104 protein-coding genes, 1 tRNA gene and 3 pseudogenes (1 of these 108 cut by a window edge) are annotated in these 115,343 nt (G+C 56.6%); 45 read left to right on the top strand and 63 right to left on the bottom strand.

The genetic code is table 11. From position 1 onward, the window contains the following. The 3 genes from yagF to L379_RS20080 form a co-directional block, all read right to left on the bottom strand. Window positions 1-31, bottom strand: the beginning of a protein-coding gene (yagF, locus tag L379_RS20070) for a xylonate dehydratase YagF (protein WP_032652343.1). It extends 1,937 nt beyond the left edge of the window; the window shows 31 of its 1,968 coding nt (coding positions 1-31); it begins with the start codon at window positions 29-31; its stop codon lies beyond the left edge, outside the window. 14 nt (window positions 32-45) lie between these two features. After that, window positions 46-954: a 2-keto-3-deoxygluconate aldolase gene (gene yagE, locus L379_RS20075; protein ID WP_032103156.1), complete on the bottom strand. Its 909-nt coding sequence runs from the start codon at window positions 952-954 to the stop codon at window positions 46-48. Window positions 955-1,159: 205 nt separating this feature from the next. Then, entirely contained in the window at window positions 1,160-1,612 is a 453-nt protein-coding gene (locus L379_RS20080; protein WP_015572526.1) for a YhcH/YjgK/YiaL family protein, read from the bottom strand. A 675-nt stretch (window positions 1,613-2,287) separates the two neighbouring features. Here L379_RS20080 and arcA point away from each other — a divergent pair. The 5 genes from arcA (at window position 2,288) to L379_RS20105 (ending at window position 7,564) form a co-directional block, all read left to right on the top strand. Beyond that, window positions 2,288-3,508 (top strand): arginine deiminase, encoded by a 1,221-nt coding sequence (gene arcA / locus L379_RS20085; protein ID WP_017383903.1) that lies wholly within the window; start codon window positions 2,288-2,290, stop codon window positions 3,506-3,508. A 10-nt stretch (window positions 3,509-3,518) separates the two neighbouring features. Further along, complete coding sequence (arcC, locus tag L379_RS20090) at window positions 3,519-4,430, top strand: carbamate kinase (RefSeq protein ID WP_017383904.1); 912 nt, start codon at window positions 3,519-3,521, stop codon at window positions 4,428-4,430. 119 nt (window positions 4,431-4,549) lie between these two features. Beyond that, window positions 4,550-5,554, top strand: a complete 1,005-nt coding sequence (gene argF / locus L379_RS20095) for an ornithine carbamoyltransferase (protein ID WP_003863360.1) — start codon at window positions 4,550-4,552, stop codon at window positions 5,552-5,554. A 46-nt stretch (window positions 5,555-5,600) separates the two neighbouring features. Further along, window positions 5,601-7,004, top strand: coding sequence for a YfcC family protein (locus tag L379_RS20100; RefSeq protein WP_032652340.1), 1,404 nt, complete (start codon window positions 5,601-5,603; stop codon window positions 7,002-7,004). 80 nt (window positions 7,005-7,084) lie between these two features. Further along, window positions 7,085-7,564 carry an arginine repressor gene (locus L379_RS20105; protein ID WP_003863366.1) on the top strand — a complete coding sequence of 160 codons (480 nt, stop codon included), beginning with the start codon at window positions 7,085-7,087 and terminating at the stop codon, window positions 7,562-7,564. Window positions 7,565-7,567: 3 nt separating this feature from the next. Here the strand turns inward: L379_RS20105 and L379_RS25760 are convergent. Next, window positions 7,568-7,685: pseudogene (locus L379_RS25760) on the bottom strand (hypothetical protein). Between L379_RS25760 and L379_RS24780 the strand changes: the two are divergent. The 5 genes from L379_RS24780 (at window position 7,665) to gbpA (ending at window position 11,255) form a co-directional block, all read left to right on the top strand. Then, the gene (locus L379_RS24780; RefSeq protein ID WP_071524139.1) at window positions 7,665-7,769 is read left to right on the top strand and encodes a pyrBI operon leader peptide; all 105 of its coding nucleotides are present in this window, start codon (window positions 7,665-7,667) and stop codon (window positions 7,767-7,769) included. The pseudogene L379_RS25760 and the gene L379_RS24780 overlap by 21 nt on opposite strands. A gap of 34 nt (window positions 7,770-7,803) precedes the next feature. Beyond that, the gene (gene pyrB, locus L379_RS20110; RefSeq protein WP_003863368.1) at window positions 7,804-8,736 is read left to right on the top strand and encodes an aspartate carbamoyltransferase; all 933 of its coding nucleotides are present in this window, start codon (window positions 7,804-7,806) and stop codon (window positions 8,734-8,736) included. A gap of 12 nt (window positions 8,737-8,748) precedes the next feature. Then, window positions 8,749-9,210, top strand: a complete 462-nt coding sequence (gene pyrI, locus L379_RS20115) for an aspartate carbamoyltransferase regulatory subunit (protein ID WP_003863370.1) — start codon at window positions 8,749-8,751, stop codon at window positions 9,208-9,210. A 73-nt stretch (window positions 9,211-9,283) separates the two neighbouring features. After that, the gene (ridA, locus tag L379_RS20120) at window positions 9,284-9,670 is read left to right on the top strand and encodes a 2-iminobutanoate/2-iminopropanoate deaminase (RefSeq protein ID WP_003863373.1); all 387 of its coding nucleotides are present in this window, start codon (window positions 9,284-9,286) and stop codon (window positions 9,668-9,670) included. 136 nt (window positions 9,671-9,806) lie between these two features. Continuing rightward, complete coding sequence (gene gbpA, locus L379_RS20125; protein ID WP_032652333.1) at window positions 9,807-11,255, top strand: N-acetylglucosamine-binding protein GbpA; 1,449 nt, start codon at window positions 9,807-9,809, stop codon at window positions 11,253-11,255. A gap of 85 nt (window positions 11,256-11,340) precedes the next feature. Here the strand turns inward: gbpA and L379_RS20130 are convergent, their stop codons facing one another. Then, window positions 11,341-13,725, bottom strand: a complete 2,385-nt coding sequence (locus L379_RS20130) for a beta-N-acetylhexosaminidase (RefSeq protein WP_032652332.1) — start codon at window positions 13,723-13,725, stop codon at window positions 11,341-11,343. Between the two features lie 202 nt (window positions 13,726-13,927). Continuing rightward, window positions 13,928-16,636, bottom strand: coding sequence for a magnesium-translocating P-type ATPase (gene mgtA / locus L379_RS20135; RefSeq protein WP_032655514.1), 2,709 nt, complete (start codon window positions 16,634-16,636; stop codon window positions 13,928-13,930). 386 nt (window positions 16,637-17,022) lie between these two features. Between mgtA and treR the strand changes: the two genes are divergently transcribed. The 4 genes from treR to L379_RS20155 all read left to right on the top strand — a co-directional run bounded on the left by treR (window position 17,023) and on the right by L379_RS20155 (window position 22,104). Then, the gene (treR, locus tag L379_RS20140; RefSeq protein ID WP_017383908.1) at window positions 17,023-17,970 is read left to right on the top strand and encodes a trehalose operon repressor TreR; all 948 of its coding nucleotides are present in this window, start codon (window positions 17,023-17,025) and stop codon (window positions 17,968-17,970) included. A 127-nt stretch (window positions 17,971-18,097) separates the two neighbouring features. Further along, a complete protein-coding gene (gene treB / locus L379_RS20145) occupies window positions 18,098-19,516 on the top strand; it encodes a PTS trehalose transporter subunit IIBC (RefSeq protein ID WP_032655510.1) in 1,419 nt (472 codons plus the stop codon). A 51-nt stretch (window positions 19,517-19,567) separates the two neighbouring features. Beyond that, window positions 19,568-21,223: an alpha,alpha-phosphotrehalase gene (treC, locus tag L379_RS20150; RefSeq protein ID WP_032652331.1), complete on the top strand. Its 1,656-nt coding sequence runs from the start codon at window positions 19,568-19,570 to the stop codon at window positions 21,221-21,223. Window positions 21,224-21,357: 134 nt separating this feature from the next. Then, entirely contained in the window at window positions 21,358-22,104 is a 747-nt protein-coding gene (locus L379_RS20155) for an oligogalacturonate-specific porin KdgM family protein (RefSeq protein WP_032652330.1), read from the top strand. An 8-nt stretch (window positions 22,105-22,112) separates the two neighbouring features. Here the strand turns inward: L379_RS20155 and L379_RS20160 are convergent, their stop codons facing one another. Next, on the bottom strand, window positions 22,113-22,772 hold the full coding sequence (locus tag L379_RS20160; protein ID WP_015572516.1) for a MurR/RpiR family transcriptional regulator: 660 nt from the start codon (window positions 22,770-22,772) through the stop codon (window positions 22,113-22,115). A gap of 179 nt (window positions 22,773-22,951) precedes the next feature. On the opposite strand from L379_RS20160, the gene L379_RS20165 reads away from it, so the two are divergent. The 5 genes and pseudogenes from L379_RS20165 to nrdG all read left to right on the top strand — a co-directional run bounded on the left by L379_RS20165 (window position 22,952) and on the right by nrdG (window position 30,589). Beyond that, complete coding sequence (locus tag L379_RS20165; protein ID WP_071842881.1) at window positions 22,952-24,349, top strand: PTS fructose transporter subunit IIC; 1,398 nt, start codon at window positions 22,952-22,954, stop codon at window positions 24,347-24,349. 10 nt (window positions 24,350-24,359) lie between these two features. After that, a pseudogene (locus L379_RS0123805) lies at window positions 24,360-26,938 on the top strand (glycoside hydrolase family 38 C-terminal domain-containing protein). Window position 26,939: 1 nt separating this feature from the next. Beyond that, window positions 26,940-27,512, top strand: a complete 573-nt coding sequence (locus L379_RS20170; protein ID WP_032652329.1) for a PTS sugar transporter subunit IIA — start codon at window positions 26,940-26,942, stop codon at window positions 27,510-27,512. 368 nt (window positions 27,513-27,880) lie between these two features. Further along, entirely contained in the window at window positions 27,881-30,019 is a 2,139-nt protein-coding gene (nrdD, locus tag L379_RS20175) for an anaerobic ribonucleoside-triphosphate reductase (protein WP_015572514.1), read from the top strand. Between the two features lie 105 nt (window positions 30,020-30,124). Then, entirely contained in the window at window positions 30,125-30,589 is a 465-nt protein-coding gene (gene nrdG / locus L379_RS20180) for an anaerobic ribonucleoside-triphosphate reductase-activating protein (RefSeq protein ID WP_015572513.1), read from the top strand. Between the two features lie 32 nt (window positions 30,590-30,621). Here the strand turns inward: nrdG and L379_RS20185 are convergent. The 10 genes and pseudogenes from L379_RS20185 to L379_RS20230 form a co-directional block, all read right to left on the bottom strand. Continuing rightward, window positions 30,622-32,531, bottom strand: a pseudogene (locus L379_RS20185) (transcription antiterminator). Window positions 32,532-32,550: 19 nt separating this feature from the next. After that, window positions 32,551-33,687 (bottom strand): lactonase family protein, encoded by a 1,137-nt coding sequence (locus tag L379_RS20190; protein WP_032652328.1) that lies wholly within the window; start codon window positions 33,685-33,687, stop codon window positions 32,551-32,553. Between the two features lie 115 nt (window positions 33,688-33,802). After that, complete coding sequence (locus tag L379_RS20195; protein WP_017694646.1) at window positions 33,803-34,543, bottom strand: 2-dehydro-3-deoxy-phosphogluconate aldolase; 741 nt, start codon at window positions 34,541-34,543, stop codon at window positions 33,803-33,805. Next, window positions 34,540-35,658, bottom strand: a complete 1,119-nt coding sequence (locus L379_RS20200) for a DgaE family pyridoxal phosphate-dependent ammonia lyase (RefSeq protein ID WP_015572510.1) — start codon at window positions 35,656-35,658, stop codon at window positions 34,540-34,542. The genes L379_RS20195 and L379_RS20200 overlap by 4 nt, the downstream gene beginning before the upstream one ends. Next, the gene (locus L379_RS20205; protein WP_032652324.1) at window positions 35,642-36,775 is read right to left on the bottom strand and encodes an amidohydrolase/deacetylase family metallohydrolase; all 1,134 of its coding nucleotides are present in this window, start codon (window positions 36,773-36,775) and stop codon (window positions 35,642-35,644) included. Before L379_RS20205 ends, L379_RS20200 begins: the two co-directional genes overlap by 17 nt. Window positions 36,776-36,817: 42 nt before the next feature. Further along, complete coding sequence (locus L379_RS20210; protein ID WP_015572508.1) at window positions 36,818-37,459, bottom strand: DUF4310 family protein; 642 nt, start codon at window positions 37,457-37,459, stop codon at window positions 36,818-36,820. Window positions 37,460-37,472: 13 nt separating this feature from the next. Then, a complete protein-coding gene (locus L379_RS20215) occupies window positions 37,473-38,249 on the bottom strand; it encodes a DUF4311 domain-containing protein (protein ID WP_006810337.1) in 777 nt (258 codons plus the stop codon). A gap of 22 nt (window positions 38,250-38,271) precedes the next feature. Next, a complete protein-coding gene (locus L379_RS20220) occupies window positions 38,272-38,571 on the bottom strand; it encodes a DUF4312 family protein (protein ID WP_006810338.1) in 300 nt (99 codons plus the stop codon). Window positions 38,572-38,573: 2 nt separating this feature from the next. Then, window positions 38,574-38,936 carry an SFCGS family glycine-rich protein gene (locus L379_RS20225; protein ID WP_006810339.1) on the bottom strand — a complete coding sequence of 121 codons (363 nt, stop codon included), beginning with the start codon at window positions 38,934-38,936 and terminating at the stop codon, window positions 38,574-38,576. A gap of 10 nt (window positions 38,937-38,946) precedes the next feature. Beyond that, entirely contained in the window at window positions 38,947-39,285 is a 339-nt protein-coding gene (locus L379_RS20230) for a PRD domain-containing protein (protein ID WP_026080657.1), read from the bottom strand. 416 nt (window positions 39,286-39,701) lie between these two features. On the opposite strand from L379_RS20230, the gene L379_RS24770 reads away from it, so the two are divergent. Beyond that, window positions 39,702-39,857, top strand: coding sequence for a Hok/Gef family protein (locus L379_RS24770; protein ID WP_017383916.1), 156 nt, complete (start codon window positions 39,702-39,704; stop codon window positions 39,855-39,857). Window positions 39,858-39,927: 70 nt separating this feature from the next. Here the strand turns inward: L379_RS24770 and cybC are convergent, their stop codons facing one another. Beyond that, window positions 39,928-40,314: a cytochrome b562 gene (gene cybC, locus L379_RS20235; protein ID WP_032652320.1), complete on the bottom strand. Its 387-nt coding sequence runs from the start codon at window positions 40,312-40,314 to the stop codon at window positions 39,928-39,930. Window positions 40,315-40,357: 43 nt separating this feature from the next. After that, the gene (gene pmbA, locus L379_RS20240; protein WP_015572506.1) at window positions 40,358-41,710 is read right to left on the bottom strand and encodes a metalloprotease PmbA; all 1,353 of its coding nucleotides are present in this window, start codon (window positions 41,708-41,710) and stop codon (window positions 40,358-40,360) included. Window positions 41,711-41,805: 95 nt separating this feature from the next. Here pmbA and yjgA point away from each other — a divergent pair, with 95 nt between their 5' ends. Continuing rightward, complete coding sequence (yjgA, locus tag L379_RS20245) at window positions 41,806-42,357, top strand: ribosome biogenesis factor YjgA (RefSeq protein ID WP_003856072.1); 552 nt, start codon at window positions 41,806-41,808, stop codon at window positions 42,355-42,357. Window positions 42,358-42,462: 105 nt separating this feature from the next. On the opposite strand, the gene mpl is transcribed toward yjgA, so the two are convergent. Next, window positions 42,463-43,836 carry a UDP-N-acetylmuramate:L-alanyl-gamma-D-glutamyl-meso-diaminopimelate ligase gene (mpl, locus tag L379_RS20250; protein ID WP_017694649.1) on the bottom strand — a complete coding sequence of 458 codons (1,374 nt, stop codon included), beginning with the start codon at window positions 43,834-43,836 and terminating at the stop codon, window positions 42,463-42,465. Window positions 43,837-44,015: 179 nt separating this feature from the next. On the opposite strand from mpl, the gene fbp reads away from it, so the two are divergent. Next, the gene (gene fbp / locus L379_RS20255) at window positions 44,016-45,014 is read left to right on the top strand and encodes a class 1 fructose-bisphosphatase (RefSeq protein ID WP_003856070.1); all 999 of its coding nucleotides are present in this window, start codon (window positions 44,016-44,018) and stop codon (window positions 45,012-45,014) included. 37 nt (window positions 45,015-45,051) lie between these two features. Here the strand turns inward: fbp and L379_RS20260 are convergent, their stop codons facing one another. The 5 genes from L379_RS20260 to ytfQ all read right to left on the bottom strand — a co-directional run bounded on the left by L379_RS20260 (window position 45,052) and on the right by ytfQ (window position 51,300). After that, a complete protein-coding gene (locus L379_RS20260) occupies window positions 45,052-46,620 on the bottom strand; it encodes a methyl-accepting chemotaxis protein (RefSeq protein ID WP_015572503.1) in 1,569 nt (522 codons plus the stop codon). A 93-nt stretch (window positions 46,621-46,713) separates the two neighbouring features. Beyond that, a complete protein-coding gene (gene yjfF, locus L379_RS20265) occupies window positions 46,714-47,715 on the bottom strand; it encodes a galactofuranose ABC transporter, permease protein YjfF (protein ID WP_017383921.1) in 1,002 nt (333 codons plus the stop codon). Then, window positions 47,702-48,727 (bottom strand): galactofuranose ABC transporter, ATP-binding protein YtfT, encoded by a 1,026-nt coding sequence (gene ytfT, locus L379_RS20270; RefSeq protein ID WP_017694652.1) that lies wholly within the window; start codon window positions 48,725-48,727, stop codon window positions 47,702-47,704. The genes yjfF and ytfT overlap by 14 nt, the downstream gene beginning before the upstream one ends. Before the next feature lie 10 nt (window positions 48,728-48,737). Then, complete coding sequence (gene ytfR, locus L379_RS20275) at window positions 48,738-50,240, bottom strand: galactofuranose ABC transporter, ATP-binding protein YtfR (RefSeq protein WP_017383923.1); 1,503 nt, start codon at window positions 50,238-50,240, stop codon at window positions 48,738-48,740. Window positions 50,241-50,343: 103 nt separating this feature from the next. Continuing rightward, window positions 50,344-51,300: a galactofuranose ABC transporter substrate-binding protein YtfQ gene (gene ytfQ, locus L379_RS20280; protein WP_032647019.1), complete on the bottom strand. Its 957-nt coding sequence runs from the start codon at window positions 51,298-51,300 to the stop codon at window positions 50,344-50,346. Between the two features lie 309 nt (window positions 51,301-51,609). Here ytfQ and ppa point away from each other — a divergent pair, with 309 nt between their 5' ends. Further along, window positions 51,610-52,140, top strand: a complete 531-nt coding sequence (gene ppa / locus L379_RS20285) for an inorganic diphosphatase (RefSeq protein ID WP_006810347.1) — start codon at window positions 51,610-51,612, stop codon at window positions 52,138-52,140. Window positions 52,141-52,270: 130 nt separating this feature from the next. On the opposite strand, the gene L379_RS20290 is transcribed toward ppa, so the two are convergent. From L379_RS20290 to tamA, 3 genes are read right to left on the bottom strand one after another with little or no spacing between them, the layout of a single operon-like run. Further along, entirely contained in the window at window positions 52,271-52,615 is a 345-nt protein-coding gene (locus tag L379_RS20290) for a gamma-glutamylcyclotransferase family protein (protein WP_017383925.1), read from the bottom strand. A 2-nt stretch (window positions 52,616-52,617) separates the two neighbouring features. Then, window positions 52,618-56,394 carry an autotransporter assembly complex protein TamB gene (tamB, locus tag L379_RS20295; RefSeq protein ID WP_032652317.1) on the bottom strand — a complete coding sequence of 1,259 codons (3,777 nt, stop codon included), beginning with the start codon at window positions 56,392-56,394 and terminating at the stop codon, window positions 52,618-52,620. Then, window positions 56,391-58,124, bottom strand: a complete 1,734-nt coding sequence (gene tamA / locus L379_RS20300) for an autotransporter assembly complex protein TamA (protein WP_017694656.1) — start codon at window positions 58,122-58,124, stop codon at window positions 56,391-56,393. The genes tamB and tamA overlap by 4 nt, the downstream gene beginning before the upstream one ends. Window positions 58,125-58,348: 224 nt before the next feature. Between tamA and msrA the strand changes: the two genes are divergently transcribed. Further along, window positions 58,349-58,990 carry a peptide-methionine (S)-S-oxide reductase MsrA gene (gene msrA, locus L379_RS20305; protein ID WP_006810351.1) on the top strand — a complete coding sequence of 214 codons (642 nt, stop codon included), beginning with the start codon at window positions 58,349-58,351 and terminating at the stop codon, window positions 58,988-58,990. Here the strand turns inward: msrA and L379_RS20310 are convergent, their stop codons facing one another. Further along, window positions 58,991-60,049, bottom strand: a complete 1,059-nt coding sequence (locus L379_RS20310; RefSeq protein ID WP_015572495.1) for a LacI family DNA-binding transcriptional regulator — start codon at window positions 60,047-60,049, stop codon at window positions 58,991-58,993. Window positions 60,050-60,241: 192 nt separating this feature from the next. Between L379_RS20310 and L379_RS20315 the strand changes: the two genes are divergently transcribed. From L379_RS20315 to L379_RS20340, 6 genes are all read left to right on the top strand, one after another. Then, complete coding sequence (locus tag L379_RS20315; protein WP_032652315.1) at window positions 60,242-61,393, top strand: Gfo/Idh/MocA family protein; 1,152 nt, start codon at window positions 60,242-60,244, stop codon at window positions 61,391-61,393. A 15-nt stretch (window positions 61,394-61,408) separates the two neighbouring features. Next, window positions 61,409-62,587 carry a Gfo/Idh/MocA family protein gene (locus L379_RS20320; RefSeq protein WP_032652313.1) on the top strand — a complete coding sequence of 393 codons (1,179 nt, stop codon included), beginning with the start codon at window positions 61,409-61,411 and terminating at the stop codon, window positions 62,585-62,587. Window positions 62,588-62,589: 2 nt separating this feature from the next. Continuing rightward, window positions 62,590-63,657 carry a Gfo/Idh/MocA family protein gene (locus L379_RS20325; protein WP_017383930.1) on the top strand — a complete coding sequence of 356 codons (1,068 nt, stop codon included), beginning with the start codon at window positions 62,590-62,592 and terminating at the stop codon, window positions 63,655-63,657. A 9-nt stretch (window positions 63,658-63,666) separates the two neighbouring features. Then, window positions 63,667-64,689, top strand: a complete 1,023-nt coding sequence (locus tag L379_RS20330; RefSeq protein ID WP_032652311.1) for a Gfo/Idh/MocA family protein — start codon at window positions 63,667-63,669, stop codon at window positions 64,687-64,689. Between the two features lie 69 nt (window positions 64,690-64,758). Next, window positions 64,759-66,303 (top strand): MFS transporter, encoded by a 1,545-nt coding sequence (locus L379_RS20335; protein ID WP_032652309.1) that lies wholly within the window; start codon window positions 64,759-64,761, stop codon window positions 66,301-66,303. A gap of 193 nt (window positions 66,304-66,496) precedes the next feature. Then, entirely contained in the window at window positions 66,497-67,834 is a 1,338-nt protein-coding gene (locus L379_RS20340) for a polyamine export protein PaeA (RefSeq protein WP_006810357.1), read from the top strand. A gap of 76 nt (window positions 67,835-67,910) precedes the next feature. On the opposite strand, the gene L379_RS20345 is transcribed toward L379_RS20340, so the two are convergent. After that, window positions 67,911-68,117: a DUF1107 domain-containing protein gene (locus tag L379_RS20345; protein WP_003856054.1), complete on the bottom strand. Its 207-nt coding sequence runs from the start codon at window positions 68,115-68,117 to the stop codon at window positions 67,911-67,913. Between the two features lie 324 nt (window positions 68,118-68,441). Here L379_RS20345 and L379_RS20350 point away from each other — a divergent pair, with 324 nt between their 5' ends. Next, window positions 68,442-68,999, top strand: coding sequence for a YtfJ family protein (locus tag L379_RS20350; protein WP_015572489.1), 558 nt, complete (start codon window positions 68,442-68,444; stop codon window positions 68,997-68,999). On the opposite strand, the gene cysQ is transcribed toward L379_RS20350, so the two are convergent. Then, the gene (gene cysQ / locus L379_RS20355) at window positions 68,993-69,733 is read right to left on the bottom strand and encodes a 3'(2'),5'-bisphosphate nucleotidase CysQ (RefSeq protein WP_015572488.1); all 741 of its coding nucleotides are present in this window, start codon (window positions 69,731-69,733) and stop codon (window positions 68,993-68,995) included. The genes L379_RS20350 and cysQ overlap by 7 nt on opposite strands. Window positions 69,734-69,923: 190 nt before the next feature. On the opposite strand from cysQ, the gene L379_RS20360 reads away from it, so the two are divergent. After that, window positions 69,924-71,867 carry a bifunctional 2',3'-cyclic-nucleotide 2'-phosphodiesterase/3'-nucleotidase gene (locus tag L379_RS20360; RefSeq protein ID WP_032652307.1) on the top strand — a complete coding sequence of 648 codons (1,944 nt, stop codon included), beginning with the start codon at window positions 69,924-69,926 and terminating at the stop codon, window positions 71,865-71,867. Window positions 71,868-71,960: 93 nt separating this feature from the next. Here the strand turns inward: L379_RS20360 and L379_RS20365 are convergent, their stop codons facing one another. Beyond that, on the bottom strand, window positions 71,961-72,347 hold the full coding sequence (locus tag L379_RS20365; RefSeq protein WP_032652305.1) for a winged helix-turn-helix transcriptional regulator: 387 nt from the start codon (window positions 72,345-72,347) through the stop codon (window positions 71,961-71,963). An 84-nt stretch (window positions 72,348-72,431) separates the two neighbouring features. Here L379_RS20365 and L379_RS20370 point away from each other — a divergent pair, with 84 nt between their 5' ends. From L379_RS20370 to L379_RS20380, 3 genes are all read left to right on the top strand, one after another. After that, window positions 72,432-73,280: an SDR family oxidoreductase gene (locus L379_RS20370; protein ID WP_032652304.1), complete on the top strand. Its 849-nt coding sequence runs from the start codon at window positions 72,432-72,434 to the stop codon at window positions 73,278-73,280. Window positions 73,281-73,361: 81 nt separating this feature from the next. Next, window positions 73,362-74,186 (top strand): AraC family transcriptional regulator, encoded by an 825-nt coding sequence (locus L379_RS20375; RefSeq protein WP_017694662.1) that lies wholly within the window; start codon window positions 73,362-73,364, stop codon window positions 74,184-74,186. Between the two features lie 75 nt (window positions 74,187-74,261). Continuing rightward, window positions 74,262-75,227 carry a DMT family transporter gene (locus L379_RS20380; RefSeq protein ID WP_017383939.1) on the top strand — a complete coding sequence of 322 codons (966 nt, stop codon included), beginning with the start codon at window positions 74,262-74,264 and terminating at the stop codon, window positions 75,225-75,227. 79 nt (window positions 75,228-75,306) lie between these two features. On the opposite strand, the gene L379_RS20385 is transcribed toward L379_RS20380, so the two are convergent. Further along, entirely contained in the window at window positions 75,307-76,956 is a 1,650-nt protein-coding gene (locus L379_RS20385) for a methyl-accepting chemotaxis protein (protein WP_015572485.1), read from the bottom strand. A gap of 245 nt (window positions 76,957-77,201) precedes the next feature. Between L379_RS20385 and ytfE the strand changes: the two genes are divergently transcribed. Then, window positions 77,202-77,864, top strand: coding sequence for an iron-sulfur cluster repair protein YtfE (ytfE, locus tag L379_RS20390; protein ID WP_015572484.1), 663 nt, complete (start codon window positions 77,202-77,204; stop codon window positions 77,862-77,864). Between the two features lie 86 nt (window positions 77,865-77,950). Here the strand turns inward: ytfE and cycA are convergent, their stop codons facing one another. After that, complete coding sequence (gene cycA / locus L379_RS20395) at window positions 77,951-79,360, bottom strand: D-serine/D-alanine/glycine transporter (protein WP_032652302.1); 1,410 nt, start codon at window positions 79,358-79,360, stop codon at window positions 77,951-77,953. Window positions 79,361-79,674: 314 nt separating this feature from the next. Beyond that, the gene (gene fklB, locus L379_RS20400) at window positions 79,675-80,295 is read right to left on the bottom strand and encodes an FKBP-type peptidyl-prolyl cis-trans isomerase (protein WP_008502892.1); all 621 of its coding nucleotides are present in this window, start codon (window positions 80,293-80,295) and stop codon (window positions 79,675-79,677) included. Window positions 80,296-80,526: 231 nt separating this feature from the next. On the opposite strand from fklB, the gene L379_RS20405 reads away from it, so the two are divergent. Continuing rightward, entirely contained in the window at window positions 80,527-81,165 is a 639-nt protein-coding gene (locus L379_RS20405) for an OapA family protein (RefSeq protein WP_015572481.1), read from the top strand. Window positions 81,166-81,211: 46 nt separating this feature from the next. Here the strand turns inward: L379_RS20405 and L379_RS20410 are convergent, their stop codons facing one another. From L379_RS20410 to rpsF, 5 genes are all read right to left on the bottom strand, one after another. Beyond that, entirely contained in the window at window positions 81,212-82,141 is a 930-nt protein-coding gene (locus L379_RS20410) for a DMT family transporter (protein WP_032652299.1), read from the bottom strand. A 152-nt stretch (window positions 82,142-82,293) separates the two neighbouring features. Next, a complete protein-coding gene (rplI, locus tag L379_RS0123795; protein ID WP_006810372.1) occupies window positions 82,294-82,743 on the bottom strand; it encodes a 50S ribosomal protein L9 in 450 nt (149 codons plus the stop codon). A gap of 41 nt (window positions 82,744-82,784) precedes the next feature. Beyond that, a complete protein-coding gene (gene rpsR / locus L379_RS20415; RefSeq protein WP_000135199.1) occupies window positions 82,785-83,012 on the bottom strand; it encodes a 30S ribosomal protein S18 in 228 nt (75 codons plus the stop codon). Between the two features lie 4 nt (window positions 83,013-83,016). Next, the gene (gene priB / locus L379_RS20420) at window positions 83,017-83,331 is read right to left on the bottom strand and encodes a primosomal replication protein N (RefSeq protein ID WP_003856035.1); all 315 of its coding nucleotides are present in this window, start codon (window positions 83,329-83,331) and stop codon (window positions 83,017-83,019) included. A 6-nt stretch (window positions 83,332-83,337) separates the two neighbouring features. Further along, complete coding sequence (rpsF, locus tag L379_RS20425; protein WP_003856034.1) at window positions 83,338-83,733, bottom strand: 30S ribosomal protein S6; 396 nt, start codon at window positions 83,731-83,733, stop codon at window positions 83,338-83,340. A gap of 340 nt (window positions 83,734-84,073) precedes the next feature. Here rpsF and yjfY point away from each other — a divergent pair, with 340 nt between their 5' ends. Then, on the top strand, window positions 84,074-84,349 hold the full coding sequence (yjfY, locus tag L379_RS20430; RefSeq protein WP_017383944.1) for a DUF1471 family protein YjfY: 276 nt from the start codon (window positions 84,074-84,076) through the stop codon (window positions 84,347-84,349). Between the two features lie 135 nt (window positions 84,350-84,484). On the opposite strand, the gene L379_RS20435 is transcribed toward yjfY, so the two are convergent. Genes L379_RS20435 through ulaA form a run of 6 tightly spaced genes read right to left on the bottom strand, consistent with a single transcriptional unit; the run spans window position 84,485 to window position 88,892 of the window. Beyond that, window positions 84,485-85,171, bottom strand: a complete 687-nt coding sequence (locus L379_RS20435; RefSeq protein ID WP_017383945.1) for an L-ribulose-5-phosphate 4-epimerase — start codon at window positions 85,169-85,171, stop codon at window positions 84,485-84,487. Further along, window positions 85,164-86,024, bottom strand: coding sequence for an L-ribulose-5-phosphate 3-epimerase (locus tag L379_RS20440; RefSeq protein ID WP_032652297.1), 861 nt, complete (start codon window positions 86,022-86,024; stop codon window positions 85,164-85,166). Before L379_RS20440 ends, L379_RS20435 begins: the two co-directional genes overlap by 8 nt. Before the next feature lie 9 nt (window positions 86,025-86,033). Beyond that, complete coding sequence (ulaD, locus tag L379_RS20445) at window positions 86,034-86,684, bottom strand: 3-keto-L-gulonate-6-phosphate decarboxylase UlaD (protein ID WP_017694667.1); 651 nt, start codon at window positions 86,682-86,684, stop codon at window positions 86,034-86,036. 12 nt (window positions 86,685-86,696) lie between these two features. Further along, window positions 86,697-87,164, bottom strand: a complete 468-nt coding sequence (ulaC, locus tag L379_RS20450; protein ID WP_017694668.1) for a PTS ascorbate transporter subunit IIA — start codon at window positions 87,162-87,164, stop codon at window positions 86,697-86,699. A gap of 9 nt (window positions 87,165-87,173) precedes the next feature. Further along, a complete protein-coding gene (gene ulaB, locus L379_RS20455; RefSeq protein ID WP_003856022.1) occupies window positions 87,174-87,479 on the bottom strand; it encodes a PTS ascorbate transporter subunit IIB in 306 nt (101 codons plus the stop codon). A gap of 12 nt (window positions 87,480-87,491) precedes the next feature. Next, a complete protein-coding gene (ulaA, locus tag L379_RS20460) occupies window positions 87,492-88,892 on the bottom strand; it encodes a PTS ascorbate transporter subunit IIC (protein ID WP_017694669.1) in 1,401 nt (466 codons plus the stop codon). A 359-nt stretch (window positions 88,893-89,251) separates the two neighbouring features. Here ulaA and ulaG point away from each other — a divergent pair, with 359 nt between their 5' ends. After that, window positions 89,252-90,316 (top strand): L-ascorbate 6-phosphate lactonase, encoded by a 1,065-nt coding sequence (gene ulaG / locus L379_RS20465; RefSeq protein WP_032652293.1) that lies wholly within the window; start codon window positions 89,252-89,254, stop codon window positions 90,314-90,316. 110 nt (window positions 90,317-90,426) lie between these two features. Beyond that, window positions 90,427-91,182 carry an HTH-type transcriptional regulator UlaR gene (ulaR, locus tag L379_RS20470; protein ID WP_003856014.1) on the top strand — a complete coding sequence of 252 codons (756 nt, stop codon included), beginning with the start codon at window positions 90,427-90,429 and terminating at the stop codon, window positions 91,180-91,182. Here the strand turns inward: ulaR and yjfP are convergent. After that, a complete protein-coding gene (gene yjfP / locus L379_RS20475; protein ID WP_023302960.1) occupies window positions 91,179-91,901 on the bottom strand; it encodes an esterase in 723 nt (240 codons plus the stop codon). The genes ulaR and yjfP overlap by 4 nt on opposite strands. 137 nt (window positions 91,902-92,038) lie before the next feature. On the opposite strand from yjfP, the gene bsmA reads away from it, so the two are divergent. The 3 genes from bsmA to L379_RS20490 all read left to right on the top strand — a co-directional run bounded on the left by bsmA (window position 92,039) and on the right by L379_RS20490 (window position 94,894). Beyond that, window positions 92,039-92,368: a biofilm peroxide resistance protein BsmA gene (gene bsmA, locus L379_RS20480; RefSeq protein WP_017383949.1), complete on the top strand. Its 330-nt coding sequence runs from the start codon at window positions 92,039-92,041 to the stop codon at window positions 92,366-92,368. Window positions 92,369-92,516: 148 nt separating this feature from the next. After that, window positions 92,517-92,792, top strand: coding sequence for a DUF1471 family protease activator YjfN (gene yjfN, locus L379_RS20485; RefSeq protein ID WP_017694671.1), 276 nt, complete (start codon window positions 92,517-92,519; stop codon window positions 92,790-92,792). A gap of 170 nt (window positions 92,793-92,962) precedes the next feature. Then, a complete protein-coding gene (locus L379_RS20490; protein ID WP_032652291.1) occupies window positions 92,963-94,894 on the top strand; it encodes a methyl-accepting chemotaxis protein in 1,932 nt (643 codons plus the stop codon). Here the strand turns inward: L379_RS20490 and L379_RS20495 are convergent. Continuing rightward, window positions 94,891-96,513 carry an isovaleryl-CoA dehydrogenase gene (locus L379_RS20495; RefSeq protein WP_032652288.1) on the bottom strand — a complete coding sequence of 541 codons (1,623 nt, stop codon included), beginning with the start codon at window positions 96,511-96,513 and terminating at the stop codon, window positions 94,891-94,893. The two genes, L379_RS20490 and L379_RS20495, sit on opposite strands and share 4 nt — an antisense overlap. 195 nt (window positions 96,514-96,708) lie before the next feature. On the opposite strand from L379_RS20495, the gene L379_RS20500 reads away from it, so the two are divergent. Next, on the top strand, window positions 96,709-97,983 hold the full coding sequence (locus L379_RS20500; RefSeq protein WP_015572471.1) for an MFS transporter: 1,275 nt from the start codon (window positions 96,709-96,711) through the stop codon (window positions 97,981-97,983). Between the two features lie 91 nt (window positions 97,984-98,074). Here L379_RS20500 and rlmB read toward each other — a convergent pair whose 3' ends face one another. The 14 genes from rlmB to nnr form a co-directional block, all read right to left on the bottom strand. Continuing rightward, a complete protein-coding gene (gene rlmB, locus L379_RS20505; RefSeq protein WP_015572470.1) occupies window positions 98,075-98,806 on the bottom strand; it encodes a 23S rRNA (guanosine(2251)-2'-O)-methyltransferase RlmB in 732 nt (243 codons plus the stop codon). 63 nt (window positions 98,807-98,869) lie between these two features. After that, window positions 98,870-101,311 (bottom strand): ribonuclease R, encoded by a 2,442-nt coding sequence (rnr, locus tag L379_RS20510; RefSeq protein WP_032104769.1) that lies wholly within the window; start codon window positions 101,309-101,311, stop codon window positions 98,870-98,872. Between the two features lie 38 nt (window positions 101,312-101,349). After that, entirely contained in the window at window positions 101,350-101,775 is a 426-nt protein-coding gene (gene nsrR, locus L379_RS20515) for a nitric oxide-sensing transcriptional repressor NsrR (protein WP_003855998.1), read from the bottom strand. Window positions 101,776-101,967: 192 nt separating this feature from the next. After that, complete coding sequence (locus L379_RS20520) at window positions 101,968-103,266, bottom strand: adenylosuccinate synthase (protein ID WP_032652286.1); 1,299 nt, start codon at window positions 103,264-103,266, stop codon at window positions 101,968-101,970. Between the two features lie 103 nt (window positions 103,267-103,369). Next, entirely contained in the window at window positions 103,370-103,567 is a 198-nt protein-coding gene (locus L379_RS20525; RefSeq protein ID WP_003855996.1) for a DUF2065 domain-containing protein, read from the bottom strand. Between the two features lie 71 nt (window positions 103,568-103,638). Then, window positions 103,639-104,643 (bottom strand): protease modulator HflC, encoded by a 1,005-nt coding sequence (gene hflC, locus L379_RS20530; RefSeq protein ID WP_003855994.1) that lies wholly within the window; start codon window positions 104,641-104,643, stop codon window positions 103,639-103,641. Between the two features lie 2 nt (window positions 104,644-104,645). After that, complete coding sequence (gene hflK, locus L379_RS20535; RefSeq protein ID WP_003855992.1) at window positions 104,646-105,905, bottom strand: FtsH protease activity modulator HflK; 1,260 nt, start codon at window positions 105,903-105,905, stop codon at window positions 104,646-104,648. A 56-nt stretch (window positions 105,906-105,961) separates the two neighbouring features. Continuing rightward, window positions 105,962-107,242 (bottom strand): ribosome rescue GTPase HflX, encoded by a 1,281-nt coding sequence (gene hflX, locus L379_RS20540; RefSeq protein WP_003855991.1) that lies wholly within the window; start codon window positions 107,240-107,242, stop codon window positions 105,962-105,964. A gap of 74 nt (window positions 107,243-107,316) precedes the next feature. Then, window positions 107,317-107,628 carry an RNA chaperone Hfq gene (hfq, locus tag L379_RS20545; protein ID WP_003855990.1) on the bottom strand — a complete coding sequence of 104 codons (312 nt, stop codon included), beginning with the start codon at window positions 107,626-107,628 and terminating at the stop codon, window positions 107,317-107,319. An 85-nt stretch (window positions 107,629-107,713) separates the two neighbouring features. Beyond that, entirely contained in the window at window positions 107,714-108,664 is a 951-nt protein-coding gene (gene miaA / locus L379_RS20550) for a tRNA (adenosine(37)-N6)-dimethylallyltransferase MiaA (RefSeq protein WP_023302956.1), read from the bottom strand. Continuing rightward, complete coding sequence (mutL, locus tag L379_RS20555) at window positions 108,657-110,501, bottom strand: DNA mismatch repair endonuclease MutL (RefSeq protein WP_032652284.1); 1,845 nt, start codon at window positions 110,499-110,501, stop codon at window positions 108,657-108,659. The genes miaA and mutL overlap by 8 nt, the downstream gene beginning before the upstream one ends. A 9-nt stretch (window positions 110,502-110,510) precedes the next feature. Next, entirely contained in the window at window positions 110,511-111,848 is a 1,338-nt protein-coding gene (amiB, locus tag L379_RS20560; protein ID WP_015572465.1) for an N-acetylmuramoyl-L-alanine amidase AmiB, read from the bottom strand. Window positions 111,849-111,864: 16 nt separating this feature from the next. Next, window positions 111,865-112,326, bottom strand: a complete 462-nt coding sequence (tsaE, locus tag L379_RS20565; protein ID WP_003855970.1) for a tRNA (adenosine(37)-N6)-threonylcarbamoyltransferase complex ATPase subunit type 1 TsaE — start codon at window positions 112,324-112,326, stop codon at window positions 111,865-111,867. Further along, window positions 112,319-113,842 carry a bifunctional ADP-dependent NAD(P)H-hydrate dehydratase/NAD(P)H-hydrate epimerase gene (nnr, locus tag L379_RS20570; protein ID WP_032652281.1) on the bottom strand — a complete coding sequence of 508 codons (1,524 nt, stop codon included), beginning with the start codon at window positions 113,840-113,842 and terminating at the stop codon, window positions 112,319-112,321. The genes tsaE and nnr overlap by 8 nt, the downstream gene beginning before the upstream one ends. On the opposite strand from nnr, the gene queG reads away from it, so the two are divergent. Continuing rightward, window positions 113,841-114,980: a tRNA epoxyqueuosine(34) reductase QueG gene (queG, locus tag L379_RS20575; protein WP_015572463.1), complete on the top strand. Its 1,140-nt coding sequence runs from the start codon at window positions 113,841-113,843 to the stop codon at window positions 114,978-114,980. The genes nnr and queG overlap by 2 nt on opposite strands. A gap of 270 nt (window positions 114,981-115,250) precedes the next feature. Here the strand turns inward: queG and L379_RS20580 are convergent. After that, a tRNA-Gly gene (locus L379_RS20580) sits at window positions 115,251-115,326 on the bottom strand. Between the last annotated feature and the right edge of the window lie 17 nt (window positions 115,327-115,343).

Here is a 115,343-nt window from a genome sequence, read left to right as displayed (position 1 = left end):
CCTGTGGGGTGAAAATTTTCTCAATGGTCATCGTTATCGTCCGGCTCAGCAGAGCTTGAGCTGTTGTAACAGGGTTTTCAGCTGCGCCTTACGCGGCTCGTCCAGCGGCGAGGCTGGCGGCAGGACGTGCGTAGAAATCGGGCGGCCGCAGAGCACGATCGCCTCTTTAATGACGTTCACAAACGGCGTATCCAGCTGATACATCTGCGGGATTTGCAGCAGGGTCTGATGATACTCAGCCGCTTTCGCCACGTCTTTATCCCGCCAGGCTTTCAGAAGATTTACCGACACCTGTGGGGCAAAGTTGCCGCTGGCCGAGATCGCCCCGTCACCGCCGAGCAGCAAGGTATTAAACAGATGATCGTCGTAGCCGCACAGCACCGTGAAATGAGGATGGGCGCCTTTAACGGTGTGGATCATGCTGCGCAGGTGGGCGACGGAATCGATGGTGTCTTTGATGCCGACGATGTTACTGCGCGAGTCGGCCAGGGTTTTCACCAGCGCCGGGGTCAGATCCTGCCCGGTCAGCGCCGGGAAGTTATAGAGCATCACCGGCAGCGTGACGCTGTCGGCCACCTGCTCGAAATAGCGGATCAGGTTCGCTTCCGACACTTTCCAGTAGTAAGGGTTGATCACCACGATGCCGTCCGCGCCCGCCTGCTGCGCGTGCTGGCTCAGCTCAATGGTTTCCCGGGCGTTGGTGCCGCCGGTGCCGATCAGAACCGGCACGCGACGATCGACATGATCGATCGCAAACCGAGCAATGGTTTTACGCTCTTCGGCGCTGAGCTGGGAGAACTCGCCGCCGCTGCCCAGGAAGAACAGGCCGTCGACGCCCGCAGCAATCAGATCGTCGATCAGCGCGGCGGTACCCGGTTTATCGAGCTGGCCATCGGCGGTAAAAATGGTGGAGACAGGGGGAATGATACCCGTGAACAACGCGGACTGCGGCATGAGATCTCCTTGCTGAATCATTTTGTTCTACATTATAGAACAGCGTTCATTAATTTAACGATCATACTATGACGCAGAAAAAGCGCAGGTAAATGGGAGATGAGGAGGGAGTGCGGGAAGTTTAAGCTGGATCACATTATGCGTGGGTGCGGTCTGGTGCCCTCACCCTAACCCTCTCCCAAGGGGAGAGGGCCGGGGTGAGGGGTTACTCTACCAGCATCTTCACCACAACCTTACGCACCTGCGCCGGCGCTCCCGCCGCGCACAGCGGCTTATGCACTTCGCCCGGCCAGAACACTACAAAATCCCCTTCGCTCAGCACCACGGTTTTCTCCTGCTCGCCTTCCGGCAGGAACGCGATGTCTTTGTCCGCCAGCCAGTCGGTGTCCGGCGTACCGTGCGGCAGGGTACTGAAGGTCATCCCTTCCTGACCTTTTAGCACAATCTGAATATCCAGATAGCGTGCATGGTATTCAGCGCGACGCTCGGCGAACGGCTGGGTCATGTCCTCCGAAACCAGATAAAACAGGCTGTTGCCATTGATGTCGTGCTTACCGGTCGGCGTTGCGTCGGTGACGTGGGCCTTAACGTGCTCAATGGCCTGGCGCAGCTCTTCTGGCAACCAGGACTGGAGATGATGAATATTGCCAATAATCATGATACAACCCTCAGATTAAAACATTGTTTCATTTTTATGTTTTATACGAGAATTGCCTCTTCCATACCAGCCCTTTTTTGACAAGATTTGCGTCAGCGCATGTTTATCGGGAAATGTGTTAATCCACTGTTAATTGCACACAGGCATTTATGCAGTGGTTATGCATAACCTCATTTCATGCACTTTGCACATAGGATCTAACTCACTGAATTTAAAACATAACTCATAAAACCTGTTGGTGTATCACACTTTATCACTTTGGTTATTTCCTTTAAAAATCCATAATTATTTATTGATTTCTCTTAAGTGAAAAATAGTTAACTGTCATTATTGCATAGCTATTCCCGTGACAACATTTTATCCATTAAAATCAAGAATATAACTAAATATTTCAAAGCGTGTGATTCTACAAAATAATAACAACTTCAAATATTGCCACCCGTTCCTGCTTAGCTATTCATCCCTTAATAATATGAAATTAATCATTATCTGATACGAATCATGCAATTGAAAATAAACTGCTCAATATCGGTTTTCGCGTGAGCAATGTCACAATAACCATTATTTAAGCGCCTACTATAAATCACGAAATCAATTGAGCTTAGCCGCCATGAAATTAAACACATCACATGGCGCATGCCCTTTTTATTCTGAAAAAAAGTTAAAGGAATAATTATGGAAAAGCATTACGTCGGTTCTGAAATTGGTCAATTGCGTAGCGTTATGCTGCACCGTCCTAATTTAAGTCTGAAACGGTTAACCCCCTCAAACTGTCAGGAGCTGCTATTTGATGACGTGCTCTCGGTTGAACGGGCGGGTGAAGAGCATGACATCTTCGCAAACACGCTGCGCGAGCAGGGTGTGGAAGTCCTGCTGTTGACCGACCTTCTTACGCAAACGCTTGATATTGCTGAAGCAAAAGCCTGGCTTCTTGAAACACAAATCTCCGACTATCGCCTGGGGCCAACCTTTGCCGCCGACGTGCGCGGCTGGCTGGCGGATATGCCGCACCGCGAACTGGCGCGCAGATTAAGCGGCGGATTAACCTACGGTGAAATTCCGGCGGCCATTAAAAATATGGTGGTCGATACCCACACGGCGAATGATTTTATTATGAAGCCGCTGCCTAACCACTTATTTACCCGCGATACCTCCTGCTGGATTTATAACGGCGTCTCCATTAATCCGATGGCGAAACCCGCCCGCCAGCGTGAAACCAATAACCTGCGGGCAATATATCGCTGGCACCCCGCATTTGCCGACGGCGAGTTTATTAAGTATTTCGGCGACGAGAATATCAATTACGACCACGCCACCTTAGAAGGCGGCGACGTATTAGTGATTGGTCGCGGGGCGGTACTGATCGGCATGTCCGAGCGCACGACGCCGCAGGGCGTGGAGTTCCTCGCCAACAGCCTGTTTAAACATCGCCAGGCCGAGCGCGTGATTGCTGTTGAACTGCCGAAACACCGCTCCTGCATGCACCTCGACACCGTGATGACCCACATCGACGTGGACACCTTCTCCGTTTACCCGGAAGTGGTGCGCAAGGACGCCCAGTGCTGGACGCTCACCCCGGACGGACGCGGCGGCCTGCTGCGCACCCAGGAAACCGACCTGCTGCACGCCATCGAGAAAGCCCTCGGCATTAACCACGTCCGCCTGATCACCACCGGCGGCGACGCCTTTGAAGCCGAACGCGAGCAGTGGAACGACGCTAACAACGTCCTGACCCTCCGCCCGGGCGTGGTGATCGGCTACGAGCGCAACGTCTGGACCAACGAGAAGTACGACAAAGCAGGCATCACCGTGCTGCCGATCCCGGGCGACGAGCTGGGACGCGGTCGCGGCGGCGCGCGCTGCATGAGCTGCCCACTGGAACGCGACGGAATTTAAAGGAGCCATCATGGAACGAAAACCCACTCTGGTTGTGGCCCTTGGCGGCAACGCGCTGCTCAAGCGCGGCGAGCCGCTGGAAGCGGAGATCCAGCGCCAGAACATCGAGCAGGCCGCCCGCACCATCGCCGGCTTAACGGAGCAGTGGCGCGTGGTGCTGGTGCACGGCAACGGCCCGCAGGTCGGACTGCTGGCGCTGCAAAACAGCGCCTACGACAAAGTCACTCCCTACCCGCTGGACGTTCTTGGCGCCGAAAGCCAGGGAATGATCGGCTACATGCTCCAGCAGGCGCTGAAAAACAATCTGCCCCAGCGCGAGGTCAGCGTCCTGCTCACGCAGGTGGAAGTGGACGCCGCCGACCCGGCGTTCAGCAACCCGACCAAGTACATCGGCCCGGTCTACAGCGAAGCCCAGGCCAAAGCGCTGGCCGCGGAAAAAGGCTGGGTGTTTAAGGCCGACGGCAGCTACTTCCGCCGCGTGGTGCCGTCGCCGCAGCCGAAGCGCATCGTCGAGAGTGACGCCATCACGGCGCTGATTCAGCGCGACCACCTGGTGATCTGCAACGGCGGCGGTGGCGTGCCGGTAGTGGAAAACGCCAACGGCTATCGCGGCATTGAGGCGGTGATCGACAAAGACCTCTCCGCCGCCCTGCTGGCGCGCCAGATCGAGGCCGATGCCCTGCTGATCCTCACCGATGCCGACGCGGTGTACCTCGACTGGGGCAAGCCAACCCAGCGTCCGCTGGCGCAGGTGACGCCGGAGCTGCTCAGAGGCATGCAGTTCGACGCCGGATCGATGGGGCCGAAAGTGGCCGCCTGCCGCGAGTTTGTTGAGGCCTGCAACGGCATTGCCGGGATCGGCGCGCTGAATGACGGCGCGGAGATCCTGGCGGGCGAGAAAGGCACATTGATTCGTAACTGAGTCGTTTTCCCCTCACCCTAACCCTCTCCCAAAGGGAGAGGGAATGTACGCCCCCTCTCCCTGCGGGAGAGGGCCGGGGTGAGGGCATCAGACAGCTAAATTTTAAAAAGGATTTCCCCATGACCATTAACCTGAAAAACCGCAACTTCCTGAAACTGCTGGACTACACCCCGGCGGAGATCCAGTACCTGATCGATCTCGCCATCGAGCTGAAGGCCGCCAAAAAAGCCGGACGCGAAAAACAAACCCTGGTCGGGAAAAACATCGCCCTGATCTTTGAAAAAACCTCCACCCGCACCCGCTGCGCCTTCGAAGTGGGTGCGTTCGACCAGGGCGCGCAGGTCACCTACCTCGGCCCAAGCGGATCGCAGATCGGCCACAAAGAGTCGATGAAGGACACCGCGCGCGTGCTGGGCCGCATGTATGACGGCATCGAGTATCGCGGCTACGGCCAGGCCATCGTTGAAGAGCTGGGCGAGTACGCGGGCGTGCCGGTGTGGAACGGCCTGACCGACGAGTTCCACCCCACCCAAATTCTCGCCGATCTGATGACCATGCTGGAGCACTCTCCGGGCAAAACCCTGCCGGAGCTGAGCTTTGCTTATCTCGGCGACGCGCGGAACAACATGGGTAATTCGCTAATGGTCGGCGCGGCCAAAATGGGGATGGATATCCGCCTTGTGGCGCCGAAATCCTTCTGGCCGGAGGCGGGCCTGGTTGAGCAGTGCCGCGCCATCGCCAAAGAGACCGGCGCGCGCATCACCCTCACCGACGACGTGGAGGAAGGCGTGCAGGGCACCGATTTCCTCTACACCGACGTGTGGGTTTCCATGGGTGAGCCGAAGGAGGCCTGGGCCGAGCGCGTCAGCCTGATGAAGCCATATCAGATTAACGCGGACGTGATGAAGGCCACCGGTAACCCGAACGTCAAGTTCATGCACTGCCTGCCAGCGTTCCACAACGAGCACACCAAAGTGGGCCGCGAAATCGAAATGGCGTACGGCCTGAAGGGACTGGAAGTGACGGAAGAGGTCTTCGAATCACCGAACTCCATCGTCTTCGACGAAGCAGAGAACCGCATGCACACCATTAAAGCGGTCATGGTGGCGACACTCGGCGACTAATCACCGCCCGGCGCGCCGCGGGGTGCGCCGGGTTCAGGAGAACATCATGGGCAAGTTCAAGTTTCCCTCCGCTTACACCATTCTCTTTTTTCTGATTGCCGTGGTTGCCGTGCTGACGTGGATTGTTCCGGCCGGGCAGTACCATATGGCAATGAACGAGGCGCTCGGTAAAGAAGTGCCGGTTGCTGGCACCTACGCGCACGTGGCAGCGCACCCGCAGGGGCTGGTTTCGGTGCTGATGGCGCCGATTGCCGGGCTGTACGATCCGGAGTCCGGCCAGGCCGGGGCCATCGACGTGGCGCTGTTTATTCTGATCATCGGGGGATTCCTCGGGATCGTCACTAAAACCGGGGCGATAGACGCCGGGATCGAGCGCGTCACCACCCGACTACGCGGCCGCGAAGAGTGGATGATCCCGATCCTGATGGCGCTGTTTGCCGCAGGCGGCACGATTTACGGCATGGCAGAAGAGTCGCTGCCCTTCTATACCTTACTGGTGCCGGTGATGCTGGCGGCGCGGTTCGATCCGGTGGTTGCTGCGTCCACCGTGCTGCTCGGCGCGGGGATCGGCACCCTCGGCTCCACCATCAACCCGTTCGCCACGGTGATCGCCGCCAACGCCGCCGGGATCCCCTTCACCAACGGCATCATGTTGCGCATCGCGCTGCTGGTGATCGGCTGGATCATCTGCGTGGCGTGGGTAATGCGCTATGCCCGCAAGGTGCGCAAGGATCCGTCGCTGTCGATCGTGGCGGATAAGCAGGAAGAGAATCTCGCCCACTTCCTCGGCAACAAGGGCGAGCAGTCGCTGGAGTTTACCCCGGTGCGCAAACTCATCCTGGTGATCTTCGCCTTCGCCTTCGCGGTGATGATCTACGGCGTGGCGGTGCTGGGCTGGTGGATGGCGGAGATCTCGGCGGTGTTCCTCGCCAGCGCGATTATCGTCGGGCTGATCGCCCGCATGAGCGAAGAGGAGCTGACCTCAACCTTTATCAACGGCGCGCGAGATTTGCTGGGCGTCGCGCTGATTATCGGCATCGCGCGCGGTATCGTAGTGATCATGGATAAGGGCATGATTACCCACACCATTTTGCACAGCGCCGAGGGAATGGTCACCGGATTGTCGACGGTGGCGTTCATCAACGTGATGTACTGGCTGGAAGTGGTGCTGTCGTTTCTTGTGCCTTCTTCGTCCGGCCTGGCCGTTCTGACGATGCCGATCATGGCGCCCCTTGCCGATTTCGCTAACGTCAACCGCGACCTGGTGGTTACGGCTTACCAGTCGGCGTCCGGCATCGTTAACCTGATCACTCCCACCTCTGCCGTCGTGATGGGCGGGCTGGCTATCGCCCGCGTGCCCTACATGCGCTATCTGAAATGGGTCGCGCCGCTGCTGGGGATTTTAACGGTGGTGATTATGGTGGCGTTAAGCCTGGGCGCCCTGTTGTAATTTGCCGGATGGCGCTGCGCTTATCCGGCCTACGGATCGGTGCGGTGCCACCGGTTATTTCGGGAACTGATATGGGAACTATGATGGATTACGAAGAGTACTCTCCCAAAGAGCAACTACAGCTAACGGTCTGCCAGCGTCTGATCGCGGAAAAGAGCTATCTCTCCCAGGAGGAGATCCGCCGCGACTTACAGGAGCGGGGTTTTGAGACCATCAGCCAGTCCACCGTTTCACGTCTGCTCAAGTTGCTCGGTGTCATAAAAATTCGCAATGCCAAAGGGCTAAAGATTTATTCGCTGAATCCCCAGCTGCGCCCGGCCCCCGACGCGGCGCGTACCGTCTCTGAAATGGTGGTGAGCGTGGAGCACAACAGCGAATTTATCCTTATCCATACCGTCGCCGGATATGGCCGCGCGGTGGCGCGTATTCTGGATTATCACCAGTTACCGGAAATTTTAGGCGTGGTGGCCGGAAGCAGTATTGTCTGGGTCGCGCCCCGCGTGGTGAAGCGCACTGCACTGGTGCATAAGCAAATTAATTATTTACTCAGAACGCATTAATATTCATAAAGAACCGTTTGCATTGAGTAAAGCGTGCATTAAATCGCTTGATCCCAAAAGCGAGCTGCGTATAATGCCCGACAATTTGCCGGGAGGAAGCATGGTCAAGCGTGTACGACATATCGTCTTACCGCGTCTGAAATCAGACGCTGGCCTGCCGTTTTTCTTCCCGTTGCTAAACCTATTCCCAGAGCCCCTCATTTGAGGGGCTTTTTTTTGCCCGGCGTCAGGAGATAAACATGAATCCGCTTTATCAAAAACACATCATTTCCATAAACGACCTCAGCCGCGAAGAGCTGGAACTGGTTCTGGAAACCGCGGCAAAACTGAAGGCCAATCCGCAACCGGAGCTGCTGAAGCACAAGGTGATTGCGAGCTGCTTCTTCGAGGCCTCCACCCGCACCCGCCTCTCCTTCGAAACCTCCATGCACCGCCTGGGCGCGAGCGTGGTGGGCTTCTCGGACAGCAGCAACACGTCGCTGGGCAAAAAAGGCGAGACCCTGGCGGATACCATTTCAGTCATCAGCACCTACGTGGACGCGATTGTGATGCGCCACCCGCAGGAGGGCGCGGCGCGTCTGGCGACCGAGTTTTCCGGCGGCATTCCGGTGCTGAACGCCGGTGACGGTGCCAACCAGCACCCGACGCAGACCCTGCTGGATCTGTTCACCATTCAGGAGACGCAGGGCACGCTTGAGAACCTGAACATCGCCATGGTCGGCGACCTGAAATATGGCCGCACCGTCCACTCCCTGACCCAGGCGCTGGCAAAATTTAACGGCAACCGCTTCTTCTTCATCGCGCCGGACGCGCTGGCGATGCCGCAGTACATTCTCGATATGCTGGACGAAAAAGGCATCGCGTGGAGCCTGCACGCCAGCATCGAAGAGGTGATGGGCAACGTGGATATTCTCTACATGACCCGCGTGCAGAAAGAGCGTCTTGACCCATCCGAGTACGCCAACGTGAAGGCGCAGTTCGTCCTGCGCGCCAGCGACCTCGAGGGCGCGCGCGACAACATGAAGGTGCTGCATCCGCTGCCGCGCATCGATGAGATCACCACAGACGTGGATAAAACGCCGCACGCCTGGTACTTCCAGCAGGCCGGAAACGGCATCTTCGCCCGCCAGGCGTTACTGGCACTGGTTCTGAATCGCGAATTAGCTCTGTAAGGGGAGACGACCATGACACACGATAACAAACTCCAGGTTGAAGCCATCAAGCGTGGCACCGTGATTGACCACATCCCTGCGCAGGTGGGCTTTAAGCTGCTGACGCTGTTCAAACTGACTGAAACCGACCAGCGCATCACCATCGGCCTGAACCTGCCGTCGGGCGAAATGGGCCGTAAAGACCTGATCAAGATCGAGAACACTTTCCTGACCGACGAGCAGGTCAACCAGCTGTCTCTGTACGCGCCGGACGCCACGGTTAACCGCATCGACGATTACGACGTGGTGGGCAAATCCCGCCCAAGCCTGCCGGATCGCATCGAAAGCGTGCTGGTCTGCCCGAACAGCAACTGCATCAGTCATGCTGAGCCGGTTTCCTCCAGTTTCGCAGTGAAAAAACGCGCCAATGACATTGCACTCAAATGCAAATACTGCGAAAAAGAGTTTTCTCATTATGTGGTGCTGGCCAACTAATTGAGGTTGGTAATGAAATCCCGGCTGTTATAATGGCCGGGAACATTCTTAACGCTGTAATTCTGGAGAAAAAATGAGCAAAGTACTCGCGACGGAAAATGCACCAGCGGCTATCGGCCCATACGTTCAGGGCGTTGATCTGGGCAGCATGATCATCACTTCTGGTCAGATCCCGGTGAACCCAAAAACCGGTGAAGTGCCAGCCGACGTAGCGGCGCAGGCGCGTCAGTCGCTGGAAAACGTGCAGGCGATCGTCGAATCTGCCGGCCTGAAAGTGGGCGATATCGTCAAAACCACCGTGTTCGTGAAAGATCTGAACGATTTCGCCACCGTTAACGCCACTTATGAAGCGTTCTTCACCGAGCACAACGCCACCTTCCCGGCGCGCTCCTGTGTGGAAGTGGCGCGTCTGCCAAAAGACGTAAAAATTGAAATCGAAGCGATTGCCGTACGTCGCTAATTTATTTCAATAAAGAGAAGGCAGCTCAGGCTGCCTTTTTTATTGCGACCATTTTTACTCTCTCCAGGCAATGACGCATCCCCACTCCATTAATAGACTGACGCTGCCTTGTTATATTCTAATTAATGGATGAAGAATGAAACTCTCTAAGATCGCGCTGGCCGTTGCCACATTAGCGGTTGCGTCTTCCGCACTTGCACACGGATATATAGAATCCCCCGCCAGCCGCGCTTATATGTGTAAGCTCGGCCAGAATATTGACTGTGGCTCTGTACAATATGAACCGCAGAGTGTAGAAAAGACCTCCGGCTTCCCGACGGGCGCAATGCCGCCTGACGGCCAGCTTGCCAGCGCCGGTATTGCCAGCTACTCCCAGCTTGATAAGCAGAGCCTGAACGCCTGGACCAAAAGCCCCATGACGGCAGGCCCGCATGAATTTGTCTGGCACCATACCGCGCCGCATAAAACCGCCAACTGGCGTTATTACATCACCAAACAAAACTGGGACCCCAATAAACCGCTGACCCGTGACCAGTTCGAATTAACGCCGTTCTGTACTATTAACGGGAATGGTCAGGCACCGTCCATGACAAAATCCATGACCTGTAATGTCCCGGAACGTACGGGCTACCAGGTTATTTATGGCGTGTGGGAAATTGCGGATACCGCAAACAGTTTCTATCAGGCCATTGACGTTGATTTCGGTAACGGCGGCAACGTCACGCCGGACGATACCCCAGCGGTAATATCCCAGTGGAGTAAAACCCTGAGCGGACAGATTGCCGGGAATAACCTGAACGTGGGCGATAAAGTGATTGCACGCTTCTTCGACGCCAACGGGGAAGTTGCCGCCCTGCGTACTGAAATGACCATCGGCTCTTCAGAACAAGGCGACGCTAACCAGTGGTCCTACGATCTGGCGCAGAAGATCAACACCGCTCATAGCGATGTCCGCGTCGGTGTGAAAGATGAAGCCGGTGAAATTAGTCCGGTTCACGGCGCCAACAGCGTATTCGTGAAAGACGGCAGCACGCTGAAATCCGTTGCCATCTCTTATGAAGAGCAAAAAGCGCAGGTGAGCGAGACCATCGCCGTTTCCGATCTGCAATACAGCAAAATCGAACATGGCAATGTGATTGTGACCTTCCATGTGAACACGCAGGGTGACGTTAATTTTGAAGCGCACGTGATGAACCACCACGGTGCCGAAAAAGGTTACCTGAAGCAGGATATGAATAACGTCAATCAAAACGTGACCATGACGCTGATTGACGTCACGGCGGGCCACCATATGCTGAAATACTACGCCACCAACAAAGACGGCACCCTGTTCGCGCAGGACGTGCTAAACCTGATGCTGGAAAGCGACGCGGCGGACAGCAGCGGCCCGCATGACTTTATCTTCCCGGACAGCATTGCCTCCTACAAAGCGGGCACCGTGGTGTTACAGCCTAAAAACGGTAAGACCTACGAGTGTAAACCGTTCCCGTATAGCGGCTACTGCGTGCAGTGGAGCAAATACGCGACCCAGTTTGAGCCAGGCGTGGGCGCGCACTGGAGAGAGGCGTGGGTGCTGAAGAACTGAGTTGCCTTCACGCCCGGCGGCACTTCGTTTGCCGGGCCTACACGTCACGTAGGCCCGGTAAGCGTAGCGCCACCGGGCGCATTTGTTACTGATTCCGCGTCGCCCTAAGCAGCGTCTCCAGCGGATATACCGCCGCAATCACCACCTCGTCCTGGATCGTCGCCGCGTTATCCAGTTCGCTCTGGATCGACGCGATCTCGTTGTCGTCCAGCGTGCCCTGACGCGCCACCAGATCCGTCAGCCTCAGGCCAATCGAGGCCAGTTTATCCACCTCCTGGATCACCGGCTTAATGGCCTTCAGCTGATAGCTGTTTTCACTCAAGGCCAGCGCATCGCTGGTGTTGTTCTGCCAGCGGTTAAAGACGTGGCGCAGCGCGTCGGCGCTTTCCGTGTCTTCCGCGTCGCTCACCAGACGGTCCGCCCATTTATTCATCTGACGCACGGTCGCACTTTCCGCGTTTAGCGCGTCAGCGAGCCGGTTGAGCGGCTCAAACTGATGATAGTTTCCGGCCTGGAACTTAAGATGCTGGCGGGTGTAATACTGCGCCGGTTCAAGCGCCTGGGCGAGAATTTGCAGCGGAAGGGTATCCGCATTGTTGGCGAGGCGCGTGAACTGCACCTGCTGCTGGATATGCTGCTGTAGTCCAGCCGACACCGTGGACCAACTGTCCATCGCCTGGAGCCGGGTATACATGTTGTCGATGTCGTTGACGTCCTTTGCCGACCATAGCCGCTCCGCCACCGCAAAGGCGCGCGGCCACAGACGGATATCCAGCACCGGCGCGACCACGTTTTCCGCCCACAGCGCGGCTTCACCGCCGAGCAGATTAGCCTCGTTCGCCGGGTCCGGCACCACCGGCGGTATGCCTTTTGGCACCGCGTCCAGACGCGTGCCGTCGATCGGGTAGCGGGCGTTACCCACCAGGAAATAGCCGCTGAGCTTATCGTTCTCAACAGAAACGACCGGACGCGTTTCACCCATCCAGGTATCAACGGTAAACGTTACCTGGTTGTCGTCCCGCCACTGAATGTTATCCACCGCCCGACGCGATTTCCCGGCAAAATCAATAAATCCACGCCACCCGGCATCGCCTTTCACCAGCGTAAAGCTGCCTTCCACCGGCTTGCCTTTCAGACGCGGCATGGAGAAAGCCCAGCTCTGGACGCTGTCGGTGTCCGCTATCACATCCACGCCGTTCAGCCCCTGCGGCACAATTTCATTGCGGTAGTGGTAGGCGGTGGATTGCGGCTGATCGAGGTAGAAACCGGTTGAGAGAATGCCCTTATAACCGTTCTGCGCCACCTGCCCCAGCGCGTCCTGTCCCTGCCAGGACTGGATCAGAATGCTTTTCGGCAGATCGGGATGGTAGATCTCATCCCAGCCAACCATCTGCCGGTGGTGCTTCTCAAGGATCGTCTCCAGCTTGCGGTTGAAATACGCCTGCAACGCGTGGCTGTCCGCCAGTTTGTTGTCGCGCATAAACGTCTGGATCGCAGCGTTCGCTTTCCACTGGCTGTCGTCAACCTCATCGCCGCCAATATGCAGATACGGATCCGGGAAGATCGCCGCCAGTTCGCTGACCATCGCGTCGGCAAAGGTATAAGTTGCCTCTTTGGTTGGATCCAGCACCGGCTTCAGCACGCCCCAGTGGCGCTCCATGGCGTAAGGCCCCGGCGCGCTCATCAGCTCCGGGTAGGCGACGGCAATCGCCGAGGCGTGGCCCGGCATATCAATTTCCGGCACCACGCGTATGCCGCGCTCGGCAGCGTAACGCACAATCTCGCGCATCTGCTCCGGGGTGTAGAACAGCCCATCGCTGGCAAGCTGGGTTAATTTTGGATAACGCTTCGAGGTAAAGCGCCAGCCCTGATCGTCCGTCAAATGCCAGTGCAGGACGTTGAGCTTTGCCGCGGCCATGCCGTCGATCTGGCGTTTAATATCCGGAATCGGGAGGAAGTGGCGCGCCGAATCGAGCAGCAGCCCGCGCCACGGGAAGCGCGGCGAATCTTCAATGGTCACCCACGGGATCGAGGTGTTTTCGGCGCCGTTCTGCATCAGCTGAAGCAAGGTTTCCATGGCGCGCAGCGCGCCAAAGCGGGTGTTGGCAGAGATATTTACGCCGTTGGCGTCCACCGTGAGTTTATAGCTCTCATCGCTGTCCGGCAGCGGCTGCGGCTTCACCTTTTTGGCGATGGCGATGCGGATGGTCGGCTTGTCAGGTTTTTCGGCCTGCGGCTGTAGCGTCCAGCCGGTTTGCAGCGCAATGCGCTGGCGCAGGCGGTTGACCGCATCCCCCAGATCGTCGCCGCTGACGCTCACAGAGAGTTGATTGTTAAGCACCAGCGCGCCCTGAGTGGTCGGGCGTTCAACCTTCGCAGGCCAGGGCATTAAGGGAAGGTCACCTGCCGGGGCGGCAAAGGCGGAGGCGCCGAGCATGAGCCCGGCGGTTAAGAGGCTGTACCGTAACATGAATGTTCCTTATCTGACGGGCCAAATACAGGCAAAACATTCTGTTAACATGCGCTCAAATTGTCGTCAAGCGAATGCGCCGACGGAGATCACAGGTTGTTGAATTTGGGAGGAAAGCTATTGCCCGGTGGCGCTGCGCTTACCGGGCCTACGTTTCGGGAGTAGGCCGGGTAAGGCGAAGCCGCCACCCGGCAAACATAATTTACTGCCACCCATACCGACGACTATAGAACCCTTTCACCATCTGCGTCAGCACCATGTAGCCCGCGAGGATCGCCACCAGCCATGGGAAGTAGCTCAGCGGCAGCGCCTGAAGTTGCAGGTAGCTTGCCAGCGGCGAGAACGGCAGCGCGATCCCGAGCGCCATCACAATCCCCGTCATCACAATCAGCGGCCACGCGGCACGGCTCTGGATGAACGGAATGCGGCGGGTGCGGATCATGTGCACAATCAGCGTCTGAGACAACAGTCCCACCACGAACCAGCCGGACTGGAACAGCGTCTGGTGTTCTGGCGTATTCGCATGGAACACAAACCACATCAGGCAGAAGGTCAGAATGTCGAAGATTGAGCTGATCGGCCCAAAGAACAGCATAAAGCGCCCCAGATCGGCGGGGTTCCAGCGCTGCGGCTTCTGGATCTGCTCGTCGTCCACGTTATCAAACGGGATCGCCACCTGAGAGACATCGTACATCAGGTTCTGGATCAGCAGGTGCAGCGGCAGCATCGGCAGAAACGGCAGAAACGCGCTCGCCACCAGCACGCTGAAGACGTTGCCGAAGTTGGAGCTGGCGGTCATTTTGATGTATTTGAGCATATTGGCGAAGGTGCGACGCCCTTCGATGACGCCCTCTTCCAGCACCATCAGGCTCTTTTCCAGCAGAATGATATCCGCCGCTTCGCGGGCAATATCCACCGCGCCGTCCACGGAGATACCGATATCCGCCGCACGCAGGGCTGGCGCATCGTTGATGCCGTCGCCCATAAAGCCCACTACGTGCCCTTCGCGACGCAGCAGAGTGACGATGCGCTCTTTATGCATCGGCGTCAGGCGGGCAAACAGCGTGGTGCGTTGGGCAAGCTCGGCCAGCTCATCGTCGGACAGGTGCTCAATGTCGCTCCCCACGACGACGTCGCCCGCGTCCAGGCCGACTTCGTGGCACACTTTGGCCGCCACCAGCTCGCTGTCGCCGGTGAGGATTTTGACGGTGATACCGCTCGCTTTCAGCGCTTTTAGCGCCGGCGCGGTGGTCTCTTTCGGCGGATCGAGGAATGCGATGTAACCTTCGAGGATCAAATCGGATTCATCGATACGCTGGTAGTCACCTTCCCGCGCAGGCAGGAACTTGCTGGCTACTGCCACCACGCGCAGCCCCTGACGGTTCAGGTTATCGGTGACGCGTTTGATACGGCGCAGCATGGTCTCATCCAACGGCACGATCTCGCCGTTATGGCGCACCTGCGTGGAAACATTCAGGATCTCCTGCAATGCCCCTTTGCAGATCAGCTGATGTACGTCCGCCTGCTCGCTGACCACCACCGACATGCGGCGGCGCTCGAAGTCGAACGGGATTTCATCCACCTTCTGCCAGCGACCGGAGAGCGTGCGGGCAGACTCCTCGTCCACCCCTTCCAGCACCGCCACGTCGAGCAGGTTTTTCAGCCCGGTCTGATAGTGGCTGTTCAGCCAGGCGCTGTGGAGCACGCGCTCGCTGGTTTTTCCGGCGATGTCGGTGTGGTTCTCCAGCACGATTTTGTCCTGCGTCAGGGTGCCGGTTTTATCGGTGCAAAGGATGTCCATCGCGCCAAAGTTCTGGATGGCGTCGAGGTGTTTAACGATCACCTTTTGTTTAGAGAGTTTGACCGCCCCGCGCGCCAGCGTGGACGTGACAATCATCGGCAGCATTTCCGGCGTTAAGCCAACGGCCACGGAGAGCGCGAACAGCGCCGCTTCCCACCAGTCGCCTTTGGTGTAGCCGTTGATCAGCAGGACAATCGGCGTCATGACCATCATAAAGCGGATCAGCAGCATGCTGACGCGGCCAATGCCTTTCTGGAACGCATTCGGCTCGCTCTCCTGCTCGCTGACGCGTCCGGCAAGCTGTCCAAACCAGGTATTGCCGCCGGTGGCGGTGACAATCGCCTGCGCGGTGCCGCTGACCACCGTGGTGCCCATAAAGCACAGGGTGTCGCACTCCAGCGGGTTCATCTGCTGCGGATCGCGGGTCCGCGCTACCTTCTCTACGGGCAGGGACTCACCGGTGAGTGACGCCTGCGCGACGAACAGATCCCGCGCCTGGATGACGCGTAAATCCGCCGGGATCATGTCCCCCGCCGCCAGCTTCACCAGATCGCCCGGCACCAGCTGGTCAATGGGAAGCTCAATCCAGGCGTTCTCGCCGAGGTCGTTAATCACGCGCGACACGGTGGCGGTGTTGCTGACCATCGCTTTCAGGGCGTCCGCCGCTTTGGTGGAGCGCGCTTCCTGAATAAAGTTCAGCAGCGTGGAGATCCCCACCATCAGGGCAATCACGCCTGCGGCAAACAGATCTTCAGTGGCGTAAGAGATAATCCCGAGCACCGTCAACAGCAGGTTGAACGGATTGCGGTAGCAGAGCCACAGGTGGACCCACCAGGGAGAGGGTTTCTGCGCCGGGATCTGGTTATCGCCATGTTCCGCGCGGATTTTTGACACTTCTTGCGCGTTCAGCCCTTCCGGGTGGCCGCCAAAGGCGCGCCAGACTTCGTTTTCATCCATCGCCGCCACGTTCAGGCAGCGCTCGGTCAGGGAAGCGGGGATTGCCGCTCCCGCCATGGTGTTGGCATTTGGCAGCGGATCGCGCGCAATCAGGCGATGTGGCAGGTGACGGCTCAGCAGCGCTTGCAGCTGCCGGGTGATATTCTTCAGCATAGTCATTCCCCCGCATCCGCAAAGGCGGACGCAGTTTTCCCGCAGGCGTGGCAAAGCCGTACCTGTCAGGCACTTAATTTATCAAGCAGGAACGTATGAACGTTGCTGCCTCACGCCGGTGAGACAGCAAAAGGCTGGCTTACCGGAAAGAAGGTTTTCTCCTGGTCAGGAGAGGTGTGGGATCGGGATCCATGTGGCCTCCGGTAAGTAAAAAGTTGGGTATCGGCACGCAGTATAGTGATTTATCCATACCGTTTGTGACTAATCGGGCGGTATTATAACGCCCTGCAAATAAACCAAACGTAAACCAGACTTTGCCCATAGCGAATTCGCAGGATAGCATTAGGCTCAATTGATTATTTTATCGATGTTACAGGGAATACAGCATGCAGAACCGCCTTACGATTAAAGATATCGCGCGTTTAAGCGGCGTGGGGAAATCGACTGTCTCACGCGTGCTGAACAACGAAAGCGGTGTCAGCGAGCGCACACGCGAGCGCGTCGAGGCGGTGATGAATCAGCACGGTTTTTCCCCTTCCCGCTCCGCGCGCGCCATGCGCGGGCAGAGCGATAAAGTGGTCGCCATTATTGTCTCGCGTCTGGATTCCCTCTCCGAAAACCTCGCCGTACAGACGATGCTGCCCGCGTTCTACGAGCAGGGCTACGATCCGATCATGATGGAGAGCAAGTTCTCCGCGCAAATGGTGGAGGAGCATCTCGGCATGCTTCAGCGCCGTAATATTGATGGGGTGGTGCTGTTCGGATTTACCGGCCTAAAAGAGGACGTGCTTAAACCCTGGCAGCCGTCACTGGTGCTGCTGGCGCGCGACGCCAGCGGGTTTGCCTCTGTCTGTTACGATGACGAAGGGGCGATCGTGATCCTGATGCAGCGCCTGTATGAACAGGGCCATCGGCATATTAGCTATCTCGGCGTGCCGCATGCTGACATCACCACCGGCAAGCGTCGCCACGAAGCGTACCTGGCGTTTTGTAAAAAACACAATCTCCCCGCCGTGGCCGCGCTGCCTGGTCTGGGTATGAAACAGGGATATGAACAGGTCGCCAGCGTGCTGACGTCACAAACCACCGCCCTGGTATGCGCCACGGATACCCTTGCATTGGGTGCGAGCAAATATTTGCAGGAGCAGCGCATCGGGGAACTGCAATTAGCGAGCGTGGGAAGCACGCCGCTGATGAAGTTCTTACACCCGGAGATTATCAGCGTTGATCCGGGTTACGCCGAGTCTGGCCGGCAGGCTGCCGCGCAGCTGATCGAGCAGATTACCGGGCGAACCGAGCCCCGTCAGATCGTTATCCCAGCCCATCTCTCATAATTCTTTTGAATAGATTATTGTGATCTTCGCCCGATTTCGGGAACGTTCCCATTTTCGCCGTCACGTTGAAGGAGTAGGCTTGCGCACAGGTCATAACCCCTATCACCATCTGTCATGAGGTTTCATGATGAGTAAAGTCAAACAAACAGATATCGATCAGCTGATCGTCCTGGTCGGCGGACGCGATAACATCGCCACCGTCAGCCATTGCATTACCCGCCTGCGCTTCGTGCTTAACGATCCGGCCAAAGCCAACCCGAAGGCCATTGAAGAGCTTTCTATGGTTAAAGGCTGCTTCACCAACGCCGGGCAGTTTCAGGTGGTGATTGGTACCGAAGTGGGCGATTACTATCAGGCTCTGCTGGCGACTACCGGGCACTCTTCCGCCGATAAAGAGCAGGCGAAGAAGGCCGCGCGCCAGAATATGAAATGGCATGAGCAGCTGATTTCCCATTTTGCGGAGATCTTCTTCCCGCTGCTGCCAGCGCTGATCAGCGGGGGCTTAATTCTGGGCTTCCGTAACGTCATCGGCGATGTGCCAATGAGCGACGGCAAAACCCTGGCGCAGATGTACCCGGCGCTGCAAAGCATCTATGACTTCCTGTGGCTGATTGGCGAAGCGATCTTCTTCTATCTGCCGGTCGGGATCTGCTGGTCCGCGGTGCGCAAAATGGGCGGAACGCCAATTCTCGGTATCGTGCTCGGCGTGACGCTGGTCTCTCCGCAGTTAATGAACGCTTACTTACTTGGTCAGCAAACGCCAGAGGTGTGGAACTTTGGCCTGTTTACCATCGCCAAAGTGGGCTATCAGGCGCAGGTGATCCCGGCATTGCTGGCGGGCCTGGCGCTGGGCTTTATTGAGACGCGCCTGAGGCGCATCGTGCCGGATTACCTCTATCTGGTGGTGGTCCCGGTCTGCTCGCTGATCCTGGCAGTGTTCCTGGCGCACGCCTTTATCGGTCCGTTTGGCCGCATGATCGGCGACGGCGTGGCCTTCGCGGTCCGTCACCTGATGACCGGCAGCTTCGCGCCAATCGGTGCCGCGCTGTTTGGCTTCCTCTACGCTCCGCTGGTGATCACCGGCGTGCACCAGACCACGCTGGCGATTGATATGCAGATGATCCAGAGCCTCGGCGGTACGCCTGTCTGGCCGATCATCGCCCTGTCTAACATTGCGCAGGCCTCGGCGGTAACCGGCATCATCATCGTCAGCCGTAAGCACAACGAGCGAGAGATCTCCGTTCCGGCTGCCATCTCCGCTTACCTCGGCGTCACTGAACCGGCGATGTACGGTATCAATCTGAAATACCGCTTCCCGATGCTCTGCGCGATGATCGGCTCCGGTCTGGCGGGCTTGCTGTGCGGCCTGAACAGCGTGATGGCGAACGGGATTGGCGTCGGCGGCCTGCCGGGTATCCTCTCCATTCAGCCCGCGTTCTGGCAGGTATTTGCGCTGGCGATGGCGGTGGCGATTATCATCCCAATGGCGCTGACTACTGTGGTTTACCAGCGTAAGTTCCGTCAGGGCACGTTGCAGATTGTTTAATTCTCTCTTTCGGGGCGCAGTTGCGCCCCTTCGCATTTGCAGGAACGTACTATGAATACCCTTCCTCACTGGTGGCAGAACGGCGTCATCTATCAGATTTACCCAAAGAGTTTCCAGGACACCACCGGCAGCGGCACGGGCGATCTGCGCGGCGTGACGCAGCGCCTGGACTACCTGAAAACCCTCGGCATTGACGCCATCTGGCTGACGCCGTTTTATATCTCCCCGCAGGTGGATAACGGTTACGACGTGGCGAACTACACTGCCATCGATCCGACCTACGGCACGCTGGACGACTTTGACGAGCTGGTTGCCCGGGCGCATGAACGCGGCATCCGCATCGTGCTGGATATGGTCTTTAACCACACGTCCACGCAGCACGCCTGGTTCCGTGAGTCGCTGGATAAAGCGAGTCCGTACCGCCAGTTCTATATCTGGCGCGACGGTACGCCGGATACGCTTCCCAACAACTGGCGCTCCAAATTTGGCGGCAACGCTTGGCGCTGGCACGCCGAAAGCGAGCAGTATTATCTGCACCTGTTCGCACCGGAGCAGGCGGATCTCAACTGGGAAAACCCGGCGGTGCGCGCCGAGCTGAAAAAAGTGTGCGAGTTCTGGGCCGATCGCGGCGTGGACGGCTTGCGTCTGGACGTGATTAACCTGATTTCAAAAGATCAGGATTTCCCGGACGATACCCTCGGCGACGGTCGCCGCTTCTACACTGACGGGCCGCGCATCCACGAATATCTCCAGGAGATGAGCCGCGACGTCTTTACGCCGCGTAATCTGATGACGGTGGGCGAGATGTCCTCCACCTCGCTGGAGAACTGCCAACAGTACGCGTCTCTTGACGGCCGCGAGCTGTCGATGACCTTTAACTTCCACCACCTCAAGGTAGACTACCCCGGCGGCGAAAAATGGACGAAGGCGAAGCCGGACTTCGTGGCGCTAAAAACCCTTTTCCGCCACTGGCAGCAGGGGATGCACAACAAAGCCTGGAACGCGCTGTTCTGGTGTAACCATGACCAGCCGCGCATCGTGTCGCGCTTTGGTGACGAAGGGGAACACCGCGTGGCGGCGGCGAAAATGCTCGGCATGGTGCTGCACGGGATGCAGGGCACGCCGTATATCTACCAGGGTGAAGAACTGGGTATGACCAACCCGCATTTCAGCCGTATCACCGACTACCGCGACGTGGAAAGCCTGAACATGTTCGCCGAACAGCGGGCTAACGGTCGCGATACGGATGAACTACTGGCGATTCTGGCGAGTAAGTCACGCGATAATGGCCGCACGCCGATGCAGTGGGACGCCTCGCATAATGCGGGCTTTACCGAGGCCGAGCCGTGGATTGGCGTCTGCGACAACTACGAAACCGTGAACGCCCGCGCGGCGCTGGACGACCCCGATTCGGTGTTTTACACCTATCAGTCGCTGATTCGCCTGCGCAAAACCTTGTCGGTACTGACGTGGGGAGACTATGAAGATTTGCTTCCGGATCACCCTTCCCTGTGGTGCTACCGCCGCCAGTGGCAGGGACAAACGCTGATGGCGGTGGCGAACCTGAGCCACGCGCGCCAGCAGTGGCAGCCCGTCCCCGTAGAGGGAGCATGGCGGGTGGCACTCAGCAACTATGACGAGGTTCCCTTCCGACCCGATACGTTGCTATTGCGCCCGTTTGAAGCTATCTGGTGGGTGCAGGAATAAACCTCAGGAGATACAGCATGCTGTATCTCTTTTTTTATGTTTAGCGATACGCTAAATGTACGACGATAACTTTTACAATATGGCGCACTCAAAATAAAAATAGCCTGCCAATTAAATAACCTCGGCAGGATACTATGAAAAAGATAATTATTAAAGCAACGTGTATTAGCGCATTATTATTGAGCACACAGGGATGGTGCGGGAATACGTCCGTCGACCTTCGCTTTGGTCATAATACGCGCGCAGACGTAAATGATTCACGCATTAAGGTCATGCATCAGGCGAATAACGGTTTTTACTTCTCCGTTGAAGCCGCACAAAACCATAATGATACGTTTTTTGGTGATACCGACAGATATAATCCCGACGACAAGGGGTTAACGGAAGCGGCACAGGAAATCGAAACGCGCTGGCGTTTCGATCTGGGAAATGGTTTCGCCGTTGCGCCTGGCATGGTGACGGTTTTCACCGCCAGCAATACGCATTACCGCCCCTTCATTCAGGGCTGGAAAGCCTTCGATAACGGTCTGAATCTCTCCGCCCGTTACCGCTATAACACCGTCAATGACGCGCACAGCGATAAAGAACTCGACGGCAGCGGTTATACTCGCCGCCAGTCACACCAGTTCGACATTTGGTTCGCGTATAACATCGGCAAATTCGGTATGTCCTATAACCCGCGCTTTCGCTGGCAGGATAACGTCGATCAGGGAACCGGGGATGACACCTACTGGGAGCATACCGTCGCGTTCAACTACAAGTTCGACGATGGCTGGACGCCATACGTCGAACTGGTTTCACTGGATAAAACGTACATCAATAATGACGGCAACCATGAAAATGATTATGCCGTACGTCTGGGAATAGTGAAGCAGCTCTGACGGCCTGACTACACCGTATCGTGCTGTAGCAGCCTACAGCCGATACGGTCCACGGCGCTTAACAGTTCAAGCTGCCCTTCCCGCTGATACAGCGAAACCGCGTTAATGTCGATTGGTAACGGCCAGCATAGCGTTGAGATCGACGCCAGTGTCGACCCCTGACGGGTAATCGCAATAATCTTCAACCCTTTGCGCAGCGCGTTACGCGCCATTTCAATCAGCGACTGCGTCTCCCCGGATTTACTGATCAACACCAGCGTCCCCTTCGATACGCGTGTCAACTGGTGCATGTCATTCAAAATAAGGTGCGGCAGGCTCGCCAGCGACAAAAAGCGCGACAGGTAGTTGAGGCTGGTGAGCGAGGCTCCCCGTGCGTAAAGATAGATATGGCTGGAATGCGTAAGCAACCTGGACACGTCTGTCACAATATCATCCGGCTGCGGCCCCACGTCGGGTGTAGCAGGTGCAGGTGTAAAATGGTCGCGTAAAAAACGGTACCGAAGCTCGGTATAGCTTTTATAGCCCATTTTTTTACATACACGATTAACGGATGTTGTCGTGGTAAAGGTATCACGGGCAATCTCTTTTGCCGATATATTAGAAATATTACACGCATGATGCTGAATGTATTCAAATATCAAACGTTCACTTCCCTGGAATGAATTCATCTATTACGCCCCGTTTAATCCCGAGATGATATTAACACAACAGAGAAATAGTCTCTGGAAGGCGCTTCACACATTGCATTTACGCGTATCACGATACGTAATTAGTATTAGCAAACATTAAAAACTGTTTTAGGTTCTCTTTATACTTCCCCTGTTTTCACATCCAGGGAATTATGACAATGACGAAACAAAAAGTTGTCGCGGTAACGGCCTGTCCGACAGGTATCGCACACACCTTTATGGCGGCGAATAAAATTATTGCATGGGCTAACGAGCACAATATCGAGGTAAAGGTCGAAACGCAGGGCAGCGACGGCGTTAAAAACCGTTTAACAAAACAGGATATCGCCTCCGCCACGGCCATTATTCTGGCAACCGACGTTCCCATTCAGGATGCCGAGCGTTTTGAAAACATCCCTCACCTTCAAACCCGCACACAAGAGCTGATCAAACATACCGATCGCTATCTGCGTCAGGCGCTGGCAAAGGAAAAAAACGTCACCACTGTCGCACAAGAAGACGATCTTCAGCGTTCGGCTTACCAGATTTTTATTGGCCATATTATGGCGGCCATCAGCTATATGCTGCCGGTGGTGGTGATGGGCGGGCTGATGATGGCGACGGCCAAAATAACCGGGCAGTTTATTAACATCGAACATTCGCCGTTCAGCGTGCTGGATAAAGTGGGCTTTATGACCATTAAGTTCATGTATCCCGTTTTTGCGATGTATCTGGCGTTTTCCATTGCCGGTAAACCGGCACTCATCCCCGGTCTCATTGGCGGCATCATGTCAGACGAAGTCTATAAGCGCTTCTTTGATATCGAAGGCTTTATGCCATCCGGCTTTTTCGGCGCCATTGGTATCGGCTTTTTTGTGGGCTATCTGGTGCGCTGGCTCAATGATTCGATTCACGTCCGCCAGCAGCTCACCACCATTAAAACCATGCTGCTCGTCCCGCTGATCACCGGCATTACGCTGGTGATGGTCATGGAATATTTGATTAACCCGATTTTTGGCTCGCTTAACCAGCTGATGGTGGTCTTTTTTACCTCGGCAGGTGACACCGGGCGCGGGTTCTATTCCGCGATGATTGCCGCGGGCACCGCGTTCGACCTGGGCGGTCCGGTCAACAAGGCGGCAGGCTCGGTCGCGCTCGGCCTGAATGGCATGAGCGAGACGTTTGATTTAACCGCCCGCGAACTCTCCATCGTGATCCCCTCCATTGGCGTCGGCTTTGCTGCGTTCCTCAACGGCCGCTTTGGATTACCGGATGTCTTTAGCCAGGAAGAGAAAACCGTCGGTAGCACCTCGTTGTTGCTGGGCGTGATTGGGATCTCCGAAGGCGCGATCCCGTTCATCCTGAAAAACCCACGTCTGATCCCGGTGTTCATGACCGGTGCCGTCGCCGGCGCGCTGGTCGCCATTACCCTTGGCGTGAAGCAGACGCTGCCTCTGCCAGCCGTCTGGGGCTGGCCGCTGGCAACCAACGTGGCGGGCTACCTGGCGAGCGTCTTTATTGGCGCACTGATTTGCGCCCTGGGCGTACTCTATGTCAGCCCAAAGAACGCCAGATAAGGGGAACGTCATGAATCAGATCCACGTCATTGCCCATACGCACTGGGATCAGGAGTGGTATTTCACCCGTCAGGACAGCATGGTGCTGGCGTCATATAATTTTGCGGACGTCATCAACACGCTGGAGCAGGACTCCGCTTACACCTGCTATCACCTTGACGGACAGATGGCGGTAGTGGAGGACTTTCTCGCCATCAATCCTGATTATCGCGCCAGGCTGGAAAAGCTGGTCAGAGAAAAAAGGATCTTCGTAGGGCCATGGTATACCCAGACGGACACCTACAACGTGCATGGCGAATCGATTATCCGCAACCTGAAGTACGGCATTTTTTCTGCCCGGACGCTGGGGCATGCGATGCAGGTTGGGTATCTTCCGGATACCTTTGGCCACAATGCGCAAATGCCCACGATCTTGCAGGGCTGCAATATCGACAATATCGTCTTCTGGCGCGGTATCGATCACGACAGGCACGCCAAAAGCAGCCAGTTCCTCTGGCGCGCACCCTCAGGTGCGACCGTCATCGCCTGTGCGATGGCGCTCGGTTATGGCGCGGCTAAAAACATGCGTTCGGAAGCCTCCCATCTCCGGGGAAAAATCTACCCGATGACCACACTTTTGCGTTCACGGGCCGGTCTAAACGACCTGCTCCTGCCCTGCGGCGGCGATCAGGTCAGCATCGACCCGGCGCTGCCGAAAATCCTGGAGGTCGCCAGCGCACAGTCCCCGGATCAGGACCGTTACTTCATCAGTTCTCTGGAGCGTTATGTAGAAACCCTTCGCGCGCAGCGTGAACAGTTTGAGCTCCTGGAAGGGGAGCTGAAATCGCCGCGCTACACCCGCATCCATAAAACGATCGGCTCCGTGCGCTACGACATCAAAAAGAAAAACGATGAGGTTGAACAGTTCATCCTGCGACAGCTGGAGCCGACAATCGCAATGGCGCGTCACCAGGGGATTCCGGTCAACCTCGCGGTAGTCGACACCCTCTGGAAAAAGCTGTTGCGAAACCATGCCCACGATTCCATTGGCGGCTGTAATAGCGATGCCACCAACCGCGACATTCTGCATCGACTGGAACAAACCGAACAGCTGTGCCATAGCCTGTGGAATCTGGTGGTGAAAACCCTGGCCGCCGCCTGCGTTCAGGATGGCGACCTGCTGATTTTTAACTCGCTGGCTACCCCAACGCAGCGCGTGGTGATAACCACCCTATCGCCCTGACGCATCAGGGGCAGCCCATCCCTTTCGACGTCCTGGAAAGAGACATTCTGCCCGGCGGAACGGCGATCTCCCTTACCGCCGAGGGCGAGTGCGAGACGCCCCTTCTCCCTTATTACCGCTGGCACGTTGCGGTAAAGACACCGGTTCTGCCGCCGATCGGCTATCTCACCGTTAACGTTGAAGAAGACCCTGCGCCTTTCCTGGCGTCTGAAAAGATAAAGGGCAGCGAGATTGAGAATGCGCATTATCGACTGTCGCTGGATGCCGGAACGCTTACCCTGCATGACAAACGCAGCGGCAGACGTATCCCCTCTTTCTTTACCTTTGAAGACTGCGTGGACGCGGGCGACAGCTACGATTTCTCACCGCTTGCGGGCGACGCGCCGACGCGCTGTTCGCATTTTACGCTCGTCGACGGCGTAAAAACGCCGCTTGTCGAAAAGCTGACCGTCGAGGCCACAATGCGTCTTCCGCAGGATCTCGCCAGCCGTCAGGATACGGCCCGAACGCCGTTATCCATTCGTCTGGTCTGCGAATTACGCCACGACGATCCGAATCTGTATGTCGAGGCTTCGCTGGAAAACAGCCACTGCGATCACCGGCTACGTTTACTGATCGGCAGCGATGTTCACACCCGTCACGCTATCGCCTCACAGCCCTTCGCAATCATCCAGCGCGAAACGGGATATGACGGTGAACACTGGCAAGAACGCTATCGCGAGAAGCCCGTGGATATCGAAACCAGCGAGGGCATTATCGCTGTCACGGAACCGGGTAAAGCGCTGGTTGTGACTAGCCGTGGCATGAAAGAATTTCAGATTATCGGCAGCGAACCCGCTGCTATTGCCCTGACGATGTTTAAATCGACGGGCGTGCTCGGACGCAGCGATCTCGAATGGCGACCGGGTCGGGCCTCCGGCATCAATAATACGGTGGTTGAGACTCCTGATGCCCAGTTGCTGAAACCGTTGCGCTTTTCATTCACCGTCGCGCTGGCCGACAACGCCGACCACCTCACGCTGCGCCAGCTGGAAAATCAGGCGGCTGGACAGCCCTTCACCTACCAACGGCAAACGCTACACACGCTCGATCACCGTCTTGAGCGTTTTTCGTTGCGTCTGCCCGAGCGCAGGCTTCCGGCAGAGTTCTCGCTACTGACCGTGCCGGAGCCGCTCATCCTTTCCGCTCTGCCCCATGCGCAGCTGCTGCATGGCACCGTCTTACGCGTATTTAACGCCGGGACACAACCGGCTCCCGTCCCGGAAAGTCTGGCAGTGTTACGGCAGATCAACTATCTGGAAGAGCCGATGCAACCGGTAACGGCGATCCTCCCCTCCGCAACCTGCGATTTTTTGATTGAGGCTTAATATGAACTTGCTGGCATTGACGCATCCCGATCTGGTGTTTATCAACCCGCCCCAACGCACGCCGGAAGCAGTGATCCGTTGGCTCACCGAGCCGCTCGCCAGGCGGAAGGTCATCAACGATCGAGAGGCATTTATCGAAAGCGTTTTACAACGTGAAAGTGAAGGCCCTACCGCGCTGGGTGAAGCGCTCGCTGTCCCGCACGGTAAAACCGAGGCGGTGCAACAGGCGGCATTTTGTCTGGCGCTCTTTGACGATCCGATATGCTGGCCGGGACTGGAAGGTGATGAAGAGGTGAGGATGGTTTTCCTGCTCGCCATTCCGCCAGCGGAAGCAGGCAGTACGCATATGCACCTGCTGACGACGCTGACCAGCAGACTCACGGATGAGCGGGTGCGTGAGCAATTGCTGGCGGCGCGTACGCGGGAAGAGGCGATGTCTGCGCTGAGTAATGAAGGTTCTCAAAAACAGGACGATGCCCCCGAAAGCTCTCCTCTCATCCCGTTGGTACTGGGCTGCATCGTTACCGTAGCCTTTTTGCAGGCAGGGTTGAGCTGGGCCTGCGGGGTGAGTTAATCGAGCAGCGCTCAGCACAGGCTCTGCTGAGCGCTTGTTTTTGTTGAATAATTAATCAGATTTTTCCTTCGAGTCTTTACAATTGCCCCAGCGCCCGCCGTTTGTACTCTCGTCTTTTTACTTTGTTCTGCATCAAAAAAATCGCAAACTTGTTTGATGCAAATCACTATATGTAGCACTTAAAATGCACGCCGACCCAACATCTTGTATTTATCGTCTACTATTCCAACAACAAGACGGCGCGAACGCTGGCCGGAATTGTGGATAACACGGGCTGGGCACGCGGGAAGTCTTTGCCGCGGCGAGGAATACGCCCGGTGAATACTTCTCCACCTTTGTGGATAACCTGTTTTTAAAATGGAGTGATCATGACACCGCATGTGATGAAACGTGATGGCTGTAAAGTGCCGTTTAAATCAGAGCGCATCAAAGAAGCCATTCTGCGTGCAGCTAAAGCAGCGGGAGTCGATGACGCAGATTACTGCGCCACCGTCGCAGAAGTCGTTAGCAGCCAGATGCATGAACGCAGCCAGGTGGATATCAACGAGATCCAGACCGCGGTTGAAAACCAGCTGATGTCTGGTCCGTACAAGCAGCTGGCGCGCGCCTACATTGAGTATCGTCACGACCGTGACGTCCAGCGTGAGAAACGCGGTCGCCTGAACCAGGAGATCCGCGGCCTGGTGGAGCAAACCAACTCGTCGCTGCTCAATGAAAATGCCAACAAAGACAGCAAAGTGATCCCAACCCAGCGCGACCTGCTGGCCGGTATCGTCGCCAAGCACTATGCCCGCCAGCACCTGCTGCCGCGCGACGTGGTGTCTGCGCACGAGCGCGGTGAGATCCACTATCACGATCTCGACTACTCGCCGTTCTTCCCGATGTTTAACTGCATGCTGATCGACCTGAAAGGCATGCTGACCCACGGTTTTAAAATGGGTAACGCCGAGATTGAGCCGCCGAAATCCATCTCCACCGCGACGGCGGTCACGGCGCAGATCATCGCCCAGGTGGCGAGCCACATCTATGGCGGCACCACCATTAACCGCATCGATGAAGTGCTGGCCCCGTTCGTGGCCGAGAGCTTCAACAAACACCGTAAAACGGCGGAAGAGTGGCAGATCCCGGATGCCGACGGTTACGCCCGTTCCCGCACCGAGAAAGAGTGCTACGACGCGTTCCAGTCGCTGGAATATGAGGTAAACACGCTGCACACCGCCAACGGCCAGACGCCGTTTGTGACCTTCGGGTTTGGCCTCGGCACCAGCTGGGAATCACGCCTGATCCAGCAGTCTATTCTGCGCAACCGCATCTCCGGCCTCGGTAAAAACCGTAAAACGGCGGTGTTCCCGAAACTGGTGTTCGCCATTCGTGACGGCCTGAACCACAAGTTTGGCGATCCGAACTATGACATCAAGCAGCTGGCGCTGGAGTGCGCGAGCAAGCGTATGTACCCGGACATCCTCAACTACGACCAAGTGGTGAAAGTCACCGGTTCGTTTAAAACGCCAATGGGCTGCCGCAGCTTCCTCGGCGTGTACGAAGATGAGAACGGCGAGCAGATCCACGACGGGCGCAACAACCTGGGCGTCATCAGCCTGAACCTGCCGCGCATCGCGCTGGAAGCTAAAGGGAATGAAGCGGCCTTCTGGACGCTGCTGGATGAACGTTTACAGCTGGCACGTAAGGCGCTGATGACCCGCATCGCCCGTCTTGAAGGGGTGAAAGCCCGCGTCGCGCCAATTCTCTATATGGAAGGAGCCTGCGGCGTGCGCCTGAAGGCGGACGATGATGTGTCGGAGATCTTCAAAAACGGTCGCGCGTCGATCTCTCTTGGCTATATCGGCATTCACGAAACGATTAACGCGCTGTTTGGCGACAAGCACATCTATGACAACGACGCCCTGCGTGAGAAAGGTATCGCGATTGTGCAGCGCCTGCGCGATGCGGTAGACCAGTGGAAAGAGGAAACTGGCTACGGTTTCAGCCTGTACAGCACGCCGAGCGAAAACCTCTGCGATCGCTTCTGCCGTCTGGACACCGCCGAGTTCGGCATCGTGGAAGGCGTGACCGACAAAGGTTACTACACCAACAGCTTCCACCTCGATGTGGAGAAGAAGGTGAACCCGTACGACAAGATCGACTTTGAAGCGGCCTATCCGCCCATCGCGAACGGCGGTTTTATCTGCTACGGCGAGTACCCGAACATTCAGCACAACCTGAAGGCGCTGGAAGACGTGTGGGATTACAGCTATCAGCACGTGCCGTACTACGGAACCAACACGCCAATTGACGAGTGCTACGAGTGCGGCTTTACCGGTGAGTTCGAATGCACCAGCAAAGGCTTCACCTGCCCGAAATGCGGTAACCACGACGCAGCCCGCGTCTCCGTGACCCGCCGCGTGTGCGGCTACCTCGGCAGCCCGGATGCCCGTCCGTTTAACGCCGGTAAGCAGGAAGAGGTGAAGCGCAGGGTGAAACATCTGGGGAATGGGCAGATCGGGTAATCCGCTGCCACGTTAATGCCCGGTGGCGCTGCGCTTACCGGGCCTACGGACCGCTCTCTTTTGTAGGCCGGGTAAGCGCAGCGCCACCCGGCGTGGTTATTCGCGATGAACTATCACCAGTACTACCCCGTCGACATCGTCAACGGCCCCGGCACCCGCTGTACCCTGTTTGTATCAGGCTGCGTTCACGAGTGCCCCGGCTGCTACAACAAAAGCACCTGGCGCCTGAACTCGGGTATGCCGTTTACCGCTGAGATGGAAGACCGCATCATCAACGACCTGAACGACACGCGCATCAAACGCCAGGGGATCTCGCTCTCCGGCGGCGACCCGCTCCATCCGCAAAACGTGCCGGCGATCCTGAAGCTGGTAAAACGCATCCGCCGCGAGTGCGCGGGAAAAGACGTCTGGGTCTGGACGGGCTATAAGCTGGATGAACTGAATGCGCAGCAGATGGAAGTGGTGGATCTGATTAACGTCCTGGTCGACGGCAAGTTCGTGCAGGATCTAAAAGATCCTATGCTTATCTGGCGCGGCAGCAGCAACCAGGTTGTGCATCATCTGCGTTGAATGAAGGCGGATATCCTCTGTCCGCCTGAACGTCAAAACCGACTCAAACTCTCCATCGCCTCAGCCTTAAACGCCGCAAAATTCTCGCACTGGCACAGGCGCGCCATCGCGCGTTCACGCAGGAAGGTGACAAAGATGTCGTAAATCGCCATTGCCTCTTCGTACTCGCTTTTGCTGATGGCGAGCAGGAAGATGACATGGGCAGTTTCATCTCCCCACTGAATGCCCTGCGGCGCCAGCACGGTGTAGACCACCGTTTTTTGCGCCAGCAGCCCGAGGGAGTGCGGCAGCGCGATGCCGTCGCCGAGCATGGTGCTGACAATGGCTTCACGCTCGATAACCGATTCCAGAAACTCCGCGCCGACAAAACCTTCCCCTTCAAGCTGCCCGCACAGTTCGCGGAACAGCGTTTGCTGGTCGACAGGCTTGTCGAGAATGCGGAAATGGGCCGCGTCGAAGTATTTTTCCAGCATCCACGGGCGGGTGCGATCCACCAGCACCAGCTTGCCGATCTGCTCTAACTGATAATCGGTCGGGAACGGGGCGATCATCACCACCGGTTTGGATTTTTCGCTCACGCGGGCGGTGGAGATCACGAAGTCTTCGCCAATGGCATCGGCAAGCTCGTACTCACGAAGGGTGAGCGTGCGCGTCACCTCAATCTGCGGATATTTACGCTGAAGTACCGCCTCGATCATGCGAACCATCGCGTTACCGGCGTCGCACACCAGCAGCACCCGCGGCTGGCGCTGGTAGCCGATATTGTAATGGCGCTCCAGCCCGACGCCGATATGCAGCACCAGAAAACCAATTTCGTTTTCGCTGATCACATACGGGGTGTATTTGCCCCAGCTCGACACCGCCGCGAGGGTCATATCCCACGCCATCGGGTAGTGCTGCTTGATGTTATCCAGCAGCGGATTGGGGATCATGATTTGATACCGCACGCGGGTAATCATGGTTTTGATGTGCGTGAGCAGATCTGCATGCAGTTGCTCATCGCTCAGCAGGTTGTAGTTATAGTGGGTGTTGATGTAGCGCAGAATGTAGTTAACCAGCGCTTCATCGTCGTCGGCGTTAATGGCACTGGGGGCGATCTCCTGGATCTGCCGCGCCGCAATGTGCACGCACAGCCAGCTCTCTTCTGACGGCGAAAGCGCTTTGCCCGCCAGCTCCTGGATAGCCACCGCGATATCTTTCGCCGCCTCACGCACGTTCTCTTCCACGTCCTCCGCGTGGAATTCCGGCAGCGGATACCCCTCGCTGATGCGCCGCACCGACACCGCGCAGTACAGGCGCAGGAACAGCTCGCCTTCATCGGTCAGGCGAATGTGATGGCGCGTCAGCGCATCGTGCAGCACCGGCACCATCTTTTCCGCCACCCCCGCGTTCAGCGCCACGTCGGTCACCAGCGGGTTCAGGCTGTCCTGCTGCGCCAGCTCCCACAGGAGGTCGGTCAGGCAGGCGCGGATCGCCATCTCGCTGCCAAACAGCTTCATCCCGTGGCGCGGGCGGGTTTCCAGCGTCAGGTTGTAACGGTGAAACCACTCACGCACTTCCACCATGTCGCTCTGCAACGTGGCCCGGCTGACGAACCACTCATCGGCCAGATCCTCCAGCTTGAGGGAAAAGGCTGACGTCAGAAAACGCACCACCAGATAGTGCACGCGCTCGGTCCGGTTCGCGGAATACGCAGCGCGCGCGGGTGGGACGCCTGCAATTGTTGATAGCGCACCACATCATTAATTTTGAGCTGATAGCCGTTGCCCCGGCTCAAAATGAACTGCGCGCCGTGGCTGGCCAGCAGCGCGTTCAGGGCGGTGATATCCGCCCGGACGGTTCGCGTGGAGACCGACAGCCGCTGCGCCAGCTCGTCCTGTGGCAGCGTCTCGTTTTGCAACAGATCGAAAAGTTGCGCTAAACGTTGGTTCGGAAATCGCACGTCGTTGTCCTCTTACTGCTCAGGGTGAAATGACCATCTGGGATGGGCTGCCGACCGGGGTATAGTCTGGCTCGGCGCTCAGCTTGCCGTCCGGCGCCACGCGGAAACGGGTAATGTTGTCGCTGCGCTGGTTCATGACGTACAGCCAGCGACCCTGCTTATCGAGCGTCAGGGTGCGCGGATAGTCGCCGCGCGTCCAGACATCATCCTGATGCGTCAGCGTACCCTCCGCCGTTACGGTAAAGTGCCCGATGCTGTTATGCAAACGGTTAGCGACATACAGCTGTTTCCCGTCGGCGCTTAGCGCCAGCCCGGCAGCAAAACTGGTGCCTTTATAACCGTCCGGCAGGGCTGAAACCGTTTTACCCTCTTTCAGCCTGCCATTACTGTCCAGCGCATAATGGGTGAGCGTAGACGCCTCTTCGTTAATCAGCCACAGGGCATCGCCTTTCGGCGTAAAAACGAAGTGGCGCGGCCCGGCCCCTTTTGAGGAGGCGCTGATAAATGGCGGATCGTTCGGAGTCAGCTTCCCGGTTTGATCGTCAAAACGGTACTGATAGATGCGATCCAGCCCCAGATCGGTGGAAAAAACGTATTTCCCGCCCGGATCGGCGGCGATCATGTGCGCATGTGGGCCGTTATGATCGCTGATGGCGAAACTGCCCTCGACGGCAGCTTCCGGCTTCGCCGCGCCCGGTTCGCCTTTGTCCTGATGGGTGTCCGTAGCATCGCCCAGGCTGCCGTCTGCGTTAACGGGCAGCACCGCGACAGTTCCGCTGACGTAGTTTGCCACCAGCAGATGTTTGCCGTTCGGCGTCAGGGAAAGATACACCGGCCCCGCGCCGCCGGAGGACACCTGATTCAGCTCGTTCAGCGCGCCGTTATCACCGATGCGCAGCGCCTGCACCACGCCCTGCTCCACTTCGCTTGCCAGATACAGCGTTTTGCCGTCGTGTGAGACGGTTAACTGCGCGGCGTTCGGCAGTTTGCTCACCAGTGTTTTATCGTTCAGCGCACCGGTTTGCGGATCGACGGTAAAGCGGTACAGCCCTTCACCGTTCGGATTATAGGTGCCCACCCAGGCGTACTGGGTTTGAGCGATTGCAGAGGTAGCAAGTAAAGAGAGTGAAGCGACAAGCAGGGTACGGGTGTGCATGGTGGCTCCTTCGGGTGTGTGCGGTTTGTTTCCCCTCACCCCAGCCCTCTCCCAAAGGGAGAGGGGGTAAAGGTTCCCTCTCCCGGTGGGAGAGGGTTAGGGTGAGGGGCAGGTTCTACTTAACCAGCTTCTTCGTCATCGCCAGCAGCGTGCGCACATCTTCCGGACGCGTATCACCGCTGGCTTTATCGATAATCGAGCTGTAGATATGCGGGATGATTTTGCTCACGCCCGCATCCAGGGCGATCTGCAAGATCGCCTCGAAGTTCTCCAGATCGATTCCCCCGGTCGGCTCCAGCCAGAAGTCGTGACGGGCGCAAGCTTCCGCCACCGCCTGGTATTCGTCACGGCATTTCAGGCCGCCCATCGGGAAGTACTTGATGGAGCTGCCGCCGAAATCTTTCAGCAGGGCGATAGCGGTTTCAACCGGCACTATGCCGTCCGGCGCTTTGCTGCTCAGCGGGCCGGTGGAGATTTTCACCATCCCGACGGTGCCGGTCGGGGAGACCAGACCGTTGACCACGGACTCATTCTGCCCCAGCAGCGCGCGGCTGGTGGCCACGCCGGTAAAGACCTGGTTAACGTGCTGCGGCTGCACCTGGCGGGAGATTTCACTCACCATCGCCGACTGGTTCGGGTCGCCCGCGCCCAGCCCCACGGAGAGCGCATTATCAATCAGGGCTGCGTATTCGCGCATGTCCGCAACCGCGCTCGCCACGTCCGGGTAATTTTTGGAGAGCACGCCCACCAGCACATGACCTTCCGCCGCCTCGTAAATGGCGCTGGCGTTGGCCTTTGAGCCTGCCAGCACGTTCAGGCAGACGCGGTCACGGTAAAAGTTGGGGGTCAGTTTCATGCGTTTTTCTCCTGTCCTAATACTTCGCTAATGCGGCGGTACACGATGTTCAGCTGGTCAGCATTCACGCTGCGCACGTCCGCCTCGATAATCCCTTCGTTGGCCTTATAGCCACGGAAGTAAATGGCGTATTCGCCCTGTTTCAGCTTCGCCACCAGATCGCCCGTGCCGACGCCCGTAGCGGCTTCGTCGAACTTAATCTCGGTACGGGCGATATCGCGACCGGCGCTGTCCCAGACCACGCGCGCGGTCACGCCGTTCAGGGTGTTCAACGCGTCGATAAACGGCGTCATCTTCGCCACCATCTCGGCCCCGCTCTCTTTGGTCGCCGTCAGGTAGTGTTCGATGGCGCAGGTCAGGCCCAGGATACCCTCTTTGCCCACTTTCATCGCGCGACCAATGCCCGCCGTCTGGCGCTTCACCCACTCAACGTACTGGGTTTTGCCGATCACCAGCCCGCTGGTTGGCCCTTCGATCGCCTTCGCGCCGCTGTAGATCACCAGATCGGCGCCGGAGCGGTAGTAGGCGTGCAGATCTTCTTCCGCCGCCGCATCGACGATCAGCGGGAGATCGTGCTTGCGCGCCACGACCGCCGCCTGCTCGACGCTGAGCATGCTTTTCTGCACGCAGTGGTGCGATTTGATGTAGAGGATCGCCGCCGTGCGCGGAGTGATCGCCGCCGCCAGCTGATCGGCAGAGCATTCGTTGGCGTAGCCCGCCTCCACAAGCTTGCCGCCGCCCAGCGCCACCATGGTGCCCACCGGCGCGCCAAAGTTCACGTTGTGGCCTTTCGGCAGGACGATTTCGTTGTTTTCAATCGGTGTGACGTGCAGGTTTTCCAGCAGCCAGTCGCTGTCTTTCACCAGCACCGCCGCCACGGACTGGGCAATGCCCGCCGACGCGCAGGAGACCACCGTCGCCCCTTCCACCTCCAGCAGCTTCGCGATGTATTCCCCGGTTTTATTGACCAGATCCTTCATCTCGAAATAGTGATTCATGCCGTCCATCGCCGCCTGCACCACTTCCGGGCGCGGCGTGGAGACACCCAGCGCCGTCATTCGGCCAGAGGTGTTGATAACCTGCTTTAAGTTGTACTTCTCATAAATCGAAGGCATGTTCCGTGCTCCCTTGTTCGGTCATGTAGCCCTTGCCCGCGCGGATCGCGGCAAGCGGCATCAGAATGTGTTCAGCCTGTAGGCTGTCGTTTTCGGCATCCGTCAGCACCGTCGGCTGGCGCTTGAGCGTAAACAGCGTCAGATCAGCGTCGAGGCCAGGCTGAATGCGGCCTTTGCGCGTCAGGCGCAGGCCGTCGGCGGCGTTGGCCGTGACACAGTCAATCACCTGCGGCAATGACATGCCGATGGCGAGGAATTTCGACATCACGCTCGCCAGCGAGCCGACCGGGCCGTTGATGCGGTTGCGGCAGTAAATATCCGAGCTGATGGTATGCGGCAGAATGCCCATCGCAATGGCGCGCTTCGCCACTTCAAAGCTGAAGCTCGCCGTGCCGTGACCGACGTCCAGGCGCACGCCGCGCTTCAGCGCAGACGTAATGGAGGCGCGTAGCTCGCCGGAGGGCGTCAGAATGCGGTTAGGCTTGCCGTTGTAGCAGTGGGTGATGATGTCGCCGGAGCTCAGCAGTTCGGCAATCTCATCGAGGTTCGGCGGGTTGTTGCCGATGTGCACCATCAGCGGCAGGTCGCTGTTCTCTTTCTGAATCGCTTTCGCGCGCTCCAGCGGGGTGATGCCGTTTTCACCGACCACGCTGCTGCTCATGCGCGCCTTCAGGCCAACGATAAAATCCGGGTGGCGCGTCACCGCCTGCTTCACCGCATCGGCGTCAATGTTCGCCATGTTGGCCAGCTCGTTCTGGGCGATCAGCCCCACGCGGGAGATGTTCAGCAGGGCAAACACCTCGGTGGAGGCTTTGCGAGTGATGGCGTAAAAATCGTCCACGTCGTCGGATCCGGTACTGCCCGCGTCCACCACGGTGGTGACGCCGGTGGCAATGCCCACGCTGTCCGGCTCGTCGTGGTAAATCGGGGAGTTCGGGTAGCAGTGGACGTGGGAGTCAATCCAGCCCGCGCTGACGAACACGTCGCCGTTCAGCTCAACCGTTTTGCGGGCGGGAGCGTCAATGTCGCCTGTCGCGGCAATCTTCCCGTCCTGGATGGCGATATCGGTCAGGGTATCGTCGGCGAGGCGCGCACGGCGCAGGAGTAAATCAAACATGAGGATCTCCTGATAAAGCGGGCACCGAAGCGCCCGCGGGTATTAAAGGGCGACCGGGAACAGCCAGCCCAAAATCATTGCGCCGAGGATGGCGCCACCGGTAATCGGCTTCTGCCAGATGTAGAACAGCAGCGCGCCTACCAGGGAACCGACGCCGATTGGAATGGAGGCGGTCATGGCGCTGAGGATAATCAACGGCCCGAGGAAGCGGCCGGAGGCGTTACCCGCGCCCATCATCACGTCTGCGCCGTAGGTGGAGTTGCTCTGATTGATGGTGAACTTACGCGCCAGGATGATGACGTAGCCAATCGCCAGGCCAATCACCAGGCCGGTAATCAGCGCGGCAATGAAGTTGGTCACCGGGAACATGATCCCCGCGCCCAGCAGCAGCGCCGGAACGCCGAGGCCCACGCCGGTCTGGATCGCACCGCCGATATCGAGAATACCCACCAGCGAGCCTTCGATAATACGGGCGAACAGGAAGCTAGCACCGAACGCCGCCACCGCGCCGTAGACGCCGGTATCGATTCCCGCTTTCAGCATCGCCACGAAGGCCACTTCGTTAAACGCGCCGATGCCGTAGAGGTAGTACATGTGCGTCCCGGCGAAGACGCCGGAGGAGAGCAGGCCAACGAAGATCGGGAACGACCAGTCGGCATACCAAAAACCTTTATTCTGTTCCATTTAGAGGCTCCTGTTATTTACCGCTGAGCGAGTTGTGGATCATGTCGAGCCAGTTCGGCACGGTCAGATGGAAGGATTCGATCATCTTCATGTCGAAACCGCGGAAGAAGCCGCTCAGCACGAAGAGCAGGACGATCGCCGCCATCATCACTTTGGTGACGTGGTTCCAGCCACTCTCTTCAACACCTTTACCAATCAGAATACCCAGTACCAGACCCGGTACGGCGTTACCCATGATCAGCTGTGCCGCGCCGCCAAAGATGGTGGCCCAGAAGCCCGATTTTTTACCCGCGTCGATGGCCGCCAGCCAGAAGATCACCGGCATCACGGTGTTGACCAGCAGGTTCGCCGCCGGTACCAGCACCTTCACGGCGGTCACCTGAAGCGCTGCCGGAACGGAGGAGGCGGTCAGGTTAAGGAAGGTCACGACAATCATGCCGATGATGCCGCAGGCAATCGCCATTTTGCGCGGGTCATGCAGCGTTTCACCGACGTTACGGTTTTTAATCATCAGTGCAGCAGCACCCCAGTTCGGGATGATGCGGTGGTCAACGTCCTGTGTGAAGGCACCTGCGGCCACGGAAGAGGCCCAGGCGTTAAAGAAGAAACCTAACCCAAAGGAGAAGTGGGACGCCGGATCCCCTTCGCAGGAGTTCAGTTCCCCCAACGTACGAAACGCGCCCATACCCTGAGTGGTAGGCGCATGAAACATGCGTGCAGCCCCGGCGCCAACACCGACGCCAACCAGGCCGCCAATGATGAGCGATTTTATTAATATAATTAAGAACATCAGTCTGCCCTTTTATGAATAATCAGCGTTGCGTGACGAAATCCACCTGGTCGAGATTGATGGCGGTCACGTTGACGGTCACATCCAGCTCCACGCTGTAGGTGCGTCTTTCCCGGCGCAAAAAGAAGAACAGAAACGCTTCTTTTCGCACCGCTTCTTGCGCCTGAACAACCTGCACATCCTGTGGCTCAATACGCAGTAAGATATGCGGTGAGGCTTTCATCACCGCAGCCTGAACGTGGTTGAGGGCGTCGGCAAAGGCGCGCGCTTTGGCGTCGCCCTTCCCCTTCACTCTCACCGTAGTTGTGAACTGTTCTTTCATGCTTACGCGCCGTATTTCTTCTGCCACGCCTGTACCAGACGCTCGCCCAGCTCTTCTTTATCCATAAAGCCAAAGCCCAGCACGTTGCAGCCTTCGTTTATGGCGGTCACCCCCTCATCCACGGAGCGCATGCCGTATTTGGCCTTGTAGCCATATTTGGTCTGAGCGGTGATGGCGCCCGCGCCGCCGCTGCCGCAGAAGGAGATCCCGAAGGTGGCGTTTTCTGCTTTCATCACGTCACCGAGCTTCATATCCGCTGCCATGCCCGGTACGACAACCGCGCGTCCGCCGGCTTTTTCCACACCCGCAGCCACTTTCTGACCTTTACCCAGGCGATCGCCAATCACGACTGTAATCTGTTCCATGTGTTGCTCCTTAAAGGTTGTCTTTCGCGACTTCGAAGTGAACGGAGAGCAGCCAGGCCTCTTCATCAGGAAGGTTGCCGAACTGCGCTACCACTTCACGGGCGAGTTGCATTGAATCTGGTGAAATTTCGTCAAACAGCTCTGCTTCAACCTCTGGCAGCGGCTCGCCGGTCACGGACCGGTGCGCCATTGCGCGAACGTGGGAGGTCAGCATCTGCTCCTGTACCGCGTTGGGAATGATGTTGTGCCGGGCCAGCAGGGCGTAGACCTGCTGAAGCATGGTGTTCGCGAGCTGTTCTGTTTGCACCGCCTGTTCCCCAACGTCGTTCATTACCGCTCCGTTAATCACTCGTCTTACCCCGTTAATGGCTCTGGAATAAAACTAACGTCGAGGGGGAATTGTTTGTAGCGAGTTGTTTTCCACTTCGAAGTGGAAAGGCGAGCAGCGGCAGTGATCTGTGCCACATAAATGCGGTGAATCTGTATAAATCGCTGGATTTACGTGATGAATATCACGCTATTACGCGGCATTAGACTGGTAAGCGGAGTGGAAAAGATTACGAGCAGGCTCGTAGAAATGTGACGTGGATAAGGTTTTCTTATGGGGATCCGCTAGAGTGGCGGCGGGTGCTTGAGACTGACCGTCTCAGGCATGGGACGGAAAGTGGAAAGCCCCGCCTGATAAAAAATCAGGGCGGGGGCTCGAAACGACACGTCGGACCGTGGAGTTCGCTACCTCGCCCGCTTTAAAGCAAGGAGGCATCCATGAAACGCAGAAACCCAAGTATCGGGGTTTTGATGATTATTTCTTTGACAATAATCATCTTAACGCTGGTGACGCGGAAAACACTGTGCGAGATCCGTTTTCGTAACGGCTCGCTTGAAGTGACAGCGCGGATGGATTGTCGCTCCGGCAAGTAGGGAGCAACGATGCGGGGGCGCATCATGCGCCTCCGCATACGGGGAGAGGACGTACAGCTCAGGCACCCAATTAACGATACTTTTTGTGGTACGTGTTGCGGGTCGCGACAAACTGATCGGCTGCCGCCTGGGCTTCTTTCACTTTGCCTTCGTTCGCCAGCTTCAACGCGCCGTCAATCTGGCCGAGCAGCACGTCAAAACCGTGGCGGTAGTCTTTCATCTCGGCGCTGTCTGCCGCTTTGCTTTCCAGCTTCGGCGGCGTCGCTTTTTGCGCATCCAGCGCGGCTTCACGCATTTTAGTCAATGCGTCTTTCATGTCCGCCGCATTGTCCGTTTTCTGCACCACCTTCAGGTTTTCACTGAGGATGTCCATGTTGTCTTCGAGATCGGCAGCAAACGCAGACGAGCCAAGAACCAGCGTTGAAGCCGCGACGATCGCTAACAGGTGTTTACGCATTGCTCACTTCCTTTTTTTATTATTAATCACGCTCTTACGGGGATTATTGCCCGGCGATTTTCATCTCCGGCAGTAATACAGAACCACACTGAATATTGCTGCGTGTTTCAATATCGTTACCGACCGTAACAATATTGCGCCACATGTCCTTCAGGTTGCCGGCGATGGTGATTTCGCTCACCGGATACTGAATTTCACCGTTTTCGACCCAGAAGCCCGCTGCACCGCGAGAGTAGTCGCCGGTGATACCGCTCACGCCCTGCCCCATCAGCTCGGTGACCACCAGGCCGGTGCCCATCTCTTTCAGCATCTGTTCAAAATTCAGGCCCTGTCCGGCAATGCGCCAGTTATGAATGCCGCCCGCGTGCCCGGTGCTTTTCAGCCCCAGCTTACGCGCGGAGTAGTTGGTCAGCAGCCACTGGGTCAGAATGCCGTCTTTCACGATATCACGACGTTCCGTGCGCACGCCTTCGCTGTCGAACGGCGTAGAGGCCAGCCCTTTCAGCAGGTGTGGGTGCTCTTCGATGGTCAGCCATTCCGGCAGGATCTGCTTGCCCAGCGAGTCGAGCAGGAAGGTCGATTTACGGTACACCGAACCGCCCGCAATCGCTCCCACCAGATGACCAAACAGGCCGGTTGCCACTTCGTTGGCAAAAATGACCGGCGCTTTCATGGTGGAGAGTTTACGCGGCGAAAGGCGTGACAGCGTGCGTTCGGCGCACGCTTTTCCCACCCACTCCGGAGACTGCAAATCTCCCAGCGCGCGGCCAATGGTATACGCGTAATCACGCTCCATATCGCCGTTTTCTTCGGCGATGACGCAGCTGGAAAGCGAGTGGCGGGTTGAGCAGTACCCCTGCAACATGCCATGGGAGTTACCAAACACTTTAATGCCGTAGTGGCTGTTAAAGCTGCCGCCTTCGGTATTGGTGATGCGTTTGTCAGCCTGCAAAGAGGCCTGCTCGGCTCGCGCGGCCAGCTCAATGGCTTCATCCGGCGTCACTTCCGCGGGATGGAACAGATCGAGATCCGGCGCGTCAAACGCCAGCAGCTCTTTATCGGCCACGCCAGCGTAAGGGTCCGGGGAGGTGTAACGTGCGATATCCAGCGCCGCCTGCACCGTACGGGCGATGGCATCCGGGCTCAGATCGGTAGACGACGCGCTGCCTTTACGATTCTGGTGATACACCGTGATCCCCAGCGCGCCATCGCTGTTAAATTCTACATTCTCCACTTCGCCATAGCGGGTGCTCACGCTAATGCCGGTGGTTTTGCTGACCGCCACTTCGGCGCCATCTGATTTACCTGAAGCGAGCGTCAGCGCGGTGGAGACGGCTTCTTCCAGGATCTTACGCTGCGCTTCAACTTGTGAGGTTACTTTCATCGCAAATGCCATACTGTAAGAGAGAGTTAAGTGAAGTCTAACAGAGAACCGTTTTTCAGTGCGCGTCTTAACTGGTAACATTAGCCTCTTTTTTTAAGGAGCCTGACATGACTAAGCAGCCCGAAGACTGGCTCGACGACGTTCCCGGTGATGACATCGAAGACGAAGATGATGAGATCATCTGGGTCAGTAAAAGTGAAATTAAACGTGACGCCGAAGAGTTAAAACAGCTTGGCGCAGAAATGGTAGAACTGGGTAAAAACGCGCTGGATAAGATCCCGCTCGACCAGGATCTGCGTGATGCCATTGAACTGGCACAGAAAATCAAGAAAGAAGGGCGTCGCCGCCAGCTTCAGCTTATCGGTAAACTGCTGCGTCAGCGCGACGTGGAGCCGATCCGTCAGGCGCTGGACAAACTGAAAAACCGCCACAATCAGCAGGTTGCGCTGTTCCATAAGCTGGAGCAGATCCGCGATCGTTTGATCGAGCAGGGTGATGACGCAGTACCTGAAGTGCTGAATCTGTGGCCGAATGCCGACCGCCAGCAGCTGCGATCGCTGATCCGCAACGCGAAGAAAGAGAAAGAAGGGAATAAGCCGCCGAAGTCTGCGCGCCTGATTTTCCAGTATCTGCGCGAGCTGTCTGAGAACGAAGAGTAATCTGTGCGGGTTTGCGCCGGATGGCGGCGTAAACGCCTTATCCGGCCTACAAGGTCGTGCGAAAAAATGTAGGCCCGGTAAGCGCTAGCGCCACCGGGCTTTTTTTTACTCTGCGGCCGCGGCTTTCTTCGCCAGACCGTCCAGCAGCTTCTGATGGATACCACCAAACCCACCGTTGCTCATCACCAGAATGTGATCGCCAGGCTGTGCGGCTTTCACCACCATATCCGCTAAGACATCCACGTCCGCACTCCAGTGCGCCGGCTGAATGCAGGCGTCTGCCACTTCCGCCACCTGCCACGGAATATGCTGCGGTTGCAGCAGGAAGACTTCGTCGGCACGTCCTAAGGACGGCGCAAGATCGTCTTTGCAGATGCCCATTTTCATGGTGTTCGAACGCGGTTCCAGCACGGCCAGAATGCGCGCGGTGCCGCCAACTTTGCCACGCAATGCGGCAAGCGTCGCCAGAATGGCCGTTGGGTGGTGCGCGAAATCGTCATACACGGTAACGCCGTGGGCTTCACCGCGCAGCTCCAGACGGCGACGGGCGTTGATAAACGAGCCCAGCGCATTGGCGGCATCCGCAGGCAGTACGCCCACGTGACGCGCCGCGGCGATCGCCATCAGGCCGTTGTGCATGTTGTGCTCGCCCACCAGGCCCCACTTCACCTCGCCCACTTTCTCACCGTCGAGCAGCACTTCCCATTCGGAGGCATCCGCGTTGAGCTTTTTCGCCTGCCAGTGCCCCTGCTCGCCAACCAGCTCCTGCTCGCTCCAGCACCCCATCGCCATAGTCTGCTTCAGGTTGATGTCGTTCTCCGGCAGGATAATGCGGCCCTGACCCGGAACAATGCGCACCAGATGGTGGAACTGTTTCTGAATCGCTTTCAGGTCGTCAAAGATATCCGCGTGATCGAACTCAAGGTTGTTGAGGATCAGCGTGCGTGGGCAGTAATGCACGAACTTGGAGCGCTTGTCGAAGAACGCGCAGTCGTATTCATCCGCTTCAATCACAAAGAACGGGCTGTCGCCCAGACGCGCGGAGACGTCGAAATTCCCCGGTACGCCGCCGATCACGAAGCCCGGCTTGTAGCCGCAGGCTTCGAGGATCCAGGTCGCCATACCGGCGGTGGTGGTTTTGCCGTGCGTCCCGGCAACGGCGACAACCCAGCGGTCGCGCAGGACAAAATCATGCAGCCACTGCGGGCCAGACATGTACGGGATATTGCGTTCCAGCACCGCTTCAACGCATGGATTCCCACGGGTCATGGCGTTACCCACGATCACCAGATCCGGCTGCGGCTCCAGCTGGCTGGCGTCATATCCCTGAATCAGAGAAATTCCCTGCTTCTCGAGCAGCGTGCTCATCGGCGGATACACATTGGCGTCCGAACCTGTCACTTCATGGCCCAGCGAGCGCGCCAGCATTGCCAGTCCGCCCATGAAAGTGCCACAAATCCCCAATATATGAATGCGCATACGTCACTATCCTTCTTCAATGTGGCGCACATTTTACTCACATGTCAGCGGCTGTGAAACGCATTTCAGGTAAATCCGTATTTTGCTGGCGCGATTCACCTCTGCGCTAATATTTGAATGTTTGTTAAGATTGTTGGACATCAACCGCTTTACTCAACATAAGATGCAGGGAAAGTGTTATGAAAACGTTAGGTGAATTTATTGTCGAGAAGCAGCACGAGTTCTCTCATGCTACGGGTGAGCTCACTGCTTTGCTGTCGGCAATAAAGCTGGGCGCTAAGATCATCCACCGCGATATCAACAAGGCCGGTCTGGTCGATATCCTGGGTGCCAGCGGTGCCGAGAACGTTCAGGGTGAGGTTCAGCAGAAACTCGACCTGTTCGCCAATGAAAAACTGAAAGCTGCACTGCGCGCGCGCGACATCGTTGCGGGTATCGCCTCTGAAGAAGAAGATGAGATCGTCGTATTCGAAGGGTGTGAACACGCGAAATACGTTGTTCTGATGGATCCGCTGGACGGCTCCTCCAACATCGACGTTAACGTTTCTGTCGGTACCATTTTCTCCATCTACCGTCGCGTCACGCCGGTTGGCACACCGGTGACGGAAGAAGACTTCCTGCAACCGGGCAGTAAACAGGTTGCTGCCGGTTATGTGGTGTATGGCTCGTCCACCATGCTGGTGTACACCACCGGCTGCGGCGTACACGCCTTTACCTACGATCCGTCCCTGGGCGTGTTCTGCCTGTGCCAGGAGCGTATGCGCTTCCCGGAGAAGGGCAACACCTACTCCATCAACGAAGGCAACTACATCAAATTCCCGAACGGCGTGAAGAAGTACATCAAATTCTGCCAGGAAGAGGATAAAGCCACCCAGCGCCCATACACCTCGCGCTACATCGGCTCGCTGGTGGCGGATTTCCACCGTAACCTGCTGAAGGGCGGTATTTACCTCTACCCAAGCACCGCCAGCCACCCGGACGGAAAACTGCGTCTGCTGTACGAGTGCAACCCGATGGCATTCCTGGCCGAACAGGCAGGCGGCAAGGCGAGCGACGGTAAAGAGCGTATTCTGGATATCGTGCCGGAAAGCCTGCACCAGCGCCGTTCATTCTTCGTCGGCAACCGCCATATGGTGGATGACGTTGAACGCATGATCCGCGAATTCCCGGACGCGTAACGCACGAAAAGGGGAGCCAGGCAGGCTCCCCTTTTTTTCAGGCCGTTTGCATCGTCAGCTTGAAGGAGGCCATCGCTTCCATCAGCTCGCGCGACTGTTCCTCCAGGGAACGAGTTGCCGCAGATGATTGCTGGACCAGCGCCGCATTTTGCTGCGCCGTTTCATCCATCTGATTGACGGCGATATTCACCTGCTCAATACCGCGGCTCTGCTCCTGGGACGCCGTCGCAATTTCACGCATCAGTTTGGTCATACGCAGTACTTCGGTGGCGATCTCGTCCATCGTCTCACCGGCCTGCTGCGCCAGCTCGCTGCCCTCGTTCACGTGGGTTTGCGAATCGCTGATAAGCGAGCGGATCTCTTTCGCCGCATCAGCACTGCGGCTGGCGAGATTACGCACCTCACCCGCCACGACCGCAAAACCTCGCCCCTGCTCACCCGCACGCGCCGCTTCAACGGAGGCGTTCAGCGCCAGAATATTGGTCTGGAAGGCAATGCCGTCGATGACGCTCAGGATATCGGCGATGCGCGCCGAACTGCCGGAGATGTCGCGCATCTTCTCAATGACATAGCAGACCATTTCACTGCCGTGATCGGCGGTATCGGAGACCGACTTCGCCAGCTGGTGCGCCTGCTCGGCGTTATCGGCGTTAAGTTTCACCGTGGCGGTGATCTCTTCCATGCTGGCGGCCGTCTGCTCCAGCGAGGTGGCGGTGGATTCCGTGCGCTGGGCCAGGTTCATATTCCCGGCCGTCAGCTCGCGGCTGCCGGTATCAATCTGCGAGCTGGCGTCACGCACCCGCAGAACCGAGTCCATCAGCGACTGGCGCATCCCTTCGATCGCCGCGTTAAGGCGATTAAATTCCTGGCTCGCCGGCGCGTTCAGGGTATGGGTTAAATCCCCGGCCGCCACATGTTCCAGCTGGGCAATCGAGGCTGAAAGCGGCTTGAGCAGCATATGGCGCAGCACCAGCCAGGCCAGCACGATAATGCCAGCCGTCAGCAGCGCCGCGACGATAATCAGGATCAGCACGCGGGTTTTACTCGCCTGCACGGCGCTCACCTCCGCTTTACCGCGCGCCTCGCTCCATGCCTGGAACGCCTGCATATCGTTATCAAACTGCTTCGCCACCGGGACCAGCTTGTTTTCCAGCAGATCGTAATAGCTGTCCGCGCTTTGCTCGTTCAGGGCTTTCAGCATCGGGCTGATACCCTGCTGGTTGTACACCGCCAGACTCGCGGCAACGTTATCCAGCAGCTTTTGCCCCTGCTCATCCGCCACGCCGCTGCCGATCACGTCCTTCAGCGTTTTCTGTGCCAGCGCCACTTCCTGGTTAATGGTTTTGACCGCCCTGGCCGCATCGTCCAGCAGGCCGACCTCCATCATGCGGACGGCCTGCCCCGCTTCGTTACGCGCGCGCAGGATCAGCGTATAGCCGGCATTCAGCTGCACCATCTGTTCACCCTGAAGATGATTGATGCGCTGGAGAGAAGCGGAACTTTGTGTAAGGGCATAAATGCCGATGCCGCTGACAATCAGCAGCAGAAGGGTCATAACGGCCAGTAAAGAGAGCAAGCCGGTACGAATCGATAGCGTTTTAAGCATGATGTTATTTCCGGTAGCGAGATATTTCTGGGCATAAAAAAAGAATATCGGCCGCTACCGGAAAATGTTTAGAGTTTAAGCAATTTCAGCATGTTATCGCTCTGTTAAAGATGTATTCACCCGGGTAACAGGCGAGCTCTGGCGGTTCTCCCACAGCACCGTCAGGCCGCGCTGGAGCGCGATAAAAATAAACAGCAGAATGCCGATGGCGATTTTGGTCCACCAGGAGCTGAGCGTGCCGTCGAAGTTGATATAGGTCTGAATCAGCCCCTGGATCGCCACGCCAAACAGCGTGCCGAGCACCGTCCCCACCCCGCCACTGAGCAGCGTACCGCCAATCACCACCGAGGCTATGGCGTCCAGCTCAACGCCCACCCCCGCCAGGGCATAGCCTGCCTGGGTATAAACCGAGAATACAATCCCCGCGAGGGTGGCCAGCCCGGTCGAAAGCATGTAGATGCGAATAGTCGTGCTGCGCGTGGAAATTCCCATCAGGTTCGCGGACGTGGCGCTGCCGCCAATGGCATAAACCTGGTTACCAAATCGGGTACGGTGGGCGAGGAAGATCCCGATCACCACCACGCCCAGCATCAGCAGCCCCATTGCGCTCAGGCGCCCCCCGCCGGGAATTTTCCACGCCAGACTGGAGAGCGTGTCGTAGATCGGATGGTTAATTGGAATTGACTCCTCCGACACCAGATAGCTCACGCCGCGCAGGAAGAACATCCCGGCGAGGGTGATGATAAAGGCCGGGATTTTCAGCGCATCGATCAAAAGCCCCATAAAGGCGCCGAACGCGCAGCCCATGACCAGCACCAGCGGAAAAGCCAGCAGCGGCGAAATCCCCCAAAAGCCAATCGCCTTGGCAAGGAACACGCCGGTAAAGGCGATCACCGACCCAACGGAGAGGTCGATCCCGCCGGAGAGGATCACAAACGTCATGCCGACGGCGATAATGCCTAAAAAGGCATTGTCGGTCAGGATGTTGCAAATCACCCGCGTGGAGGCGAAGCCCGGGAACTGGGTCAGGCAATAGAGGTACCCCAGCACGAACACGCCCAGCGTGATCATTAACGGCAAATTACGTTTTATCATGACCGCGGTTCCCCTTAATGAGAGTGATAAAGCGCGGCGACTGCACGATAAGTACGATAAGCACCACGACCGCTTTGACGACCTGATTCAGCTCCGGCTGGAACCCGGAGAGCAAAATACCGGTATTCATACCCTGAATAATCAACGCCCCCACCACCGAGAGCAGCAAATTAAAACGTCCGCCCATCAGCGATCCACCGCCGATAACCACCGCGAGGATCGCATCCAGCTCGAGCCAGAGTCCGGCGTTATTGGCATCCGCTCCGCGAATATCGGCGGCCACGATCACCCCGGCAATCGCAGCACAGACGCCGCTCAGCACGTAAGTCAGCATCACCATCAGCCGCGTATTTACCCCGGCGTTTTTCGCGGCCCGAATGTTAATCCCCACCGCTTCGATGAACATCCCGAGCGCCGTTTTGCGGGTGAAAAGCCAGAACATCACCAGCGTCACCAGCGCGACGATCACCGGCGTCGGGAAGAACAGAAAATTACCGCTGCCGATCCACGCCAGGCTCGGGGAGTTAAAGGTGACGATTTGACCGGAGGTGATAAGCTGCGCCACACCGCGCCCGGCCACCATCAAAATCAACGTCGCGACAAACGGCTGGATCTTGAGCACTGCGACCAGAATGCCGTTCCATAGCCCGGCTAATACACCGGAGCCCAGCGCGGCCAGCAGAACCACCGGCAGGCTGTGCCCGGCGACGGTCATCGAGGCGGCGGTGGCGCCCGCAATCGCCATTACCGCACCGACGGAGAGGTCGATCCCGCCGGTGGCAATGACCAGCGTCATACCAATCGCCAGCAGCGCCACTGGCGCGGCACGGTTTAAGATGTCGATCGGGCTACCAAACAGGCGGCCATCCTGCACGACGATCTGGAAAAAATGCGGAGCCACCAGGCTATCCACCAGCAGCACCAGCAGCAGCGCCACGATTTGCGGCGTGCCGGTCGGCCAGGTGAAGCGGCGCTTCGCTTCGCCAGTTTGCGAAAGAGAACGGGACATCACATTTGACTCCTTACGCCGCGATGGCATTCATGATCGCCGGTACCGACAGTTTATCCAGCGGGATCTCTGCCACCTGCCTGCGATCGCGCATGATGATGACGCGATCGGCATAGCCGACCAGCTCCTCCAGCTCGGACGAGATCACCAGCAGCGCCAGACCGTCGGCGCAAAGCGTTTCGATAAGCCGGATGATTTCGGCATGCGCGCCCACGTCGATACCGCGCGTGGGCTCGTCGAGGATCAGGAACTGCGGCTTGGTGAGCAGCCAGCGAGAGAGCAACACCTTCTGCTGATTACCGCCCGAGAGGAACTCGATGGGCTGTTCCGCGCTCGGGGTACGTATACCGAGCTGGCGGATGAAGCGCTCGGCAATCGCGTTCTGCTCGCGCTTAGGGATCGGACGCAGCCAGCCGCGCTGGGCCTGTAGCGCCAGAATGATGTTTTCCCGCACCGAGGCGGCGGCAATAATCCCGTCCGTTTTCCTGTCCTCCGGACAGAAGCCCACGCCGAGGCACGACGCCTGATGCGGTGAACGTAGCGTTTGTGGTTTGCCTTTGATCAGCGCCGTTCCGCTGTCGGCAGGTTTGATGCCGAAGATGACTTCGGCGGTTTCGGTGCGCCCGGAGCCTAACAGCCCCGCCAGACCCACAATTTCACCGGGGCGTACCTCGAGGTTAAACGGCGCGATGGTCCCTTTTCTGCCGTAATCGTGAAACGCGGCGATCGGTTTTTCGCTCAGCAGCGTACGGCCCGCGCGCTGAAGCGCGTTGGTCTCGAGCTCGCGGCCCAGCATCATTTTGACCAGCTCTATCTGCGGCAGCTCGCGGGTTTCCCGGCAGCCGACAAAGCTGCCGTTGCGCAGCACCGTTATACGGTCGCTCACCTCGTAAACCTGATCGAGGAAATGCGTCACGAAAATCAGGCTGACGCCCTGATTACGCAGCTGGCGCATCAGGGTAAAAAGCATCTCCACTTCCTGGGTATCGAGGCTGGCGGTGGGTTCATCGAGGATCAGCACTTTCGCCGAGAGATCGATAGCGCGACAGATCGCGACGATTTGCTGCATCGCTACGGAAAAACGGTTCAGTGGTTCGCGCACGTCGAGAGAGAAGCCATACGATTCCATCAGCTTCGCGGCGCGCGCTTCCATCTCTTTGCGGCGCAGCAGGCCAAAACGTCTGGGTTCGCGGCCAATAAACAGGTTATCCGCTACCGACATGTTTGGCAGCAGGTTCACTTCCTGGTAGACCGTGCCGATCCCCAGTTGCTGGGCATGCGCGGTGTTTTTGGGCGAAATGGCGTTACCTTCCAGCCAGATAGCGCCGCGATCGGCGTGATAGACCCCGGTCAGGGTTTTAATCAGCGTCGACTTCCCCGCCCCGTTTTCGCCGAGCAACGCCATGATCTCCCCACGCCGCAGGCTGAAATCAACGTTATCCAGCGCCTTAACGCCAGGGAAAAATTTACTCAGGCCCTCTGTGCGGAGGATTTCCTGGTGTTGTTCGGTGGTCATGGTTTCCCCCTGCATCAGGCCGGATGACGCTACGCTTATCCGGCCTACAAAAGAGCGTATCGTAGGCCGGGTAAGCGCAGCGCCACCCGGCAATTTCACTGGATCAGTAGCCCATATTTTTCTTCTTCTCTAACTCTTCTTTCGCCGTGTCCGGCAGGTAGAGCGTGGATTTGGTGATGGTCAACTTCTCAGGCTGGGTGCCGTCTTTCTTGAATTTCTCCAGCGCATCGAATGCCGGGCCCGCCATATTTGGCGTCAGCTCCACGCTGGCGTTCGCTTCGCCGTCAAGCATCGCTTTGTAGATGTCCGGTACGCCGTCGATCGAGCCGGTGAGGATATCTTTGCCCGGCTTCAGGCCCGCTTCTTTGATGGCCTGGATGGCGCCGATCACCATGTCGTCGTTGTGGGCGTAAACCATGCAGATATTTTTGCCGTTATTTTCTGCCTTGATGAAGCTTTCCATGACCTCTTTACCCTTACTACGGGTGAAGTCGCCGGACTGAGAACGGATGATCTTAATGTTTGGTGCTTTGGCGATGGCCTCCGCGAAACCTTTCTTACGGTCGATAGCCACGCTCGCCCCGACGGTGCCCTGCAACTCAACCACGTTACACGGCTTGCCATCCACCTGCTTCACCAGCCAGTCACCAATCAGTTTGCCTTCCAGCACGTTATCGGCGGTGACGGTGGTCATATAGAGAGATTTGTCTTTTACGTCGATGGAACGGTCGAGCAGGAAGACCGGAATTTCAGCATCTTTGGCTTCCTTCAGCACCGGCTCCCAGCCCGTGGCGACAACCGGGGCAATAAAGATGGCATCCACGCCCTGAGCGATAAACGAGCGCACCGCTTTAATCTGGTTCTCTTGCTTTTGCTGACCATCGGCGATTTTCAGCGTAATACCGCGCTTTTCGGCCTCACTTTTCGCCACATTCGTTTCAGCGGCGCGCCAGCCAGATTCAGATCCGACCTGCGAAAATCCAACGGTTAAGGGTGCGGCCATCGCCATAGACGACATGGCTGCCGAAACTGCTGTAACAAGAAGTAAGCGCTTCCACATATGAACGTCCTCGTAGGGTAGGTTATTGTTGGTTAAAAGATGTTCCGCGGATGAACTATAGCCAATGGAATATGTTACGGATTGCGTTACATCACACTTCAGAAAAGTGAATAAAACGTTAATCACAAGTTTGTAATCGCTTTCATTTCAACATTTAAAATGCGGCTGAGTTTATGGATTATCCTGTCATGGAAACGGTCCGAAAAGTGAAGGCGCGAGGGAGAGAAGACGAAAACAGGCGGAGACTTTCAGCGCCAGTTGGCTATAATACCTGCCACTTGTTTACCATCCATTTTAAAGGACACCGACATGAGCTTACTCAACGTCCCTGCGGGTAAAGAACTGCCAGAAGACATCTACGTTGTGATCGAAATCCCGGCCAACGCAGATCCAATCAAATACGAAATCGACAAAGACACCGGTGCGCTGTTCGTTGACCGTTTCATGTCTACCGCCATGTTCTATCCGTGCAACTACGGCTACATCAACCACACTCTGTCTCTGGACGGTGACCCGGTTGACGTACTGGTCCCAACGCCATATCCATTGCAGCCAGGCTCCGTCATTCGCTGCCGTCCTGTTGGCGTGCTGAAAATGACTGACGAAGCGGGTGAAGATGCGAAACTGGTTGCCGTACCGCACACCAAGCTGAGCAAAGAGTACGATCACATTAAAGATGTGAACGACCTGCCAGAGCTGCTGAAAGCGCAGATCGCCCACTTCTTCGAGCACTACAAAGATCTCGAAAAAGGCAAATGGGTTAAAGTTGAAGGCTGGGATAACGCAGAAGCGGCGAAAGCAGAAATCATCGCCTCTTTCGAGCGTGCGGCTAAGAAGTAATTCTTACTGCTGAGACTAAGCCCCGCGCGTCGGGGCTTTTTTGTGCCTGTCGATGCGCCCGGCGGCGCTTCGCTTGCTCGGGCCTACGGCGCAAAACGACAACGCCACCGTAAGGTGGCGTTGTCGTTTTTCAGAACTGGTCTCTGTCTAACCAGTTACCGCTTTCAATCAACGTTAACCCGTCGACCGAACGTTGGTACACGTACATCCATGCACTGCCGTAAGGCGTCTGGATCAACTGGCGAGCGTATTCACCGCCCCTGGTGCGCAAGGCATCAAGTTCGGCCAGCGTGGCATTATCAATACGATAAACCTCACCCTGTACCGTTCCGTTCCCCGGAACCGCGCCTGGATAGTGGCCCAGACTGTACAACTGGTAGTTTTCGATTGTGTAATTTCCCAGCAACTGGGCGTTGGTCATCCAGTGGCTGTTGCCTTGCCTGGTTCGTAAACTGCCGTAAACAAATATTCGCATTGCTAAAACTCAAACTGATAGAGCAGATCAAGTGCCTGGTCTACGCCGGACACTGCTTCCAGATATAGCTTAGGCATCAGGCGATAACGTAACGTGAGTGTAGCCAGTGAGTCAAAGATCCCCACGCCATATTTTACCTGTAGACCCGGCAGTACATAGCCGCTGACCACTACCTGCGAAGAGTCACCCACGCCCTGAGTGTCCAGCGCCAGATTGCTTACGCCAAACGTCTCGCCGATTTTACCCACAACCTGACCACTTTGTGCAACCCCCAGACCGACTAACATTGATGTCATTGCCGCACCATCGCCCTGTTGGCTATCCAGACCCTGGCCGCGAAGGAGGTAAGAGAGCGCTTCCTGTTGCGACATGGCCGGGTCAGAGAAGATCTCTGCCTTAGGTTCATCGGCGGAGCCCGTCACGCGCACGCCTGCAATCACATCATCTTCGGTGGCTTCCGGGTTACGGATCGCTTCGATATTGAGTACTGGCTGATCCGGTGGACCGGAGAACAGCAGCTCGCCTTTACGCACAATCAAATCCTGACCGTAGGCATGGAAGCGCCCTTCAGGAATATTGATTTGTCCATTGAGGCCAAGTCCCTGTTGATCCTGCGCCACTTTCAGGTCACCCGTGAGTCTCGCCTTCAGCCCAAACGCGTCCAAACGCACGTTATTCCCCACGTGCACGATAAGATTACTATTGATCGGTATGCCAGCGCTCTTCTGTTCAACAGGTTTCAGATTTTCATTGAGCATAACTTCGTCACTGGAGACGCCAACCGCGCTTTCCGGCACCTCGTGAACCACGATGCGCGCCCACGGTACGTCAACACGGCCGTCCAGGGTGAAGAGACTCGGCGTTGCCTCAAAGACCACGTCTGGCGACACGTCCAGGCGCACCATCGGCGGTACCGTGATACGCACCCTGCTGCCCTTGGCCGCAATACGGGCGCGCCAGTTGTCGAGCTGGCTCCAGTCTGCGTCACCGCTCAGGTTGATTTGTCCCTGCTGCGTCAGTACTGAGCCACTGAGGGTTGAGCTTTGGCCGTTAAAGTTCATCGCCAGCTGGCTTGGCTGCATATCGAACGGCATAAAGTTACCGTCAATGTCCACGCCGTTTAACCGCATCTGGCCAAACAGCTGTGGGCTTTGCGCATCCCCCGCCAGACGCAGGTTGGCGCTGAGCATCCCCGCCGCCTTTTCTCCCCGCGAGAAGATCGGATTCACCATCGCCAGGTTGAAGTTGCGAATATTGACGTTGCCGCCGAGATTGCGCCGCCCTTGCGGATCGGTAATTTGCACCTGTCCGTCAAACTGACCGTTGTTGGTCAGGCGGATCAGCCATCCCAGTTCCGCACGATTGTTACGCAGGTCAGCGTTCACATTCAGGGTGTCGAACGCCACCGGCAGCGGCGCGTCATTGACCTCCTGCGTCACCTTCACGTTACGTCCGGAGAGGGTAACGCTGCCCTGCGGCAGTCCCTCTTTGGTGGTGTCCCACGCGACGTCCGCTTTGCCGCTGAAGACCCCGCTGGCCTGGGTGGTTTCCGGCATAAACGGTTTCAGCATCGCCAGGTCGAAACGGTTGAGGTTGATCTGCGCGCGTCCTTCCGCGCCCGCATCAATGGTCTGCGGCACGCACAGCTCAGCATTCGGGTTGGTCCAGCAGTGTGGCCCAATGCTGATCTTTTGCTCCGCGTTGCGGTAATCCAGCGCGACAGACCGCGACAGCACCAGCGGGCCGACCGGCGTGCTGAAGCGGGTGTTATCCAGCACGCCTTTCCAGCGCGTCGCCTGGCGGTCAAAACTGCCCGTCAGGTGCAGCTGCCCGGAGACCGGCTCGCCCTGCACGCGTAGCTGGAGATCGTGCTGCTTTTCGTTACCTTTTGCCGCCAGCGTGACCAGACTGATGTTCACGTCCGGCTGAGAGATACGCTCCACGCGCAGATCCAGGTTTCCGCCGATCTGATCGGTGGATTTCACGTCTCCCTCGACACGCACGCGGGCAATAGAAAGTTCCTGCCAGCGCAGGTTATTGGCGGTGATGTCCGCCAGCAGCTGCGGCGCCTCCACCGTACCGCGAACCTTCACTAACCCCTTCGCCGTGCCGCCAAGACCCGGCAGGGCGTTATCGAGATTTGGCGCGTCGATGGTGGCATCCAGATTGAGGTCTTTCACGCCCAGCTCGCCTTTGATATCCGCCGTGTTGCGACCCAGCGCCACGTGCAGGCCCGGGATCACCCACTGGAGATAGCTGTTGCCCTTAAGCGAGCCCTCTACGTTGACTTTGTTCTGCTTCACGTTGCCGGTGAGCTTGAGTTCCGGCACGTCCATCTGCCAGGTGCCACCGTACAGGCTACCGCGGGTTTTGATCAGGCCATCCAGTTTTGACGGCCAGTCCGGGACCTCTTTAGCGGTGTTGATCCCGGTCAGCTTCAGCTCGCCGCGCCAGCTGATCGCCTGCTGCCAGTCGAGCAGCGCGGTCAGCTCGGTTTTTCCTTCCAGCGCCGCCACGGTCAGCTTGTCGAGGTTAACCTGCAACTCGTTACCCTTCGCATCCAGGGTGATATCGGCGGGCGGTACCCCCTGCCCCTTCACTGCCGTGCGGAACGACAGCGTGTAGTCGGTCATTTTGCCACTCAGCTTCAGCTTCAGATCGTCAGCCTGGAACTGTTTTTCGCCGGTGAACGGCCAGTAAAGCTGCTTGCTGACAACCTCAAGGTTGAGCGGTAAACCGGCCTCTGCCAGCTGGGTTTGCCCGCGCAGCACCATATCCACCGGTCCGGAGAGGTTCACGCCGAACTCCAGCTTCTCGCGCAGCGCGCCGCCGACTTTCACCTTCACCTTTTCGCCTTTCAGCGGATCGATGTTCAGGGCGCTGTTCAGCGTAATATCTACCGGCCAGTTGTCACGCAGTAGCGCATTGCCTGAGGCGTTGACCGACCCCTGGTTAGTATCAATATCCAGCGCGTCGAGCTTCATGTTGCCGTCGATACTGCTGACTTTAAGCAGCATGTTGAAGACCGTCAGATCGGTATCGCCTGTCAGACGCAACTGCTCGCCCTTAAACTCTTCGATATTGAGGTTCAGCGGCAGATGCACGTCGGTCATCTCCGGCAGAACCGGTTTCGAGAAGAGATCTTTCAGCGTTTCGCCCAGCGGTTTTTCTTCCGGCTGCGGGTTCTGGATCTTCGGCTCGACGATCACTTCCTGCGCCACGTCGGCCACCTTCGGTAGCGCAATCAGCAGCCCTTGCAGGGAGGTTGGGGTCAGAGTGAGGTTTTTCTCCTGCCAGCGCAGACCAGAGGTGAAATCCATCACGGATACCGTCGTGTCGTCGATTTTGATATTCACGTTATCCAGTGCGACCCGGTAAAGCGCAATCGGGTACGGCGTGGAGAGGTTCAGCGGGCCGCTGTCCTCTTCTTCGACAGGCTCGGACTTCGGCATTTTTTTGGAATCTATCGCCACGTTAACGTCTTTTAGCGACAGATCGTTTACGCACAGCTGGCTGTCCCGCAGGCAGCCGAGCTTGACCGCCAGATGAAACTCGCCCGCATTCACCGCCACACCGGGCTGTTCATAACGGATATTTTTCAGGCGCAGATCGCGCCAGCCGCCCGTTACCTGGCCGATTTCCAGCCCCGGCACCCAGCGGTTCGCGGCGTTAAACAGCAAATGCAGGCCCGTGGTGGTGCCCACCAGAAACGCCACCGTACCGAGCAGTAATACGATAAAAATCAGCACCCCGAGGCTTATCTTCTTCCATAAACTCATAATTCAGGCCCCAGACCGATGTAAAACTGTAAACCGTGTTCGTCTTTGTCGCCCACCGGAACGGCGAAATCGAGCTTGATGGGCCCGACCGGTGACTGCCAGCGCACGCCTACGCCCGCGCCGGTTTTGAAATCGCTGCGGCGGATATCGTTCACCGCTTCACCGCCGTCAACGAACATCGCTCCCCACCACTTGCCGCTGACGTTGTACTGGTACTCCAGCGAGCCAGTCGCCAGTTTTGACGCCCCGGTCAACTGGCCTTTGTCGTTTTCAGGTGAGATCGATTTATACTTATACCCGCGAATGCTGCGGTCGCCCCCGGCGAAGAAGCGCAGATCCGGCGGGACGCGTTCGAAGTCACCGGTTTCGATCCAGCCGAGATTACCGCGCATCACAAAGCGGTGTTTGTCGTACAGCGTGCGGATCCAGACGTTTTGCGCCTGAAAGACGGAGAAGTCTACGTCGGAGCCCCAGGCGGTGTTGGAGTAATCGATGGAGTAGCGCTGAGAATCGCCCCAGGTCGGCATCAGGCCACCGCGCGAGCGGGTACGGCTGATCATCACGCCCGGATAAAGCAGCATGGTGGTGTTGGTGACGTTTGCCTGGGTAAAGTGGTCGAGGCTCCAGCGCAGGTTAATGGCGCGCTGCCAGCCGCTGGAGAGATCCCAGAAGCGTGATACCGCAAGCGTCGTCGAGTCCTGCTCGGTATCGTTCAAATCGGTACGCTTAAAGCCGCCCTGCACGAGGTAGTATTGCTCAAGCGGATTTTTCAGCAGCGGCATTTTATAGCTGAAGTCCAGCTGCTGTTCAGGCGCAGACAGGCTGACGCTGGTGGTCAGGCTGTGGCCGTAGGAGTTCATCCACGGTTTTTTCCATGAGGCTTTCACGCGCGGGCCGACGTCCGTGGAGTAGCCGACACCGGTCTCAATGGTGTTCTCGGTGCGCGGAGAGACCACGCCATGCAGCGGTAACACTTTCGTTTTACGGGATTTATCAAATTCCGGCGCTACCACCACGGAGTTAAACCAGCCCGTCGCGGACAAACGACGGTTCAGCTCGCCCAGGTCGCTGGACTGGTAGTAGTCGCCCTTTTTAAACGGCACCAGATTTTGCAGATACTCGTCACGGATTTGCGATCCTTCGAAGGTCACATCGCCAAACCGGTAGCGCTCGCCGCTGTCGTAATCGATATCCCAGAATGCCTGACGTCGCTCAAGCGCAACGCCCAGCTGGCTTTTGTTGAACCGGCTGTCGAAGTAGCCTTTGCGCAGCGAAACGCTGGTTAAGGATTTTTTAAAACGATCGTAATCCCCGTGATTGAGCACGGTGCCCACTTTCGGACGGGTGCTGAGCAGATCCAGGTAGTCCCGATCGGTGCGCGCACCGCCGCGCAGCACCACGTTCGTGCCGCCAATCAGGACGGGTTCGCCCGGCGAGACGCGGGCAATCAACACCTGGCGTCCTTTCGCCGGCGGCGGGCGTAAATCGAAATCGATGGTGGGTTCGTAGTACCCCAACGCCTTTAAGCCTTCGCGGATGGCGTCATCCACGCGCGCGCGAAAACGCCGATCCGGCGTGACCTCATCGCTCTGGATGGTAGAAAGCTGCGCACGCACGTTTTTTTCCAGCGCCCCGGATAACCCCTCAACCTGCAAACGGACATTCGCCGCGCTGGCAATCCCGCTGGTCAGCATTAAACTGACTAAACATAACTGGCGGATCTTTGTCACGTTTTCTCCTGAATATCCCTGTTTCCACCCTGGAAGCAAATGCAGTGCCGCTCCGCGGCAAAATACGGCCTGAAAGCCAAAAACCCAAATTACGGGTTGAAAAAGGGTGTAACACCCAAATATTTCTTATGATTAAATCTAGACTCATTCATCGCATTTATTGTGTTCAATTAAACGCTTCGTGACAACCTTAACCGAAACAACGCTACCCGGGAGGCCCCACCGTGAGTTTATTCGATAAAAAGCATCTGGTATCACAAGCCGATGCGTTACCGGGACGCAACACCCCTATGCCAGTGGCAACATTACACGCCGTAAACAACCATTCAATGACAAACGTTCCTGATGGAATGGAGATCGCCCTGTTTGCCATGGGCTGCTTCTGGGGCGTAGAACGCCTGTTCTGGCAACTGCCGGGCGTGTACAGCACCGCTGCGGGCTACACCGGAGGATATACGCCTAACCCAACCTATCGCGAAGTCTGTTCCGGTGAGACCGGTCATGCTGAAGCGGTGCGTGTGGTGTATGACCCGAGCGTCATTAGCTATGAACAGCTGCTCCAGGTGTTCTGGGAAAACCATGACCCGGCGCAGGGCATGCGTCAGGGTAACGATCACGGCACCCAATACCGTTCGGCCATCTACCCGCTCACCCCAGAGCAGGAGGCCGCCGCCCACGCCAGCCTGACGCGTTTCCAGGAAGCGATGCAGGCGGCCGGTGATAAACGTCAGGTCACGACGGAAATCGCTACCGCGAAACCGTTCTACTATGCCGAAGACGACCACCAGCAGTACCTGCATAAAAATCCGTACGGCTACTGCGGTATCGGCGGCATTGGCGTTTGCCTGCCTCCCCAGCAGGCCTGATTACTGCATCAGCGCCACGCGAGCCGCGTGGCGCGTGGCATTACTCACCGAGCCGTAATCAATGACTTTCCCCTGCAACAGCAGGTTAAACACTGGCGCCTGTGGTCGGTTGAGCCGCGTTTGCAGCAAATGCACCGCTTCTATACCCAAATCCCGACAGGGCACCGTGATCCCCGTAATGGGCTTTTCAAGCCGGTTTGCTAAATTCCACGCAAAATCGGTGGTGATGATGGAGATGTCTTCCGGCACGCGCAGCCCATGCCGCTGTAACGCCTTCAGCACACCCTCGGTCATGCTGGTGCTGTTGGGAAAAATGACCTCAGGCCACTGCGCTCTGTCGTGACGTAACAGCCACGCATCCAGCTCGCGCTCAGCCTCTTCAGCGGTAAACCACTCCGTGACCAGTAAATCCCGCTGCGGCTCAAACGCCACATGAAAATGCCGGTACGCTTCTTTAATTCCATCCAGCCGGGCATAGAGCGTGTCCCGGCGTAAACAGGTGATGGTCAGCACCCGGCGATGCCCCTGCTCGAAAAGATATTGCATCGTGGTAAAGCCGATTGCGCGATGATCGGGCGAAACCGAATCCAGCACCCGGTCCCGGTCGACGGAATTAATTAATACACAGGGTTTATTCAGCGTGCTGGCCAGCTTAAATATGGTGGAATCATCCGTACCAATGATAATTATTGCGTTAATATTTTTATGGCTTGCCTTTTCCATAAATAATTTCACGTCCGCATTCTGTTCCTCTAATCCGCAATAACTGATCCAGACATTATGTGGCGCGCTGGCTTCCGCAATGCCTTTGGTCACTTCCAGATAAAAAATATCCCCACGACCCTGAAACGTTCTTTCAGGCGCAAATACAGCGATTCCGTTAATTAAAAGCCGTCCGCTCGCCATCGACTCCAGCACGCCAAGCTCCCGCGCGGTGCGGACAATGGCTTCCCGGGCCTTATCGCTGGTATAAGACTTGCCGCTCAACACCCTGGAAACCGTGCTCACGGAATATCCCGTCAGGGATGCGATCTCCTCCATTTTTAACTTGCCCGGCATAGTGTGACCTCGCTCTCAATCAGTTTTTGCAAATATTTGCAGAAACAGCGCTTTGATTTTAAAACCAAATTTCAAAATGGTTGGAGTTTACTTATTCACCTTGCGAGTATTCTCACAAAAACACATTGTCGCTACGTCTCGCCTTTCCTATTTTTCGGTCATCACGCTTTTTGACTGAAATTAAGGTGAGAAATGGAGAAGGTACGTTTTGGCATTATTGGTATAGGTAATATCGGTACGGTCCACGCACGCTATTTACTGGCCGGAACCGTCAGCGACGCCTGCCTTACGGCGGTGTGCGATAACGCGCCGGAAAAGCATCCGGCCATTCGGCAGCTGGTTGGTGGCATTCCGCTGTTCAGTGATGCGCAGGAGATGCTCCAGAGCGGGCTTATCGATGCGGTCATTGTCGCCACGCCGCATTACGATCACCCGCACCTGTCGATGCTGGCGATGCGCCACGGCATTCATACCCTGTGTGAGAAGCCAGCAGGCGTCTACACCGCGCAGGTCCAGGAGATGAACGCCTGCGCCCGGGAGTGCGACGTGGTGTTCGGCATCATGTATAACCAGCGGCCCAACCCGCTGTATCAGAAAGTGAAAGATCTGATCGACAGCGGCGAGCTGGGCGAGATCCGCCGCTCCAACTGGATCATCACCAACTGGTATCGCTCGCAGAGTTACTACAACTCCGGCGGCTGGCGCGCCACCTGGAAAGGGGAAGGCGGCGGCGTGCTGCTCAACCAGGACCCGCACCAGCTCGATCTCTGGCAGTGGCTGGTGGGCATGCCGGTTCGTCTGCGCGCGTTTTGCCAGTTCGGTAAGCATCGCGATATCGAAGTGGAAGACGAGGTGACAGCCTACGCCGAATATGCCAGTGGCGCGACCGGCGTGTTCATTACCACCGTCGCGGAAACACCGGGTACCAACCGCCTGGAGATTGTCGGCGATCGCGGCAAAGTGGTCGTCGACGAGGGCAAACTGCGCTACTGGCGGCTGCGCGAATCGGAAACCGAGTTTAACGCTCGCTGGCAGAATGGCTTCGGTGAGCCGGAATGCTGGGAGGTTTCTGTCCCTGTTGCCCCGGAATACAGCGAGCACCACGTCATCACCGCCAACTTCTGCGCCGCCGTGCTGTGCGGCGAGCCGTTGATTGCACCGGGTCTGGACGGCATTCGCGGTTTAACCCTCTCTAACGCCATGCACCTCTCCACCTGGACGGACGACTGGGTTGAGCTACCGCTGAACGAAAAGCAATACCTGCGCCTGCTTCAGCAGCGCATCAGCACCTCTGTAGATAAAGGGGCCACCAGCATCACGCTGGATGCCGCGGGTACCTGGTAACACCGGAGAAAATCGATGTTAAATGTCGCCATTGTGGGAACAGGAAATATCTCCCATAACCATATTCAGGGTTATTTGCAGTTTGGACAGCGCTGCCGGATCGTTGCGCTGGTTGATATCTATCCCGAGAAAGCGGAAGAGAAAAAAGCGCGTTACGGCCTGACGGACGCCCGCGTGTACGCCAGCCACCGGCAGTTGCTGGAGGATGCGCTTCCCATCGATATCGTTGACGTCTGCACCCCGCCCTATGTCCATGCGGAGATCAGCATCGATGCGCTTCATGCCGGCTGCCATGTGCTGTGTGAAAAACCGATGGCCGCCTCGCTGGAGGAGTGTGATGCGATGATCGCCGCCCAGCAGGCCAGCGGAAAAACGCTCTCCATTATTGCCCAGAACCGCTTTACCGATGCCTTCTGGCGCTTAAAAGCGGCGCTGGATTCCGGCCTCGCCGGAAAAATATGCCATGCGCAGGTGGATTCCTTCTGGTGGCGCGGACATTGCTACTACGACCTGTGGTGGCGCGGCACGTGGGAAAAGGAAGGGGGCGGCTGCACGCTGAACCACGCGGTGCACCATATTGACGCCATTCAGTGGATGCTCGGCTTCCCGTCTGAGGTGGTGGCGATGATGACCAACGTGGCCCATGACAACGCCGAAGTGGAAGACCTTAGCGCCGCGATATTCAAATACCCCAGCGGCGCACTCACCCAGCTTACCGCCTCGGTAGTACACCACGGGGAAGATCAGAAGATCATTATCCAGGGTGATAAAGCGCGCATCTCCGCCCCATGGCAGGCTTATGCCAGCGTGAGTGCTGACAACGGCTTCCCGCAGGAGACCAACGATATTGAGCGAGAAGCCCAGCTTGACGCCGTTTTCCAGGCGACGCCCAGGCTCGAATGGACTCTGCACACCGGGCAGATTAACGACCTGCTTCAGAGCATTGAGCGCGGTACGGCCCCGCTGGTGGACGGCGTGCAGGGTAAGCGCTCGCTGGAGCTGATTACTGCGATGTATAAATCAGCCATTACCCGCAGTGTCGTTTCCCTGCCTGTTGGCCGCGATGATCCGTTTTACCGTACCGGCGGGACGAACGCCCTCGCCCCCCGTTTTTATGAAAAATCCGCAAGCGTCGCCAACTTCAGCGAAGTGGGCGCTATCCCTCTGGGTAAAGATCTGGATCGAGGACTGTAACCATGAACAAGAATGACGGAATGAACTACGCGCCGGTGGGCAAACCGCAGCCGGTGGTGCAGGCGGGTGAATTTGTATTTGCCGCCGCCGCGCTCGACCACGGCCATATCTACGGAATGTGTAATGGCCTGATTGAAGCAGGTGCCACGCTGAAGTGGGTTTACGATCCCGATCCGGCGAAAGTGGACACGTTTGTTCAGCAGTACCCGCAGGTGAAGGTGGCTGATTCCCTGGACGTTATTCTCGCCGATGGCGACGTGCGCCTGGTGGCCGGGGCGGCCATCCCCTCCGAACGCTGTGCGCTGGGGCTGAAGGCGATGACGGCTGGCAAAGACTACTTCACGGACAAAGCGCCGCTCACCACCCTTGAACAGCTGGCAGACGCCAAAGCGATGGTGGAGAAAACCGGGAAAAAATACGCGGTCTACTACAGCGAGCGTCTGCACGTGGAAAGCGCGGTCTTTGCCGGGCAGCTGGTACAGCAAGGCGCCATTGGTCGCGTGGTGCAAACCCTGGGCATGGGGCCGCACCGGGAAGGGACTGGCCGCCCGGACTGGTTCTACGATCGCCGCTATTTCGGCGGCATCCTGTGCGACATCGGCAGCCACCAGATCGAGCAGTTCCTGTTTTATACCGGCAACCGCGACGCCACCGTGGTCGCCAGCCAGGTGCGCAACGTTAACCACCCGCAGTATCCCGCATTCGAAGATTTTGGCGACGCCATGCTCAAAGGAGAAAACGGCGCCAGCGGCTATTTCCGTTGTGACTGGTTCACTCCTGACGGGCTCTCCACCTGGGGCGATGGTCGCCTGACGCTGCTCGGTACCGACGGGTATATCGAGATCCGTAAATATGTCGATCTCACCCGGGGTGAGCAGGATGTCGTCTACCTCGTCAATAACGAGGGCGAGTTCCGCTATCCTGTGGCCGGGCAGGTTGGGTTCCCGTACTTTGGCGAACTGATCCTCGACTGCCTGCACCGCACCGAAAATGCCATGACTCAGGCGCATGCTTTCAAAGCTGCCGAACTGTGCGTGAAAGCACAAATGCTCGCAAACGCAGCTGACTAAGGGGACGACATGAACATCCTGAACACGGCGATTATCGGTGCCGGGGCTATTCACAGTTGCCATGTGAATGCCCTGAGGCAAATCCCCAATGTCGCGCTGCGCGCGCTGGTCGATATCGACAGCGTCAAAGGACTGAAGCTGGCGATGAACTATCAGTGCCGCTTTTATCAGGATTACCGGGAAATGCTGCTGGATGACAGCATCAACGTGGTGCATATCTGCACGCCCCACTTCGAGCACAAAAACATGATTCTGGCGGCGCTGGCCGCCGGGAAACATGTCTTTTGCGAAAAACCGGTGGGCATGAACAGCAGCGAGCTTGCCGACATTGCCTCTGCCGCCGCGCAGGCACCCGGCAGGCTCGGCGTCTGCTACCAGAACCGGCTCAATCCGACCAGCCTGCGCATTCGCAAGGAGCTGGCGGAAGGCGTACTGGGAAAGATGTTAAGTATCAAAGCTGTGCTGACCTGGTCCCGCTCGGGGGCGTATTACACGGAAAGCCCGTGGCGCGGGCAGCTGGCAACGGAAGGTGGAAGCCTGCTAATCAACCAGGCGATCCATACCCTCGATCTGATGCAGTGGTTTACGGGTGGCGCCACGCGGCTGAAGGGGGTAGTCGACAGCGGCGAACTGGCTGACGTCACGCAAGGGGAAGACAGCGCGATGGCCACGCTTCACTTCACCAACGGTGCCCGCGGTCTGTTTTATGCCAGCAACTGCCACACCACGGATTCCCCCCTCTGTCTGGAGATCCACTGCGAGCGCGGCTCACTGCTGCTCAACGACAACACGCTCTGGCGCATAACGCCCGGCGAACGGTTTCGCCTGGAAAGCGATGCCTCTCCCGATGGCACCGCAAAAAGTTACTGGGGATTAGGACACCAGCAGGCGATCCGCCGTTTTTATCACGCTATTCATCACCCGGAGAGTACGGATTTTACCGATATTTGTACCGCCGGAAAATCACTCAAGATTGTGGAGGCTTTTTATCGGTCATCTCAGTTAAGACAATGGATAGATATTAATAATTAGAACGTCACGTGTAGTCCAGCAGTGCAATAAAAATACAACCTCTACATCTACCCTACACTGGATATTATTATGGTTAAACCAACTGAACGCAGAGTGGGTTATGGCGTGGCGCTTGGCTACGGCATAACCGACCTCTTTGGCGGAGGCGCTTTCGCCATTATCGGCACCTGGCTGTTATTTTTTTACACCACCTATTGCGGATTATCCGTCGTGGAAGCCGGCTCTATATTTGCTATTGCCCGCGTCATTGACGCGGTATTAAGCCCAATAATGGGTTACATCACCGACAATTTCGGCGATACCTGGCTTGGGCGTAAATTTGGCCGTCGTCGTTTCTTCTTATTACTCAGCTCTCCTTTAATGTTCCTCTATGCTCTGCTGTGGCTGACGGACATGGGTTACTGGTATTACCTGGGCACCTATCTTTCCATCGAACTGCTTTCAGCGATGGTGCTGGTGCCGTGGGAAACCCTCGCCGCGGAGATGACCAACCGCTATGAAGAGCGCAGCCGCCTGTCAGGCGTACGGATGATCTGCTCGCAATTGGGCGGTTTTCTTGCGGTGTCGGTTCCGGGCGTGATTATGCAATTTACCGGCAAAGATAATTCCTTTACCTACACGCTAACCGGACTGATATTTTCCTGCGTCTTTTGCATCGCGGTATTTATTACCTGGTACAGCACCTGGGAAGCAAAAGATGTGCATCAGGAATATGACTTCAAAGTTGATACCCAGCGCAGCAGCGGAGTAATTAATCACCTCAAATATCTGGTGCTGGATCTCTTCTCTTCTTTTCGTATTCGCGCTTTCCGCCTGCATATTCTTATTTATATTTTCTCCTTCACCGCGATGGACGTATTTGGTTCAGTCTTTACCTATTACGTGGTGTATTGCCTGAGTCAGGATGCGGCAGCAGTGTCCGGCTGGCTAAGTATTGCGGCTTTTGCCTCCGTGCCCGGCACGTACGGATTTATGCTGTTACTCAACAGGCTGAACATGACCCCTTCCGCCGCACTGCGCCTTTCGTATAGCTGCATTTTCCTGGTGCTGGCATTCCTGTTTACGGTTTATCTCACCAAAACAGAGGTGCCAACGCTGCTGTTCTCCGCCGTCTTCATCCTGCTGGGTGCAGCCCGTTCCGGCCTCTATTACATTCCGTGGAATATTTATAGCTTTATTCCGGATATCGACGAGATCGTCACGCAGCAACGCCGGGAAGGCATTTTCGCTGGCGTAATGGTGTTGACCCGCAAAAGCACCGTCGCCATTGCGATTATGATTATCGGCCTGGTGTTGCAGGAGTCCGGTTTTGTGAAAGGCAGTGGCGCACAGCCTGAAAGCGCGCTGGGAGCAATAATTGGCCTGATGATTTTTGCCACCGCCGCGCTGCTGGCAGTGAGCTTCTTCGCGACCTACAAATTTAAGCTGACCCGCGAGACGCATAAGGTGCTGCTCAAGGAGATCGCGCGTCGGAAGCTCGGTGGCGACTATCGCGACTGCGACGCCAGCACCCGCGTGGTCATCAAACAGCTGACAGGCTATGAGTACGATCAGGTCTGGGGCGGCGATGCCACACGCCTGGCTGTGGGCGAAAACTTATCCATCGTGAAATAGCCCTTCTCGCCGGATCGGCCCCGTGCCGGTCCGGCTTTTTTTGCCGAAAACGTGACCTCTGGCAGGTTTACACGTCTTTACGCTATACTACCGTTGAAATAATCGGCTCAACGCTACGAGCTGAGTTCAATGTGTCTTCACACGAATGGTATCAACTCCCCTTCTGAGGATCTGGCGAGAAGCCGGATAAACTATGTTAAACAGTATTTTAGTAATACTTTGTCTTATTGCCGTCAGTGCATTTTTCTCAATATCGGAGATCTCGCTGGCTGCCTCCCGTAAAATCAAACTGAAGCTGCTTGCCGACGAGGGCAACATCAACGCATCACGCATTCTGAAAATGCAGGAAAACCCCGGCATGTTCTTTACCGTGGTGCAAATTGGCCTGAATGCGGTCGCCATCCTTGGCGGTATCGTGGGCGATGCAGCGTTTTCTCCGGCGTTTTATAGCCTCTTTGTTAAGTACATGTCCGTAGAGCTGGCCGAGCAGTTGAGCTTCATCCTCTCCTTCTCCCTGGTCACCGGCTTGTTCATTTTATTCGCGGACCTGACCCCGAAACGCATCGGTATGATTGCGCCAGAAGCTGTGGCTTTGCGTATCATCAACCCGATGCGCTTCTGCCTGTATGTCTTCCGTCCGCTGGTGTGGTTCTTTAACGGCCTGGCGAACGTCATTTTCCGCATCTTCAAGCTGCCGATGGTGCGTAAAGACGACATCACCTCCGACGATATTTATGCGGTGGTGGAAGCCGGGGCGCTGGCAGGCGTGCTGCGTAAGCAGGAGCACGAGCTGATTGAGAACGTTTTCGAACTGGAATCCCGTACCGTGCCGTCCTCCATGACCGGCCGTGAAAACATCATCTGGTTCGATCTGCATGAAGACGAGCAGAGCTTGAAGACCAAAGTGGCGCAGCATCCGCACTCCAAGTTCCTGGTCTGTAACGAAGATATCGACCATATCATCGGCTATGTGGACTCCAAAGACCTGCTGAACCGCGTGCTGGCAAACCAGAGCCTGGCGCTGAACAGCGGCGTGCAGATCCGCAATACCCTGATAGTGCCGGACACCCTGACGCTCTCCGAAGCGCTGGAAAGTTTCAAAACCGCCGGAGAAGACTTCGCGGTGATCATGAACGAATACGCGCTGGTGGTGGGCATTATCACCCTCAACGACGTTATGACGACCCTGATGGGCGACCTGGTCGGCCAGGGGCTGGAAGAGCAGATTGTTCAGCGTGACGAAAATTCATGGCTCATCGATGGCGGTACGCCGATTGAAGACGTCATGCGCGTACTCGACATTGACGAGTTCCCGCAGTCCGGCAACTACGAGACCATCGGCGGCTTTATGATGTTTATGCTGCGTAAAATCCCGAAACGTACCGACTCGGTGAAGTTCTCCGGCTTCAAGTTTGAAGTGGTGGATATTGATAACTACCGCATCGACCAGCTGCTGGTAACGCGTATTGATAGCAAACCGACCGTGCTGGTGCCGAAACTGCCGGATGCCGAAGAGAAGGTGTCGGCGTAATCCTTTGTGTGCCCCACAAACATCAACGGCTCCCATCGGGAGCCGTCTTTTTAACTACTACTGCATAGCACGTTGGTTAAGCCATCTCAGTTTGCAGACGCATAACCTGACGGTTGACTTCGGACATCACAGACAAGTGCTGTTTGTCCTTCACTTTTGGGATAAGGATTTTGCCCTTATCGAACTCAAAAGCGCCAACATCCTTGATGTACAACCGTCCACGGAACAGGATCTTCACGTACTTCGCCACCTGAAGCGGGTTGTAGCGTTGGAAAATTTTCATTCTTGTATCTCCTGCGAATCATACGCTCTTGCGGTGCCACAATCGGCCCGACTGTCCTGAGCGCAAATTTTGATGCCCAATGACTATAGACCAGAACCTCGTACTTACCCAGTGTGCATAAGTTTATTTACCGTTTGATTACAATTATTCAGAATAATCTTTGCAAAGCGTGATACAGCGCAGTATATGCCGTCGTTTTTGCATGGATATGTGCGTTCGCCCGCAAACTGGCATCGGGATTGCGGGAAAAGCCTATTGATCGCACTTATGATTAAAAGCGCATGACCAAGTGGTCGGATCACCTGCTAACAATAAGGAAACACCATGACCCTACGTAACCTCCTGGCAGCAGCTTGCCTGTTGCTGCCGCTGATGGCTTCCGCACACAACATTGAAAAAGGACAACGTGTCCCGCCGGTCGGGATTGCTGACCGGGGAGAATTGATTCTCGACAATGATAAGTTTAGCTATAAAGCCTGGAATAGCGCGCAGCTTGCGGGCAAAGTGAGAGTTGTACAACATATTGCCGGGCGTACATCCGCTAAAGAGAAAAACGCTACCCTCGTGGAAGCGATCAAGGCCGCAAAACTCCCGCACGATCGCTACCAGACCACCACCATCGTGAACACCGACGACGCGATTCCCGGCTCCGGGATGTTTGTGCGCTCAAGCCTTGAGAGCAATAAGAAGCTCTATCCCTGGTCGCAGTTTATTGTCGACAGCAATGGCATGACGCGTAAGGCGTGGCAGCTGGAAGAGGAGAGTTCAGCGATTGTCGTGCTGGATAAAAACGGTCGCGTACAGTGGGTTAAGGACGGCGCGCTGACGCAGGATGAGGTGCAGCAGGTGGTTGCCCTGCTGCATAAGCTGCTGACTCAGTAAAGTGACACCCGGAAGCCCGGATTCAGGAATGACTCGCGCGGGGTGTAGTCCAGTGGCTTACCCTGCCAGTCATGCACATGCGCGCCAGCCGCCGCCGCCACCGCATGCCCTGCCGCCGTATCCCAGACGTTCGTCGGCCCGAAACGGGGGTACAGCTGCGCCTGCCCTTCCGCCACCAGACAGAACTTCAGCGACGAGCCAATCGACGTCGTCTGGTGTTCCCCCAGCTGTTGCAGGTACTCCTCCAGCTCGCTGTCACTGTGCGAGCGGCTGATCACCACCAGCGGAGGACGGGCATCACGCACCTGGATCTGCTTACGCACGCCGCACTCTTCCTTCCAGGCTTTACCTTCCGCCGCGCTGTACATCACCTTCATCACCGGGGCGTAAACCACGCCAAGCACCGCTTTTCCTTTTTCAATCAGGGCGATGTTGACGGTGAATTCACCGTTACGCTTGATAAACTCTTTCGTGCCGTCCAGCGGGTCGACAAGCCAGTAACGCTGCCAGTGCTGACGTTCATCCCAGCTCTGGGGCGCTTCTTCAGAAAGGACCGGAATATCCGGCGTCAGGGCCTGCAAACCTTTCAGGATCACCGCATGCGCCGCGATATCCGCCGCCGTCACCGGGGAGTCATCCGCTTTGCTGACAACATCCATCGGTTTCGCACCGTCGTACACCTGCATAATGGCATCACCCGCATCCCGTGCGAGCTGACAAATTTTATCTAACATTCTCCACCTCTTCGTTAACGCAGTGGGCATAACTTATTGTTTTAGTTATATCGTAATGTGAACAATTCCGCTATCTGTGAAGCAATTCTGGTTTCAGCACCCTTTTTTCTGGCAGCATTCACACTTCTGTAAGCAACAAATACTACATACATATTCTTTTGTGGCTTGGATCGAAAAAAGGACTCCTCAGATGATTAAGTTTAGCGCAACGCTCCTGGCAACGCTGATTGCGGCAAGCGTTCAGGCAGCGACGGTGGATCTCCGTATTCTGGAAACCACCGATCTGCACAGCAATATGATGGACTTCGATTACTACAAAGATACCCCTACGGAAAAATTCGGACTGGTACGCACGGCAAGTTTGATCAACGCCGCCCGCGGTGAAGTGAAAAACAGCGTGCTGGTCGATAACGGGGACTTAATTCAGGGCAGTCCGCTCGGCGACTACATGGCGGCGAAGGGGCTGAAAAAAGGCGAGGTCCACCCTGTCTATAAAGCGATGAACACCCTGGATTATGCGGTTGGCAATCTGGGCAACCACGAATTTAACTACGGCCTGAAATACCTGCACGACGCGCTGGCAGGGGCAAAATTCCCGTACGTTAACGCCAATATCATCGACGTTAAGACGAAGAAGCCGCTCTTTACCCCTTATCTGATTAAAGAGACCGAGGTTGTCGACCAGGACGGTAAAAAACAGACGCTGAAAATCGGCTATATCGGTTTTGTGCCGCCGCAGATCATGACGTGGGATAAAGCCAACCTCGACGGGAAAGTGACCGTCAACGACATTACCGAAACCGCGCGCAAATACGTGCCGGAGATGCGGGCGAAAGGGGCGGATGTGGTCGTCGTCGTGGCGCACTCTGGCCTCTCGGCCGACCCGTATCAGGTGATGGCTGAGAACTCCGTGTACTATCTCAGCCAGGTGCCGGGCGTGGATGCGATCCTGTTTGGTCACGCCCACGCCGTCTTCCCGGGCAAAGATTTCGTTGCTATCAAAGGCGCGGACATCGAAAAAGGGACGCTTAACGGTGTGCCATCGGTAATGCCGGGCATGTGGGGCGACCACCTTGGCGTGGTGGATCTGGTGCTGAATAACGACAGCGGAAGCTGGAAAGTCACGCAGTCGAAAGCGGAAGCGCGTCCGATCTACGACGCAGCGGCCAAAAAATCTCTGGCAGGGGAAGATAAAAAGCTGGTCGACGTCCTGAAGCATGACCACGACGCGACGCGTGAATTTGTCAGCAAGCCGATCGGTAAATCGGCTGATAACATGTATAGCTTCCTCGCGCTGGTACAGGATGACCCGACCGTGCAGGTAGTCAACATGGCGCAGAAAGCCTATGCGGAGCACTATATTCAGGGCGATCCGGATCTGGCAAATCTGCCGGTACTGTCTGCCGCGGCGCCATTCAAAGTGGGCGGCCGGAAGAACGATCCGGCCAGCTACGTTGAGGTGGAAAAAGGCCAACTGACCTTCCGTAATGCCGCCGATCTCTACCTCTATCCCAACACCCTCGTGGTGGTGAAAGCTACCGGGAAAGAGGTGAAGGAGTGGCTGGAGTGCTCTGCCGGGCAGTTCAACCAGATCGATCCGCACAGCAGCAAACCGCAGTCGCTGATTAACTGGGACGGTTTCCGCACCTACAACTTCGACGTGATCGACGGCGTGGAATATCAGATTGACGTTACCCAGCCCGCGAAATATGACGGCGAATGTCAGGCCATTAATCCGCAGGCAGAACGCATCAAAAACCTGACCTTCAACGGCAAAGCGATTGATCCGAATGCCACTTTCCTGGTGGTGACTAACAACTACCGCGCCTATGGCGGTAAGTTTGCCGGTACGGGTGACAGCCACATCGCCTTTGCCTCGCCGGATGAGAACCGTTCGGTGCTGGCGGCGTGCATCAGCGCGGAGTCGAAAAAGACGGGTGAAATTCATCCGGCGGTGGATAACAACTGGCGACTTGCGCCGATCCACAGCGACACTAAGCTGGATATTCGCTTTGAGACATCTCCGTCCGATAAAGCAGCCGCGTTTATCAAGGATAAGGCGCAGTATCCGATGCAAAAGGTCGCGACGGATGATATTGGGTTCGCGATTTATCAGGTGGATTTGAGCAGGTAGCGATGATTGTGCCGGGTGGCGGCTTCGCCTTACCCGGCCTACCCGCAATCCTCGATCCCGTAGGCCGGGTAAGCACAAGCGCCACCCGGCATTTCATGCCGCACGCTCTTCCCGGTTTGCCATCACCTGCGGCGTATTGACCTCAATCCAGTCGGCCAGCGCGGCCACCTTCTCGCTTACCTCCCGCCCCAGCGGCGTCAGGCTATACTCCACATGCGGCGGCACGACCGGATACGACACGCGATCGATAAACCCGTCATGTTCCAGCGCCTGTAAAGACTGAGCCAGCATCTTCTCGCTGACGCCGCCCATCTTGCGGCGCAGATCGCTGAAGCGATGCGTCCCCTGACGTAACGCCACCAGGATCAGCACGCCCCAGCGGCTGGTTACGTGTTTGAGCACCTCCCGTGACGGGCACTGTTCCGCAAAGAGGTTGCCATCGCGCATTTGCTCGCTGAGCGTTGGTATTGTTGTTTTCATACTTACCTTTTTGTACGTACTTACTAAAAGTTAGTTATGGTGATAGTGTGCCACAACACCAGACAAACACGAAGGAGATTCATCATGATCGCGATTACCGGCGCAATCGGCCAGCTTGGCCAACACGTTATTGAAGAACTGCTGAAAACCGTTCCGGCCAGCCAGATCGTGGCTATTGTGCGTAACCCGGCGAAAGCCGAAGCGTTGCGTCAGCAAGGGGTCGTTGTGCGTCAGGCGGATTACACCGATGAAGCCGCATTTACCACCGCGCTGAACGGCGTGGATAAACTGCTGCTCATCTCCTCCAGCGAAGTGGGCCAGCGTGCCGTACAGCACCAGAACGTGATAAACGCCGCCAAAGCCGCCGGGGTGAAATTCATCGCCTATACCAGCCTGCTGCATGCTGACAAATCTCCGCTGGGTCTGCACGTTGAGCACGTCGAAACCGAAAATGCCCTGGCGGCCTCCGGCGTGCCTTACGCTCTGCTGCGCAACGGCTGGTACACCGAAAACTACCTGGCAAGCGCGCCGCCAGCGCTGGAACACGGCGTATTTATGGGTGCCGCAGGCGAAGGCAAAATTGCCTCTGCGACCCGTGCGGATTACGCGGCGGCGGCAGCGAAAGTGATTTCTGAAGAGGGTCATGCCGGCAAGGTGTATGAACTGGCGGGTGATAATGCCTGGACGCTGAGCGAACTGGCTGCGGAACTGAGCAAGCAGAGCGGTAAGCCGGTAACGTATCAGAACCTCAGCGAAGCCGATTTCGCCGCTGCGCTGAAAGGCGTTGGTCTGCCTGCCGGGCTGGCGGAGATGCTGGCGGACTCCGACACCGGCGCGTCCAAAGGCGGCCTGTTCGACGACAGCCGTACCCTGAGCAAACTGATCGGCCGCCCAACCACATCACTGGCGGAAAGTGTCAAAGCCATCCTGTAGTTGTTAAAAATTGGTTATTTTTTGTGGCATCCCCTCGGGTCATCTCTGATAATGAAGCGATGACCCACAAGGAGGCTCACCGTGCAAGGCGTACCGGAACAGTTCACTGATGAGAGAGACAGCGCGCGCTTTCGCCATCTGGCGCAGCTGCCGGGCCTGGAGCTTTATCACGCCCATATCTCTGACTACGCCTTTGAGCCTCACACTCATGAAGCCTTCGGTATCGGCACCATCGAAACCGGTGCCGAACGCTTCCGCTATCGCGGTACCCAGCATCTTGCCGCGGAAAAATCCGTCGTGACCATGAACCCGGACGAGATCCACACAGGGGAATCCGCCACCGAAGGCGGCTGGCGCTACCGGATGGTCTACATCGAACCCGACCTGCTGGAAGAGGTCACCGGCCTGCGTCACTGGTGGTTTAATGACGTCACGCGCCACGACCCTTTGCGCTCGCAGCAGATTGGCCGGTTAATTTACGGCCTGTGGCACACCAACGATCCGCTGGCGCAGAAGGGGCTGCTACTGGATTTGATTCAGACTTTTCAGCCACTGGCCCATCATGCGCCGGTGGTGCAGGAGGCCGCGCACCGCTTCGAACGCGTTCGCGATTATCTGCACGACAACTATATGCGCTCGCTGACCCTGGACGAGCTGGCTAACGTTGTCTCGCTCAGCCCGTACCATTTTCAGCGCCAGTTCAAAGCCCATTTCCACGTTACGCCCCACCAGATGCTGATGGCCATCCGGCTTTGGCGCGCAAAAGCATTCCTCACCCACGGCATGCCTGCCGCCGAGGTGGCCGCCGCGACCGGGCTGACCGATCAGTCGCATTTAACCCGCGCCTTCACCCGTCGCTACGGCATCACGCCCGTGCGCTACCAGAAACAGGTTATGCCGCGCTAATGCGCAACCTCATACAATACGCGCGCGTTTTGCCCTCCTACACTGATCGCAAAGTGAATCAAGATGGATGGAAAAATGATTAGCGGCGTGTTGTATGCCCTGCTTGCGGGTTTGATGTGGGGGCTGATTTTTGTCGGCCCGCTGATTGTGCCGGAGTACCCGGCAATTTTGCAGTCGACCGGACGTTACCTGGCGCTGGGGCTGATTGCCGTGCCGCTGGCATGGCTGGGGCGCGCGCGTCTGCGTCAGCTGGGCCGCCAGGACTGGCTCACCGCGCTGGCGCTGACCATGATGGGTAATCTGATCTACTACGTCTGTCTGGCGAGCGCCATTCAGCGCACCGGTGCGCCGGTGTCCACCATGATTATCGGCACGCTGCCGGTGGTCATCCCGGTGTTCGCGAACCTGCTTTACAGCCAGCGTGACGGCAAACTGGCGTGGTCAAAAATGGCGCCCGCTCTGGTCTGCATTGCCGTGGGCCTGGTGTGCGTGAATATTGCCGAGCTTCGCCACGGCCTTGAAAACTTCAGCTTGTGGCGTTACGGTTCAGGGATCTTTCTGGCGTTTATCTCGGTTGTCTGTTGGGCATGGTATGCCCTGCGCAATGCACGCTGGCTGCGGGAAAACCCGGATAAACATCCGATGATGTGGGCGACGGCGCAGGCGCTGGTCACCCTCCCTGTCTCGTTGCTGGGCTATGTGGGCGCGTGTGTCTGGCTGGGTAGCCAGCAACCGGCATTTACCCTGCCCTTCGGACCGCGCCCGTGGGTATTCGTCGGGTTAATGGTCGCCATTGCCGTGCTCTGTTCGTGGGTGGGCGCGCTGTGCTGGAACATTGCCAGCCAGAAGCTGCCGACGGTGATACTGGGGCCGCTGATTGTCTTTGAGACACTGGCAGGGCTGCTCTATACCTTCCTGATGCGTCAGAGCGTGCCGCCGCTGCTAACGGCCTGCGGGATCGCGCTGCTGGTCGTTGGGGTGGTGATTGCGGTGAGAGCGAAGCCGGAAAAACCGATGGTCGTTCCGGCGTCGGAGGGGTGAGCTTTTCGCCCAGCGGCGCTTCGCTTGCAGGGCCTACAAAACCGTAGGCCGGGTAAGCGAAGCGCCACCCGGCACAGTATCAGAACGTTTCCCAGTTCGCTTCAGACGCCGCCGCGACGGGCTGCGCTTTAGGTGCATAGGTCTTAACCGGCGCGGCTTTCACCGCCTGGTTGCGGGTGATCTTAAACACCGCCACCGCGTCGTTCAGGCGTGCAGCCTGATCTTCCAGCGCCGCCGCTGCCGCCGCAGACTCTTCCACCAGCGAGGCGTTCTGCTGGGTGACGCGATCCATCTCCGCCACCGCCTGACCCACCTGGTCGATACCGCGGCTCTGTTCGTCGGAGGCCGACGCAATCTCACCCATGATGTCCGTCACGCGCGTAACCGCATTGACGATCTCCGCCATCGTCGCGCCCGCTTCATTTACCAGCTGAGAACCCGCGTTGACGCGTTCGCCGGAATCATCGATCAGCGCTTTGATCTCTTTCGCCGCCTGCGCGCTGCGCTGGGCAAGGGTACGCACCTCGCCCGCGACAACCGCGAAGCCACGTCCCTGCTCGCCCGCGCGCGCCGCTTCTACCGCCGCGTTCAGCGCCAGAATATTGGTCTGGAAAGCAATGCCGTCGATCACGTTAGTAATTTGCGCGATTTTGCTGGAACTGGTGGCGATTTCGTCCATGGTGCGCACAACGCCCTCGACCACGTTACCGCCCTTCTTCGCGGTGGAGGAGGCGTCCAGCGCCAGACGCGACGCCTGACGCGCGTTATCGGCGTTTTGCTTCACGGTGGCGGTTAACTGTTCCATGCTGGCTGCCGTCTCTTCCAGAGAAGCGGCCTGTTGCTCGGTACGAGAGGAGAGATCGTTGCTGCCCGCCGAGATTTCACCCGCGCCGGTGTAGATGGTATCTGCGCCTTCACGCACCACGCCCACCGTGTTGGCCAGCGCAGTCTGCATCTCCTGAACGTTGCGCGCCAGGATCGCCATTTCATTTTTACCCTCAGCCTGAATCGGCTGGGTTAAATCCCCTGCGGCAATGGCGCGGATATGGTTGATCACCTCTTCCAGCGGCAGCAGCAGCACGCGGCGCATCGCAATCCAGCTGGAAATAATCACCGCGATCACCAGCAGCATCACCGCAGAAAGGATCCACAGAATGCGTTTGTAGTCGCTTTCATTGTCCCGGATCCCTTTGGCGGTCAGCGCGGCCTGCGCCTCACGCCACTCGCGATAAACCTTTTGCATCGCGGTCTGCTTCTGTTCGGCATTTTGTTTGAACATATCTTCCAGATTGCCCTGCCCCAGCAGAACGTTCATTTGCGTCAGCGTGGCGGAGTAGACGCGGTATTGCTCTTCCAGACGATCGGCCAGGTGCTCGTCCATACCCGGCGTTTCCGGCAGCGCGTAGTATTTATCGTAATGGATCTGGGCATCGGCCAGCAGGTTTTTCGCGGTATTGACCAGCTCGTTCAGCTGCCCGCCGTTAATCTGCGACGCCATGCTGCTTTGCAGGCGCAGCATGCCGCGGTTGAGAGTGACGCGCGCCTGGTTCAGGCTGATCCAGGCGTCGGTAAACTCCGCGACGTTCTGGCTGGAAAGCTGAGAAACGGTGAAGTTCTCTTTATCGTTATTGAGTGCGTTAATGAAAATGCCAGCGGAGATCAGCTGCATGATGCCGAGCACAAGCAGCACCGAAATCAAAAGAGTAATGACTTTTATACGTTTAAACATGCGTTGCCTTTTTTATATACAGGTATTGTCTGACCTGTATCTATCGGCACGTTCGGCAGGTTGTTTACTGTTTCTCCACCTTTAAAAACTTTCGAAAGCCCTTTTCTGCATTCAATCAGCAAGTTAAAAGCACGCTTTTTTTGTGATCCCCTTCTCATTTTCACCCTTGCCTCTAAAGGGTTATAGTATCCACCTAAAGATGTATTTAAAATGCACCTTATATTCCTGATGATGAGGTAACTGTTATGGCCTTCCGCGACCAACCCTTAGGCGAGCTGGCGCTCTCCATCCCTCGCGCTTCTGCGCTGTTCCGTAAATACGATATGGATTACTGCTGCGGTGGTAAGCAAACGCTGGCGCGCGCAGCGTCGCGTAAAGAGCTGGATGTGGAGGCTATCGAAGCGGAGCTGGCTCAGCTGGCTGAACAGCCTGTCGACAAAGACTGGCGCACCGCGCCGCTGGCTGAAATCATCGACCATATCATTGTGCGTTACCACGATCGTCACCGCGAGCAGCTGCCGGAGCTGATTTTACAGGCGACCAAAGTTGAACGCGTTCATGCCGATAAACCTTCCGTACCGCGCGGCCTGGCGAAATACCTGACCATGCTGCACGAAGAACTTTCCAGCCACATGATGAAAGAGGAGCAGATCCTCTTCCCGATGATCAAACAGGGCATGGGCAGCCAGGCCATGGGGCCCATCAGCGTGATGGAAAGCGAACATGATGACGCCGGCGAACTGCTGGAAGTGATCAAACACACCACCAACAACGTCACACCGCCGCCAGAAGCGTGCACCACCTGGAAAGCCATGTACAACGGCATTAACGAGATGATCGACGATCTGATGGAACACATCAGTCTTGAGAATAACGTTCTGTTCCCGCGTGCATTATCGGGTAAATAAAAAAGCCCGGTGGCGCTAGCGCTTACCGGGCCTACAACATCCGCGAACGTAGGCCGGGTAAGCGTCAGCGCCACCCGGCAACATGCTTAGCGCATGCCCGCCATACGTTTCTTACCGATAAACAGCCAGCCAAGCCCCAGCGCGATAAACCACAGCGGCGTGACCATCAGCGCCTGTCGGGTATCTTCTTCCAGCGTCAGCAGCACCAGCACGAAGACGAAGAACGCCATGCACACCCAGCACATCATCTTGCCCAGCGGCATCTTGTAGATCGACTTCTCGTGCAGGTGTGGACGCTGCTTGCGGTACACCAGGTACGAGCAGAGGATGATGGTCCAGACGAACATAAACAGGATCGCCGACACCGTGGTGATCATGGTGAACGCGCCGATTACGCTCGGGTTGACGTAGAGCATCACCACACCGCCCAGCAGACAGATGCAGGAGAAGGTCAGCCCTTTCGCTGGTACCGCGCGTTTAGACAGTTTGGCAAACGCGCTCGGAGCAACGCCCTCCTGCGCCAGGCCGAACAGCATACGGCTGGTGGAGAAGACGCCGCTGTTCGCGGAAGAGGCCGCAGAGGTCAGCACCACGAAGTTAATCAGGCTCGCGGCAGCAGGCAGCCCCACCAGCACGAACAGCTCGACGAACGGGCTCTTGGTTGGCACCACCGAGCTCCATGGCGTCACGGACATAATGACGATCAGCGCGAACACGTAGAACATGATGATACGCAGCGGAATGGAGTTAATCGCGCGCGGCAGGGATTTCTCCGGATCTTTGGTTTCCGCCGCCGTGGTACCGACCAGCTCAATCCCGACAAACGCAAACACCGCAATCTGGAAGCCGGCAAAGAAGCCGCTGATACCTTTCGGGAACCAGCCGCCGTCATTCCACAGATGGGCAAACGAGGCCTGTACGCCGGTTGGCGACTGGAAGTGCGTCAGCACCATCACCAGCCCGACGACAATCAGCGCGATGATGGCGACGATTTTGATCATCGCGAACCAGAACTCCATCTCACCGAACATTTTAACGGTGGCGAGGTTCAGGCTCAGCAGCAGAACAATCACCGCCAGCGAAGCCACCCAGTCCGACAGGCCGGGGAACCAGAATTGGGCGTAGGCCGTAATAGCGACAACATCCGCCATGCCGGTAACCACCCAGCAGAACCAGTAGGTCCAGCCGGTAAAATAGCCCGCCCACGGGCCGAGCAGGTCTGACGCGAAGTCGCTGAAAGATTTGTATTCGAGATTCGACAGCAGCAATTCACCCATTGCACGCATCACGAAAAAGAGCATAAAACCGATGATCATATAAACGAAGATGATCGACGGGCCGGCAAGACTGATGGTTTTGCCCGAGCCCATAAACAGCCCGGTGCCGATGGCTCCACCAATGGCAATAAGCTGAATGTGACGGTTCGTGAGATTTCGCCGTAGCGACTGTTCAGACGTCGCCTCTTCTGCGGCGGCGACTTTGACCTGATCTACCATGTGATATTTTCCTGTTTATGCCTGTCTGTGTTGTTAAGGCTCTTCTGGCCTTTATATACGCCAAATAAATGACGGACCCTGTGTAAGGACTAATCGATAGTAGGTAAGAATCGGCGGGATGAATACTATGATTTGAATATTATGTTAATAATATGTTGAAAGTGAGTGTCATATCACTCATACAGCGCGAAACAGCTCACAAAAATACACGTAACAGTTTCGTTTGCAATACAAAATGTTGATTTCGTCGTAACTCCGGGTTTTATCGCTATTTTCCTCTCCCCGATCGGAGAGAGGAAAATAAGAAAAACCGATTACAGGATTTCCAGCAGCTCGACTTCAAACACCAGGGTGCTGAATGGCGGAATGGACGCGCCAGCGCCACGCTCGCCGTAAGCCAGGTTGTGCGGGATAGTGAGTTCCCATTTGGAACCTACTGGCATCAGGGTCAGGGCTTCGATCCAGCCTGCGATAACGCCGTTGACCGGGAATTCAGCCGGTTCGCCACGCGCGACGGAGCTGTCGAACACGGTACCGTCGATCAGCTTACCGGTGTAGTGTACGCGAACGTGGTCGGTACGCGCCGGGATTGCGCCATCACCCTGATTGATTACGCGGAACTGCAAGCCGGACTCGGTGCTGTTCACGCCTTCACGCTCACGGTTCTCTTCCAGATATTTCACGCCTTCTGCCGCCATCTCTTCGAAACGCGCGCGACGTACGGCGTCAGCACGTTCGTGGATTTCACGCAGCGCACGGTGCACAACGTCAACCGGCACAGCGGGCTGCTTGCCTTCCAGCGCGTCAGCGATACCCGCCACCAGCGCTTCCGGTAACAGACCTTCCAGGCCGGATTCGCTCAGCTGCTGTCCTACCTGCAAGCCGATGCCGTAGCTTGCCTGCGCTTCGATAGTGTCAAAAGTCGGGGTGGTCATGGGTTTTCCTTCCATCACATTTAAAGTAGCGGGCAGCATATCAGCCATGCCCTTATGGGTAAAACTTTGTCTTAAGTAAAGGTGACAAACTGCGACGAAACGGAAACAATAGTAGCCGTCAGGATTTTCCCTAATATATGTCACGAAAGCTGGCTTTGTTACGCCCATCAGGCAGTTAGCAAACTACACTTCTCAGGACAGGATAAAAAGACGCGGAGCAGGAGGAGAGCCATGCCCGGGCGATTTGAACTGAAACCTACCCTGGCGAAAATCTGGCATGCGCCGGATAACTTTCGCATCATGGACCCGCTGCCGCCTTTGCACCGCAGAGGCATTATTATCGGCGCGTTGCTGATCGTCATCGGCTTCCTGCTTCCTTCCGGCAGTGACAACGTTGATACCGCGCCGGTCAGCCGGAATGCTGAGCTGGATATCCAGTCGCAAAGCCAGCCGCAGCCTGATTCACAGCCGATGCAGACGCAGCTGGTCACACCGTCTAACGATCCGGGCCAGGTTGCGCCGGTTGAACCTGAACCGGTTCAGGAAGATCAGGAGCAGGCCGCCGCCCCTTCAGAGCCACAGGCGCAACAGCCCACCGGCATTGAGCAGCAGTGGCGTTCGTATCGCGTAGAGCCTGGGAAAACTCTTGCCCAGCTGTTCCGCGACCACAATCTGCCAGCAACGGATGTGTATGCCATGGCGCAAGTCGAGGGGGCAGGCAAACCGCTCAGCAACCTGCAAAATGGTCAGATGGTGCAGATCCGCCAGAATGCCAGCGGGGTGGTGACCGGGTTAACGATCGATACCGGAAACGGGCAGCAGGTACTGTTTACCCGCCAGCCGGACGGCAGTTTCATCAGAGCACGTTAATGGCCCAGGCCGGGTAAGGCGATGCCGCCACCCGGCACTTTTGTTCTCAGGCACGCCGTTTATTCACCCACCAGATCCCCGAGCAGACCAGCACCAGCGCAATCGCGTATTTGATGTCCAGAATGTTTTCGCCGAGGAAGATGGCGGAGAGCACCGTCCCTGCTACAGGTATGACAAAGTTGAACGGGGCAATCATACTCACGCGGTTTACTTTCAGCAGCGCGCTCCACAGGGCGAACGCCACGGATGAGAGCAGCGTCAGATACCCCAGCACGGCGACGGCTTTCATGCTGTGCACCTCCAGCGTCCCGCCCGTGGCATAGCCTCCCGCAACCAGTGCCGCCCCGCCTATCCCCAGCTGCCAGCCAGTCATCACCGTCGGGTCAACGGTCTGGGAAATGCGTTTCCCGTAAAGCGTGGCCGCAGAGAGAATAAAGGCGGCCAGCACCACAAATCCGTCACCTTTCCAGACAAACTGGAACTCACTTAACCCGCTGTGGAAGTTCACCAGCATCACCCCGGCAAAGCCCAGAACACATCCCAGCGTTTTGTTATAGCTGAGTTTGTCGTTGTGGTAGATAAAGTGCGCCAGCAGCACGCTGAAGAAGGTCCCGGTGGCATTCATGATGGAGCCGTTCACCCCGGTCGTGTAGGCCAGGCCGATATAAAAGAAGGTGTACTGGAGGGAGGTCTGGGTCAGTCCGAGGATCGTGAGCTGGCCAAACTGCGTGGGCGTGAGCCTGCCAATCGGCTTTCGCTGGGCCATGGCAAAAAGCAGCAGCAACGCGCCGGCAAACAGAAAACGGTATCCGGCAAAGACGACTTTGGAGGGGATATCAACGGTCGCGATCTGAAAGAGTTCGTAGCCACTTTTAATGGCCGGGTACGAGCTTCCCCAAAGCAGACAGCAGAGCGTGGCGCAGGCATAGGCCACATTGCGACGGGCAAAGACGGGCGTGGGCAGAGCAGTATCCATGACAAATCTCATAAATAAAATTGCGTTTCAATTTATTATCAGAGAATGCGTCAGGAATAGCGACCTTACAAGAGCAAAAGATGACGCAGGGTCACGCTAAAAAGCAAAACGCCGGCACAAGGCCGGCGCTTCGACGCGAGCAGAGTAAAAAATTACTCAGCTACTACGTTAACAACCAGTTTAGCGAACACTTCGCTGTGAACCTGGAAGTCAACTTCGTGCTCACCAGTGGTACGCAGAACGCCGTTCGGCATACGAACTTCGCTCTTAGCCACTTTAACGCCTGCCGCAGTAACTGCATCAGCGATATCGCGGGTACCGATGGAACCGAACAGTTTACCTTCGTCGCCAGCTTTAGACGCGATAGTAACGGTGCCCAGTGCGTTGATTGCTTCAGCGCGAGCGTTAGCAGCCGCCAGAACGTCAGCCAGTTTGGCTTCCAGTTCAGCACGACGTGCTTCGAAAAACTCTACGTTTTTCTTAGTAGCTGGAACAGCTTTACCCTGTGGAACCAGGAAGTTACGAGCGTAACCCGCTTTAACGTTTACCTGATCACCCAGGCTGCCCAGGTTTGCTACTTTATCAAGCAGAATAACTTGCATTACCTTATCCTCTTAAAGTCGTATTAATGGACCGTGCCCGATTACTGATGACGATCAGTGTACGGCAGCAGAGACAGGTAGCGAGCGCGTTTGATAGCGCGAGCCAGCTGACGCTGATATTTTGCACGAGTACCGGTGATACGGCTTGGGACAATCTTACCGCTTTCGGTGATGTAGTTTTTCAGCGTTGCGATATCTTTATAGTCGATCTCTTGAACGCCTTCCGCGGTGAAACGGCAGAACTTGCGACGACGGAAATAACGTGCCATATGGCTAGTCTCCAGAATCTATCAAATCAATCTGCTCGGCATGCAGAACCATTTTGCTCAGGCCGTTCTTTGCCTTGTGGCAAGAAATGAACCCCTGAACGATTACTGCACTACCGACCGTTAAACTGTGAGTAATGGCCTGGTTTTCGTGTCCGCTAATAATCACGGGCATTTGGCACCACGCCTGCCGGTGAAACCCGGCTTCCTCTTGCACAGAACGATGCTCAAGCACGAACTGGCAATGCGGAATTCCTGATGGGCTGACCTTTCGAAGGGGGGTCCTGCACACGGTGCCGGACAACACCAGACGGTTGGTCATCAGAAATTACTCTTCAGAATCCCCAGCATCAGAATCATCTGCGGTTTCGTTTGCGAAATCATCGCGACGCTCACGGCGCTCGTCTTTCGCTTTAACCATCGGAGATGCTTCGGTCACTGCGTGTTTGGTACGCATAACCATGCTGCGGATAACGGCATCGTTGAAGCGGAAGGTAGTTTCCAGCTCATCGATCACTTCCTGCGGAGCTTCAACGTTCATCAGAACGTAGTGTGCTTTGTGCAGTTTGTTGATCGGGTAAGCCAGCTGACGGCGGCCCCAGTCTTCCAGACGGTGGATCGTGCCTTCTGCACCAGTGATGGCAGCAGAGTAACGCTCGATCATGCCCGGAACCTGTTCGCTCTGGTCAGGGTGGACCATAAAAACGATTTCGTAATGACGCATCGAATTGCTCCTTACGGATTATTCAGCCTCCTGTCTGGGTCAGCCGAGGCCCGGGGAGGCAAGGAACGTGTTAAAGGTCGGCTGAAAAATTGACGCGTCATAATACTTGCGCCCCCCAGGAAACTCAAGCTGATTGCACAAATAATTCGCACAAAGGGTAAAGCTGTTCTAAGTGGGTGATTTAAAATCGCACTCATCAGAAGCGCTGTTTTTTTGAACAACACCATCAGAAATGGTCACCCATCGCAACCCGGGTAGCGATTACACTTTAATCAGAGACACTGAACAGAGAAGGAGAACATTACCCCGTATCACAGCACGCAGTCGTGGAGCGCATATCATGAAAAGAATCGCAATCGCCATTTTGGCTGCGCTTTTGCTCAGTGCAAACGCGATGGCAGCCATCAGAATAGACAGCCAACAGGCCAGAAACATGGATGATGTGCAGAGCTTAGGCGTTATTTACATCAATCATAACTTCGCCACTGAAAGTGAAGCAGATCAGGCGCTTAATGAAGAAACCGATGCGCAGGGCGCAAAATACTATCACGTCATGCTGACACGTGAGCCCGGCAGCAACGGTAATATGCACGCCAGTGCAGATATTTATCAGTAACGCTTTATCGCTAACACCAGGAAAGCCAACGAAAATCAAAGCCATATATAATTTGCCCCCTGCCCGGGGGCTTTTTTTATGAATGGCTCCGGAATACCACCGGTTACAACTGTTTCGGTATTCCAGAGCACTTATTCACTTCTGCCCGTAATAAGCATTCGGGCCGTGCTTACGCATGAAATGCTTGTTCATCAGGTAATCATCAATGCCCTGAAGCTGTGGATTAATGCCGCGCGCAATCCACGCCATTCTGGCCACCTCTTCCATCACCACCGCGTTATGCACGGCGTCATGCGCATCTTTACCCCAGGAGAACGGACCATGCTGGTACACCACAATACCCGGCGTATGCAGTGGTTCCGTCTCACCCAGCGTTTCGATAATGACCCTGCCGGTGTTAAGTTCGTACTCGCCTTCGACCTCAGCCTGCGTTAACGCTCGCGTGCAGGGAATATCGCCGAAGAAGTAATCTGCGTGCGTCGTACCCAAAGCAGGGATCGCCAGCCCGGCCTGTGCCCAGGCGGTGGCGTGCGTGGAATGGGTATGCACAACGCCCCCCAGAGACGGGTAACGCTGATACAGCGCCAGGTGGGTTGCCGTATCAGAAGAAGGGCGCCATTTGCCTTCAACGACGTGTCCTTCCAGGTCAACCACCACCATATCGTCCGCTTTCATGGCGTCATAGGCCACGCCGCTCGGCTTAATCACCACTAGCCCCTGCTCGCGATCGATGGCGCTTACGTTGCCCCAGGTAAACGTCACCAGTCCATAGCGCGGGAGATCCATATTGGCTTCAAAGACCTGCTGTTTCAGCTTAAGCATGTTCCGCCTCCATCAGCCCTGCCCGCGCCATGCGCTCGCGCACCCAGTCCCGGGCTTTCGCCACTTCTGCCGCCGGGTCGTCCGCGGTTTCGCTCCACATCTCAATCAGGTAAGGCCCGCAATAACCTGTCTGTTTGAGCGTCTGGAAGCACCGTTCGAAATCCACCACCCCGGTGCCGAACGGTACGTTTTTAAACACGCCAGGACGGGTATCTTTAACGTGCACCGCCACGATATGCCCGATGCCCGCCTGAAGCTCCATCTGTACGTCGTTATCCCATGCCGACAGGTTTCCGATATCCGGATAAAGCTGGAACCATGGGTTGTTCAGATAGTGCGCATAGCCCAGCGCCTTGCTGATGGAGTTCATCAACGGATAATCCATGATCTCCATCGCCAGCGTCACCTGCGCACGGCTTGCCATCTCAACGCTCTCTTTCAGGCCCTCCCGGAAACGACGGCGCGTTTCATTGTTGGCTTCCTGATAGTAAACATCATAACCCGCCAGTTGGATCACGCGGATGCCGACATCCTGTGCAAAGCGAATGGCTTTACGCATGATCTCCAGCCCTTCGGCGCGTACAGCATCATCTTCGCTGCCAAGCGGAAAACGACGATGAGCGCTCAGGCACATGGATGGCACGCGCACGCCGGTTTCGGCAATGGCGCTCACCAGCGCCAGACGCTGGTCGCGGCGCCAGTCCAGGCGAGAAAGACGCTCGTCCGTCTCATCCACAGACATTTCGACAAAATCGAAACCCAGCTGCTTCGCCAGCTGCAACCGCTCCAGCCAGCACTCCCCCGCAGGGAGTGCCTTTTCATAGATGCCAAGCGGGACCTGTTTTGACAACATACCCGCTCCTTAACCCCAAAGCTGAGCGATTGAGCGTTTGAACTGACGCGCCGCTTCCACCGGAGACGCAGCATCACGAATGCTACGACCGGCAATAAAGACGTGAATCGGGATACCCTGGAACAGCGGCAGATCCTCCAGCGCCAGGCCACCGGTGACGGTCACTTTGAAGCCCATATCGGCCAGACGTTTGATCGCGCTGATATCGGCTTCGCCCCACGCCACGCCTGCGGCCTGCGCATCACGGCTACGGTGATAAACCACCTGCTGGATACCCGCTTCGCGCCACTCCTGCGCCTGCTCCCAGGTCCAGAAACCGGTCAGTTCAATCTGCACGTCGCCGTTGAACTCTTTCGCCACGTCCAGCGCGCCTTTCGCGGTGTTGATATCCGCACAGCAGATCACGGTGACCCAGTCGGCGTTGGCTTCAAAGCACATGCGAGAGAGGATTTTGCCCGCGTCGGCGATTTTGGCATCCGCCAGCACGATTTTATGCGGATAGAGCGCCTTCAGGTCACGAACCGCACGAACGCCTTCGCCCACGCACAGAATGGTGCCGACTTCGATGATGTCCACTTCTTCCGCAATCAGACGGGTGGTTTCGTAAGCGTGAGACAGAGTCTGGTTATCCAGCGCGACCTGCAACATTGGTAATGACATTTTCAATTCCTCTTAAACGGCCGCCGCAGTGGCGTTATCAATTAAATCCAGCACGTCCTGCGCGGTACGACAGGCGCGTAAACGGTCAAAATTAGCTTCATCATCAAACAGATTGACGATCTGCATGATCCCCACCTCCTGGTGGGTGTTGGCATCGACAGCCGCCATGGTGATCAGAATATCGACCGGGTCGTTATCTTCGTGGTTGAACACCAGTGGTTTTTTCAACGTCACCAGCGCAAAACCGGTTTTCTTGACGCCCTCTTCGGGACGGCCATGCGGCATTGCCAGCCCCGGGGCAATCACAAAATAGGGTCCAAACTGCGCCACGCCATCCAGAATGGCCTGGTAATAATGCGGCTCGACAACGTCCGCCTTAACCAGCAGGTCCACGCCCAGCTTCACCGCTTCCTGCCAGGTGCTGGCTTCGGCTTGTAAAAGGATGGAGTTATTCTCTGCCAGCGAATCACGTAGTTTCATGTGGCATCCTTACTTCACGTCTTGTGGGAAGTGTTCTTTGATCACTTCCAGCAGCTTTGGCCCGAAATCCGCAGGCGACAGCATGTTGCGTACGCCTACCACGTATTTGTTGCCCGACACGCTAATCTCGCCGGCAATGTGCGTTGAGGCGATGATGATGTCCGCGCCGTTCAGTTCACTTTTGTATTCACCCACTGCGCAGCTGTTCACCGTGTGGTCAATGTTTGACTGGGTTAAAAACTGGTCCACTTTCATCTTCATGATCATGGAGCTACCTTGCCCATTGCCACACACAGCCAGGATACGTACGGTCATAATCGAAACTCCTTAATGAGCAGACACTTCTGCTGTTTGTTTTTCTGCATCTTCTTCAGCCCGCAGCGAACGGCCAGCGAAGAACATATAAGCCAGGGCAATCAGGATGATGACGGCCATAAAGACCAGCCCGACGGACGCAAAGCCCTGCATCATCGGCGGCGCCAGAATTGACCAGTCCGCCATGCCCATCCAGGCGCTCATGCCGGTGAGCTTGACCGCCCACACGCACCCGAAGATTTCAATCATGCCCATCACCAGGCAGATCTTGAGCGCTGCGCGCCATCCGCCGAAGTGGTTAGCAAATACGCCAATAGTGGCGTTGGAGAAGAACATCGGGATAAAGCCAGGAATAATCAGGATTGAGGAGCCACAGCCCACCAGGATGCCGACCGCAATCAGCTGGCCGATGGTGCCCCACATAAAGCCCCAGACGACGGCGTTTGGCGCAAAGCTATAGATAGCCGCACAGTCAATCGCCAGCACCGCGCCAGGGATCAGGCGCTGGGAGATGCCGTTAAACGCTTCCGACAGTTCGGCGACGAACATACGCACGCCCTGGGTGATGATGAAAATGGCCACCGCGAAGGAGAAACCGGTTTGCAGGATATAGACCGTCCAGTGGGTTTTACCCGCCATCGCCTGCACCACGTCAATGCCAAAGGAGAGCAGGATGGCACCGAAGAAGATGGTCATCACAATTGCCGTGGAGACGATGTTGTCGTGGAAGATATTCAGCCAGCCAGGCAATTTGAGATCTTCAACACTCTCCTCTTTTTTGCCCAGGTACGGCGCAACTTTGTAAGCAATCCAGGAGGCGAACTGCTGCTGGTGACCGATGGAGAAGCCGCAGCCGTCCGTAACGTCCTGCGTTGGCTTATACATCATGTTGGAGGTGATGCCCCAGTAAAGCGAGACCAGTATTGCCGTGCAGATGACGGTGGTCCACATTGGGTAGCCGAAGATATAGAGAGAAACCGCAATCAGCCCCGCCTGCTGGAACATGATGTGCCCGGTGAGCATGATGGTGCGAATACCGGTGATGCGGCGCAGGAGCACGTAAATGATGTTCAGCGCCAACGCGAGCAGTACCGCATACCCAACCCAGCTGTACGCATCCCCCATACGATCGATGGTGGCCATCATGGACGCGTAAGTGTCAGAGATGGCGCCGTTAATGCCGTACACCTCTGACATTTTGGCAACAACCGGCTTAAACGTGCTGGTCAGAATGCCAGACCCCGCCTGCAACAGCATAAAACCAATGATGGTTTTGATGGTGCCTTTGATAATCACGCTGACGCTTTTGCGCAGCAGGATGTACCCCAGGCACGTCACGATACCCAGCAACAGCGGGGCGTTGGTCATTACCTGATTAAAGAACACGGTAAAGACGTTGTAGAGGATCTCCATAACTCTCTCCAGAAAATGAGAACACGAGGGGCAATCCCTGTGTGGTTGGTGTCATCACTCTATTAATCACAAATAATCATCACAAGATTGCATTTGATTATTTGTGACGGATCACGCAATTTATTTCCATGGTATTAGTAATGATTTTCACTACCAATCCAACCAAATAAATAAATTCTTAAATTTCAATACATTAATCATTTATAACGGTTATCTTAACAACGTCATGAAGTTTTTTCTGTGAGGTAGCGAGGGGAATTTTCCGCAAATCAGCCATTGCAAATCGATTAAAACAGTGCCAGCATTAATCACAACAAGTCACATAGTGATTACTTTTGATTAAAACCAGGAGTCAAACGATGAGTAAAGTGAAAACCATCACCCGTGAATCATGGATTCTGAGTACCTTTCCGGAGTGGGGTAGCTGGCTGAACGAAGAGATCGAGCAGGAACAGGTTGCTCCTGGCACATTTGCGATGTGGTGGCTGGGCTGCACCGGGATCTGGCTGAAATCAGAAGGCGGCGCCAACATTTGTGTTGATTTCTGGTGCGGCACCGGCAAACAGAGCCACGGCAATCCACTGATGAAAAAAGGCCACCAGATGCAGCGTATGGCCGGCGTTGAAAAGCTCCAGCCGAACCTGCGCACCACGCCTTTCGTGCTGGATCCTTTTGCCATTCGTCAGATCGACGCCGTACTCTCTACCCACGATCACAACGATCATATCGACGTGAACGTGGCGGCAGCGGTAATGCAAAACTGCGCGGACGACGTACCGTTTATTGGGCCGCAGACCTGCGTGGATTTGTGGATTGGCTGGGGCGTGCCAAAAGAGCGCTGCATCGTGATGAAGCCGGGCAACGTAGTGAAAATCAAAGACATTGAAATTCACGCGCTGGATGCCTTTGACCGTACCGCGCTGATCACCCTGCCTGCCGACCAGAAAGCCGCAGGCGTACTGCCAGACGGGATGGATGAGCGCGCGGTGAACTACCTGTTCAAAACGCCTGGCGGTTCCCTGTATCACAGCGGTGACTCCCACTACTCCAACTATTACGCGAAGCACGGTAACGAGCATCAGATTGACGTGGCGCTTGGCTCTTACGGTGAAAACCCGCGCGGGATCACCGACAAAATGACCAGCGCAGACATGCTGCGTATGGCCGAAGCGCTGAACACCAAAGTGGTGATCCCGTTCCACCACGATATCTGGTCAAACTTCCAGGCCGATCCGCAAGAGATCCGCGTCCTGTGGGAGATGAAAAAAGACCGCCTCAAGTATGGCTTCAAGCCGTTCATCTGGCAGGTTGGCGGCAAGTTCACCTGGCCGCTGGATAAAGACAATCTTGAGTACCACTACCCGCGTGGTTTCGATGATTGCTTTACGATTGAACCCGATCTGCCGTTCAAATCCTTCCTCTGATTCTGAGGCCCAATCGCCAGACCTTGCGTCTGGCGATGTCATATTTATCTTAGTAATTTCACGCTATTTCAAATATCATCTTTTCAAATCAATTCTTATCGGAATAGCTCATGACGGAAGCGCAACGGCATCAAATTTTACTGGAACTCCTGGCGCAAACAGGGTTTATCACCGTCGAGAAAGTGATCGAACGTTTAGGGATCTCCCCCGCTACCGCGCGGCGGGACATTAACAAGCTGGATGAGAGCGGCAAGCTGAAAAAAGTCCGCAACGGTGCAGAGGCCATCAGCCAGCAGCGTCCACGCTGGACGCCGATGAACATCCACCAGGCGCAGAATCACGATGAAAAGGTGCGGATTGCCAGAGCGGCATCACAGCTGGTAAATCCTGGAGAAAGCGTGGTGATCAACTGCGGTTCGACGGCGTTTCTGCTGGGCCGTGAGATGTGCGGCAAGCCGGTGCAGATCATCACCAACTATTTGCCGCTGGCCAACTATCTCATTGACCAGGAACATGAAAGCGTGGTGATCATGGGCGGCCAGTATAACAAGAGCCAGTCCATCACCCTTAGCCCGCAGGACAGTGAAAACAGCCTCTACGCCGGGCACTGGATGTTTACCAGCGGCAAAGGTCTGACGGCGGATGGCCTGTATAAAACCGATATGCTCACCGCAATGGCAGAACAGAACATGCTTAACGTAGTGGGCAAACTGGTGGTGCTGGTCGACAGCAGCAAGGTCGGTGAACGCGCCGGCATGCTTTTCAGCCGCGCCGAGCAAATCAGCATGGTGATCACCGGCAAAAACGCCAACCCCGAGATCCTCAGCAAGCTGGAGGATCAGGGTGTCACAGTGCTGCGCGTTTAAAGGTGCTGACGGAAGAATTCCACGGTTGACTCCAGCGCGGCCGGGGTAATACGGTGCCGGACACCTGCTCCCCACAGGCAGGTCAGATTGCTGTCCAGCCCTTCGCGCTGTAGCGCCTGTTGCAGGCGGAACGTTTCACCGGGCGGTACGACGTCATCGGCGTCCCCATGCCACAGAAGCAGCGGACGATCGGCCAGCTGCGAAAGCGCATGGCTGACGTCCCATTCAGACAACAGGGCCTCAATCTCCTGAGGGGCCTGCGGCGGGAACAGCGTCTTTGCCAGTGATGTAAAGTAGCCCGATCCCATCAGGCAAGCGACAGACGTCACCTCCGGATGCCTGGCCATGATCCCCAGCGCCGTCATTCCGCCCATTGATGCGCCTGCGACCGCCAGCCGTTTCCCCTCCACCAGCCCGGCCTGCAAGAGCGCGTCACGCAGCCCGGCGAACTCGGTCAGATTGCCGTGCAGCGTTTGCCAGAACAGCCCCAGCCGCGCCTGCTCATCGCCCGTAAAGCGTGCCCCATGATTCGGCGCATCAGGCATGACCACCCGGAAACCGGCCTGCGCCAGCGCGACGGCAAAATAGCTGTAGACCAGCTTCGAGGAGAGAAAGCCATGATAGAAAACTACTGTCGGCAGCGGCTGTTCACCTTTACCAGCCGAAAAAGCATGGATGATTTCATGCCCACTCAGCTGGCGAGTTTCAATTTCAATCATTGTCGATCCTGTGCTGATGAATGATTCATAATGTTGAGAGCTGGATTACGGTTTCACGATATTTTCATTCGAAATCTACGTCCCAGATAACACTTCGGGAACATTCCCCCAAAACTAAATTCGCAGACAACTACACTATGGCTATCAGGAAAAGAGACAGGTTTATGCGCAGGCTTACGGCTTTATTGCTGGTCTCACTGCTCAGCGGATGTTCCATATTGCAGGGTACGCCAGAACCGGCGCCGCCGGTTACCGATCATCCTCAGGAAATTCGTCGTAATCAGACGGAAGGATTACAACGCCTGGGTACCGTATCCGCGATGGTTCGTGGTTCCCCGGATGATGCAGAAGACGCAATTGAAGCACAGGCCGTTGCCGCAAAAGCAGATTATTACGTCATCACGATGATTGATGAAACCATTATTACGGGACAGTGGTACGCCCAGGGAATTTTGTACCGTAAGTAAGCATCATCATTTGAACGACTTTTACACTGCTTTGCGTCCGTAGACATTTTCCTGTCCACAATAAACTCCATGCCAGCAACAATGGAAATGAGTTTATTCGCGAAGGATTGCCCGGCGGATACCGGAGACACGTGAAAAGGAGCTGACGATGAAACGAACCCTTGCTTTAACGACGCTATTGCTTTCAGCGGGCCTGCTGAGCACCACGGCGCAGTCGGCCGAATTTGCCAGCGCGGATTGCGTCACGGGCCTGAACGAGATTGGTCAGATCTCCGTCAATAATATCACGGGAAGTCCGCAAGACGTTGAACGTGTCGTCGCCCTGAAGGCCGATGAACAGGGCGCATCCTGGTATCGCATCGTCCAGATGCAGGAAGATAACCATGTTAATCACTGGCGCGTGCAGGCCATTCTTTATGCATAATCCCTTCCGATAAAAGCCACTTAATTTTAGTGGCTTTTCACTTTTGCAAATTTTTTATCCCTCCCGAAACTTAATAAAAACAAATAGGTAACATTCAGTTACATTAAACAGATAAACGTTCTCTTCGCTCTGCCGTTGAACAGCCATCACTTTTCAATAATGAGCAATTTATGATCACCTTTTTCCGCCGGGCAGGTCTGGGCACGAAGCTATCGCTGCTAACAGGTGCAAGTGTCGCCACGCTTTTTTTGCTGTTCACTTTTCTGTTGAGCCACAACGCCAGCCAGCAGCTTGAAGATCTTGCGGTTGAAGACCTGCATAACCAGTCCACCGGCATGGTGGATATGGTAGAGATGTTCAACACCAGCCTGAGCGAAGAGGTTGAAAGCTATACCCGTCTGTTCACCACCTTTTTGCCACAGCCGCTGAACAGCGACAGCAGCCAGAGCCGGACCATAAACGGGCTTACCGTTCCTCTGCTGAAAGGCGGCGAAACGGAGTTGCATGAAAACAATACGCTTTCTGATGACTTCCTGAGCCGAACGGGCGCCATCTCGACGCTGTTTGTCCGCAGCGGTAACGATTTTATCCGCGTGGCCACGTCGCTGCGCAAAGAGAATGGCGACCGCGCCATCGGAACCGTTCTTGATACCACCAGCCCGGCATTTGCGGCTGTCACCAAAGGGGAGGTCTATCGTGGCCTCGCGCTTCTGTTCGGCAAGCGCTATATCACGCAGTACCAGCCTGTTAAAAATGCGGAAGGCCAGGTTATCGGGATTATCTTTGTCGGCGTGGACATCACCCATTCGTGGAACGTCATGCGCGAGAAAATCCTTAACCGTCGTCTGGGCGAGAGCGGCCACTTCTTTGTACTGGATCGCATCAGCGGCAAAACGCGCGGACAGTATCTGTTCCATGCCAGCGAAGAGGGCAAACTGCCCAACTGGGACACGGCGACACAGCAGCAGCTTCTGAGTGATAAAGCCGGCACGCTGGAGCGCGTGAGCGCAGATGGCCGTACGCTCAAAGTTGCCTACACGCCGCTGCCGGGCTGGAACTGGACCATCGTGGGTGAAGTGGATAAAGCCGTACTGCTTTCAAGCGTCACCACGCTGCGCGATCGCTTCCTGATGGCGGGCGTGGTGCTATCCGCGCTCTTCGCGGGCCTGTTCGTTATCCTCATTCGCCGGATGCTAACCCGCCCACTGCGCGCAGTGATCGCGCTTGCCCGGCAGTATGCCGCAGGCGATCTGCGCGCCAGCCTGCCGGTAACCCGCCAGGATGAGGTCGGCCAGCTGATTGATGCCATCAACGGGATCGGGGGCGGCCTGCAAAAAATTGTGTTGCAGGTCCGCGAGGCCGCAAGCGAAATCCATCTGGGGACTAACGCGCTGGCTTCAGACACCGGCGAGATCTCTGAACAGATCAACAAACAGGCCAGCAGCGTTGAGGAGACCTCCGCCAGCATGGAGCAATTAGCCGCCACCGTGCAGCAAAATGCCGCCAACATGGAGCAAACTCAGCAGCTGGTGGGGGAAACCTCACGCGCGGTGCATCAGGGTGGAGAGACGGTGACCCACGCAGTTTCCACCATGGATGATATTCGTGATGCATCGAAACGCATTGAAGACATTACCCGCGTGATTGAGTCCATCGCTTTCCAGACCAATATCCTGGCGCTCAATGCGGCGGTTGAGGCGGCGCGGGCGGGCGAGCACGGGAAAGGTTTCGCAGTGGTGGCGCAAGAGGTGCGCGCCCTGGCCGCACGCAGTGCCAACGCGGTAAAAGAGATTGAACAGCTGATTGGCGACACGCTGAACAAGGTGAGCGAAGGCCATGCGCTGTCTGAGCAGACGCGTCTGGCGATGGATGCCATCATTGTTCATATCGATAACATCAGCCAGCTTGTCACCGAAATCAACCACGCCTCCCGCGAGCAGTCTGCGGGGATTGGTCAGGTGAATCTGGCGATGACGCACATCGGTGAGGCATCGCACATCAATGCCGATCGCATCTCGCGCAGCGAGCAGACGGCACAGACGCTGCGCGAGAAGGGTTCACATCTCACCCGGCTGGTGAGCCTGTTCCAGCTGAAGGCTTAACCGACCCGGCCCGTGGCGCGCAGAAGCAGGTCGGTTTGCACCTGTTCGCTCATCAGCGTGCCGCCTCGGGTATCCAGCATCATGCGGCACCACGCCTGCGCCACGGGCGGCGATGCGTGCCGCAGCATCTGGCTTCCGGCCCCGAGTAAAAAGAGCTGCCGCGCGATCTCCCTGCCCTGCGCTTCCTGCGGTTTACGCAGCTTCTGCTGTAGCTGCCGCCAGCTGCGATCGAAGTGCCTGTCCTGACCTTTGACCTGCACGAAATCATCGGCGAGCAGGTCGAGAATGCCCGACTGCTTCGCCAGCACGCGCAGTACATCCAGGCACATAATATTGCCAGAGCCTTCCCAGATGCTGTTGACGGGCATTTCACGGTACAACCGCGGAAGTTCACTCTCTTCGCAATAGCCTGCACCGCCCAGCACCTCCATTGCCTCTGCCACAAACGGTATGCCCGCTTTGCAGACGCTGTATTTTGCCGCCGGAGTGAAAAGCCGCGCCCATGCGGCCTCCTGCGGGTCGGTGCGGTTGTCCCACGCCCGGGCGAGTCGGAACAGCAGTGCCGTGTGTCCCTCCAGCACCAGCGCCATACGGCTTAGCACGTCGCGCATTAACGGCTGGTCGATCAGATTTTTGCCGAAGGTCTGCCGCTGATGGGCATGATAAAGCGCCACCGAGAGCGCACGGCGCATCAATCCGTGGCTGCCAAGCGCACAGTCAAAGCGCGTCAGCCCGCCCATCTTCAGAATTTGCCGGACACCTTCACCCTCTTCGCCCAGCAGCCAGCCGTAAGCATCAAGGAACTCAGCCTCACTGCTGGCATTTGAACGGTTACCGAGCTTGTCCTTCAGACGCTCAAGGCGCACGGCATTACGTTGCCCGTCGGGTAAAAAACGCGGAACAAAAAAGCAGGAAAGCCCGCCCTTCGCCTGCGCCAGCACCAGATGCGCATCGCTCTGCGGCACGGAGAAAAACCATTTGTGCCCCACCAGCCGGTAACTGCCATCACTGCATTTCTCTGCTTTGGTGGTATTACTGAGTACGTCCGAACCGCCCTGCTTTTCCGTCATCCCCATGCCGATCAGCAGGCCGCGCTTTTGCGCCCCCGGCGCGAGATGGGGATCGTAGCGATCGCTCATCAGCGGCGTTAACCAGTTGTCAAACGGTTTGGGCAGCGACTGTAGCAACAGCGGCGTGGCGGCGAAGGTCATGGTCACCGGGCATAGCGTTCCCGCCTCCACCTGAGCATGCAGCACAAAACGCGCGGCCCGGGCGACGAACGATCCTTTCCGCGCCTCCTCCTCCCACGCCAGGTTGTGCACCCGGTTGGCGCAAAGCCCCTGCATCAGAAGATGCCATGCCGGATGAAAGCGGACGTCATCCAGCCTCGCTCCCGTGGCGTCATAACGCAGCAGCTCCGGCGGATTAACGTTCGCCAGCCTGCCCAGCTCCAGCGACTCCGCCGTACCCAACTGCTGTCCGATGCTGGCAAGAAGATCCACATCCCACTCAGCCCCTTCGCGCGCTACCGCATCGCGCAGGGCGCAATCAGAGAGAAAAAAGTTGCTGTTCGATAGCGGTGCAGGTTGATTAAAAACGGTATGTGTCTGCCAGTGCATGCTGTCTCCCTCCTTTCATTGGCAATAAAGGTAAGTATGGACAGAGGGCATGCACGCTGCATGGGAGGGGGGTCACACGATGACGATCGTGTTGATATCATTCGTGAAATAGCTCACAGAACATAAGAATAAACTATTTCATTACTTCACCAATGCTGAATAATTTATTCTTACCCCGTTTATGTGAGGATCGTTATGCAACAGGATGCGCACAAGCGTGCATTAATTGCAGGCTCCATCGGTAATTTCATCGAGTGGTATGAATTTGCGGTCTACGGTTTTCTGGCAACGGTGATTGCCAGAAACTTCTTCCAGCTTGAGGGGGAAGCGGAGCTCACCAGCCTGATCCTCACCTGGGCCTCGTTCGCCATCGCTTTCTTCTTCCGTCCGCTGGGTGCGGTGGTCTTTGGCCGCATTGGCGACAGGATTGGCCGCAAACCGACGCTGATTATAGTGCTGGTATTGATGACGCTCGCCACCGCTGCCATCGGTATTGTGCCGGTCTACGCCAGTATCGGGATTGCCGCGCCGCTGATCGTTACGCTCCTGCGTATTCTGCAAGGACTGTTCGCGGGCGGTGAGTATGGCGGTGCGGTCTCGTTGATGACGGAGTTCGCCCCGCGCGGCAAGCGCGGTCTTTACGGGGCATGGCAGTCCTTTACCGTGGCGCTCGGGCTGTTAGCGGGCGCAGGCATTGTCGCGTTGCTCTCCGCCCTACTCTCCCCTGAAGCCTTGCACGACTGGGGCTGGCGCATTCCGTTCTTCCTGGCGTTGCCGATGGGTGCGGTCGCGCTATGGCTGCGGGTGAGCATGGAAGAGACGCCGAGCTTTGTGCAGCAACGGGAAAAACCGGTTGTTACTCAGGCCAGCACCGCCGCCACGTTCAAAACCATCCTGATGGGCATTGGCCGCGTGATGGTCTGGTCTGCGGCGGGTTATACCTATCTGGTGATTATGCCGACCTATCTGCAATCTGCGCTGCATACCGGTTTTAACCAGGCGCTACTGATTGCGGTGATTTCTAACATTGGGTTTGCGCTCACGATCATTCCGTCGGGCATGCTGAGCGACAGGATCGGGCGGCGCACGGTGATGATTATCGCCACCGTGCTCCTGCTGATCCTCGCCCTGCCGCTGCTGAAAATTTTGCAGGCGGAATCCAGTACGCTGGCAGTCAAAGCGATTGTGGTGCTGATTGCGGGAGGTCTGGTTGGGATGCTGGCAGGGCCGGGGCCGGCAATGCTGTCTGAGATGTTCCCGACGCGCGTGCGTTATACCGGGCTGGGGCTGGCCTATTCTCTGTCGAATGCGATCTTCTCGGGCTGTGCGGGGCTGATCATTACCGGGCTGATTAAAGAGACGGGCAATCTGGATATTCCGGCGTACTACGTGATGGCAACGGCGGTGGTGAGTATTTTCGCGCTGATGACGCTGAGAAAGGATGACCATTTACGGTCGTTAGAGGAGTGAGATTGTTGCCCGGTGGCGCTGCGCTTACCGGGCCTACGGTACCATGCTTTTGTAGGCCGGGTAAGGCGAAGCCGCCACCCGGCACAACAGGCTACCCGCGCTGACGCACCGCTTCAAACAGGCAGATACCCGTCGCAACAGAAACGTTCAGGGACGATACGCTGCCCGCCATTGGGATGCTGATCAGCTCATCGCAGTGCTCGCGCGTCAGACGACGCATACCTTCGCCTTCCGCTCCCATCACCAGCGCCATACGGCCGGTCATTTTGCTCTGGTACAGGGTGTGATCCGCTTCACCGGCTGTTCCTACGATCCAGATATTTTCTTCCTGCAACAGACGCATGGTGCGCGCCAGGTTAGTCACGCGGATTAACGGGACGTTTTCCGCCGCGCCGCAGGCGACTTTTTTAGCGGTAGCGTTAAGCTGCGCGGAGCGATCTTTTGGCACAATCACCGCATGCACGCCTGCTGCATCGGCGCTACGCAGGCACGCGCCCAGGTTATGTGGGTCGGTTACGCCATCGAGGATCAGGAAGAACGGGTTCTCCAGCCCGGCGATCAGATCCGGCAGATCGTTCTCCTGATACTGACGGCCTGGCTTCACGCGCGCGATAATGCCCTGGTGTACAGCACCTTCGCTTTTTTCATCCAGATACTGGCGGTTCGCCAGCTGGATCACTACGCCCTGCGCTTCCAGCGCGTGGATCAGCGGCATCAGACGTTTGTCTTCACGCCCTTTCAGAATAAAAACTTCCTGAAAACGCTCCGGCGCGCGCTCCAGCAGGGCCTGCACCGCGTGGATGCCGTAAATCATTTCACTCATTGATGGTTCTCGTAATAAATATTTTCCCTCTCCCGTTGGGGAGAGGGTCAGGGTGAGGGGAAATTACTCCGCCTGCTGTTTCTTCGCCGCGCGCTTCGCTTTGGTCGCGGCCGCTATTTTTTGGGTCTTGGTCGACGGTTTTTTCGCTTTACGAGCGTCTTTTTTCGCCGCCTTGGGCTTCTGTTTCTTCTCGCCACGGAAAGCACTGTCTGGCTCAAAGTTTACTCTTTTACCTGCCTGACGTCGCTTACCGCCCGCTTTACCGTTACCGCCTTTTTTCGCTTTCTCACGCTCGGTTTTGCCGACGTTACGCGGAGCACGCTCGCTGGAGATGAGGCTGAAGTCGATTTTACGGTCGTCCATATTCACGGCTTCAACCTTCACTTCCACCCGATCGCCCAGACGGTAGGTCTGGCCGCCGGATTCGCCGATCAGACGTTGTCCGACCTGGTCGAAGCGGTAGTAATCGTTATCGAGGCTGGAAACGTGCACCAGACCGTCGATAAACAGCTCATCCAGACGCACGAAGAAGCCAAAGCCGGTGACGCTGGCAATCACGCCTTTAAAGACGTTACCCACCTGATCCAGCATAAAGTCACACTTCAGCCAGTCCGCCACGTCGCGCGTCGCTTCATCCGCACGACGCTCGGTCATGGAACAATGCTGGCCCAGTTGCAGCATCTCTTCCATGGAGTAGTGATACCCTCCGGTTTCGGTCGTGTTGCCTTTATGACCCTGCTCGTGCGCCAGCAGATACTTGATCGCACGGTGCAGGGACAGATCCGGATAACGGCGGATCGGCGAGGTAAAGTGCGCGTACGACTGTAACGCCAGACCAAAGTGGCCCCGGTTTTCAGGATCGTAAATCGCCTGCTTCATGGAGCGCAGCAGCATGGTTTGCAGCATTTCCGCGTCAGGACGATCGCTGATGGATTCCAGCAGCTCGGCGTAATCGCGTGGCTCAGGCTTATTACCGCCAGGCAGCTCCAGGCCGAGTTCAGCCAGCACGGAGCGGAACGAGGTTACGGCCTCCGTGGTTGGCTTGTCGTGAATACGGAACAGCGCAGGCTCTTTGGCTTTCTCAACGAAACGTGCCGCCGAGATGTTCGCCAGGATCATACACTCTTCAATCAGCTTGTGCGCATCGTTACGCTGAGTCTGTTCGATACGCTCGATACGACGCTCAGCGTTAAAGATAAACTTCGCCTCTTCACTCTCAAACGAGATCCCACCGCGCTCTTCGCGCGCCTGATCCAGCGTTTTGTAGAGGTTGTGCAGCTCTTCGATGTGTTTGACCAGCGGCGCGTACTGTTCGCGAAGATCCTGATCGCCCTGCAACATATGCCAGACCTTGGTATAGGTCAGGCGCGCATGAGAACTCATCACCGCTTCGTAGAACTTATAGCCCGTCAGACGTCCCTTGCTGGAGATGGTCATTTCGCAGACCATACACAGGCGGTCCACCTGCGGGTTGAGGGAACACAGGCCGTTGGAGAGCACTTCTGGCAGCATCGGTACAACCTGCGACGGGAAGTAGACCGACGTACCGCGGCTGCGCGCTTCGTTATCCAGCGGCGTGTGTGGACGCACGTAATAGCTCACATCCGCGATGGCCACCCACAGACGCCAGCCGCCACCGCGTTTTTTCTCGCAATATACGGCATCATCGAAGTCACGGGCGTCTTCACCATCAATGGTGACCAGCGGCAGATCGCGCAGATCCACGCGGCCTGCTTTGGACTCTTCCGGCACTTCTTCACGCAGGTTTTCAATCTGATCTTCAACCGCTTTCGGCCAGACATACGGAATTTCATGGGTACGCAGCGCCATATCGACGGCCATGCCGGTGCCCATGTTATCGCCCAGCACTTCGACGATTTTACCCACCGCTTTGGTGCGACGGGTTGGGCGCTGGGTGAGTTCCACCACCACCACAAAGCCCATGCGTGCGCCCATCACCTCTTCAGGCGGGATGAGAATGTCGAAGCTCAGACGGCTGTCGTCCGGCACCACAAAGCCTACGCCCGCATCGGTAAAGTAACGGCCAACGATCTGGCTGGTTTTCGGCACCAGCACGCGGACCACGCGCGCTTCGCGGCGGCCTTTACGGTCTGCACCCAGCGGCTGCGCCAGGATCTGGTCGCCGTGAATACACATCTTCATCTGTTCGGATGAGAGGTACAGGTCGTCTTTACGCCCTTCCACGCGCAGGAAGCCGAAGCCATCGCGGTGACCAATAACGGTGCCTTTCAGCAGGTCGAGGCGTTCTGGCAGCGCGTAGCACTGGCGACGAGTAAAGACAAGTTGCCCGTCACGTTCCATGGCGCGCAGGCGGCGGCGAAGGGCTTCAATTTGCTCTTCACCTTCTATGTTTAATTCAACGGCAAGTTCTTCACGATTGGCGGGTTTTTCGCGTTTTGTTAAGTGTTCAATGATGAACTCGCGGCTGGGGATAGGATTCGCGTATTTTTCGGCTTCGCGTTCCTGGAAAGGATCTTGTGACATGTCGGTTCCTCCGTTGTCAGCTCCGGTGGAAATTTTCTTCATTCCACCAGCAATAATTTATAAAGCGGTTGATTCTCTTCAACCAAATCGGCCAGCGTGTAGTTATCCAGTTCCTTGAGAAAACTTTGCACGGCCTTTGAAAGCGCCTGTTTCAGGCGGCAAGCGGGCGTAATGTGGCAGAACGCGCTGCTACAGTTCACCAGAGAGAGCGGCTCCAGTTCACGTACCACATCGCCAATACGGATACTCTGCGCCGGTTTACCGAGACGGATCCCTCCATTCTTCCCGCGGACGGCAGCAACGTATCCGGCACGACTAAGTTGATTGATTATTTTGACCATATGATTACGGGACACACCGTACACCTCTGTGACTTCAGAGATGCTGGTCATCTTCCCATCGGGTAACGACGCCATGTAAATCAGCGCGCGTAAGCCGTAATCGGTGAAACTTGTTAACTGCACATCAACCTCAGGAAAAAGGGAAAACGCGGTCAAACCGCAGAGATATTCATTAATGATGATAAACCAGCCAGATAGTTAGCGGCTAATTTATTTGACAGACGGGGCGAAAAAGCGGAGATCCAGGAGCGGTCGCCGGATGGCGCTGCGCTTATCCGGCCTACGGGTTTCCCCGCAGGCCAGCAGTCACGAAGATTATGCGTCGAACGGGTCGCGCAGGATCATCGTTTCAGTACGATCCGGGCCGGTAGAAATAATATCGATCGGCACTTCGGTCAGTTCTTCAATGCGCTTGATGTAGTCCAGCGCGGCTTTTGGCAGGTCACTACGCTCTTTCACACCAAATGTGGTCTCAGACCAGCCCGGCATGGTTTCGTAAATTGGCTCAATGCCTTCCCAGTCGTCAGCAGCCAGCGGAGTGGTGGTCACTTCGCGGCCATCAGGCATACGGTAGCCTACGCAGATTTTTACTTCTTTCAGGCCGTCCAGTACGTCCAGCTTGGTCAGGCAGAAGCCAGACAGGGAGTTGATCTGCACTGCGCGACGTACGGCAACGGCGTCCAGCCAGCCGGTACGACGACGACGACCGGTGGTCGCGCCAAACTCGTTACCCTGCTTGCAGAGGAACTCGCCGGTCTCATCAAACAGCTCGGTCGGGAATGGACCCGCACCCACGCGAGTGGAGTACGCTTTGATGATGCCCAGAACGTAATCGACATAACGCGGGCCCAGGCCGGAGCCAGTCGCCACGCCACCCGCGGTGGTGTTAGAGGACGTTACGTACGGATAGGTACCGTGGTCGATGTCCAGCAGCGTACCCTGCGCACCTTCAAACATGACGAAATCGCCACGCTTGCGCGCCTGGTCCAGCAGATCGGACACATCAACAACCATACCGGTCAGAATGTCAGCAATCGCCATGACGTCATCCAGCACTTTCTGGTAGTCAACGGCTTCGGCTTTGTAGAAGTTCACCAGCTGGAAGTTGTGATATTCCATCACTTCTTTCAGTTTTTCAGCGAAGGTCGCTTTGTCGAAGAGGTCGCCCACGCGCAGACCGCGACGAGCCACTTTATCTTCGTAAGCCGGGCCGATACCACGACCGGTGGTGCCGATCGCTTTCGCGCCACGCGCTTTTTCACGCGCCACGTCCAGCGCCACGTGATAATCCAGGATCAGCGGGCAGGCTTCGGAGAGCAGCAGACGCTCACGAACAGGGATACCACGGTCTTCCAGACCTTTCATCTCTTTCATCAGCGCTGCTGGAGACAGCACAACGCCGTTACCGATGATGCTGGTGACGTTTTCGCGAAGAATGCCTGATGGAATAAGATGGAGGACGGTTTTTTCACCGTTGATTACGAGAGTATGGCCTGCGTTGTGACCGCCCTGGTAGCGTACAACATATTTAGCCCGTTCAGTCAGAAGATCAACAATCTTCCCTTTACCTTCGTCACCCCATTGGGTGCCCAGTACGACGACGTTGTTACCCATTTTTTCAAAATCACCGTTTGCTTAAAAATGGATTCTACCATCGCTTTTTCAGATATACAGCACTTTTTGACCCTAAAATATGCCAATTGCGGTTAGTTTTTGATCAGCCAATCGTTTTCCTCAACATGTAGTAGATAACGATACCGGCAACCACAAGACCACCGCCAAAACGACGCAAAATATTGTCCGGGAGTTGGCTCATTGTCGCGATCATCCGGCGCCATGCGCGCGGATAAAGCATCGGGCCGAGGCCTTCCAGCACCAAAACCAGGGCCAGTGCGAGCCAGATCGTGGAATTCATTTTGGTTCCTTATAAAAGAAAACCACCGCTCCGTGAAGAGCGGTGGTTTGAATACTCAAACGAGCCTGAGTTTATCGCGTTGCGTTGGTCGGCGTCTTCATATAACGGAAGAAATCGCTGTCCGGGCTGAGCACCATCACATCCTGGTTGCTCTTGAAGCTATTCTCGTAAGCGCGAAGACTACGGATGAAGGCGTAGAAGTCTGGATCCTGGCTGAATGCATCAGCAAACAGTTTCGCCGCTTCGGCATCACCTTCACCGCGCAGGATACGACCCTGGCGCTCAGATTCCGCCAGCGTCTTGGTGACTTCATAGTCCGCTGCGGCGCGCAGTTTTTCCGCTTCTTCCTGACCCTGTGAACGGTGACGACGGGCTACCGCTTCACGCTCGGCGCGCATACGGTTGTAGATCGCCTCGGACACTTCCGCTGGCAGGTTGATCTGCTTGATGCGCACATCAACCACTTCGATGCCCAGCGCCGCCATGCTGTTCGGGTTGATCACCGGCACTTTACCGTTGGTTTCAGCCTGAACACGTTCAGCCGCTTTGGCAATCGCATCGTCTGCCGCCGGGGTTTCAACTTCATCCTCGGTGCCCGCAGAGCCGGAGTTCAGCGCATCACGCACTTCCAGCGTCAGACGGCCACGGGAGTCGGTCACGATGTCTTTCACATCCAGACGACCAATTTCAGAACGCAGACGGTCAGAGAACTTACGTTTCAGCAGCACTTCTGCCTGAGAAACGTCGCCACCCCCGGTTGCCAGGAAGTAGCGGCTGAAATCGCTGATGCGCCATTTGATATAGGAATCAACGATCAGGTCTTTCTTCTCTTTGGTCACGAAACGATCGGCCTGGTTATCCATGGTCTGGATACGCGCATCGAGCGTTTTCACTGACTGAATGAACGGGATCTTAAAGTGCAGACCCGGCTCATAAATCACCGGACGCTTGTCGCCATCACGCACGACGCTGCTGAACTGGAACTTGATCCCACGCTCGCCCTCTTTCACCACAAAGATGGAGGTGTAGAGCACGACCAGTACGATGATGATGATCGCAATAACTGACTTACGCATCCTTATTCCCCCTGACGCTGGTAGTCGTTACGCTGCGCGTTAGCACGGCGTTGGTCCATAATGTCACCATCGTTCGAAGAAGGCGTTGTGTTCGCGCTGGCGCTGCCAGACGAGGCCGGTGGCAGACGCAGCAGGTTGTTCGCACCGCTGTTGTCTTTTGCTGCCGGTGCAGAACCGCCTTTCAGCATCTGATCCAGCGGCAGGACCATCAGGTTTCCGCCTTTGTTGTCGTTAACCAGCACTTTACGCGTATGGCTCAGCACTTTTTCCATGGTCTCGATATAGAGACGCTCACGGGTAATTTCCGGCGCGGCTTTATATTCCGGCAGGATCTTCGCGAAGCGAGCCACTTCACCCTGTGCTTCCAGGATGGTCTGGGTCTTATACGCACGCGCTTCTTCCAGAATACGCTGCGCCTGACCGTTTGCACGCGGCTGAACTTCGTTGGTGTACGCTTCCGCTTCACGGATGTACTGCTGTTCGTTTTCACGCGCGGCAATCGCATCGTCAAACGCCGCTTTCACCTCTTCCGGCGGACGTGCAGCCTGGAAGTTGACGTCCAGCAGGGTGATACCCATGTTGTACGGACGGATGGTCTCTTCCAGCTCACGCTGGGTATCGCTACGAATAACGGTACGACCTTCGGTCAGGATACGGTCCATGGTGTATTTGCCGATCACGCCACGCAGGGCGCTGTCGGTTGCCTGACGCAGGCTGTCATCGGCGCTGGTCACGCTAAACAGATAACGTTCCGGATCGGTCACGCGGTACTGTACGTTCATCTCAACGCGCACCACGTTCTCGTCAGAGGTCAACATCACGCCAGAGGCGGCCAGTTCACGGACGGACTCCACGTTAACCGCGGTCACGTCATCAATGAAGGTTGGCTTCCAGTTCAGGCCCGGTTCAACCAGATGGCTGAACTTACCGAAACGGGTGACCACGCCGCGTTCTGCTTCTTTAATGGTGTAGAACCCGCTGGCTGCCCAGATGATTACCACCGCAGCGGCGACAATGCCCACCACGCGGCCACCCATTGGCGGGCGCGGACTCTGAGTGGAATTGCCACCCGAGCCAGAACCTTTTCCTCCGCCAAGGCCACCAAGCTTTTTGCTCAGTTTGCGGAAGATATCATCCAGATCCGGCGGCCCCTGCTCGCGACCACCTTTGTTGCCATTTCCCCCAGAGTTGCCGCCTTGATTATTGCTGCTTCCCCACGGGTCGCGGTCTTGTCCGTTATTACCGGGCTGATTCCACGCCATGTATATGCTCCATATTTGTTATGCAAGGGCGAATTTTTCAGGCTTCCCCTTTCTGATCAGACGATATAGTCCGCCAGCGCAGGTTCTTGTTTACAGAGGCGACGCCAGTCAACGATCGGCATACGCACCTGCATCCCCACGCTGCCGTCATCCTCCATCCACTCTTTTTCTATCGCCTGAAGCTGATAAAACCGGCTGCGCAGCCTGCCTTCCTGTGGCGGCAGTCGCAGCGTGTGCTGAGCTACCTCACCGGAAAGACGTTCTGTCAAAGCCTGGAAAAGCAGTGGCACACCAATCCCGGCCTGAGCAGACAGCCAGACCCGAATCGGTTTGTTCTCTTCGTCTCGGTCGATACGCGGTTCGAAATCGTCCAGCATATCGATCTTGTTCATCACCAACAGGGTGGGAATTTCGTGGGCGTCGATCTCTTCGAGCACCACGTTCACCGCGTCGATGTTCTCCTGCACGCGTACGTCTGCCGCATCAATCACATGCAGCAGCAGGGTCGCCTGACGCGTCTCCTGCAACGTCGCTTTAAACGCCGCGACCAGATCGTGCGGCAGATGGCGGATAAACCCTACGGTATCCGCCAGCACCGTTTCACCCACGTCTGCGACGTCAATACGGCGCAGGGTTGGGTCCAGGGTCGCAAACAGCTGGTCTGCGGCATACACCTGGGCCTCGGTTATCTGGTTAAACAGGGTGGATTTACCGGCGTTGGTATAACCCACCAGCGACACCGTTGGGATATCGGCTTTCGTTCGCGCCCGACGCCCCTGTTCGCGCTGTTTCTCTACACGTTCCAGACGTGAAAGGATCTGAGTTATACGCCCACGCAGCAAACGGCGGTCGGTTTCGAGCTGGGTTTCACCCGGGCCGCGCAAACCAATCCCGCCTTTTTGTCTTTCAAGGTGTGTCCAGCCACGCACCAGACGCGTCGCCAGATGGCGCAACTGCGCCAGCTCAACCTGCAACTTACCCTCGTGGGTACGCGCACGCTGAGCAAAAATATCTAAGATCAACCCCGTGCGATCGATTACACGGCATTCGCAGAGAGCTTCCAGGTTACGTTCCTGAGCCGGAGACAGCGCATGATCAAACAGCACAACGGATGCGCCGGTTGCTTTTACGGCATCCGCAATTTCAACTGCTTTACCTTCACCAACAAAGTACTTCGGGTGCGGCGCTTTACGGCTACCGGTAATCACCTGCATTGCTTCGACACCGGCGGAAGAGACCAGAGATTCAAACTCCTGGAGGTCTTCCATATCTTTGTCTTGCGAAAAATAGATGTGTACCAGCACCGCCTGCTCACCGGCGTCATAACGGTCAAACAAGCGTAAACCTCTCTAAAAAGATCAGCGGGGAACGCAGGATCCCTGGCTCCCCGTGTGGATAACAGCCCAAAACCTTATTCGGTTTCTTCGCTGTCCTGCGCTGGTGTTGAAGAACCCTGCGCGTTGCTGCCGTGATGGTAGTTACTGCCAGTGCCGCCGCCAGCGTTATTGCTGTGATGAGATACCGGACGGGACGGAACAACAGTAGAAATCGCGTGCTTATAGACCATCTGGCTGACCGTGTTTTTCAACAGGATCACGAACTGATCGAAAGACTCAATCTGACCTTGCAGCTTAATACCATTCACCAAATAAATAGAAACTGGAACACGCTCCCGACGCAATGCGTTCAGGAACGGATCTTGTAAAGATTGCCCCTTAGCCATTCTATCTTTTCCTTATATGCTTGTTTTGTACTTAGAACCTTGCGATTCTGAAAAATTGCGCACGATACGGCTTAATTGTACACATTCAGTCAGCGATATCACCAATAACCTCAATCACTTCGTTTAACGCCTGTTGTGGTTTTTCACTGTCTAACCAGTGAACACCCTCCCAACCGCGTAACCAGGTGATCTGGCGCTTCGCTAACTGTCTCGTGGCGCAAACACCTCGATAAACCATTTCATCGTATGAAATCTCACCTTCAAGATACGACCACATCTGGCGGTATCCCACACAACGAATGGAAGGCATGTCCGTATGCAAATCTCCACGGGCAAAAAGCGCCCGCACTTCTGCTTCAAAATCTGAAGCCAACATCTGATGAAAACGCTGCTCAATTCGTTGATGGAGCAGTTCACGGCTCGCCGGGGCGATGGCGAACTGATGCACCTGATACGGCAGAGCGTCTCCTGACGTTTGCGTCAGTTCCGTTAAAGTTTTACCCGAAATGAAAAAAACTTCCAGTGCCCGGGAAAGCCTTTGCGGATCGTTTGGGTGGATCCGCGCTGCGGCAACCGGGTCAATCTCTTCCAGTTGCCTGTGCAAAGCGTCCCACCCCTGCTCTGCCGCCTGCCGCTCAATCTTCGCTCTCACTTCCGGATCGGCCGATGGCAGAGGCGATAACCCCTCCAGCAGCGCCTTAAAGTAGAGCATCGTGCCGCCAACTAACAGCGGTATGCGTCCCGCGGCGGTAATCTCGGCCATCTCGGCTAAGGCGTCGCGGCGAAAATCTGCCGCGGAGTAAGCCTGTGCCGGGTCGAGAATATCCAGTAAACGGTGCGGTGCCGCACGCAGTTCGTCTGCGTTGGGCTTCGCCGTGCCGATGTCCATCCCTCGGTAAATGAGGGCTGAATCAACGCTAATCAACTCTACTGGCAAAACTTTACGTAACTCAATGGCTAACGCCGTTTTGCCGGAGGCCGTTGGCCCCATTAAAAAAATCGCCTTTGGCAGGCTCGCCTTACTTACTTCAGTCATGTTTCAGGGCGGTCATCGCCGTTTGTAAATCAACAGGTTGTAACAAACCACCTGGAGGCGCTTTCACCAGCTGTGGACAGAGGCGCTCCACCTCCGCCAGAACGGTAATCGCCTGCGCCATACTCCACGGTGCATGCTCGCTGGCCAGATGGCGGGCGATCCACTGCGCGGTATCGGCGGCATCAAACGTCGTTTGCTGCGCCAGGTAGCCTATCAGTTCAGGAATCAAGTTTTGTAAATTTTGTTGGCGTAAGGGTAAAGGCACTGCGCGAATTGTCACATGCTGCGCGTCCAGTACGATTTCAATCCCCATTTCGGCCAGTTGCGTCTGCACGCGCCGCAAAACCCCTGTTTCTTCAGGGGATATTTTCAGGCGAACGGGGATCAACAGCGGCTGCGCGCAGGCGGCATTCACCCCCGGAGTTAACTGCGCCTGTTTGAGCCAGCGCTCCGCCACGGAAAGCGCCAGCAACAGGAGTTTACCTTCGCGTTCAAGCAATGCCATGTCGGGGGCAATAATGGTCAATACCCGACCAAAACTCTGGCTATGCCCATCCAGAGAAGGGGTTGAAACCGTGATGTGCTCTTTATGCTCCACCGCCGGCGTATCCAGCAGTTTGCGGTACAGCGCCCCCTGCTGTTTGTGATAGCCCGGCTGAGCGTTGGGATAGTTGGCGCCGGTTGGTCGCGGCGCGTTGCCCGCCGGGGATAAACATGGAGCAGCCGGCTCGCGCGCGACCGCCGGTTCGGCAAAATGGTTACGCCCGGCCGCCACGCGGTTTTCCGGCAGTGGGCGCGGCGCGGGCTCTTCTTTTGCCAGCGGCAACTCTGGCTCTGCCTGCTGCTGCAATACAGCGGCAACGCCCTGGTAGATGAAATCATGCACCAGGCGCGACTGGTGGAAACGCACCTCGTGCTTGGCGGGGTGCACGTTAACGTCAACCTGGTGCGGGTCGATCTCCAGATAAAGCACAAAGGCGGGCTGTTGATCGGCGCCGAGCTTATCTTCGCAGGCCTGTCGAATAGCGTGGTTAATCAGGCGGTCGCGCATCATGCGGCCGTTGACGTAGCAATACTGAATTTCTGCGAACGCGGCGCTGCTGGCGTTCGGATCGGCAACCCAGCCGCGCAGGGCCAGATCGCCATGCTGCCACTCAATGGCCAGCGCTTTTTCCAGAAACGGTGTGCCGCAGATGGCGCCCAACCGACGCTCCTTTTGTCCACCCTCCGCCACTGCGCGGTACTGGCGCATCACCTTACCGTTATGGCTGAGGTTGAGGGTGACATCAAAGCGCGCCAGCGCGATGCGGCGGATGATCTCGTCGATATGTCCGAATTCGGTCTTCTCGGTTCGCATAAACTTGCGCCGGGCGGGCGTGTTATAGAAGAGATCCAGCACTTCAAGCGTGGTGCCTACCGGGTGCGCCGCAGGTTTAACCGTGACGTCCATATCACGCCCTTCGGCGTAGGCCTGCCAGGCTTCCTGCTGGTCGGCCGTGCGGGAGGTCAACGTTAAGCGGGAAACGGAGCTGATACTGGCCAGCGCTTCGCCGCGAAAACCCAGGCTGATAATCGCTTCCAGATCGTCAAGTGAGGCAATTTTACTGGTGGCATGACGCGCCAGCGCCAGCGCCAGCTCGTCCTTTTTGATGCCACAGCCGTTATCACGAATGCGGATAAGCTTTGCGCCCCCGCGTTCGATATCAATATCAATGCGGGTCGCCCCTGCATCGAGGCTGTTTTCCACCAGTTCCTTCACCACCGACGCAGGGCGTTCCACCACCTCACCGGCGGCGATTTGGTTCGCGAGCTGCGGCGGTAGAACCTGAATCGGCATGAACTCTCCTTAATTAGTCGCGGTCATCTCACCCGGCAGCGCGGCGCTTGCCGTCTGGGCGGCCCCGCCCTGCGGCGCAGACTGAAGCGGATGCGCGTCAAAGTATTTACGCAGGCCGTTATAAATCGCTTCGGCAATTTGCTGCTGATAGCTGTCGCTGCCCAACAGGCGCTCTTCGCCGTTGTTACTGATAAAGCCCGTCTCTACCAGAATCGACGGAATATCCGGCGAACGCAGGACACCGAGGCTTGCATGCTCCGGACGACGCTTATGCAGCGATCCAATGCTTTGCAGCTGGCTCAGTACGTTAGTGGCGACATCATACCCGACGCGCTGAGAATGACCGAACTGTAAATCCAGCACCGCCTGGCTGAGATACGGATCGGCCTGGCTGTTTGCCAGCACATCGCCTGCCCCGCCTAACAGTTCAGACTGCTTCTCGTGCTCTTCAAGCCAGTTCGCCATTTCACTGTTGGCGCGACGGTTCGACAGCACCCATACCGACGCGCCGGTGGCGTTACGGTTCGGCGCAGCATCCGCGTGAATCGACACCAGGAAGTTGGCGTTTTGCTTACGCGCCACATCCGAGCGTCCCATCACTGAAATAAAGTAATCTCCGTCGCGGGTCATGACCCCTTTAAACATCGGATCGTCATTCAGAAGCGCACGCAGCTTACGGGCAATGGCGATAGTGACGTTTTTCTCCCGCGTGCCGCCCGGGCCAATCGCGCCAGGATCTTGCCCGCCGTGTCCGGCGTCGATGGCGATAATCACTTTGTCGCCACTGACCGGCGTACGCCGCGCGCTGACCGCCGGACGCGTCACCGTGTTGCTGCTGGTCACGGCGGTAAGTCGGTCATTTTGTGATTTAAACGGATTACGGGCTGGCTCAGACGGCCTTGGGGTATAAACCGGCGCCTCCACCCGTTTTGCTACAACAGGTGCAGGCGGTGGCGGCGGAACATCCGCATTAATGGTAAAGACCACCGTATAATTGGCGCCGTTTTGCTGCTTAACCGCCTTCGTTTTGCCCTTTTCGGTGAGATCGACCACCAGACGCAGAGACTGCGCATCCTTCGGCGTCCCCGAACGGATGCTTTTCACCAGATTGTTGCCGCTGAACTGGAGCGGCAGCCCCTGGATCACCCCGGTCTGTTTAATATCGAGCGCCACGCTGCGGCTGTCGATTTGTGAGAAAGCATATTCAGGATCGCCCATAAAGCTGAACGTAATGCGGGCCTGGCTATCGCCATTCGACACCTGAATATCCGAGAGGCTGGCCGCCCCGGCCTGCGCGCACAGCAGGACCGTGGCAGCCAGCACCCAACCTTTAACGCGATTAATCATCCCGTTATCCCTACGCTCAACCGGCTAAACGCGCCAGTAAGGAACAGCCTGATGAGGAAACCGCACTGATGCGCGCCTCACGCCCTTGTGCCTGGTAATCTAAGTGAATTTCGACATCCGGGTCAGGCAGCACACCCGCACCTTGTTGCGGCCACTCCACCAGGCAGATGGCGTCGTTGGCAAAGTAATCGCGGATCCCCATAAATTCCAGCTCCTCAGGATCCGCAAGACGATATAAATCAAAGTGGTACACCATGATATTTTCAAGCGTGTACGGTTCTACCAGCGTATAGGTCGGGCTTTTTACGTTCCCGTTATGGCCTAACGCCTGCAAAAAGCCACGGCTGAAGGTTGTTTTACCCGCGCCTAAATCACCATACAGATAAATGACGGTCGCCCCCTGACAGGCCTGCGCCACGCGCTTGCCGAGATCTAAAGTGGCTTGTTCATCAGGTAAAGGAATCGCTCGATTAGTCATTTTCTACGTCAATCACATCCGGGTTAACAACACGCCGCAGCGTGCAAAAAAGATCGGTGGCCAGCATACCGCGCGTTCCGTAACAAGCAGCCAGCCTGTCAGCCGCCGCACCGTGGGCCACGCAGCCGGCACAGGCTGCATCATAAAGGGGAAGTTTCTGTCCGAGCAATGCGCCAATGATGCCAGAGAGCACATCGCCCATGCCGCCGCTCGCCATGCCTGCATTACCGGCATCAACGATGCCCATCGCACCATCGCTGGCGATAACGGTCCCCGCCCCTTTCAAAACGGCAACACCTCCGTAACGTTTTACCAGACGTTGGGCTGAAAATAAGCGATCGCTTTCAATTTCTGCCACGCTACAGTTAAGCAGCCGTGCGGCTTCGCCGGGGTGCGGCGTCAGAATGCGATTGTGACGCTTATCCGGGTTTATTGCCAGAAGGTTAAGCGCGTCGGCATCCCAGAGCATCGGTTTACGAAAATTCTCGGCCTTTTGCAGGGCCTGTTTACCCCACTCCTGCTGACCCAGGCCCGGACCAATGACCACCACGTCCGCCCACTCAAGACCCTCTTCAATCGCCTGCGGGGTAAGCTCGTGGACCATCAGCTCCGGCCGCGCGGTAATAATGGGCGGGATGTTTTCGCTGCGGGTCAGCACGCGTATTAATCCGGCGCCGCTGCGCAACGCGGCCTCTCCGGTCATACGAATCGCACCTGCCGTGCCGCGATCGCCGCCGATAATCAGCAGTCGGCCATGGTCGCCCTTATGGGACGTGGGACGACGCGGCGGCAGCCACTGTGCAAGCAGGGAGGCATCAAAGCGGGTGATGTGGGTATCCTGTCCGGCCAGCCAGTTTTCCAGCCCCAGGGCGTTGTGGTGTAACGTGCCCACGACATCCCGCGCTTTCCCGGTCAGTAAACCCGGCTTCAGGGCGATAAAGGTCACGGTGCGCGCCGCCTCAATCGACACGCCCGGCGTCACGCCGGTTTGCGCCATCAGGCCGGAGGGAATATCCAGCGCTACCACCGGGGCGGGGTGCGCATTAGCGCGCGTAATCAGCGCGGCGACGTCATCGCGAGGCGCGCGCATCAGTCCCGTCCCCAGCAGACCATCAACAATCACGTCGACATCCTCGGGCCAGACGATATCAGGCGCATGAATAATGCCCCCCGCATTCAGCCAGGCCTCTCTCGCCATGCCCGCTTCTTCCGGTAACGGCTTGTCGCTCTCCAGCGCCAGCAGGGTGACGCGCAGCCCCGCCGCCACCGCAAGACGAGCCACCACATAACCATCGCCACCGTTATTGCCGTGTCCGCACAGGACTAGATAGTGCGAGGCATCCGGATAAGCCGTGCGCGCCACGTTAAACGCCGCCTCGCCCGCGCGCTGCATCAGTTCGTAAAGGGTAATGCCCAGGCTATCTGCGGCCTCTTTCTCGGCCCGACGGAGGTCATCCGCATGCCAGATGGAATGTGGTATACTTGCGGGGTTTTTCTTCACAGTATGGTCCGTCATGTCACAGCCCCTCGATCTCAATGAATTAGCGCAAAAAATAAAACAGTGGGGTGCTGAACTGGGCTTCCAGAAGGTCGGTATTACTGACACCGACCTCTCTGCCAGCGAGCCTAAGCTCCAGGCATGGCTGGATAAACAATACCACGGCGAGATGGAGTGGATGGCGCGTCACGGTATGATGCGTGCCCGCCCCCACGAGCTGTTGCCGGGTACGCTGCGCGTTATTAGCGTACGCATGAACTATCTGCCTGCTAACGCGGCCTTTGCGCGCACGCTAAAAAATCCTTCGCTGGGTTACGTCAGCCGATACGCTCTGGGACGTGACTACCATAAACTTCTGCGCAACCGTCTAAAAAAGCTCGGGGAAACCATTCAGCAGCACTGTGTTTCGCTGAATTTTAGACCCTTTGTCGATTCTGCGCCTATTCTTGAGCGCCCGATCGCCGAAAAAGCCGGGCTCGGCTGGACAGGTAAGCACTCACTTATCTTAAGCCGCGACGCGGGCTCATTCTTTTTCCTGGGTGAACTGCTGATTGATTTACCCCTGCCGGTAGACGGTCCGGTGGAAGAAGGCTGTGGTCGCTGTGTGGCCTGTATGACCATCTGCCCAACGGGCGCTATTGTCGAACCGTATACCGTTGATGCGCGCCGCTGTATCTCTTATCTCACTATCGAGCTGGAAGGCGCCATTCCAGAGGAATTTCGTCCGCTTATCGGCAACCGCATCTACGGCTGTGATGACTGTCAGCTGATTTGTCCGTGGAACCGTTATTCACAGTTGACGGACGAAGAAGACTTCAGTCCGCGCAAGGCGTTACATGCCCCGCAGTTGATCGAACTGTTCGCCTGGAGCGAAGCCTGGTTCCTGAAGGTGACGGAGGGTTCCGCCATACGTCGTATCGGCCACCTGCGCTGGCTGCGTAATGTGGCCGTTGCGCTGGGGAATGCCCCGTGGGATGAAGCAAATCTTCAGGCGCTCGAAAGCCGTAGAGGTGAGCACCCACTTCTTGATGAGCACATAGAATGGGCGATTGCGCAGCAAATTGAGAAGCGAAATGCCGGCGTGGTTGAAGTGCAGTTACCGAAGAAACAGCGCCTGGTCAGGGTGATTGAAAAAGGGCTGCCGCGGGATGTGTGATATATTCACAGGCTGTGAATAAAAATAAGAATTCAGGCGCCATCAGCTCTGGCAAACAGGTCAAGTGATCTCAATAACATTTTGAAATCAAATTTTCTTCATAAATTACAATGAATTACGAAGATATTATTCACCCTGCTAACATTTCGTACAGACTGGTTTTATCACGGTTTCTGTGGATAACTCTGTTCACAAGAGTATTTCAGACATAATAGAAAACGTCCCCAACGAAGCACTTCGCTGTGGATAATCTGGAGATGAAGAAGAATTTGGAGCGGGAAACGAGACTCGAACTCGCGACCCCGACCTTGGCAAGGTCGTGCTCTACCAACTGAGCTATTCCCGCTTGGGTGTTCTGGTGCT

Origin of the sequence: Enterobacter sp. MGH 33 (assembly GCF_000534535.1) — a bacterium.
GTDB classification, from domain to species: domain Bacteria; phylum Pseudomonadota; class Gammaproteobacteria; order Enterobacterales; family Enterobacteriaceae; genus Enterobacter; species Enterobacter hormaechei_C.
This window is presented reverse-complemented; position numbering and strand designations above follow the sequence as displayed.

Bases quoted from the DNA above. Each gene is read 5' to 3' on its own strand.
- yagE (WP_032103156.1), bottom strand. From the start codon at position 954: ATGCCGCAGTCCGCGTTGTTCACGGGTATCATTCCCCCTGTCTCCACC.
- L379_RS20080 (WP_015572526.1), bottom strand. From the start codon at position 1,612: ATGATTATTGGCAATATTCATCATCTCCAGTCCTGGTTGCCAGAAGAG.
- arcA (WP_017383903.1), top strand. From the start codon at position 2,288: ATGGAAAAGCATTACGTCGGTTCTGAAATTGGTCAATTGCGTAGCGTT.
- arcC (WP_017383904.1), top strand. From the start codon at position 3,519: ATGGAACGAAAACCCACTCTGGTTGTGGCCCTTGGCGGCAACGCGCTG.
- argF (WP_003863360.1), top strand. From the start codon at position 4,550: ATGACCATTAACCTGAAAAACCGCAACTTCCTGAAACTGCTGGACTAC.
- L379_RS20100 (WP_032652340.1), top strand. From the start codon at position 5,601: ATGGGCAAGTTCAAGTTTCCCTCCGCTTACACCATTCTCTTTTTTCTG.
- L379_RS20105 (WP_003863366.1), top strand. From the start codon at position 7,085: ATGATGGATTACGAAGAGTACTCTCCCAAAGAGCAACTACAGCTAACG.
- L379_RS24780 (WP_071524139.1), top strand. From the start codon at position 7,665: ATGGTCAAGCGTGTACGACATATCGTCTTACCGCGTCTGAAATCAGAC.
- pyrB (WP_003863368.1), top strand. From the start codon at position 7,804: ATGAATCCGCTTTATCAAAAACACATCATTTCCATAAACGACCTCAGC.
- pyrI (WP_003863370.1), top strand. From the start codon at position 8,749: ATGACACACGATAACAAACTCCAGGTTGAAGCCATCAAGCGTGGCACC.
- ridA (WP_003863373.1), top strand. From the start codon at position 9,284: ATGAGCAAAGTACTCGCGACGGAAAATGCACCAGCGGCTATCGGCCCA.
- gbpA (WP_032652333.1), top strand. From the start codon at position 9,807: ATGAAACTCTCTAAGATCGCGCTGGCCGTTGCCACATTAGCGGTTGCG.
- L379_RS20130 (WP_032652332.1), bottom strand. From the start codon at position 13,725: ATGTTACGGTACAGCCTCTTAACCGCCGGGCTCATGCTCGGCGCCTCC.
- mgtA (WP_032655514.1), bottom strand. From the start codon at position 16,636: ATGCTGAAGAATATCACCCGGCAGCTGCAAGCGCTGCTGAGCCGTCAC.
- treR (WP_017383908.1), top strand. From the start codon at position 17,023: ATGCAGAACCGCCTTACGATTAAAGATATCGCGCGTTTAAGCGGCGTG.
- treB (WP_032655510.1), top strand. From the start codon at position 18,098: ATGAGTAAAGTCAAACAAACAGATATCGATCAGCTGATCGTCCTGGTC.
- treC (WP_032652331.1), top strand. From the start codon at position 19,568: ATGAATACCCTTCCTCACTGGTGGCAGAACGGCGTCATCTATCAGATT.
- L379_RS20155 (WP_032652330.1), top strand. From the start codon at position 21,358: ATGAAAAAGATAATTATTAAAGCAACGTGTATTAGCGCATTATTATTG.
- L379_RS20160 (WP_015572516.1), bottom strand. From the start codon at position 22,772: ATGAATTCATTCCAGGGAAGTGAACGTTTGATATTTGAATACATTCAG.
- L379_RS20165 (WP_071842881.1), top strand. From the start codon at position 22,952: ATGACGAAACAAAAAGTTGTCGCGGTAACGGCCTGTCCGACAGGTATC.
- L379_RS20170 (WP_032652329.1), top strand. From the start codon at position 26,940: ATGAACTTGCTGGCATTGACGCATCCCGATCTGGTGTTTATCAACCCG.
- nrdD (WP_015572514.1), top strand. From the start codon at position 27,881: ATGACACCGCATGTGATGAAACGTGATGGCTGTAAAGTGCCGTTTAAA.
- nrdG (WP_015572513.1), top strand. From the start codon at position 30,125: ATGAACTATCACCAGTACTACCCCGTCGACATCGTCAACGGCCCCGGC.
- L379_RS20190 (WP_032652328.1), bottom strand. From the start codon at position 33,687: ATGCACACCCGTACCCTGCTTGTCGCTTCACTCTCTTTACTTGCTACC.
- L379_RS20195 (WP_017694646.1), bottom strand. From the start codon at position 34,543: ATGAAACTGACCCCCAACTTTTACCGTGACCGCGTCTGCCTGAACGTG.
- L379_RS20200 (WP_015572510.1), bottom strand. From the start codon at position 35,658: ATGCCTTCGATTTATGAGAAGTACAACTTAAAGCAGGTTATCAACACC.
- L379_RS20205 (WP_032652324.1), bottom strand. From the start codon at position 36,775: ATGTTTGATTTACTCCTGCGCCGTGCGCGCCTCGCCGACGATACCCTG.
- L379_RS20210 (WP_015572508.1), bottom strand. From the start codon at position 37,459: ATGGAACAGAATAAAGGTTTTTGGTATGCCGACTGGTCGTTCCCGATC.
- L379_RS20215 (WP_006810337.1), bottom strand. From the start codon at position 38,249: ATGTTCTTAATTATATTAATAAAATCGCTCATCATTGGCGGCCTGGTT.
- L379_RS20220 (WP_006810338.1), bottom strand. From the start codon at position 38,571: ATGAAAGAACAGTTCACAACTACGGTGAGAGTGAAGGGGAAGGGCGAC.
- L379_RS20225 (WP_006810339.1), bottom strand. From the start codon at position 38,936: ATGGAACAGATTACAGTCGTGATTGGCGATCGCCTGGGTAAAGGTCAG.
- L379_RS24770 (WP_017383916.1), top strand. From the start codon at position 39,702: ATGAAACGCAGAAACCCAAGTATCGGGGTTTTGATGATTATTTCTTTG.
- cybC (WP_032652320.1), bottom strand. From the start codon at position 40,314: ATGCGTAAACACCTGTTAGCGATCGTCGCGGCTTCAACGCTGGTTCTT.
- pmbA (WP_015572506.1), bottom strand. From the start codon at position 41,710: ATGGCATTTGCGATGAAAGTAACCTCACAAGTTGAAGCGCAGCGTAAG.
- yjgA (WP_003856072.1), top strand. From the start codon at position 41,806: ATGACTAAGCAGCCCGAAGACTGGCTCGACGACGTTCCCGGTGATGAC.
- mpl (WP_017694649.1), bottom strand. From the start codon at position 43,836: ATGCGCATTCATATATTGGGGATTTGTGGCACTTTCATGGGCGGACTG.
- fbp (WP_003856070.1), top strand. From the start codon at position 44,016: ATGAAAACGTTAGGTGAATTTATTGTCGAGAAGCAGCACGAGTTCTCT.
- L379_RS20260 (WP_015572503.1), bottom strand. From the start codon at position 46,620: ATGCTTAAAACGCTATCGATTCGTACCGGCTTGCTCTCTTTACTGGCC.
- yjfF (WP_017383921.1), bottom strand. From the start codon at position 47,715: ATGATAAAACGTAATTTGCCGTTAATGATCACGCTGGGCGTGTTCGTG.
- ytfR (WP_017383923.1), bottom strand. From the start codon at position 50,240: ATGACCACCGAACAACACCAGGAAATCCTCCGCACAGAGGGCCTGAGT.
- ytfQ (WP_032647019.1), bottom strand. From the start codon at position 51,300: ATGTGGAAGCGCTTACTTCTTGTTACAGCAGTTTCGGCAGCCATGTCG.
- ppa (WP_006810347.1), top strand. From the start codon at position 51,610: ATGAGCTTACTCAACGTCCCTGCGGGTAAAGAACTGCCAGAAGACATC.
- L379_RS20290 (WP_017383925.1), bottom strand. From the start codon at position 52,615: ATGCGAATATTTGTTTACGGCAGTTTACGAACCAGGCAAGGCAACAGC.
- tamB (WP_032652317.1), bottom strand. From the start codon at position 56,394: ATGAGTTTATGGAAGAAGATAAGCCTCGGGGTGCTGATTTTTATCGTA.
- L379_RS20310 (WP_015572495.1), bottom strand. From the start codon at position 60,049: ATGCCGGGCAAGTTAAAAATGGAGGAGATCGCATCCCTGACGGGATAT.
- L379_RS20315 (WP_032652315.1), top strand. From the start codon at position 60,242: ATGGAGAAGGTACGTTTTGGCATTATTGGTATAGGTAATATCGGTACG.
- L379_RS20320 (WP_032652313.1), top strand. From the start codon at position 61,409: ATGTTAAATGTCGCCATTGTGGGAACAGGAAATATCTCCCATAACCAT.
- L379_RS20325 (WP_017383930.1), top strand. From the start codon at position 62,590: ATGAACAAGAATGACGGAATGAACTACGCGCCGGTGGGCAAACCGCAG.
- L379_RS20330 (WP_032652311.1), top strand. From the start codon at position 63,667: ATGAACATCCTGAACACGGCGATTATCGGTGCCGGGGCTATTCACAGT.
- L379_RS20335 (WP_032652309.1), top strand. From the start codon at position 64,759: ATGGTTAAACCAACTGAACGCAGAGTGGGTTATGGCGTGGCGCTTGGC.
- L379_RS20340 (WP_006810357.1), top strand. From the start codon at position 66,497: ATGTTAAACAGTATTTTAGTAATACTTTGTCTTATTGCCGTCAGTGCA.
- L379_RS20345 (WP_003856054.1), bottom strand. From the start codon at position 68,117: ATGAAAATTTTCCAACGCTACAACCCGCTTCAGGTGGCGAAGTACGTG.
- L379_RS20350 (WP_015572489.1), top strand. From the start codon at position 68,442: ATGACCCTACGTAACCTCCTGGCAGCAGCTTGCCTGTTGCTGCCGCTG.
- cysQ (WP_015572488.1), bottom strand. From the start codon at position 69,733: ATGTTAGATAAAATTTGTCAGCTCGCACGGGATGCGGGTGATGCCATT.
- L379_RS20360 (WP_032652307.1), top strand. From the start codon at position 69,924: ATGATTAAGTTTAGCGCAACGCTCCTGGCAACGCTGATTGCGGCAAGC.
- L379_RS20365 (WP_032652305.1), bottom strand. From the start codon at position 72,347: ATGAAAACAACAATACCAACGCTCAGCGAGCAAATGCGCGATGGCAAC.
- L379_RS20370 (WP_032652304.1), top strand. From the start codon at position 72,432: ATGATCGCGATTACCGGCGCAATCGGCCAGCTTGGCCAACACGTTATT.
- L379_RS20380 (WP_017383939.1), top strand. From the start codon at position 74,262: ATGATTAGCGGCGTGTTGTATGCCCTGCTTGCGGGTTTGATGTGGGGG.
- L379_RS20385 (WP_015572485.1), bottom strand. From the start codon at position 76,956: ATGTTTAAACGTATAAAAGTCATTACTCTTTTGATTTCGGTGCTGCTT.
- ytfE (WP_015572484.1), top strand. From the start codon at position 77,202: ATGGCCTTCCGCGACCAACCCTTAGGCGAGCTGGCGCTCTCCATCCCT.
- cycA (WP_032652302.1), bottom strand. From the start codon at position 79,360: ATGGTAGATCAGGTCAAAGTCGCCGCCGCAGAAGAGGCGACGTCTGAA.
- fklB (WP_008502892.1), bottom strand. From the start codon at position 80,295: ATGACCACCCCGACTTTTGACACTATCGAAGCGCAGGCAAGCTACGGC.
- L379_RS20405 (WP_015572481.1), top strand. From the start codon at position 80,527: ATGCCCGGGCGATTTGAACTGAAACCTACCCTGGCGAAAATCTGGCAT.
- L379_RS20410 (WP_032652299.1), bottom strand. From the start codon at position 82,141: ATGGATACTGCTCTGCCCACGCCCGTCTTTGCCCGTCGCAATGTGGCC.
- rplI (WP_006810372.1), bottom strand. From the start codon at position 82,743: ATGCAAGTTATTCTGCTTGATAAAGTAGCAAACCTGGGCAGCCTGGGT.
- rpsR (WP_000135199.1), bottom strand. From the start codon at position 83,012: ATGGCACGTTATTTCCGTCGTCGCAAGTTCTGCCGTTTCACCGCGGAA.
- priB (WP_003856035.1), bottom strand. From the start codon at position 83,331: ATGACCAACCGTCTGGTGTTGTCCGGCACCGTGTGCAGGACCCCCCTT.
- rpsF (WP_003856034.1), bottom strand. From the start codon at position 83,733: ATGCGTCATTACGAAATCGTTTTTATGGTCCACCCTGACCAGAGCGAA.
- yjfY (WP_017383944.1), top strand. From the start codon at position 84,074: ATGAAAAGAATCGCAATCGCCATTTTGGCTGCGCTTTTGCTCAGTGCA.
- L379_RS20435 (WP_017383945.1), bottom strand. From the start codon at position 85,171: ATGCTTAAGCTGAAACAGCAGGTCTTTGAAGCCAATATGGATCTCCCG.
- L379_RS20440 (WP_032652297.1), bottom strand. From the start codon at position 86,024: ATGTTGTCAAAACAGGTCCCGCTTGGCATCTATGAAAAGGCACTCCCT.
- ulaD (WP_017694667.1), bottom strand. From the start codon at position 86,684: ATGTCATTACCAATGTTGCAGGTCGCGCTGGATAACCAGACTCTGTCT.
- ulaC (WP_017694668.1), bottom strand. From the start codon at position 87,164: ATGAAACTACGTGATTCGCTGGCAGAGAATAACTCCATCCTTTTACAA.
- ulaB (WP_003856022.1), bottom strand. From the start codon at position 87,479: ATGACCGTACGTATCCTGGCTGTGTGTGGCAATGGGCAAGGTAGCTCC.
- ulaA (WP_017694669.1), bottom strand. From the start codon at position 88,892: ATGGAGATCCTCTACAACGTCTTTACCGTGTTCTTTAATCAGGTAATG.
- ulaG (WP_032652293.1), top strand. From the start codon at position 89,252: ATGAGTAAAGTGAAAACCATCACCCGTGAATCATGGATTCTGAGTACC.
- ulaR (WP_003856014.1), top strand. From the start codon at position 90,427: ATGACGGAAGCGCAACGGCATCAAATTTTACTGGAACTCCTGGCGCAA.
- yjfP (WP_023302960.1), bottom strand. From the start codon at position 91,901: ATGATTGAAATTGAAACTCGCCAGCTGAGTGGGCATGAAATCATCCAT.
- bsmA (WP_017383949.1), top strand. From the start codon at position 92,039: ATGGCTATCAGGAAAAGAGACAGGTTTATGCGCAGGCTTACGGCTTTA.
- yjfN (WP_017694671.1), top strand. From the start codon at position 92,517: ATGAAACGAACCCTTGCTTTAACGACGCTATTGCTTTCAGCGGGCCTG.
- L379_RS20490 (WP_032652291.1), top strand. From the start codon at position 92,963: ATGATCACCTTTTTCCGCCGGGCAGGTCTGGGCACGAAGCTATCGCTG.
- L379_RS20495 (WP_032652288.1), bottom strand. From the start codon at position 96,513: ATGCACTGGCAGACACATACCGTTTTTAATCAACCTGCACCGCTATCG.
- L379_RS20500 (WP_015572471.1), top strand. From the start codon at position 96,709: ATGCAACAGGATGCGCACAAGCGTGCATTAATTGCAGGCTCCATCGGT.
- rlmB (WP_015572470.1), bottom strand. From the start codon at position 98,806: ATGAGTGAAATGATTTACGGCATCCACGCGGTGCAGGCCCTGCTGGAG.
- rnr (WP_032104769.1), bottom strand. From the start codon at position 101,311: ATGTCACAAGATCCTTTCCAGGAACGCGAAGCCGAAAAATACGCGAAT.
- L379_RS20520 (WP_032652286.1), bottom strand. From the start codon at position 103,266: ATGGGTAACAACGTCGTCGTACTGGGCACCCAATGGGGTGACGAAGGT.
- L379_RS20525 (WP_003855996.1), bottom strand. From the start codon at position 103,567: ATGAATTCCACGATCTGGCTCGCACTGGCCCTGGTTTTGGTGCTGGAA.
- hflC (WP_003855994.1), bottom strand. From the start codon at position 104,643: ATGCGTAAGTCAGTTATTGCGATCATCATCATCGTACTGGTCGTGCTC.
- hflK (WP_003855992.1), bottom strand. From the start codon at position 105,905: ATGGCGTGGAATCAGCCCGGTAATAACGGACAAGACCGCGACCCGTGG.
- hfq (WP_003855990.1), bottom strand. From the start codon at position 107,628: ATGGCTAAGGGGCAATCTTTACAAGATCCGTTCCTGAACGCATTGCGT.
- miaA (WP_023302956.1), bottom strand. From the start codon at position 108,664: ATGACTGAAGTAAGTAAGGCGAGCCTGCCAAAGGCGATTTTTTTAATG.
- mutL (WP_032652284.1), bottom strand. From the start codon at position 110,501: ATGCCGATTCAGGTTCTACCGCCGCAGCTCGCGAACCAAATCGCCGCC.
- amiB (WP_015572465.1), bottom strand. From the start codon at position 111,848: ATGATTAATCGCGTTAAAGGTTGGGTGCTGGCTGCCACGGTCCTGCTG.
- tsaE (WP_003855970.1), bottom strand. From the start codon at position 112,326: ATGACTAATCGAGCGATTCCTTTACCTGATGAACAAGCCACTTTAGAT.
- queG (WP_015572463.1), top strand. From the start codon at position 113,841: ATGTCACAGCCCCTCGATCTCAATGAATTAGCGCAAAAAATAAAACAG.
- nnr (WP_032652281.1), bottom strand. From the start codon at position 113,842: ATGACGGACCATACTGTGAAGAAAAACCCCGCAAGTATACCACATTCC.